Source organism: Clostridium sp. C1 (genome assembly GCF_018223625.1).
Classification (GTDB): Bacteria; Bacillota_I; Bacilli_A; order Erysipelotrichales; family Coprobacillaceae; genus Allocoprobacillus.
Map to the genome: position 1 here is coordinate 519044 of NZ_CP073631.1, position 115343 is coordinate 634386.

131 protein-coding genes, 3 pseudogenes and 1 other annotated feature (2 of these 135 running past the window's edge) are annotated in these 115343 nt (G+C 32.8%); of the genes and pseudogenes, 116 read left to right on the plus strand and 18 right to left on the minus strand.

Annotation, left to right across the window (positions count from 1 at the left end; translation table 11 throughout):
- From KEC48_RS02655 to KEC48_RS02740, 18 genes and pseudogenes are all read left to right on the plus strand, one after another.
- Positions 1–166 carry the final stretch of an antirestriction protein ArdA gene (locus KEC48_RS02655; RefSeq protein WP_211964211.1) on the plus strand. 332 nt of this gene lie to the left of the window's left edge, so 166 of the gene's 498 nt are visible here — the last part of the coding sequence; its start codon lies off the left edge, out of view; its stop codon occupies positions 164–166.
- A gap of 29 nt (positions 167–195) precedes the next feature.
- Positions 196–294, plus strand: a pseudogene (locus KEC48_RS02660) (antirestriction protein ArdA); the annotation flags it as partial.
- Between the two features lie 90 nt (positions 295–384).
- On the plus strand, positions 385–810 hold the full coding sequence (locus KEC48_RS02665) for a hypothetical protein (protein ID WP_211961932.1): 426 nt from the start codon (positions 385–387) through the stop codon (positions 808–810).
- Entirely contained in the window at positions 807–1361 is a 555-nt protein-coding gene (locus KEC48_RS02670; RefSeq protein ID WP_211964084.1) for a DDE-type integrase/transposase/recombinase, read from the plus strand. Before KEC48_RS02665 ends, KEC48_RS02670 begins: the two co-directional genes overlap by 4 nt.
- Before the next feature lie 92 nt (positions 1362–1453).
- Positions 1454–1645, plus strand: a complete 192-nt coding sequence (locus KEC48_RS02675) for a hypothetical protein (RefSeq protein WP_211962971.1) — start codon at positions 1454–1456, stop codon at positions 1643–1645.
- Entirely contained in the window at positions 1632–2390 is a 759-nt protein-coding gene (istB, locus tag KEC48_RS02680; protein WP_211961934.1) for an IS21-like element helper ATPase IstB, read from the plus strand. The genes KEC48_RS02675 and istB overlap by 14 nt, the downstream gene beginning before the upstream one ends.
- Complete coding sequence (locus KEC48_RS02685) at positions 2391–2846, plus strand: antirestriction protein ArdA (RefSeq protein ID WP_211964213.1); 456 nt, start codon at positions 2391–2393, stop codon at positions 2844–2846.
- Between the two features lie 107 nt (positions 2847–2953).
- Positions 2954–3343: a conjugal transfer protein gene (locus KEC48_RS02690; protein WP_211964215.1), complete on the plus strand. Its 390-nt coding sequence runs from the start codon at positions 2954–2956 to the stop codon at positions 3341–3343.
- Complete coding sequence (locus KEC48_RS02695) at positions 3330–5777, plus strand: ATP-binding protein (RefSeq protein ID WP_211964216.1); 2448 nt, start codon at positions 3330–3332, stop codon at positions 5775–5777. Before KEC48_RS02690 ends, KEC48_RS02695 begins: the two co-directional genes overlap by 14 nt.
- Positions 5777–7909, plus strand: a complete 2133-nt coding sequence (locus tag KEC48_RS02700; protein ID WP_211964217.1) for a CD3337/EF1877 family mobilome membrane protein — start codon at positions 5777–5779, stop codon at positions 7907–7909. The genes KEC48_RS02695 and KEC48_RS02700 overlap by 1 nt, the downstream gene beginning before the upstream one ends.
- Positions 7906–8913, plus strand: coding sequence for a bifunctional lysozyme/C40 family peptidase (locus KEC48_RS02705; RefSeq protein ID WP_211964218.1), 1008 nt, complete (start codon positions 7906–7908; stop codon positions 8911–8913). The genes KEC48_RS02700 and KEC48_RS02705 overlap by 4 nt, the downstream gene beginning before the upstream one ends.
- A 15-nt stretch (positions 8914–8928) precedes the next feature.
- Positions 8929–9822, plus strand: coding sequence for a conjugal transfer protein (locus KEC48_RS02710; RefSeq protein ID WP_211964219.1), 894 nt, complete (start codon positions 8929–8931; stop codon positions 9820–9822).
- Positions 9823–9971: 149 nt separating this feature from the next.
- Complete coding sequence (locus KEC48_RS02715) at positions 9972–10712, plus strand: MerR family transcriptional regulator (protein WP_211964220.1); 741 nt, start codon at positions 9972–9974, stop codon at positions 10710–10712.
- A gap of 74 nt (positions 10713–10786) precedes the next feature.
- The gene (locus tag KEC48_RS02720) at positions 10787–11518 is read left to right on the plus strand and encodes an ABC transporter ATP-binding protein (protein ID WP_076779912.1); all 732 of its coding nucleotides are present in this window, start codon (positions 10787–10789) and stop codon (positions 11516–11518) included.
- The gene (locus KEC48_RS02725) at positions 11505–12248 is read left to right on the plus strand and encodes an ABC transporter permease (RefSeq protein WP_211964221.1); all 744 of its coding nucleotides are present in this window, start codon (positions 11505–11507) and stop codon (positions 12246–12248) included. Before KEC48_RS02720 ends, KEC48_RS02725 begins: the two co-directional genes overlap by 14 nt.
- Before the next feature lie 2 nt (positions 12249–12250).
- A complete protein-coding gene (locus KEC48_RS02730) occupies positions 12251–12475 on the plus strand; it encodes a hypothetical protein (RefSeq protein WP_211964223.1) in 225 nt (74 codons plus the stop codon).
- A 156-nt stretch (positions 12476–12631) separates the two neighbouring features.
- The gene (locus KEC48_RS02735) at positions 12632–13069 is read left to right on the plus strand and encodes a GyrI-like domain-containing protein (protein ID WP_211964226.1); all 438 of its coding nucleotides are present in this window, start codon (positions 12632–12634) and stop codon (positions 13067–13069) included.
- 14 nt (positions 13070–13083) lie between these two features.
- On the plus strand, positions 13084–13272 hold the full coding sequence (locus KEC48_RS02740; protein WP_211964227.1) for a cysteine-rich KTR domain-containing protein: 189 nt from the start codon (positions 13084–13086) through the stop codon (positions 13270–13272).
- Positions 13273–13379: 107 nt separating this feature from the next.
- Here the strand turns inward: KEC48_RS02740 and KEC48_RS02745 are convergent, their stop codons facing one another.
- Positions 13380–13742: a helix-turn-helix transcriptional regulator gene (locus tag KEC48_RS02745; protein ID WP_076779900.1), complete on the minus strand. Its 363-nt coding sequence runs from the start codon at positions 13740–13742 to the stop codon at positions 13380–13382.
- 523 nt (positions 13743–14265) lie between these two features.
- On the opposite strand from KEC48_RS02745, the gene KEC48_RS02750 reads away from it, so the two are divergent.
- From KEC48_RS02750 to KEC48_RS02845, 20 genes are all read left to right on the plus strand, one after another.
- Positions 14266–14685: a sigma factor-like helix-turn-helix DNA-binding protein gene (locus tag KEC48_RS02750; RefSeq protein WP_118721987.1), complete on the plus strand. Its 420-nt coding sequence runs from the start codon at positions 14266–14268 to the stop codon at positions 14683–14685.
- Positions 14682–14915, plus strand: coding sequence for a helix-turn-helix domain-containing protein (locus KEC48_RS02755; protein ID WP_211964232.1), 234 nt, complete (start codon positions 14682–14684; stop codon positions 14913–14915). The genes KEC48_RS02750 and KEC48_RS02755 overlap by 4 nt, the downstream gene beginning before the upstream one ends.
- Positions 14916–15333: 418 nt before the next feature.
- Positions 15334–15528, plus strand: a complete 195-nt coding sequence (locus KEC48_RS02760; RefSeq protein WP_058692537.1) for a hypothetical protein — start codon at positions 15334–15336, stop codon at positions 15526–15528.
- Between the two features lie 104 nt (positions 15529–15632).
- Complete coding sequence (locus KEC48_RS02765) at positions 15633–16853, plus strand: tyrosine-type recombinase/integrase (protein ID WP_211964234.1); 1221 nt, start codon at positions 15633–15635, stop codon at positions 16851–16853.
- 208 nt (positions 16854–17061) lie between these two features.
- Positions 17062–19632, plus strand: a complete 2571-nt coding sequence (locus tag KEC48_RS02770) for an AAA family ATPase (RefSeq protein ID WP_211964236.1) — start codon at positions 17062–17064, stop codon at positions 19630–19632.
- An 86-nt stretch (positions 19633–19718) separates the two neighbouring features.
- Positions 19719–20465, plus strand: coding sequence for an RsmE family RNA methyltransferase (locus KEC48_RS02775; RefSeq protein ID WP_205088831.1), 747 nt, complete (start codon positions 19719–19721; stop codon positions 20463–20465).
- Positions 20453–21223, plus strand: a complete 771-nt coding sequence (locus KEC48_RS02780) for a hypothetical protein (protein ID WP_211964238.1) — start codon at positions 20453–20455, stop codon at positions 21221–21223. The genes KEC48_RS02775 and KEC48_RS02780 overlap by 13 nt, the downstream gene beginning before the upstream one ends.
- 11 nt (positions 21224–21234) lie before the next feature.
- Positions 21235–22542 (plus strand): tRNA (N(6)-L-threonylcarbamoyladenosine(37)-C(2))-methylthiotransferase MtaB, encoded by a 1308-nt coding sequence (gene mtaB / locus KEC48_RS02785; protein ID WP_205088829.1) that lies wholly within the window; start codon positions 21235–21237, stop codon positions 22540–22542.
- Positions 22529–24010, plus strand: a complete 1482-nt coding sequence (locus KEC48_RS02790) for a UDP-N-acetylmuramoyl-L-alanyl-D-glutamate--2,6-diaminopimelate ligase (protein ID WP_087357527.1) — start codon at positions 22529–22531, stop codon at positions 24008–24010. The genes mtaB and KEC48_RS02790 overlap by 14 nt, the downstream gene beginning before the upstream one ends.
- Positions 23982–24632: a deoxyribose-phosphate aldolase gene (gene deoC / locus KEC48_RS02795; protein WP_211964240.1), complete on the plus strand. Its 651-nt coding sequence runs from the start codon at positions 23982–23984 to the stop codon at positions 24630–24632. The genes KEC48_RS02790 and deoC overlap by 29 nt, the downstream gene beginning before the upstream one ends.
- A 113-nt stretch (positions 24633–24745) precedes the next feature.
- On the plus strand, positions 24746–24928 hold the full coding sequence (gene rpsU / locus KEC48_RS02800; protein WP_087245930.1) for a 30S ribosomal protein S21: 183 nt from the start codon (positions 24746–24748) through the stop codon (positions 24926–24928).
- A gap of 58 nt (positions 24929–24986) precedes the next feature.
- Positions 24987–25190: a YabP/YqfC family sporulation protein gene (locus tag KEC48_RS02805; RefSeq protein ID WP_087357520.1), complete on the plus strand. Its 204-nt coding sequence runs from the start codon at positions 24987–24989 to the stop codon at positions 25188–25190.
- On the plus strand, positions 25171–26136 hold the full coding sequence (locus KEC48_RS02810; protein WP_249191427.1) for a sporulation protein YqfD: 966 nt from the start codon (positions 25171–25173) through the stop codon (positions 26134–26136). Before KEC48_RS02805 ends, KEC48_RS02810 begins: the two co-directional genes overlap by 20 nt.
- Positions 26096–27070, plus strand: a complete 975-nt coding sequence (locus KEC48_RS02815) for a PhoH family protein (protein ID WP_211964245.1) — start codon at positions 26096–26098, stop codon at positions 27068–27070. Before KEC48_RS02810 ends, KEC48_RS02815 begins: the two co-directional genes overlap by 41 nt.
- Before the next feature lie 104 nt (positions 27071–27174).
- The gene (locus tag KEC48_RS02820; protein WP_087357517.1) at positions 27175–27507 is read left to right on the plus strand and encodes a DUF3784 domain-containing protein; all 333 of its coding nucleotides are present in this window, start codon (positions 27175–27177) and stop codon (positions 27505–27507) included.
- A 10-nt stretch (positions 27508–27517) separates the two neighbouring features.
- Positions 27518–28630 carry an ankyrin repeat domain-containing protein gene (locus KEC48_RS02825; protein WP_211964247.1) on the plus strand — a complete coding sequence of 371 codons (1113 nt, stop codon included), beginning with the start codon at positions 27518–27520 and terminating at the stop codon, positions 28628–28630.
- 66 nt (positions 28631–28696) lie between these two features.
- Positions 28697–29200 (plus strand): DUF4240 domain-containing protein, encoded by a 504-nt coding sequence (locus tag KEC48_RS02830; RefSeq protein WP_211964248.1) that lies wholly within the window; start codon positions 28697–28699, stop codon positions 29198–29200.
- 32 nt (positions 29201–29232) lie between these two features.
- The gene (locus KEC48_RS02835; protein WP_211964249.1) at positions 29233–29679 is read left to right on the plus strand and encodes a VOC family protein; all 447 of its coding nucleotides are present in this window, start codon (positions 29233–29235) and stop codon (positions 29677–29679) included.
- Positions 29670–30341: a suppressor of fused domain protein gene (locus KEC48_RS02840; RefSeq protein WP_211964250.1), complete on the plus strand. Its 672-nt coding sequence runs from the start codon at positions 29670–29672 to the stop codon at positions 30339–30341. The genes KEC48_RS02835 and KEC48_RS02840 overlap by 10 nt, the downstream gene beginning before the upstream one ends.
- 99 nt (positions 30342–30440) lie before the next feature.
- Complete coding sequence (locus tag KEC48_RS02845; protein WP_211964252.1) at positions 30441–30884, plus strand: GNAT family N-acetyltransferase; 444 nt, start codon at positions 30441–30443, stop codon at positions 30882–30884.
- A 283-nt stretch (positions 30885–31167) separates the two neighbouring features.
- On the opposite strand, the gene mutY is transcribed toward KEC48_RS02845, so the two are convergent.
- Entirely contained in the window at positions 31168–32196 is a 1029-nt protein-coding gene (gene mutY, locus KEC48_RS02850) for an A/G-specific adenine glycosylase (protein ID WP_211964255.1), read from the minus strand.
- 224 nt (positions 32197–32420) lie between these two features.
- Between mutY and KEC48_RS02855 the strand changes: the two genes are divergently transcribed.
- The 7 genes from KEC48_RS02855 to KEC48_RS02885 all read left to right on the plus strand — a co-directional run bounded on the left by KEC48_RS02855 (position 32421) and on the right by KEC48_RS02885 (position 41087).
- Positions 32421–32747 (plus strand): cyclic-di-AMP receptor, encoded by a 327-nt coding sequence (locus KEC48_RS02855; protein ID WP_087357510.1) that lies wholly within the window; start codon positions 32421–32423, stop codon positions 32745–32747.
- A 41-nt stretch (positions 32748–32788) separates the two neighbouring features.
- The gene (locus KEC48_RS02860; RefSeq protein WP_211964257.1) at positions 32789–34393 is read left to right on the plus strand and encodes a folylpolyglutamate synthase/dihydrofolate synthase family protein; all 1605 of its coding nucleotides are present in this window, start codon (positions 32789–32791) and stop codon (positions 34391–34393) included.
- A gap of 139 nt (positions 34394–34532) precedes the next feature.
- Positions 34533–36095 (plus strand): DEAD/DEAH box helicase, encoded by a 1563-nt coding sequence (locus KEC48_RS02865; protein ID WP_211964260.1) that lies wholly within the window; start codon positions 34533–34535, stop codon positions 36093–36095.
- A 151-nt stretch (positions 36096–36246) separates the two neighbouring features.
- Positions 36247–38883 (plus strand): pyruvate, phosphate dikinase, encoded by a 2637-nt coding sequence (ppdK, locus tag KEC48_RS02870; RefSeq protein WP_211964263.1) that lies wholly within the window; start codon positions 36247–36249, stop codon positions 38881–38883.
- Positions 38884–38977: 94 nt separating this feature from the next.
- Positions 38978–39973, plus strand: coding sequence for a DNA-processing protein DprA (locus tag KEC48_RS02875; protein WP_205088818.1), 996 nt, complete (start codon positions 38978–38980; stop codon positions 39971–39973).
- A complete protein-coding gene (locus KEC48_RS02880; RefSeq protein WP_211964264.1) occupies positions 39966–40598 on the plus strand; it encodes a rhomboid family intramembrane serine protease in 633 nt (210 codons plus the stop codon). Before KEC48_RS02875 ends, KEC48_RS02880 begins: the two co-directional genes overlap by 8 nt.
- A 12-nt stretch (positions 40599–40610) precedes the next feature.
- Positions 40611–41087, plus strand: coding sequence for a hypothetical protein (locus KEC48_RS02885; protein ID WP_087357505.1), 477 nt, complete (start codon positions 40611–40613; stop codon positions 41085–41087).
- A 21-nt stretch (positions 41088–41108) separates the two neighbouring features.
- Here KEC48_RS02885 and KEC48_RS02890 read toward each other — a convergent pair whose 3' ends face one another.
- The 3 genes from KEC48_RS02890 to KEC48_RS02900 form a co-directional block, all read right to left on the minus strand.
- The gene (locus KEC48_RS02890) at positions 41109–41612 is read right to left on the minus strand and encodes a manganese catalase family protein (protein ID WP_283092208.1); all 504 of its coding nucleotides are present in this window, start codon (positions 41610–41612) and stop codon (positions 41109–41111) included.
- A 45-nt stretch (positions 41613–41657) separates the two neighbouring features.
- Entirely contained in the window at positions 41658–41798 is a 141-nt protein-coding gene (locus tag KEC48_RS02895; protein ID WP_211964268.1) for a hypothetical protein, read from the minus strand.
- 184 nt (positions 41799–41982) lie between these two features.
- Positions 41983–42330 carry a hypothetical protein gene (locus KEC48_RS02900; protein WP_211964270.1) on the minus strand — a complete coding sequence of 116 codons (348 nt, stop codon included), beginning with the start codon at positions 42328–42330 and terminating at the stop codon, positions 41983–41985.
- A gap of 311 nt (positions 42331–42641) precedes the next feature.
- Between KEC48_RS02900 and KEC48_RS02905 the strand changes: the two genes are divergently transcribed.
- The 3 genes from KEC48_RS02905 (at position 42642) to KEC48_RS02915 (ending at position 47717) form a co-directional block, all read left to right on the plus strand.
- The gene (locus KEC48_RS02905; RefSeq protein WP_211964272.1) at positions 42642–43757 is read left to right on the plus strand and encodes a site-specific integrase; all 1116 of its coding nucleotides are present in this window, start codon (positions 42642–42644) and stop codon (positions 43755–43757) included.
- Positions 43758–43907: 150 nt separating this feature from the next.
- Entirely contained in the window at positions 43908–47105 is a 3198-nt protein-coding gene (locus tag KEC48_RS02910) for a carboxypeptidase-like regulatory domain-containing protein (protein ID WP_211964275.1), read from the plus strand.
- A 36-nt stretch (positions 47106–47141) separates the two neighbouring features.
- Entirely contained in the window at positions 47142–47717 is a 576-nt protein-coding gene (locus tag KEC48_RS02915; protein WP_211964276.1) for a hypothetical protein, read from the plus strand.
- Between the two features lie 43 nt (positions 47718–47760).
- On the opposite strand, the gene KEC48_RS02920 is transcribed toward KEC48_RS02915, so the two are convergent.
- From KEC48_RS02920 to KEC48_RS02930, 3 genes are read right to left on the minus strand one after another with little or no spacing between them, the layout of a single operon-like run.
- The gene (locus KEC48_RS02920; RefSeq protein WP_211964281.1) at positions 47761–48576 is read right to left on the minus strand and encodes a M48 family metalloprotease; all 816 of its coding nucleotides are present in this window, start codon (positions 48574–48576) and stop codon (positions 47761–47763) included.
- Positions 48577–48594: 18 nt separating this feature from the next.
- On the minus strand, positions 48595–49920 hold the full coding sequence (locus KEC48_RS02925; protein ID WP_283092209.1) for a type IV secretion system DNA-binding domain-containing protein: 1326 nt from the start codon (positions 49918–49920) through the stop codon (positions 48595–48597).
- Between the two features lie 32 nt (positions 49921–49952).
- Complete coding sequence (locus tag KEC48_RS02930) at positions 49953–50531, minus strand: replication-relaxation family protein (RefSeq protein ID WP_211964283.1); 579 nt, start codon at positions 50529–50531, stop codon at positions 49953–49955.
- 584 nt (positions 50532–51115) lie between these two features.
- Here KEC48_RS02930 and KEC48_RS02935 point away from each other — a divergent pair.
- A complete protein-coding gene (locus KEC48_RS02935) occupies positions 51116–52513 on the plus strand; it encodes an ISNCY family transposase (RefSeq protein WP_249191390.1) in 1398 nt (465 codons plus the stop codon).
- A gap of 182 nt (positions 52514–52695) precedes the next feature.
- On the opposite strand, the gene KEC48_RS02940 is transcribed toward KEC48_RS02935, so the two are convergent.
- On the minus strand, positions 52696–53652 hold the full coding sequence (locus KEC48_RS02940; RefSeq protein WP_211964284.1) for a hypothetical protein: 957 nt from the start codon (positions 53650–53652) through the stop codon (positions 52696–52698).
- Between the two features lie 339 nt (positions 53653–53991).
- Here KEC48_RS02940 and KEC48_RS02945 point away from each other — a divergent pair, with 339 nt between their 5' ends.
- Positions 53992–55428 (plus strand): recombinase family protein, encoded by a 1437-nt coding sequence (locus KEC48_RS02945; protein WP_211964285.1) that lies wholly within the window; start codon positions 53992–53994, stop codon positions 55426–55428.
- Between the two features lie 34 nt (positions 55429–55462).
- On the opposite strand, the pseudogene KEC48_RS02950 reads toward KEC48_RS02945, so the two are convergent.
- Positions 55463–55558: pseudogene (locus tag KEC48_RS02950) on the minus strand (manganese catalase family protein); the annotation flags it as partial.
- Between the two features lie 12 nt (positions 55559–55570).
- Positions 55571–55996: a spore coat protein CotJB gene (locus tag KEC48_RS02955; protein WP_211964286.1), complete on the minus strand. Its 426-nt coding sequence runs from the start codon at positions 55994–55996 to the stop codon at positions 55571–55573.
- 112 nt (positions 55997–56108) lie between these two features.
- Between KEC48_RS02955 and KEC48_RS02960 the strand changes: the two genes are divergently transcribed.
- The gene (locus tag KEC48_RS02960) at positions 56109–56534 is read left to right on the plus strand and encodes a hypothetical protein (protein ID WP_087296625.1); all 426 of its coding nucleotides are present in this window, start codon (positions 56109–56111) and stop codon (positions 56532–56534) included.
- A gap of 71 nt (positions 56535–56605) precedes the next feature.
- A complete protein-coding gene (locus tag KEC48_RS02965; protein ID WP_211964288.1) occupies positions 56606–57883 on the plus strand; it encodes an O-acetylhomoserine aminocarboxypropyltransferase/cysteine synthase family protein in 1278 nt (425 codons plus the stop codon).
- 115 nt (positions 57884–57998) lie between these two features.
- Here KEC48_RS02965 and def read toward each other — a convergent pair whose 3' ends face one another.
- A complete protein-coding gene (def, locus tag KEC48_RS02970; protein WP_205088815.1) occupies positions 57999–58568 on the minus strand; it encodes a peptide deformylase in 570 nt (189 codons plus the stop codon).
- 73 nt (positions 58569–58641) lie between these two features.
- The gene (locus tag KEC48_RS16145; RefSeq protein ID WP_087357502.1) at positions 58642–58857 is read right to left on the minus strand and encodes a hypothetical protein; all 216 of its coding nucleotides are present in this window, start codon (positions 58855–58857) and stop codon (positions 58642–58644) included.
- A gap of 124 nt (positions 58858–58981) precedes the next feature.
- Here KEC48_RS16145 and KEC48_RS02980 point away from each other — a divergent pair, with 124 nt between their 5' ends.
- From KEC48_RS02980 to KEC48_RS03240, 53 genes and pseudogenes are all read left to right on the plus strand, one after another.
- Positions 58982–59242 carry a UPF0223 family protein gene (locus KEC48_RS02980; protein ID WP_087357501.1) on the plus strand — a complete coding sequence of 87 codons (261 nt, stop codon included), beginning with the start codon at positions 58982–58984 and terminating at the stop codon, positions 59240–59242.
- Positions 59239–60453 (plus strand): FtsW/RodA/SpoVE family cell cycle protein, encoded by a 1215-nt coding sequence (locus KEC48_RS02985; RefSeq protein ID WP_087357500.1) that lies wholly within the window; start codon positions 59239–59241, stop codon positions 60451–60453. The genes KEC48_RS02980 and KEC48_RS02985 overlap by 4 nt, the downstream gene beginning before the upstream one ends.
- Positions 60454–60482: 29 nt before the next feature.
- A complete protein-coding gene (gene ylbD, locus KEC48_RS02990) occupies positions 60483–60791 on the plus strand; it encodes a spore coat protein YlbD (protein ID WP_205088814.1) in 309 nt (102 codons plus the stop codon).
- Positions 60781–60966: a YlbE-like family protein gene (locus KEC48_RS02995; protein WP_087357499.1), complete on the plus strand. Its 186-nt coding sequence runs from the start codon at positions 60781–60783 to the stop codon at positions 60964–60966. Before ylbD ends, KEC48_RS02995 begins: the two co-directional genes overlap by 11 nt.
- 9 nt (positions 60967–60975) lie before the next feature.
- Entirely contained in the window at positions 60976–61323 is a 348-nt protein-coding gene (locus KEC48_RS03000) for a YlbF family regulator (RefSeq protein WP_211964289.1), read from the plus strand.
- Between the two features lie 9 nt (positions 61324–61332).
- Complete coding sequence (rsmD, locus tag KEC48_RS03005) at positions 61333–61893, plus strand: 16S rRNA (guanine(966)-N(2))-methyltransferase RsmD (protein WP_087357497.1); 561 nt, start codon at positions 61333–61335, stop codon at positions 61891–61893.
- Positions 61890–62381 carry a pantetheine-phosphate adenylyltransferase gene (gene coaD, locus KEC48_RS03010; protein ID WP_205088813.1) on the plus strand — a complete coding sequence of 164 codons (492 nt, stop codon included), beginning with the start codon at positions 61890–61892 and terminating at the stop codon, positions 62379–62381. The genes rsmD and coaD overlap by 4 nt, the downstream gene beginning before the upstream one ends.
- The gene (locus KEC48_RS03015; RefSeq protein WP_087357495.1) at positions 62378–63250 is read left to right on the plus strand and encodes an aspartate carbamoyltransferase catalytic subunit; all 873 of its coding nucleotides are present in this window, start codon (positions 62378–62380) and stop codon (positions 63248–63250) included. The genes coaD and KEC48_RS03015 overlap by 4 nt, the downstream gene beginning before the upstream one ends.
- Positions 63243–64517, plus strand: coding sequence for a dihydroorotase (locus tag KEC48_RS03020; protein WP_211964290.1), 1275 nt, complete (start codon positions 63243–63245; stop codon positions 64515–64517). The genes KEC48_RS03015 and KEC48_RS03020 overlap by 8 nt, the downstream gene beginning before the upstream one ends.
- Positions 64518–65276 (plus strand): dihydroorotate dehydrogenase electron transfer subunit, encoded by a 759-nt coding sequence (locus KEC48_RS03025; protein ID WP_249191399.1) that lies wholly within the window; start codon positions 64518–64520, stop codon positions 65274–65276.
- Complete coding sequence (locus KEC48_RS03030) at positions 65269–66192, plus strand: dihydroorotate dehydrogenase (RefSeq protein ID WP_087357492.1); 924 nt, start codon at positions 65269–65271, stop codon at positions 66190–66192. The genes KEC48_RS03025 and KEC48_RS03030 overlap by 8 nt, the downstream gene beginning before the upstream one ends.
- Positions 66193–66234: 42 nt before the next feature.
- On the plus strand, positions 66235–67095 hold the full coding sequence (locus KEC48_RS03035; protein ID WP_211964291.1) for a DMT family transporter: 861 nt from the start codon (positions 66235–66237) through the stop codon (positions 67093–67095).
- 127 nt (positions 67096–67222) lie between these two features.
- Positions 67223–67489: a 30S ribosomal protein S15 gene (gene rpsO / locus KEC48_RS03040; protein WP_087245886.1), complete on the plus strand. Its 267-nt coding sequence runs from the start codon at positions 67223–67225 to the stop codon at positions 67487–67489.
- Positions 67490–67603: 114 nt separating this feature from the next.
- Entirely contained in the window at positions 67604–69742 is a 2139-nt protein-coding gene (gene pnp / locus KEC48_RS03045) for a polyribonucleotide nucleotidyltransferase (RefSeq protein ID WP_087357490.1), read from the plus strand.
- Positions 69735–70289 carry a Maf family protein gene (locus tag KEC48_RS03050; RefSeq protein ID WP_211964293.1) on the plus strand — a complete coding sequence of 185 codons (555 nt, stop codon included), beginning with the start codon at positions 69735–69737 and terminating at the stop codon, positions 70287–70289. Before pnp ends, KEC48_RS03050 begins: the two co-directional genes overlap by 8 nt.
- Before the next feature lie 114 nt (positions 70290–70403).
- Positions 70404–71522 (plus strand): ATP-dependent 6-phosphofructokinase, encoded by a 1119-nt coding sequence (locus KEC48_RS03055; protein WP_087357488.1) that lies wholly within the window; start codon positions 70404–70406, stop codon positions 71520–71522.
- Positions 71523–71652: 130 nt separating this feature from the next.
- The gene (locus KEC48_RS03060) at positions 71653–72576 is read left to right on the plus strand and encodes a hypothetical protein (protein ID WP_211964294.1); all 924 of its coding nucleotides are present in this window, start codon (positions 71653–71655) and stop codon (positions 72574–72576) included.
- Positions 72577–72641: 65 nt separating this feature from the next.
- Positions 72642–73922: a trigger factor gene (gene tig, locus KEC48_RS03065; RefSeq protein ID WP_087357486.1), complete on the plus strand. Its 1281-nt coding sequence runs from the start codon at positions 72642–72644 to the stop codon at positions 73920–73922.
- Between the two features lie 94 nt (positions 73923–74016).
- Positions 74017–76344, plus strand: a complete 2328-nt coding sequence (lon, locus tag KEC48_RS03070; RefSeq protein ID WP_211964296.1) for an endopeptidase La — start codon at positions 74017–74019, stop codon at positions 76342–76344.
- A gap of 42 nt (positions 76345–76386) precedes the next feature.
- Positions 76387–76992 (plus strand): ribosome biogenesis GTP-binding protein YihA/YsxC, encoded by a 606-nt coding sequence (gene yihA / locus KEC48_RS03075; RefSeq protein ID WP_211964298.1) that lies wholly within the window; start codon positions 76387–76389, stop codon positions 76990–76992.
- Positions 76993–77088: 96 nt separating this feature from the next.
- Positions 77089–77397, plus strand: a complete 309-nt coding sequence (locus KEC48_RS03080; RefSeq protein ID WP_087357483.1) for a PTS sugar transporter subunit IIB — start codon at positions 77089–77091, stop codon at positions 77395–77397.
- Positions 77398–77476: 79 nt separating this feature from the next.
- Positions 77477–78151 carry a LysM peptidoglycan-binding domain-containing protein gene (locus KEC48_RS03085; RefSeq protein ID WP_205088806.1) on the plus strand — a complete coding sequence of 225 codons (675 nt, stop codon included), beginning with the start codon at positions 77477–77479 and terminating at the stop codon, positions 78149–78151.
- Complete coding sequence (locus KEC48_RS03090) at positions 78148–79053, plus strand: hypothetical protein (protein WP_211964300.1); 906 nt, start codon at positions 78148–78150, stop codon at positions 79051–79053. Before KEC48_RS03085 ends, KEC48_RS03090 begins: the two co-directional genes overlap by 4 nt.
- Positions 79054–79083: 30 nt before the next feature.
- Positions 79084–79288 (plus strand) — a binding site (T-box leader).
- A gap of 32 nt (positions 79289–79320) precedes the next feature.
- Entirely contained in the window at positions 79321–80007 is a 687-nt protein-coding gene (locus KEC48_RS03095; protein WP_211964301.1) for a DUF4375 domain-containing protein, read from the plus strand.
- A complete protein-coding gene (locus KEC48_RS03100) occupies positions 79976–82600 on the plus strand; it encodes a valine--tRNA ligase (protein ID WP_349291054.1) in 2625 nt (874 codons plus the stop codon). Before KEC48_RS03095 ends, KEC48_RS03100 begins: the two co-directional genes overlap by 32 nt.
- A 105-nt stretch (positions 82601–82705) precedes the next feature.
- Positions 82706–82870, plus strand: a complete 165-nt coding sequence (locus KEC48_RS03105; RefSeq protein WP_164483534.1) for a hypothetical protein — start codon at positions 82706–82708, stop codon at positions 82868–82870.
- Positions 82871–82938: 68 nt separating this feature from the next.
- A complete protein-coding gene (locus tag KEC48_RS03110; protein ID WP_211964305.1) occupies positions 82939–83295 on the plus strand; it encodes a hypothetical protein in 357 nt (118 codons plus the stop codon).
- A complete protein-coding gene (gene radC, locus KEC48_RS03115; protein ID WP_087357477.1) occupies positions 83292–83972 on the plus strand; it encodes a DNA repair protein RadC in 681 nt (226 codons plus the stop codon). Before KEC48_RS03110 ends, radC begins: the two co-directional genes overlap by 4 nt.
- A 93-nt stretch (positions 83973–84065) precedes the next feature.
- Positions 84066–84923 carry a rod shape-determining protein MreC gene (gene mreC, locus KEC48_RS03120; protein ID WP_205088802.1) on the plus strand — a complete coding sequence of 286 codons (858 nt, stop codon included), beginning with the start codon at positions 84066–84068 and terminating at the stop codon, positions 84921–84923.
- Positions 84920–85444 carry a hypothetical protein gene (locus tag KEC48_RS03125; protein WP_087357475.1) on the plus strand — a complete coding sequence of 175 codons (525 nt, stop codon included), beginning with the start codon at positions 84920–84922 and terminating at the stop codon, positions 85442–85444. The genes mreC and KEC48_RS03125 overlap by 4 nt, the downstream gene beginning before the upstream one ends.
- Positions 85444–86034 carry a hypothetical protein gene (locus KEC48_RS03130; RefSeq protein ID WP_087357474.1) on the plus strand — a complete coding sequence of 197 codons (591 nt, stop codon included), beginning with the start codon at positions 85444–85446 and terminating at the stop codon, positions 86032–86034. The genes KEC48_RS03125 and KEC48_RS03130 overlap by 1 nt, the downstream gene beginning before the upstream one ends.
- Positions 86003–86779, plus strand: a complete 777-nt coding sequence (gene minD / locus KEC48_RS03135) for a septum site-determining protein MinD (protein WP_087357473.1) — start codon at positions 86003–86005, stop codon at positions 86777–86779. The genes KEC48_RS03130 and minD overlap by 32 nt, the downstream gene beginning before the upstream one ends.
- 44 nt (positions 86780–86823) lie before the next feature.
- Positions 86824–87411 carry a M23 family metallopeptidase gene (locus KEC48_RS03140; RefSeq protein ID WP_205088801.1) on the plus strand — a complete coding sequence of 196 codons (588 nt, stop codon included), beginning with the start codon at positions 86824–86826 and terminating at the stop codon, positions 87409–87411.
- Positions 87377–88135, plus strand: coding sequence for a site-2 protease family protein (locus KEC48_RS03145; protein WP_211964306.1), 759 nt, complete (start codon positions 87377–87379; stop codon positions 88133–88135). Before KEC48_RS03140 ends, KEC48_RS03145 begins: the two co-directional genes overlap by 35 nt.
- A gap of 143 nt (positions 88136–88278) precedes the next feature.
- Positions 88279–88971: pseudogene (gene rpsB, locus KEC48_RS03150) on the plus strand (30S ribosomal protein S2); the annotation flags it as partial.
- 234 nt (positions 88972–89205) lie between these two features.
- A complete protein-coding gene (gene tsf, locus KEC48_RS03155) occupies positions 89206–90093 on the plus strand; it encodes a translation elongation factor Ts (RefSeq protein WP_211964308.1) in 888 nt (295 codons plus the stop codon).
- 63 nt (positions 90094–90156) lie between these two features.
- Positions 90157–90885: a UMP kinase gene (gene pyrH / locus KEC48_RS03160; protein WP_205088798.1), complete on the plus strand. Its 729-nt coding sequence runs from the start codon at positions 90157–90159 to the stop codon at positions 90883–90885.
- Positions 90879–91424, plus strand: a complete 546-nt coding sequence (gene frr / locus KEC48_RS03165) for a ribosome recycling factor (RefSeq protein ID WP_087357467.1) — start codon at positions 90879–90881, stop codon at positions 91422–91424. Before pyrH ends, frr begins: the two co-directional genes overlap by 7 nt.
- 112 nt (positions 91425–91536) lie before the next feature.
- The gene (locus KEC48_RS03170) at positions 91537–92286 is read left to right on the plus strand and encodes an isoprenyl transferase (RefSeq protein ID WP_087357466.1); all 750 of its coding nucleotides are present in this window, start codon (positions 91537–91539) and stop codon (positions 92284–92286) included.
- Positions 92283–93071: a phosphatidate cytidylyltransferase gene (locus tag KEC48_RS03175; protein ID WP_087357465.1), complete on the plus strand. Its 789-nt coding sequence runs from the start codon at positions 92283–92285 to the stop codon at positions 93069–93071. The genes KEC48_RS03170 and KEC48_RS03175 overlap by 4 nt, the downstream gene beginning before the upstream one ends.
- A gap of 1 nt (position 93072) precedes the next feature.
- Positions 93073–94224 carry a 1-deoxy-D-xylulose-5-phosphate reductoisomerase gene (locus tag KEC48_RS03180; protein ID WP_211964309.1) on the plus strand — a complete coding sequence of 384 codons (1152 nt, stop codon included), beginning with the start codon at positions 93073–93075 and terminating at the stop codon, positions 94222–94224.
- Positions 94225–95307, plus strand: a complete 1083-nt coding sequence (gene rseP / locus KEC48_RS03185; protein ID WP_087357463.1) for an RIP metalloprotease RseP — start codon at positions 94225–94227, stop codon at positions 95305–95307.
- 40 nt (positions 95308–95347) lie between these two features.
- Positions 95348–99670: a PolC-type DNA polymerase III gene (locus KEC48_RS03190; RefSeq protein ID WP_211964311.1), complete on the plus strand. Its 4323-nt coding sequence runs from the start codon at positions 95348–95350 to the stop codon at positions 99668–99670.
- Between the two features lie 113 nt (positions 99671–99783).
- Positions 99784–100245: a ribosome maturation factor RimP gene (rimP, locus tag KEC48_RS03195; RefSeq protein WP_205088793.1), complete on the plus strand. Its 462-nt coding sequence runs from the start codon at positions 99784–99786 to the stop codon at positions 100243–100245.
- A 15-nt stretch (positions 100246–100260) separates the two neighbouring features.
- Positions 100261–101601 carry a transcription termination factor NusA gene (nusA, locus tag KEC48_RS03200; protein WP_211964312.1) on the plus strand — a complete coding sequence of 447 codons (1341 nt, stop codon included), beginning with the start codon at positions 100261–100263 and terminating at the stop codon, positions 101599–101601.
- 12 nt (positions 101602–101613) lie between these two features.
- Positions 101614–101868, plus strand: coding sequence for a YlxR family protein (locus KEC48_RS03205; protein ID WP_087357459.1), 255 nt, complete (start codon positions 101614–101616; stop codon positions 101866–101868).
- Positions 101858–102151, plus strand: a complete 294-nt coding sequence (locus KEC48_RS03210; RefSeq protein WP_087357458.1) for a ribosomal L7Ae/L30e/S12e/Gadd45 family protein — start codon at positions 101858–101860, stop codon at positions 102149–102151. Before KEC48_RS03205 ends, KEC48_RS03210 begins: the two co-directional genes overlap by 11 nt.
- Before the next feature lie 13 nt (positions 102152–102164).
- On the plus strand, positions 102165–104015 hold the full coding sequence (gene infB, locus KEC48_RS03215) for a translation initiation factor IF-2 (protein WP_211964313.1): 1851 nt from the start codon (positions 102165–102167) through the stop codon (positions 104013–104015).
- 13 nt (positions 104016–104028) lie between these two features.
- Positions 104029–104382, plus strand: a complete 354-nt coding sequence (gene rbfA, locus KEC48_RS03220; protein ID WP_087357456.1) for a 30S ribosome-binding factor RbfA — start codon at positions 104029–104031, stop codon at positions 104380–104382.
- A 63-nt stretch (positions 104383–104445) separates the two neighbouring features.
- Positions 104446–105576, plus strand: a complete 1131-nt coding sequence (gene nagA / locus KEC48_RS03225; RefSeq protein ID WP_087357455.1) for an N-acetylglucosamine-6-phosphate deacetylase — start codon at positions 104446–104448, stop codon at positions 105574–105576.
- 11 nt (positions 105577–105587) lie between these two features.
- On the plus strand, positions 105588–106466 hold the full coding sequence (locus tag KEC48_RS03230; protein ID WP_087357454.1) for an aldose 1-epimerase family protein: 879 nt from the start codon (positions 105588–105590) through the stop codon (positions 106464–106466).
- 39 nt (positions 106467–106505) lie between these two features.
- Positions 106506–106691, plus strand: a complete 186-nt coding sequence (locus KEC48_RS03235) for a sporulation protein Cse60 (protein ID WP_087357453.1) — start codon at positions 106506–106508, stop codon at positions 106689–106691.
- Between the two features lie 20 nt (positions 106692–106711).
- The gene (locus KEC48_RS03240; protein WP_087357452.1) at positions 106712–106864 is read left to right on the plus strand and encodes a DUF1540 domain-containing protein; all 153 of its coding nucleotides are present in this window, start codon (positions 106712–106714) and stop codon (positions 106862–106864) included.
- 239 nt (positions 106865–107103) lie between these two features.
- On the opposite strand, the gene KEC48_RS03245 is transcribed toward KEC48_RS03240, so the two are convergent.
- The 4 genes from KEC48_RS03245 to KEC48_RS03260 form a co-directional block, all read right to left on the minus strand.
- Complete coding sequence (locus KEC48_RS03245) at positions 107104–108345, minus strand: site-specific integrase (RefSeq protein WP_211964315.1); 1242 nt, start codon at positions 108343–108345, stop codon at positions 107104–107106.
- A gap of 121 nt (positions 108346–108466) precedes the next feature.
- Positions 108467–109018, minus strand: a complete 552-nt coding sequence (locus tag KEC48_RS03250) for a hypothetical protein (RefSeq protein WP_211964316.1) — start codon at positions 109016–109018, stop codon at positions 108467–108469.
- Positions 109015–109404, minus strand: coding sequence for an ImmA/IrrE family metallo-endopeptidase (locus tag KEC48_RS03255; protein WP_211964317.1), 390 nt, complete (start codon positions 109402–109404; stop codon positions 109015–109017). Before KEC48_RS03255 ends, KEC48_RS03250 begins: the two co-directional genes overlap by 4 nt.
- Positions 109405–109454: 50 nt before the next feature.
- Positions 109455–109859: a helix-turn-helix transcriptional regulator gene (locus tag KEC48_RS03260; protein WP_211964318.1), complete on the minus strand. Its 405-nt coding sequence runs from the start codon at positions 109857–109859 to the stop codon at positions 109455–109457.
- 135 nt (positions 109860–109994) lie between these two features.
- Between KEC48_RS03260 and KEC48_RS03265 the strand changes: the two genes are divergently transcribed.
- On the plus strand, positions 109995–110213 hold the full coding sequence (locus tag KEC48_RS03265) for a helix-turn-helix transcriptional regulator (RefSeq protein WP_211964319.1): 219 nt from the start codon (positions 109995–109997) through the stop codon (positions 110211–110213).
- 75 nt (positions 110214–110288) lie between these two features.
- Positions 110289–110492, plus strand: coding sequence for a hypothetical protein (locus KEC48_RS03270; protein ID WP_211964320.1), 204 nt, complete (start codon positions 110289–110291; stop codon positions 110490–110492).
- Here KEC48_RS03270 and KEC48_RS03275 read toward each other — a convergent pair.
- Positions 110487–110882 carry a DUF2513 domain-containing protein gene (locus tag KEC48_RS03275; RefSeq protein ID WP_211964321.1) on the minus strand — a complete coding sequence of 132 codons (396 nt, stop codon included), beginning with the start codon at positions 110880–110882 and terminating at the stop codon, positions 110487–110489. The genes KEC48_RS03270 and KEC48_RS03275 overlap by 6 nt on opposite strands.
- 205 nt (positions 110883–111087) lie before the next feature.
- Here KEC48_RS03275 and KEC48_RS03280 point away from each other — a divergent pair, with 205 nt between their 5' ends.
- The 9 genes from KEC48_RS03280 to KEC48_RS03320 form a co-directional block, all read left to right on the plus strand.
- Positions 111088–111375: a hypothetical protein gene (locus KEC48_RS03280; RefSeq protein WP_211964322.1), complete on the plus strand. Its 288-nt coding sequence runs from the start codon at positions 111088–111090 to the stop codon at positions 111373–111375.
- The gene (locus tag KEC48_RS03285; RefSeq protein ID WP_211964323.1) at positions 111376–111825 is read left to right on the plus strand and encodes an XRE family transcriptional regulator; all 450 of its coding nucleotides are present in this window, start codon (positions 111376–111378) and stop codon (positions 111823–111825) included. It abuts the gene before it with no gap.
- 42 nt (positions 111826–111867) lie between these two features.
- The gene (locus KEC48_RS03290) at positions 111868–112122 is read left to right on the plus strand and encodes a hypothetical protein (RefSeq protein ID WP_211964324.1); all 255 of its coding nucleotides are present in this window, start codon (positions 111868–111870) and stop codon (positions 112120–112122) included.
- A 79-nt stretch (positions 112123–112201) separates the two neighbouring features.
- Positions 112202–112471 (plus strand): hypothetical protein, encoded by a 270-nt coding sequence (locus KEC48_RS03295; protein ID WP_211964329.1) that lies wholly within the window; start codon positions 112202–112204, stop codon positions 112469–112471.
- Positions 112468–113136 carry a YqaJ viral recombinase family protein gene (locus KEC48_RS03300; protein WP_211964331.1) on the plus strand — a complete coding sequence of 223 codons (669 nt, stop codon included), beginning with the start codon at positions 112468–112470 and terminating at the stop codon, positions 113134–113136. The genes KEC48_RS03295 and KEC48_RS03300 overlap by 4 nt, the downstream gene beginning before the upstream one ends.
- A 10-nt stretch (positions 113137–113146) precedes the next feature.
- Entirely contained in the window at positions 113147–113305 is a 159-nt protein-coding gene (locus KEC48_RS03305) for a hypothetical protein (RefSeq protein ID WP_211964333.1), read from the plus strand.
- Entirely contained in the window at positions 113292–114158 is an 867-nt protein-coding gene (locus KEC48_RS03310) for a DUF1351 domain-containing protein (RefSeq protein WP_211964335.1), read from the plus strand. Before KEC48_RS03305 ends, KEC48_RS03310 begins: the two co-directional genes overlap by 14 nt.
- Positions 114143–114574 (plus strand): hypothetical protein, encoded by a 432-nt coding sequence (locus tag KEC48_RS03315; protein WP_211964337.1) that lies wholly within the window; start codon positions 114143–114145, stop codon positions 114572–114574. The genes KEC48_RS03310 and KEC48_RS03315 overlap by 16 nt, the downstream gene beginning before the upstream one ends.
- On the plus strand, positions 114574–115343 hold the 5' portion of the coding sequence (locus tag KEC48_RS03320; protein ID WP_211964339.1) for a hypothetical protein. It continues 133 nt past the right edge of the window; the window shows 770 of its 903 coding nt (coding positions 1–770); its start codon is at positions 114574–114576; its stop codon lies beyond the right edge, outside the window. The genes KEC48_RS03315 and KEC48_RS03320 overlap by 1 nt, the downstream gene beginning before the upstream one ends.

Below are 115343 nucleotides of genomic sequence, written 5' to 3' on the forward strand. Positions count from 1 at the left end.
TAAGAACATGACGGACGTTGCCCGCCACATACTGAATAATGACCCAGACTTTACTTCCCTAAGTGAGAGTGTCACCCGCTATTTCGATTATGAAGCCTACGGGCAGTATCTTGACGACAACGGACGCTTTGTGGAAACCGACCACGGTATCTATGAACTTCCGTAGAAAAGAGGTGTGTGCCTGTGGTTGACGACATGAGGGTGTATATCGCTAATCTTGGCAAGTACAACGAGGGCGAACTTGTCGGGGACTGGTTCTCTTTCCCTATCGATATAAAAGTTAAAATAAGATTACCCAAATTGTTGCAGATAAGTGGTTACACTTTGCATTAATCAGGGTAATCTTTTTTGATATAATTCTTTCCTGTAAAGGAGTGAATTATATTGAATACAGCAGTCATTAAAATAAATAATTTGGATCAGGCTTTAATGTTAAGCAGAGCCTATAAGGAAGGAGAAATTAAATTGAATGTTTCTAAACTTGCAAGAGAATTAAACTGTAGCCGAAAAACACTAAGCAGAAGGCTAAACGGTATCGCACCTAAAAAAACAAGAAACAGAAAAAGATATTTAGATGATTATAAAGATCTTATATACAAATATTTGTGTGATGAACAGAGAAATTTTGATTATATCGATCATATTTATTATTTTATGAAACGTGAACATGGTATCACCTGTACACGTTCGACATTTTCAGATACATTAAGGATAACGAAGAGCTCAATAGTAAATTTAAAAATAACAGAACCGATTCTTTTATCGAACGTTTTGAAACCAATCCTGGTCAACAGGCTCAGTTCGATATGAAAGAAAAAGTTAAACTTACAGATAAAAATGGCACGCAGACAGTAGTATATATTCCTACTCTGACTTTATCATGGTCAAGATATAATTACAGGCAGGTAATATTAAAACCTACAACTGATAACCTGTTAATATTTTTAGCCCAGGCATTTGAAGAAATCGGTGGTGTTCCTAAAGAACTGGTCATTGACAATCTTAAAGCATTTGTAGAAAAGCCTCGTAAATCAGCTGATGATAAAGCTTTATTAAACAGTAAATTTGAAGAATTCTGTAAAGATTATGGAATAACACCTATGCCATGTATGCCATATAGACCTCAAACCAAAGGAAAAACTGAGACACAAAATAAAATAGTGGATCAGCTTAAAAATTATAACGGTTATTATAGCGGATTATCTGATATACATGACAAACTGGAAATAATCAATAACGAGGATAATGAACGTTCCTCACAGGCAACAAGGCTTCCTAGAAATTTTCTTTTAGAAAAGAAAAAGGTGATCTGCTTCCGTTACCCAGCAAAGAAATCAGAAGCAGGTATCACCTTAAATTAAATGAAGTCTATGTTACAAATGAATCACTATTCCAGTATAAATACAATAAATATTCCCTACCACAAGAATATATTGGAAAACGTGTCGGACTAGTGGTCCAAAACAAAGAACTTCTTATATATTATAACGGAAAAATTATTGAAAAACATCCTATTACTAATAATAAATTTAATATAAAAGAAGAACATGAACTTTATTATAAGAAAACAGATAAGCAGGCAGTTAAAGAAAGCAATCAAATAATATTAAAAGAACTGGAGAATATAATTTATGACAATGACTAATGATGTACTGGAACAATTGAATTATTTAAAACTGAAATCAGCATATTCATATTTAAATTCATTAGTAATGAATAATGAAATAGCTGAAGAAGAACTGCATGTAATGCATAAGATACTGAATAAGGAAGTGATAGCTAAAGAGGAGAATAACAGACTTTATAATGTAAAAGTAGCAGCATTTCCTTTTCTAAGAAAAGTTGATGATTATGATTTTAATTTTCAGCCAGGTATAAAAGAAGAAAAAATAAGATCTATTATTGAATCGGATTTTTATGAAAATGCTACAAATATCGTATTTGTAGGTAACCCTGGTACTGGAAAAACACATTTGGCAATAGCAATTGCATATACAGTAGCTATAAGAAGAAATAGTGTATATTTTATTAAATTTAATAAATTAATCAATATACTAAGACAGGCATATAATGAGGGGACATTAGAAAGAAAACTAAGACTCTTTTATAAGTATAAGCTGCTAGTCATTGATGAAGTTGGATTTAATGAAATAACACCACTGGAAGCTAAATTATTTTTTCAATTGATTGATTTAAGATATACTAAACGATCTACTATTTTTACAAGCAATATTTCATTTGATAAATGGTCACAGATATTAGGAAATGATGAAATGATAACTAAAGCCATATTAGACAGGATTCTTCATTATTCATATTTATTTAATATCACAGGTCCATCTTATCGAATCAAAGATAAATTAAATCCTAAAAAAACTGAGAACACTTAATTGCAACAAATTGGTCAAATTATCTTGACTTTTATAATCGACGAGGAAGATGTTGCGGAGCGTATCGGGCTGAACAGCTATTATGAGGAATACGCTGTCCATGATACCGACAACTTCCCTATTGAAATCGGGGAGTATATCTCCATTGAAGAACTCAATGAAATGTACGACATGATTTGTGAGCTTCCCGACTATATCACGGACGCTCTGGACGAGTTTGTTTCCTACTATGGAAGTCTGGAAGAAGTCTACGAGCATAAGGACGAGATTTATTATTATCCTAATTGTGAGGATATGACCGACGTTGCCTATTACTTCATTGACGAGTTGCAGGTATTGGGACAGATACCGCTACCGTTGCAGAACTATATCGACTATGAAGCATACGGCAGGGACTTGTCCATAGAAGGGACGTTCATTGAAACAAGCCGTGGGATATGCGAGATACCATATTAGAGCTGGCAGATCAGCGACAGGCAAGGTCGCTACTGACAGCTTTTTCTATCAAGGACAGTCTGAAAATGGCTGTCCTTTTCCATTACAACGAAAGGAGCTGAAACGAATTGAAGAAGATTAAGAGCTACACGGGTATCTGGAACGTGGAGAAAGTCTTATACGCAATCAATGACTTTACTCTCCCGTTTCCCGTTACCTTTACCCAGATAACGTGGTTTGTCATTACGGAGTTTGCCGTCATTCTCTTAGGGGACTTACCGCCGTTATCGCTTATCGAGGGGGCATTTTTAAAATACTTCGGTATTCCCGTTGCCCTCACATGGTTCATGAGCCAAAAGACCTTTGACGGCAAGAAGCCTTACAGCTTTTTAAAGTCTATGCTGACCTATGCCGTCCGACCAAAAGTGACCTATGCAGGAAAAGCCGTGAAGCTGGAAAAGGGAGTGTTCAGCGAACCTGTCACGGCGGTTAGGAGTGTGATGTATGTTCCCGATTAAGTATATCGACAACAACCTTGTCTGGAACAAGGACAATGAGGTATTTGCCTATTATGAGCTGATACCGTACAATTACAGCTTTCTATCGGCTGAACAGAAATTTATCGTCCATGACAGCTTCCGTCAGCTTATCGCACAGTCCCGTGAGGGAAAGATACACGCCTTGCAGATAGCGACGGAAAGCTCCGTAAGAAGCATACAGGAGCAGTCAAAAAAGCTGGTAACAGGGCGACTTCGTGATGTGGCGATACAGAAGATTGACGAACAGACGGAAGCCCTTGTTTCCATGATTGGCGATAATCAAGTGGACTACCGCTTTTTTATCGGCTTCAAGCTCATTGTGACAGAGGAAAAGGTCAGTCTGGAGAGTATGAAGAAATCAGCGTTTATGACGTTCAAAGAGTTTTTGAACGAGGTCAACCATACGCTGATGAATGACTTTATCTCCATGCCAGATGATGAAATCAACCGCTACATGAAAATGGAAAAACTGCTGGAAAATAAAATCTCCCGCCGTTTCAAGTTTCGACGCTTGGACAAGAACGACTTCGGGTATCTTATCGAGCATATCTACGGCAGGGACGGCGTGGCGTATGAGGACTACGAGTATTCGCTTCCAAAGAAGAAGCTGAAAAAGGCAACGCTTATCAAGCAGTACGACCTTATCCGTCCGACCCGCTGTCTGATAGAGGAAAGCCAGCGATACTTGCGTCTGGAACATGAGGACAGCGAGAGCTTCGTGTCCTACTTTACCGTCAATGCGATTGTGGGCGAGCTGGATTTCCCGTCCAGTGAGATATTCTACTTCCAGCAACAGCAGTTCACGTTCCCTGTGGACACAAGTATGAATGTGGAAATCGTCGGCAACCGTAAGGCACTTTCCACGGTGAGAAATAAAAAGAAAGAACTGAAAGACTTGGACAATCACGCCTATCAGTCTGGAAGCGAAACAAGCTCAAATGTGGTGGACGCACTGGACAGCGTGGACGAGCTGGAAACCGACTTAGACCAGAGCAAGGAAAGTATGTATAAGCTCTCCTATGTGATAAGGGTATCGGCTCCCGACCTTGATGAGCTGAAACGACGCTGTGATGAGGTCAAGGATTTTTACGACGACCTCAATGTAAAATTAGTCCGACCCGCTGGGGATATGCTGGGACTTCACTCTGAATTTCTCCCCGCCAGCAAGCGTTATATCAATGACTATGTGCAGTATGTGAAATCGGACTTCTTAGCGGGGCTTGGCTTCGGGGCGACACAACAGCTTGGCGAGAATACAGGTATCTATATCGGCTATTCCGTAGATACAGGAAGAAATGTATATCTGCAACCCTCTCTTGCCAGTCAAGGCGTGAAAGGTACGGTCACAAACGCTCTGGCTTCTGCTTTTGTCGGTTCGCTAGGCGGTGGAAAATCATTCTGTAATAACCTTATCGTCTATTATTCCGTCCTCTTTGGCGGGCAGGCGGTCATACTTGACCCTAAGAGCGAGCGTGGCAACTGGAAAGAAACGCTCCCAGAGATAGCCCATGAAATCAATATCGTCAATCTTACCAGCGATAAAGAAAATGCTGGGCTTCTTGACCCGTTCGTGATTATGAAGAATGTAAAAGACGCTGAAAGTCTGGCGATAGACATTCTCACATTCCTTACGGGGATTTCCTCTAGGGACGGTGAGAAATTTCCTGTCCTTAGAAAAGCGGTGCGAGCCGTGACCCAGAGCGATCAGCGAGGACTGCTCCATGTGATAGACGAGCTACGCAGAGAGGACACGGCGATAGCCCGCAACATTGCCGACCATATCGACAGCTTTACGGACTATGACTTTGCACACTTGCTGTTCTCGGACGGTTCGGTGTCTAACGCTATCAGCTTGGACAACCAGCTCAATATCATACAGGTTGCCGACCTTGTTTTACCAGATAAGGACACGACCTTTGAGGAATACACAACCATAGAACTGCTGTCCGTGGCTATGCTGATTGTCATTAGTACCTTTGCCCTTGACTTTATCCACAGCGACAGAAGCATTTTTAAAATCGTTGACCTTGATGAAGCGTGGGCGTTCCTCAATGTGGCACAGGGAGAAACCCTCTCTAATAAGCTGGTGCGTGCAGGGCGAGCTATGCAGGCAGGCGTGTACTTCGTCACGCAAAGCTCTGGGGACGTGTCCAAAGAAAGCCTAAAGAACAATATCGGCTTGAAGTTTGCCTTTATAAGTACCGACATTAACGAGATAAAGCAGACCCTTGAATTTTTCGGTATCGACAAGGACGACGAGAACAACCAGAAAAGGCTTCGTGACTTGGAGAACGGACAATGCCTGCTTCAAGATTTGTACGGGCGTGTGGGCGTGGTGCAGATACACCCTGTCTTTGAAGAATTACTGCACGCCTTTGATACCAGACCGCCCGTGAAAAGCGAGGTGGAGTGATGAAAGATAAGATAAAGGGGCTTCTGACAAGAAAGAAGCTCTTTCGTTTTTTCAAGATTGCTCTGATAGTCATTTTTACCTCTATTGTGTTCCTCTCCCTGTTCGGGACGGTGGCTCACGCAACGGGGCTTGTTGATGATACGGTCAATGCGGACAACCTGTATTCACAGTACCCGCTGGAAAACTACCAGCTTGACTTCTATGTGGACAATAGCTGGGGCTGGCTTCCGTGGAACTGGCTGGACGGTATCGGTAAATCCGTACAATATGGGCTTTACTGTATCACCAACTTTATCTGGACTATCAGCCTGTATCTAAGCAACGCCACAGGGTACGTTGTCCAACAGGCGTATAAGCTGGACTTCATCAATGACATGGCAGACAGTATCGGCAAGAGCATACAGACCCTAGCGGGCGTGACGGAAAACGGCTTTGGAAGTACGGGCTTTTATGTAGGCTTCCTGCTCCTCATTATCCTTATCGTGGGTATGTATGTAGCCTACACAGGGCTTATCAAGCGAGAAACCAGCAAGGCATTACACGCCGTTATCAACTTCATAGTGGTGTTCGTGCTGTCCGCTTCCTTTATCGCCTACGCTCCCGACTATATCAAGAAAATCAATGACTTTTCTTCGGACATTTCCACGGCTTCGCTGGATTTGGGGACAAAGATAATGCTCCCCGACAGCGACAGTGCTGGAAAAGACAGCGTGGACTTGATAAGGGACAGCCTGTTTTCCATACAGGTACAACAGCCGTGGCTACTTTTGCAGTTTGGAAACAGCGATATAGAAGAAATCGGGGCTGACCGTGTGGAAGCTCTGGTATCGGCTAGTCCCTCTGCCGACGACGGGGCGACCCGTGAGGACGTGGTAAAAACAGAAATCGAGGATAACGATAACGACAATCTGACGATACCGCAGGTCATCAACCGTCTGGGAATGGTGTTCTTCCTGCTTATCTTCAATCTGGGGATAACGATATTTGTTTTCCTGCTTACAGGCATGATGATATTCTCCCAGATACTTTTTATCATCTTTGCCATGTTCCTGCCGATTAGCTTCCTGCTCTCCATGATACCGAGCTATGAGAACATGGCGAAACAGGCAATCGTGCGGGTGTTCAATACGATTATGACAAGGGCGGGAATAACGCTCATTGTCACGGTGGCTTTCAGTATTTCCAGTATGTTTTATAACATATCCACCGATTACCCGTTCTTTATGATAGCGTTCTTGCAGATAGTGTGCTTTGCGGGTATCTACATGAAGCTGGGCGACCTTATGAGTATGTTCTCTCTTAACGCTGGGGACAGCCAGAGCATGGGACGCAGGATATTCCGTCGCCCGTATCTGTTCATGCGTCACAGGGCTAGGCGTATGGAACACCGTATTGCAAGGGCTGTCGGTGCTGGAAGTGTCGCTGGTGCGATGGCTGGTACAGTAGCCGGAACAGCCATGAATGACGGTTCTGGAAAATCTGTCAGAGCTGGTATGGGCAGAAAAGAACGCCGAGAAAATGCTTCTTTTGGAAGCCGAGCTGGTTCTGCCGTGGGTGCGGTGCTTGATACAAAAAATAAGGTCAAGGACAAGGCAACGGCTGTCAAGGAGAATATCAAGGATATGCCGACCCAGACCGCCTATGCCGTACACTCCGCAAAGGAAAAGGCAAAAGCAAATGTGTCCGACTTCAAGCGTGGCATTGTGCAGGGGCAGGAAACCAGACAGAGCGAACGTGCCGACAAGCTTCAACAACATAGACAGAATATCGCTGACAAGCGTATGGAGCTTCAAAAGGCACAGGAAGAAAGGCAGGCTGGAAGAACGACGGACGGATCAGCGACAACAGGAGCTACCCGTCCCCATGAAAGACCTGTCACCGCTTCTAAGACAGACACAGGAAAAATGCAGGAAATCAAGCGTCCTGTCACTACCGACAAGGTACATATCGAGCCAACTACTCCACAATCTGTCAAGGAACGTCCGCTGGCTTCAAAATCTGATGAACCTGTACCACAGAAACACGGGACAAGGCTTAACGGTGTGGAGCTGAACCGACAGACCACCAGAAAAGAACGAAATATCAAGAAATCGACCATAAACACCACGGAAAAGAAAGGACGTAAGAAATGAAGCTGAGACATATCGCCATTATCGGCAGTCTGTTTCCATTTCTCATTGCAATAGTGCTTTTCTTTGGTGTCCTTATCAGTGCCGAGGACGACGACGGGGGCGGTGGCTCTTCCTCATGGGTAACGGGCATGAACCTGTCCGCAGAGGTCTTGAAACATCAGCCTATGGTGGAGAAATACGCTAAAGAGTACGGCATATCCGAGTACGTCCCCTATCTGCTGGCAATCATACAGGTGGAAAGTGGCGGGACAGCCGAGGACGTTATGCAGAGTTCCGAGAGCATGGGCTTACCGCCTAATTCCCTTGATACAGAAAGCTCAATCAAGCAGGGGTGCAAGTATTTTGCGTCCCTGCTTTCTTCAGCAGAAAATCAAGGCATAGAGGATATAAACGTCGTGGTGCAGTCCTATAACTATGGCGGTGGCTATATCGGCTATGTAGCTTCCAATGGAAAAAAGCACAGCTTCACGCTGGCAGAGAATTTCGCCCGTGACAAGTCGGGTGGAACAAAAGTCACCTACACGAACCCTATCGCTGTCGCACGCAACGGTGGCTGGCGTTACGGGTACGGGAATATGTTCTATGTGGAGCTTGTCAGCCAGTATCTCACGGTCAGTCAAGTATCGGGTGAGCTGGCACAAAAGATAATGAATGAAGCTCTGAAATATCAAGGCTGGGACTATGTGTACGGCGGGAGCAATCCTAACACTTCTTTTGATTGTTCGGGGCTGGTTCAATGGTGCTATGGCAAGGCTGGTATCAGTCTGCCGAGAACCGCACAGGCACAGTATGACGCTACCCAGCATATCCCGCTTTCGCAGGCACAGGCTGGTGATTTGGTGTTCTTCCACAGTACCTACAATGCGGGAACGTATGTAACTCACGTCGGTATCTATGTGGGAAATAACCAGATGTACCACGCTGGCGACCCGATAGGCTATGCCGACCTTACAAGCTCCTACTGGCAACAGCATTTGATAGGAGCTGGCAGAATTAAGCAATAGAAAGGAATGGAAATCATGTTCAAGAAGAAAGAAAAACCGATAAAGGAAAAGAAAGTCCGCACTATGAAAGTGGGGACGCATAAGAAGTCCGTCATTGCCCTCTGGGTGGTGCTTATCGCAAGCGTGAGCTTTGGTGTGTATAAGAATTTTACCGCTATCGACCAGCACACCACGCATGAGATAGAAACCATACAGCTCCGCTTGAATGACACCAACGGCATAGAAAATTTCGTGAAGAACTTTGCGAAGTCCTATTACACATGGAGCAACAACAAGGAAGCTATCGAAGCAAGGACACAGGCTATCAGTGCCTATCTGACACAGGAATTGCAGGATTTGAATGTTGATACCGTGAGAACGGATATACCGACTAGCTCCACGGTCACGGACGTACTTATCTGGGACGTGGAACAGTCTGGGGAGAACGCTTTTTCTGTTACCTACGAAGTAGATCAGCAGATAAAAGAGGGCGACCAGACAAGGAATGTATCAGAAACCTATACCGTGATTGTTCATGTGGACGCTGACGGTGATATGGTGATTATCCAGAACCCGACCCTTGCCCCTGCTATGGAAAAATCCGATTATGAGCCAAAGTCACAGGAAGCGGACAACAGCGTGGACGCTGATACCACAGCAGACGCTACGGCATTTCTGGAAACATTCTTCAAGCTGTACCCTACTGCAACGGATAAAGAGCTAGCCTACTATGTAGAGGGAAATGCCCTTGAACCGATAAACGGGGACTATCTCTTTTCAGAACTTGTCAATCCTGTATTCACGGCTGACGGCGAGAATGTGTCAGTGAGCGTTGCGGTGAAATTCATTGATAATCAGACAAAGGCGACACAGATTTCACAGTATGAGCTGACGCTTCATAAGGATAGTAACTGGAAAATCATAGGATAGTTAATAGGCTTGCGTCATACATTGTATGGTATGCTACGCAAGCCTTTAACTCTTGCATATATTTATGATTTTGTATATAATTAAACCCTCCATTAGTACACCAACCTTTGAAGTGCTGATATACTTTTAATAAGATAGGAGGTTTTTTGATGAATACATATCAAACAACAGAAGTTGCTCGAATAATTGGTGTACACCCAAATACAGTTAGGTTGTATGAACAGCTCCATTTAATACCACTAGCAAAACGTAAAAAAAATGGATATCGCATTTTTACGGATTTTCACATAGAGCAATTTCGTTTAGCCCGTACAGCTTTAAAAGTTGAAATTTTGCAAAATGGATTGAGAAAAAAAGCTATGAATATTATTAAAGTTTCTGCTACAGGAAATTTTGATATGGCTATTAAATTGACAGATGAATATTTATCACAGCTTGAGCGTGAAAAGCATAATGCGGAGCAGGCAATACAAATTGTAAATGAACTCTTAAATGGGGAAAGCAGTCCTAATCAGGTACTATTGAAACGTAAAGAAGTATCAGAGTTTTTAGGCATTACAATGGACACTTTGCGAAATTGGGAGTTGAACGGTTTACTGTGTGTTAAGCGTAAAGCAAATGGTTATCGAGTATATTCAAATGATGATATAAAACGATTACGCATTATTAAAGCATTAAGATGTGCGAACTATTCTTTATCTTCTATTCTTAGAATGTTAAATGCTTTATCGGTCAATCCAGATATAAATATAAAATCTGTGATTGGTATGCCGGAAGAAAACGAAGATATTATAACCGCCTGCGACAAGCTATTGCTGTCACTTAATGACGCTTCTGAAAATGCTCGATTTATGAAAGCAACCCTAATTAATATGAAAAAATCCTTTTAAATACACCCTACATTTTAACACCAGAGTTTTCTCTGGTGTTATTATTTGTCCGTAAAATAAAGGAGGGAATAAAATTGAATACAACAATTAAAGTTGAACATCTCAAAAAATCCTACGGAAATACTTGTGTTGTCAATGATATAAGTCTTTCTGTAAATGAAGGTGAAGTTTTTGGACTTTTGGGAGCGAATGGGGCAGGAAAAAGCACCACGATTGAATGTATTTTAGGAACGAGACAGGCGGACAGTGGGACAGTAGAAATACTTGGAATGTGTCCGACAAAAGAGCGAAAACGATTGTTTGAAAACGTAGGCGTACAGTTTCAAGAGTCAAACTATCAAGAAAAAATTTTGGTTTCAGAGTTATGCGAGGAAACACAATGCCTATATAAAGAAGTTACGGATTATAAAATTTTATTGAAGCAATTCGGACTGTCTGACAAATTAAAAAGTCCTGTATCGGAACTGTCTGGCGGACAGAAACAAAAACTATTTATTGTTTTAGCACTTATCCCTAACCCTAAAGTAGTCTTTTTAGATGAATTGACGACAGGATTGGACACCAAAGCCCGCCGTGATGTATGGAAATGTTTATCGGAGCTAAAGAAAAAAGGATTAACTATTTTCCTTACCTCTCATTTTATGGACGAGGTAGAAAATCTTTGCGATAGGATTATGATTTTGAAAAAGGGAAATACCGTTTTTTCTGGGACAATTGAAGAAGCGATTGCCAGCAGTCCATATAAAGAATTTGAGGAAGTTTATCTTTGGTATGCAGAGGAGGATATGACAAATGAAAACATTTAAGACTATGCTAAAAACAGAATTAAAACTTTCCCTTAGGGGTATGGATATGTTCATTTTTGCTATCTGTATGCCTGTGGTAGTAATAGTTCTATTGGGTATTATTTATGGCGATAAACCTGCTTTTGCTGATGCTGAATATACTTTTTTGCAACAATCATTCGGTGCAGTATCTACAATAGCTATTTGTGCTGGCGGACTAATGGGCTTGCCTTTAGTTGTATCTGATTATAGAAACAGAAAAATTTTAAAGAGACTTAAAGTGACGCCTGTTAAGCCGATTACAATTTTGCTGGTCGAAATAACTATTTACTGTATTTATTCATTGGTGTCATTGGCACTCATTTATTTAGTGGCGTTTTTATTTTTTGATTTTCAGATAATAGGAAGCTTTTGGCAGTTTTTCTTATCTTTCGTGTTGGTAATGTTGTCTATGTTTAGCATTGGTATGATGGTTGGTGGAATAGCACCAAATATGAAAATCGCAAGTACCGTTGCCAGTATTTTATACTTTCCAATGCTAATTTTTTCGGGTGCAACGCTTCCTTATGAGATTATGCCTAATGCGTTACAAAACTTTGCAAATATACTCCCATTAACACAGGGAATAAAATTATTAAAAGGCACAGCGTTAGGTTTGCCGATTGATAATATCCTTTTTCCTATCGGGTTAATGATTGTAATTATCGTGATTTGTACGACTGTTTCTTTGAAATTCTTTAAATGGGAATAACTATGATAGTTTTAAAAAAGAAAGATATGAAAAAAATTCTTCAAGCTGGAGCAAAGACCAGAGGTGTGTCGTTATCTGAGTTCAGAGCCGAGATACAGGAAAATATTGATAACACTATGAACAGTAAAGACCCAGAGATACAGAAACGCTTCAAGAAATACTTTGGAAACAGAACGCCTACACCAGAAGAATATATTTACACAATTACAAAAAAAGTGAAAATTTAGGTTTTCTTCCTGCTTCCTGCGGTGCAGATCAGCAGGAAGAACTTACCTTTTAAAAAAGTTGTGGTGCATTTTAAAAAATATCTTGAAAAACATTTTAATTGCCCTTACCATTGCTTTATCAAGCTTGATACCGATTGAAATGTAGGAGGTCATAACTTGGTTATTGAGGAATTTAAAGATATTAAAATTGCATATATGCGCAGAACCGGTAAGTATGGTGCAGAAAACAAGCAACTAATGGAAAAGTTAAAAGAATATTTAAAAAGTAATGATTTATTCAAAGATAATACAACGATACTAGGTATAGCTTTGGACAATCCTTTATCAACGCCAGAAAATGAACAGCGATATGACGTGGGAATGATTATCACTGGCAAGGATATTCATTGTGATTTACCTATTCGTAATATTGATAGTGGGCATTACGCTATATTTGAGGTTCCACACGCAGAAAATGATGTGGCAAATTTTTGGAAGAATATTGACATATTAACTTCCGATTTGCCAGTTGACTATACGAAACCGATAATTGAGCGATATGCTTTCTCGAAAATCTCATTACATTTGTGTGAATTTTGTATTCCGTTAAAATAAAAGGTGGTGTTGCCGTGGAAAAGCAATCATGGATATTATGTCCTATTTGCAATAGTAAGACACGAGTTAAAGTGCGAAAAGATACAGAATTGATAAATTTCCCTTTATTCTGTCCAAAATGCAAGCATGAAACTTTAATCAATACAAATCGTGGAATAGTAAAAATTATTAAAGAGCCAGACGCTAAGACGCAGAGCCGATAGTTTGTAAGAATTATTCTTACAGATTATTGGCTTTTTTTCATTAAATCCTGCTTCCTGCAAAGCAGATCGGCAGGATAATTTGTAAGAGGAAAAAGAAAACGAGAAGCCTATTTGCTTCCCGTCCCCTTATATTTCATGATACCGTCGATTGTTCCTTGAATGATTTTGAGTTCTTCATCTGTCAGCTCATCGAGCGATACGTCTATCTGCCTGCGGATTGTAGATTTTTTTGCTTTCTCCTGCGGATAGAAATATTCGTCAACAGAGATATGGAACATGGTCACTAAATCATGAAATAGCTGAAAGCTGGGGTGTTTCCCTATATTCTCAATGTCTGCGATATGACGTTCTCCGTAAAAGACCTTATCGCCTAAATCATTACGGGAAAGCCCAGCTTTCTCTCTCGCTTTTCTGATTGCCAGTCCCAGCGGACGGAAATCAAAGCTGTGCGTATCTTTCTTTTTCCTCATTTTCAATCACCTGTCATGAGTTTATACTTCATGACACATGATTAGAATGTGTTAAAAACGCATATATTATGCGTTAATAATTCATATCAATATTACCTTGACGGTAAATAAAAAAAACCGTTCTAAGGTAATATCTTTTTCCATGTCTTTCAATCTGATTAGGACGGTTTTGGATATCCAGAGCTGTCTTTTTCTTTTGCACTCACGGGACAACTTTGGGTAAGGGGGTTGTGCCATGATTGCGTATCAGCAAATACGCCAGTATTCACAACTGAATAACCGCCTTACAATGGTTATCCAGTCAACACGCCCTGAACATGAGTTAAAAATTCATATCACTTACATTAAAAAAACAGTCTATTGGTACATTCGTATTCTAATAGACTGTTTTTATTATATCCGAGATTTGCAAATTCTTTTTTGTAAATCTTGGTAGCTGGACACCTCCTTGGGTAGTTGGGGTGCGGAAAGGGGGAAATGGACTTCCGTTCATTTCTACTTCGCACAGAAAGGAGGTGAAACAGTGGAAACATCTTCTTTCAGACAAGCCGTTGAAGCACAGTTCGATTGCCTTTCAAAGAAAGTCATCAAGCGAGCTGTGATGAAAGGCTACCGTGATATGAAGCGACGTGAAAAGCGTGAGTGTTCATTTTCTGATTTGCCAGATTATCAGCAGGAACGCTTTGGCGAGTGTGATAAGTACGAAAGCGACTACACCGTGTTTAACGTGCTGGGAATTGAAGTATGGATTGAAAATGACAAGTTGAGTGAAGCTCTTAAAGCTCTGACCGAGAAGAAGCGAAATATTATTCTGTTGTCCTACTTCATGGATATGGCAGACGGAGAAATCAGCCGTTTTATCAATATCCCTCGTTCAAACGTCCAGTATCACAGAACAAAGACGCTTGAAACATTGAGGAAATACATGGAGGAACACGAATGAAGAAACATGAACGCTTACCTTTTGAGGTTATCATATCAGCGACAGAGGGCGACCCAGAAGCCATTGCCACAGTGATGAACTTCTACGACGGGTATATCTCAAAGCTCTGTTTGCGAAAGCTCTATGATGAACACGGAAATGTGTGTATGGTAGTGGACGCAGATTTGAAAAACAGAGTACAGACAGCTTTTCTGGACATGATACTCAATTTTGAAATCGCAGTAATCTAATACATACAGGCGGGCGTGGTTTTCTCCCCTTTCCAGCCACACCGCTTGTCATTCTATAAAAGTCAATAGTCCTGCTGTTGGCTTTTACAGGCTGACAAGCCGTTGCCGTTCTTTGACAACTGAATAAAGCAGACAGATACGTTTGTGATACAGCGAGCCACGGGGACTGTACGCCATGACCTTTCCTAAAGAGAGCGAGCGACCCACGCAGTGATCCGAGAGCGACCGTTGGAAAAGTCGCCCCGCCATGACCTGTATTCACAGGATAATGATACGTCCCAGAGGTGGTTTTGCTCATAGGAATGAGATTGGTTGAGATACCAGCGGAGCTTTTCCAGAGCCGTCTGTCTGCTTCCCAAAATACAGGAAAGGGGGTGTTGCAAAATAAGTGATACTGATATGCTTATTTTGCTGATATATGAACAAGACAAAAGAGCGAAAAACCAGCCAGCCGATTACTGTTGATATAGAGGGGCTTTCTGCTATGCTCTCATGCGGTCATGCTACGGCAAGGAAAATCGGTGAGCAGGCAGAAGCAAAAATTGTCATAGGTCGCAGGGTTCTTTACTCCGTGGAAAGGGTTAAAAAATATCTGCTTTACCTTGCAGAATAGTACAGTCTTCTATTTATGTTCTTGCGGAAATATGGTATAATTATTTATAGGCAAACCACGCTGTGAGAACATGAAAAGAGGGCTACAAGAAAGGAATGGTTCTCATGGCAGTTAGCAGAAAAGACCCGAAAGGGAGAAAATTAAGAGAGGGCGAAAGCTGGCGTAATGACGGCAGATACAGTTATCGTTTTACAGATATAAGGACAGGAAAACGTCGTACAATCTACGCACAGGATTTACCAGAGCTTAGAGAGAAAGAAAAAAAGGTTGCAAAGGATATGGACGATAACATTCTGACAGACAGTGCAATCAAGAAAATGACGTTAAACACCTTGTTCGAGCGATACATGGCGACCCGTGAACTGAAAGAGCCTACACGAGTGAATTACATTCGTGTATGGAATAATCGGGTGAAAGATGAAATCGGCAACATTAAAGTTGTCCAGATGTTACCCTCTCACATTAAAGCCTACTATTCAAAATTGTCCAAAGCTGGATATGCTCATTCTACTATCAAGTATATTAACAACATGATTTTTCCTGCGTTGGAAATGGCGGTTGATGATGATATTATCCGTAAAAATCCAGCAAAAGGTTCTATCAGTGATTATGGCAGACCAGCAGAGGAACGTGTGGCGTTGACAATCTCACAACAGGAAAAGCTCATTGATTTTGTGAAGCAGAGCAATGTCTACAATACCTATTATCCTATGCTTACGATTATGATAGGTACAGGGTTAAGGTGTGGAGAGCTGATCGGTCTTACATGGAAAGACGTGGACACGAGAGCAAGACGCTTGAATGTAGACCACCAGCTTATTTACAAGAATTATGGAGACGGATGTCGCTTCCATATTTCTACTCCAAAGACGGACTCTGGTCTTCGTGTGATACCTATGACGCAGGAAGTACAGAAAGCATTTGAAGAACAGAGGAAAATCAACTTCATGCTGGCGAAAGATAAGTCTTTTGAGGTGGACGGATATTCTGGATTTGTTTTCACTGCTAAATCCGGCAGACCGCTTATGCCTTATGGTGTAAACAGTGTATTGTATAACATTGTAGACGCTTATAACAAAGCGGAAGTCCAAAAAGCAAAGAAAGAACACAGGAAAGCAGAACTGCTTCCAAAGGTTTCCGCTCATGTTATGCGACACACAGCCTGCACAAGAATGGCAGAGTGCCGTATGGACATTAAGGTATTACAGTACATCATGGGACACGCTCATTTTGATGTGACTATGGAAGTGTATAACCACTTGGGCGACAAGGCAAGGATTGAAAACGAGATAGCAAAGCTGGATAGTATGGCAGTGAACTTCTGACACCAGAAAAGAAAAAATTGGTGTCAAATTGGTGTCAAACCTAAGAAAAATGACAATTTCAAGAGTGGAAAATGCTTGCAAACCATTGATTTTACAGGGTTTGCAAAAAAATATTAAAAAAATTAGCACTCAGGTGTTGACAGTGCTAAAAAACGTGATATACTATAGTTAGCACTTGGGATATATGAGTGCTAAAGGAGTGATAGATATGAATATTGAAAAATGGACGACAGCCATGCAGGAAGCGATGCAAAAAGCCATGCAACAAGCTTTAGATATGTCTTGTCAAGTTGTAGATGTAGAAGATTTCCTATTGGCTTTATTAGAGGATACAAGTGGTATTTTATATCGTGTTCTTTCTAAAGCTCATGTGGATATTCAACAATTGACAACATTTTTAAGAAATAAACAACAACAAAAACCAAGAGTTGGTGGTATTGATGAAAGTCAAATGAGAATTTCTTATGATTTAAATCAATTACTGATAAAAGCTCAAAAAGTGATGAATGATTATAAAGATGAATATACCAGCGTTGAACATTTGATTATGGCTATGTTTGAAGTGCAATCTACTTTTATTCAAGAAATCATTAGACAGTATCATTTAAATAAAAAAGAATTAGAAAAAATTATTAAAGAAATGCGAGGTGGAAATATGGTTAATAATCCTCAACCAGAAAATCAATATGAAGTTTTAACAAAATATGGTAGAGATCTTATTCAAGATGTTAAGGATGGAAAATTAGATCCTGTTATTGGTCGTGATGAAGAAATTAGACGTGTGATTCAAATCTTATCACGTAAAACAAAAAATAATCCTATTTTGATAGGTGAACCTGGTGTTGGGAAAACGGCTATTGTGGAAGGATTGGCATGGCGTATTTTTAAAAATGACGTGCCTGTCAGCTTACAAAATAAGACGCTTTATGAACTTGATTTAGGAGCTTTGGTAGCAGGTGCTAAATATCGTGGTGAATTTGAAGAAAGATTGAAAGCTGTTTTAAATGAAATTAAAAAATCTGAAGGAAATATCATTTTATTCATTGATGAGATTCATCAGCTTGTAGGTGCTGGAAAAACAGATGGAGCTATGGATGCAGCTAACTTATTGAAACCAATGTTAGCACGTGGGGAACTTCATTGTATTGGAGCAACAACGCTAGATGAGTATCGTATGTACATTGAAAAAGATGCTGCCTTAGAAAGACGTTTCCAAAAAGTTCAGGTTGATGAACCAGATAGTGACGATACAATTGCGATTTTACGTGGTTTAAAAGATAGCTTCGAATCTCATCATGGTGTACAAATTACTGATAGTGCTATTGTGGCAGCTGTGAATATGAGTGAACGTTATATTACCGATCGTTTCTTGCCAGATAAGGCTATTGATTTAATTGATGAGGCCTGTGCTTCAGTTCGTATGGAAATTGATTCTTTACCAGAAGAACTTGATGTGATTACAAGAGAGAAAAATCGTCTGGAAATGGAACGTATTTCAATTGAAAAAGAAGATAAGAATGCAGATAATGAAAAACGTTTAAATGAAATCAAAAGTCGTATCGCTTCTTTAGATGAACAAGTCACAGGTTTAACAGACAAATGGAAAGAAGAAAAGAAAGCTTTAGATCATATTAAAGAATTAAAAGATCAAAAAGTGAGATATGAAGCCCTTAAAGATAAATATGAAACTGAAGGTAATTTAGAAGAAGCTTCAAAAATCAAGTATGAAACATTACCTCGTATTAATAAAGAAATTGCTGATTATCAATCACAAGAGTCTGATGATGCTTTATTACAGGAAAAAGTAACAGTTGATACAGTCAGTGAAGTTATTGCTAGATGGACAGGTATTCCTATTCATAAATTGATGGAATCTGAAAGAGAAAAATTATTACATCTTGATGATACTTTAAGAAAAAGAGTTATTGGACAGGATGAAGCGATTGAAAAAATCTGTGATGCTATTTTAAGATCACGTGCTGGAATCAATGATGAAAACCGTCCAATTGGTTCATTTATGTTCCTTGGGCCAACTGGAGTAGGAAAAACAGAAGTTGCCAAAAGTTTAGCAGAACAATTATTCGATAGTGAAAAGAATATTGTCCGTATTGATATGAGTGAATATATGGAGAAATTTAGTGTTTCTCGTTTATTAGGAGCTCCTCCAGGTTATGTTGGATATGAAGAAGGTGGACAATTAACAGAGGCTGTTAGACGTGCGCCTTATAGCATTGTTTTATTGGATGAAATTGAAAAAGCCCATCCTGAAGTCTTTAATGTTTTGCTTCAAGTCTTAGATGATGGTCGTATTACTGATTCTAAAGGCAATGTTGTTAGCTTCAAAAATACAATCATTATTATGACATCTAATATTGGTTCACAATATTTATTACAAGGTAATAATGAAGAAACAAGACATGAAGTTGAAATGGAGTTAAAAGCTCATTTTAAACCAGAATTCTTGAATCGTATTGATGAAATTGTCATGTTTAATTCATTAGATAATCAAGTTGTTTATAAGATTATTGATAAATTTATTGCTCAGCTTTCTAAACGTCTAGAACAACAAAATATATCAGTTCAAGTGAGTGACGGGGCTAAAGAAGAAATTGCAAGAGAAGGTTTTGATCCTACTTTTGGAGCCAGACCACTTAAACGTTTCATTCAGGGGCATATTGAAACATTAGTGGCTAAAGAGATGATTAAAGGAACAATCCAAAAAGATGATCATATTCTCATTGATTATCAAAATCAACAATTTGTTATTCAAAAGATTTAATAAAGCAGGTTAGAAGATCAAAATCTCCTAACCTTTTTTCTTTTTATATCCAAGAAAATGTGTTAGAATAGCGAAAGGAGGAAGTTATGCAAAGATATTTTATAGATGCCAAAAATATAGAGGGGTCATATATACATATTGATTCTTATAATCATAAACATATGCAACGTGTGATGCGTTATCGTTCAGGTGATCAGGTAATTTGTATTTTACCAGATCAACATGTTTACATATATGAAATCGTAAATATAGATAAAGGAATTCTTAGACAAAAAGAAGAATTGTTGGAAAATAATGAACTGGATGTTCAAGTGACTTTAATTTATGGATTACCAAAAAATGATAAATTTGAATGGGTACTACAAAAAGCAACTGAATTAGGAGTCACAAGAATTGTTCCTTTTTTATCCAAGCGTAGTATTATTAAAACAGATCCGAAAACTTTTGATAAAAAAAGAGAACGTTATTTACGTATCTTAAAAGAAGCCAGCGAGCAGTCCTGTCGTCAAAAAATACCAGAATTGACTTCATTAATAACATTATCTCATTTACAAGATTATGTTAGTGACATCAATCTGGTGGCTTATGAAGAAGAAAGTCGTCAAGGAGAACATCAAACATTTAAAAAAGCACTACAAAAAGATTATCAGACATTGACGATTGTTGTTGGACCGGAGGGTGGTTTTGATGAAAGTGAGATTGCTGTGATGAAAGCGGCTGGATTTGAAACATGTGCCTTAGGAAAAAGAATTTTACGTAGTGAAACAGCACCACTGTATATGTTAAGTGTGATTGGTTTTAGTAGGGAGTTGATGTCGTCATGGGATTTATAGAAAGTGTAAATAAGATTGGAGTTCATATTCCTCTTTCACAGACTCAATTATATCAAGATATTGAAAATCATCGTTCGTTTTTAGAAAAGATGGGATTATCATCGAAGATCAAAACAGATTTTGATTTGTTTTCATATGAGATTATTTATCGTGGTTTACTCACAAAAAATAAAATTGAAAATATTTATGAAGCTTTTTTAAATCAGCATTATGATTTGTTGGATTATTTAAACTATGATGAAAAACAGAAGATGTTTAATAATGATATTGCTGATGTTTTAAAAGAAGCACCACATTTTGTTGACTCACAAAGTCAGGTGACGATTTATATTCCTTATCTGGAACCATTTGTGAATCAACGCTATACGCATGATTATCAGATGTTGCTTTTAAAACAGCATCGCGAATATATTCAAAATTTTCAAGTTAATCTACAAACACCGATAGATATGTATGGTTATCATATTTTTCGTACAGCATTTACATCTTTACAAAATGTCTATGAAGATCAACGTCACATTTGTTTATATTTTGATCCATTGAAAACCATTTATATCTTTAAAAAAGATAATCATGAATTGATGAATAAAGTCATTATTCAAGATGAACATGCTCATAAAGATGCTCATTTAGAAGATGTTAAAAAGATTGTAGATGCTATTGAAAATTATCAATATCGTGACTGTCTGGAAATACTCAAAGATTTAGAATATATTTCTTTAAAGAATTATAAGAAAATTATAAAAAAATATAAATAGAAAGGATATTTATGAAAAAAGTTGCTTTTTTAACACTTGGATGTAAAGTCAATACTTATGAATCAGAAGCGATGTTAAAGCTGTTTCATGAAGCTGGATATGAAAATGTTGATTTTAAAGACAAGGCAGATGTTTATGTGATTAATACCTGCACTGTAACGAATACTGGTGATTCGAAATCACGCCAGATGATTCGTAAAGCCATCCGTCAAAATCCTCAGGCAATAGTTTGTGTTGTTGGCTGCTATAGTCAAGTAGCCAGTGAGGAAGTGGCTCAAATTGAAGGTGTAGGAGTCATTTTAGGAACACAGTTTAGAAATCGTATTGTTGAGTTTGTAGAAGAATATCAACGCTCTCATCAAACAGTCATCCATGTTGAAGATGTCATGACATTATCTCGTTTTGAAGATTTGGATATTGATGAATTCACAAGAAATACACGTGCTTTTTTAAAGATTCAAGATGGCTGCAATAATTTTTGTACTTATTGTATTATTCCTTATGCCAGAGGAAGGATTCGTTCAAGAGACAAGGATAGTGTTTTACAACAGGCTCAAAAATTAGTTGATCATGGTTTTGTTGAAATTGTCTTAACAGGTATTCATACAGCTGGGTATGGTCAAGATTTTGAAGATTATAGCTTTTATGATTTATTAGTTGATTTAACAACCCAAGTTAAAGGATTAAAAAGATTACGTATTTCATCTATTGAAATGAGTCAGATTACACATGAAATCATTGATTTAATAGCAACTTCACCTGTTATTGTTGATCATTTACATATTCCTATTCAATCTGGATGTGATAAAATCCTTAAGAAAATGAATCGTCATTATACAACTGATGAATTTGCTCAAAAACTTCAAGAACTGAAAGAAAAATTACCAACACTTTCGATTACTACAGATGTGATTGTTGGTTTTCCGGGTGAAACAGAAGAAGATTTTCAAACGACATATCAATGGATTCAAAAGATGCATTTTAATCAATTGCATGTCTTTCCTTATTCTCCTCGTCGAGGGACTCCAGCTGCTAAAATGAAAGATCAGATTGATGGTCCAACAAAACATCAAAGAGTTAAGGCATTGATGGATTTATCCCATCAATTACAACATGAATTTGCCTTGAGTCAAATTGGAAAAACTTTAGAGGTTTTAATTGAAGAACCAGATGGTGAAAGTATGATTGGACATGCTTCTAATTATTTAAAGGTTAAAACAAACTTGCCTTTAAATTCTGTAGGGCATATATATCATGTATTGATTGAAGAATGTCAAGATACGATATTGATAGGAAGTGTTGTAAGTGAAAAAAATTAATGAATTATTTCCTGTTGATGAGGATTTTAAAGTTCAATCTATTCATAGTGATTCACGATATGTTGGAAAAGACTCTATTTTCTTTTGCATTGATGGATTAAGTGTTGATGGACATAAATATATTGAAGATGCTATTTTTCAGGGAGCAAAATGTATTGTTTATTCTAAACCTTTGACTTTTAAGCATAAAGATGTTTTATATATTAAGGTTGATAATGTCTTGGATGAATTGAATCGAGTGGCAGATTTATTTTATGATCATCCTAGCTATAAGATGACTGTGATTGGTGTCACGGGTTCAAGTGGTAAAACCATTGTAGCTTTAATGATTAAAAATGCTTTGTCACAGTTTTTAAAAATGGGTTATATTGGAACGAATAATATTGAATATGCCGGGATTATTGAACAATGTCCTTATACAACACCGGAAACAATTTTTTTACAAAGACATTTAAGTGATATGGTTAAAAAAGATGTCAAAGGTGTCACATTGGAAGTATCCAGTCATGGATTGGCTTTAAAAAGAGTGGATAGTGTTCATTTTGATATTGGTATTTTTACCAATGTTTATGAAGAACATCTTGATTTTCATGGAACAATGGAAAATTTAATGGCATCTAAAGCAAAACTGTTTTCATTGATTGATGAAAAAGGTTATGCCATATTAAATACTGATGAAGTCCGTTTTTATAATCTGGTTAAAGACCAGATTAAATGCCATATTTTGACTTATGGTATTGAACATAAAGCGGATATCATGGCGAGAAACATTGAAGTTTTTATTGATCATAGTGAGTTTGATGTACAGGTGCATGATGAATTAAAACATGTATCAGTAGGTGTTTTGGGGCGTTTTAATATTTCTAATGTTTTAGCTGTCATGACGGCTTTATTGGCTTTAGAAATGCCTCTTTCCCAAGTGATTGATAGGGTTGAACATATTTCCGGTGTAGATGGACGTATGGAGCTTTTACAACATCCTTATCCATTTCATGTTATTGTGGATTACTGTCAACATGTCAAGAGTTATGAAAAAGTGTTTCAGTTTGCTCAGCAAGTTAAAAAAGACGGACGTATCATTGCAGTCTTTGGAGCACCGGGAAAGAAGAATTATAATAAGCGTCAAAAGATTGGAAAACTTGCAAATCAATACTGCGATCAAGTGATTTTGACAGCTGAGGATAATCGTGACGAAGATATTCAAGATATTTGTCTGGATATACAAAAATATATCGAAAAACCTGTCAGTGTGATTATTGAAGATCGTCGCATCGCTATTGAACAGGCTATTGAAATTGCCAATCGACATGATATTATTTTGATTCTTGGGAAAGGACATGAACAGTTTATGGCTTCGGCTATTGGTAATGATCCTTATCCTGGAGATAAATATGTTGCTTTAGAAGCAATCAATAAAATTTTTAAAGGAGAAGAAGACAATGGAAAAGAAATGGAACAAATTGATTGATCACACATTATTAAAAGCAAATGCTTCAAAAAATGATATTACAAAGTTATGTGATGAGGCAATGCAATATGACTTTGCATCTGTTTGTGTGAATCCAGTATGGGTATCATACTGTGCTGAATATCTTAAAGAAAGTGATGTTCGTGTTTGTACAGTGATTGGATTTCCACTAGGAGCGAATACTTCCAAGGTGAAAGCTTATGAAGCCAAAATGGCAATTGAAGAAGGAGCTGATGAAGTGGATATGGTCATCAATATCGGTGCTTTAAAAGCTGGAGATATGGATACAGTTTATCAAGATATTCAAGCAGTTGTGGATGCCAGTCAAGGACATTGTGTAAAAGTGATTATTGAAACATGTTTATTAACGGATGAAGAAAAAGTTTTAGCATGTCAACAGGCTATGAAAGCCAAAGCAACGTTTGTAAAAACGTCAACAGGTTTTTCAACAGGAGGAGCAACAGTTCATGATGTAGCTTTAATGAAACAAACTGTTGGTGATCACTGTGAAGTTAAAGCCAGTGGTGGTGTCAAAACATTTGAAGATATGGAAGCAATGGTTAATGCTGGAGCATCACGTATAGGGACTTCATCAGGAATTTCTTTGATGAATTACGAATAAAGTACAAAAACGAAAAGAAACAGGTGTGAATTATATAAAAAAACTTGATTTTCTGTTATTATCAATGTATAATAACGCATGTATTTGGTATTAGTAAAGGGGGGAAGTTCAATATGGCAAAAACTGTAGTAAGAGAAAATGAATCATTAGATGATGCATTACGTCGTTTTAAAAGACAAGTTTCTAGAACAGGTACCCTTGCAGAAGCTCGTAAAAGAGAATTTTATGTTAAGCCTGGTTTAAAACGTAAAATGAAATCAGAAGCTGCTAGAAAAAATAAAGGTAAACAAAGATAAGAAGAACTTTTGGTTCTTCTTTTTTGTTTGATATCATATATTCCACTGAGGTGGTATTGTGCTGGTTATTGATAAAGATAAAATTTGTATCTATGATTATCATGAGGTTTTAATGATGGACTGTCATCTGTTTAAAATTCAAATGCAGGGCTATGATTTGATTGTGAGAGGAAAGGATTTACAGATGTCCTATTATGATGAAAAAGAGATACGTTTATGTGGATATGTGAAAGTGATTGAATATGCTGAAAATGGGGTATGATTATTATTGTATTGATGAATCGTTAATTTATCATTTATTAATATTTGCAAGAGATCATAAACTTCAATTATCTCATTTTCAAAAACATGATCATCAATTTTATTTTTATTTACCAGTATATCAAAGATATTATTTCAAAAAATGGACATATCCCTATCATTATATAAAAACAGAAGGATTATTAAAATATATCTTTTTGTTATCAAGACAACACTTAAATTTTATAGGTGTGCTTTTTTTCTTCATAAGTTTATTTATGAGTTCTTATCTTATTTTTGATATTCAAATTGATGGAACATTACCTCAAGTGAATCAAAGTATCAAAGAAACTTTAGAAAAAGAAAATATTACTTTTTTAAAACCGCTTCAAAGCTATGAACATTTAAATGACTTATTATTACAATTGAAAGATTTATATAAAAATCAAATAGAATATATGAATATTTATCAGACAGGAAGTGTCTTTCATGTCGAATATACAAAACGTAAACAAGATCATATAAAAAAAGAAGATTATCGTAATCTATATGCCAGTCAAGATGGAATGATTCAATCATTGGATGTGAAAAGTGGAAATATTATGGTCAAGAAAAATGATTATGTCAAAAAAGGAGATTTATTAGTTGAAAATACAATTATTTCTACTCAAAATAAAACGAAGATTATTCCTGTTGAAGGACATGTTTATGCCTATACTTTTCATCAATATGAAGCCAGTGTCAAAGATTTGAAACAAGATCAAGGAGATGTCTTTTATCAATTGTTGTTAAAGATTCGTAGTCAAATCCCTGCAGGAGCTCATATTGATAAAGAAAATGTTTTACAAATGACAAGAAATCGTAGTAAAATAACGTTAAAGATGCATTATACACTGATTGAAGATATTGCAGTTAAAGGAGAAAAGAATGAAGAAAATCTTAAAACTAGAAACATGCACGATGGATGAGATATCAAGACTTTTTGGTCGCCAAGAAGAAAACATACGTTTATTAGAAGAAGCAATGCAATGTGATCTTATTGTTCGTGGTGATGAAATCGTTATGGATAATACAGAAGAAAAGAATCAGCAGGTTGAAGATATGATTCGTACTTTACTGGCACTTGTCAAGCAGGGAAAGACAATTAGTCAAAGAGATATTATGTATTCTTTGAATCTGGCTAAAAATCATCAATTAAATATGATTGATGAACTTTACCAAATCAAAATTGCACGCACAACAAATGGAAAATTGATTTATCCTAAAACTCTAGGTCAAAAAGAATATTATCAGGCATTAAAACATAATGATGTTGTTTTTGGAATAGGACCGGCAGGAACTGGAAAAACATATTTAGCTGTTGTTTTTGCTGTACAGGCCTTAAAAAATAATGAAGTTCAAAAAATTATTTTAACAAGACCAGCTGTTGAAGCAGGTGAAAGCTTAGGATTTTTGCCTGGAGATTTAAAAGAGAAAGTAGACCCATATTTAAGACCGCTTTATGATGCATTATATGATATGCTTGGGCAAGAAAAAACAGAGCGTTATATTGAAAAAGGGATTATTGAAATTGCTCCATTAGCTTATATGCGTGGACGTACATTAGAGGATGCTTATGTGATTTTAGACGAAGCTCAAAATACGACTGATGCACAAATGAAAATGTTTTTAACAAGACTTGGTTTTCATTCTAAAATGATTATTACTGGTGATATTACACAAATCGATTTACCTAAAGGTGTTGTCAGTGGTTTAAAGAAAGCTTTGCATATATTAAAGGATGTTAAGGGTATTCGTTTTGTATATTTAACAGCCTTAGATGTTGTCAGACATCCTGTTGTTCAAAGAATTATTGAACGCTATGAAAATGATGAAAAGAATCATGATGATATAAACTGTTGATGATGTTCAACAGTTTTTTATTTAGAAAGAAAATGATAGGTAAATGCAATGAATATGTTATAATGAGTATAAGTTAAAGATATATTTAGGAAAGAAGGAAAGATATGGCAAAATCTATAGTATTTATTGTTGTTTTAATGCTTGCTGTTATTTGCTTTTTTATTTCTTTTTTACATTGGAGAGAAAAAGGCTTTTTATTGAACAATACATATATTTTTGCGTCAAAACAAGAAAAAGAGAAAATGAATAAAACTCCACATTATAGACAATCTGCAATTGTTTTTAGTGGTTTATCGTTAGTGTTATTATTGATTGCTATTGATATAATACTAGAAACAGAATGGTTAATATGGATAATACGACTACTTGAGATGAGTTTTATTGTTTGGGCTATTGGCTCTTTTATAAAAAAGTTTTTTATAGATAATGATAAATAGGATGGTTTATATGAAATTATTAAATAAAATAAAAAAGAAGATTGATAAGAAAGAAAATATATCAAAAGCAAAGAAATCTTCTAAAAGAAAAACATTGATTAAAGATTTTGATGAGATTGTAAAAAGAGGTCATGAAGAAGAAATTAAAAATGTTTTTAAAAAATGTGATATTAATGCTTATGGAGGTTATGACAAAACAAATGCATTGTCTTTTGAATTATCTGAAAATTTAATGAGATGGTTAGTTGAAAATGGAGCAAATATTGAATATGAAGATAGATTTGGAAAACATCCACTTCATCATCAAGTCATTAACCCTCATGGACATCCTGAATATTTAATTCAACTAGGAGCAAATATAGAAGCTACTGATTCATGGGGAAATACCCCGTTATTTTATGCAACTTGTTTTTTTCGAATTGATCATATGAAGATACTGGTTGAATCAGGAGCAAGGGTTAATGCTTTAAATAGTAATGGAGAAACACCTTTATTAAAAGCAATGAAATATACGAAAAATGGAAATATTCCCGATTTGGTAAAAATCGTTCATTATTTATTAGAACATGGAGCTAGATTAACACGTAAAGAAAAAGAAGAAGTAAAAAGGATAGGAGAAGACTTTGAATGGTTTAGAGATTGTATTTCTAAGGATAGTATAGGTGAGATTGAAGAAAATTTGATGGAATTATATCGATTGTTTAAAGTTGAACCAGTTCCTAAAAGGATTATCTATGATGGGAAATCTAAAATCAGAGTTAAAGCCAAACAATGGCAAGATCAGCATGAAGAATTATGGAAATTGCTTGTTCCAACTTTAGGTCACGCATCTACTATTCAAGGAGAGGTTATTAGAATTTCAGGGAAACTCTCATATGAAATTAATCATAATGGCCGAATAAATTGGAATAAAGAATTTAAGAAAATGGCGGATTCATTACTAACATACTGTCGTTGTGGACATCAACTCTCACAAATAGAAATAGGAGAATTGAAAAAAATAGTTCACAATATCAATCATATTCAGGAAGATGATTTGGATAAGTTGACGCAATTATGTGTCAAATGGGTTCTTTTGAATCCATATCCTTTATCATTAGATCATGTCGATTATAATCGATAAAAATACTTTATAAACATAAAAAGAATATGTTAGTAGGTTAGTAAGAAAAGAAAGGAAGTGGGTATAGTGAATAAACATGATTTTTTTGATATCATTATGACAAAATGTGCTTGGTCTAAACAAGGGAATGATGAAAAAGTTTTAGCACCTTTAATAAAATTTTTATCTCAACAAGAAGACGATGAAATTTTTATGTTTGAGGATATAATGACAGATTTGTTGTATCAATTAGATACCCTTCAAAATTTCAAGATAGGTAAGAAATATTATCATCATAATGCTGATACTTTCCTATATTCTCGTTGTGTTGCTCTAATAAATGGTGAAAAATACTATATAAATGTAAAACAAGGAAAAAATAAAGATTTATGGACAAAGGAATTTGAATCCCTTCTGTATGTTCCTAAAAGAGCATGGAAAATGAAACATCATAAATCTTTAGAATATTATCCTCATCTTCCAGCAATATCATATGAAACTGGAAGTAATAAGGATGGATGGGAAAAAAGGATTTCTCTAACGAGATTGAAAAGAATTATACAAAATAAATCTATCAAAAATTTTATGTAAAAAAAGAATAATAGTGAATAGAAGGGATGTTTATGAGATTATCAACAACTTATATCTGTGTGAAAGATGTTAAAAAATCGTTACAATTTTATAAGTTCTTTTTACAAAAAGAACCTTTATATCAAAATGATAACAGATGGATTGTTTTTGACTGTGGCAATTTATTGGCACTTTATAATAGGAAATATGATGAGGAACTTATCAAAGAATCTCATGATATTCATTTTAATCAAGCTTATATTGATAATTTTTTTAATGAAGATAAGTATAAAAAGAATAATATTGTCGTTTTTAATTTTGAAGTTAATGATTTAAAAAGTGAATATCAAAGAATAAAGTCATTAGGAATTGGAGAAGTTTCTCAAATAATGTATGTGAATGTACATATGCCTTATTATTATTTTGATGTGATTGATCCAGATGGTAACATTTTAGAAGTGACAGGTCACTATGAAGGAGATGACACAATATGGGATTAATAGATAAGTTAAAAAAGAAAAAAACAGATCATATGTATTTGTATACGGATAAAGAACTGGATGAATATGAAAAATATATTGAAGAAACATTTGGTAACTACCAAGAAGTGTTTCATGAGATTGTATCTACTGATATTCATTTAGATATAATTATTGTCCCTCCCACAAATGAACAACCTTATTATAAATTAATTACAATGGGTATGGGAGCTTATCGAATGAATGTACCTGATAAGTGGAGAGAATATGAGTTAGAAAGAGCAGAACTGGTACTATATCTCCCATCAACATGGAATATTAATTCCAGCCAAGAAGAAGATTATTGGCCTATAAGACAATTAAAAATTTTAGCACGTTTACCTATAGAATGTCATACATGGTTAGGTTATGGACATACTATTTCTTCAGATGAAGAAAATACGCCTTATGCAAATAACACACAATTTTGCTGCATGATGTTAGTTGATGCATTAGATAATCAAGGTGAAAACTTGGATTTAAGAATGAAATCAAAGGGCAAAATTAATTTTTATCAGTTGTTTCCTCTTTATCAAGAAGAATTAGAATTTAAACAAAAACATAATGCTGAAACTTTGTTGAATTTGTTTGATGATGAAGATTTGATTCCGATCGTTAATATTCATAGAAGAAATTATGGTTGAGATTGTAAGTCACTATAAAAATATATATGCATTTATGATGAAGTATAAGCATTTTTAAAGTTATTCATCTTTATAAGTTTCATAGAGGAGAAGAATATAATGATAATAAGAGAAGTCCATGATCATAAAAAACAGTATTTATCTTTATTGTTGTTGGCAGATGAACAAGAAGATATGATTGATCGTTATATTGATCAAGGAATAATGTATGTGTTAGAGGACCATTGTGTCAAAGGAGAATGTGTTGTTGTTGATGTTGGTCATGGAATACTTGAAATAAAAAATCTTGCTATATTGCCAAAATATCAAGGATTAGGGTATGGTAAATTTTTGATTGATTATATCGCTGAAAAAAATAAAGAAAAGTATTCTTTATTACAGGTGGGAACTGGCGATAGTCCTTTGACAATTCCGTTTTATAAAAAATGTGGTTTTATGTATTCACATAAGATTGAAAATTTTTTTATTGATTATTATGATCATCCAATATTCGAAATGGGAGTACAGTTGAAAGATATGATTTATTTACAAAGAAAACTATAAAAATAATATTTTGATGTAATGATAAGATATAAAATCTAAAAATAGTGATGCTGATTGTCGGTGTTTTAACAGTTATAAAAAAGGAGAAAATGACTGATGAGAAATTAATCAAGACAAATCCATTATAAAGCACTTCTTGTTGGAGCGTTAATTGGGTCTTTGATTGGCTTATATCTTTATAATATTGATATTTTATAAAAACAGATATATTTTTAATATGAAGATATAGTCCTTTTCAATAGTATAAACACATATAATAAAAAGTGATCAAAAGAGACCACTTTTATTTTTGTTTAAGATAATGTTTTAAAACTTTCAAATGGGCAGTAGAAACAGGAAGTAAAGAAATGTCCTCTAAATGATATAATTTCATATTGCACAGATGAGAAATACTAAAATGATAAATATGCATATGCCAAGTACGATGGGTAAAAACATGCTTCACTTGTCCATGATAGGAAACCAGTGATAAAGGAAGATGATATTGTTTTTCAAATTCTTCCATGAAGCGATAAGGGCTTTCTAATTCATATTGAATAAAGCCATATAAATTTTCCAATAATCCAGCTGGATTTTGAATCATAAGATATTGATCTTGATAAGTGATAATTCCTGTTATGTAATTCAGTTCTTTATGTTTTATATTTTTGATAGAGATGGGTAATACTTTTTGTTGTCCTATTTCCTTTGCTTTACAAAAAGAAACAATGGGACAATTTTGGCATTGAGGATTAAGAGGACGACAAATTGTTGCCCCTAAATCCATTAATCCCTGATTAAAAGCTGAAGCATCATATCCTATTAGTAATTCACTAACAATCTGTGCAATCTTTTTTTGTGTTTTTGCTAAAGCTATGTTGTCTTTTAAGGCATATAATCGTGAGATGATTCTTAAAACGTTGCCATCAATGGCTGGTGTAGACATGCCATAAGCAATAGAACAGATCGCACCAGCAGTATAAGGCCCAATTCCTTTTAAATTTAAAATATCTTTATAGGTTGTAGGAAATTGTCCATGAAAGTTTTCGCAAATGAATTGTGCTGTTTCATGAATATGCTTAGCACGACGATAATAACCAAGTCCTTCCCATAATTTATAGACATCTTCCAGTGATGCCTTCGCAAGTTTATCTATTGTATCAAATGTTTCAATAAAGCGTGTATAATATGGAATCACAGCTTCGGTTGTTGTTTGCTGTAACATAATCTCACTAATCCAGATATAATAAGGATTCTTTGTTTCACGCCAAGGGAAATGCCGATGGTTTTTGTTGTACCATGTTATTAAATTGTTTTGTATATTCTTTTGCATCAAATCACCATGCGTATTATACTATAAAATATCTAAAAAAGAAAAGCATGTGATAAGTAGAATGTGAAAGTTTAAAAAGAAATAAACTTTTTTAACTGATATTTGATTATTAATGACTTTTGTTTATATATTTTGAAAAAATATGAGAAATGCGAGAAGACAATTAAAAAAATTGTACTTATCTCAAAAAAGTGATAAGATAGAAGAAAGAAAGGAGCAAGACTATGAAACTCATAATTGCAATTGTAAATAATGATGATAGTAATTCAGTTCAAACAGCATTAACTGAAGGTGGTTTCTTTGTAACAAAGTTAGCGACATCTGGTGGTTTTTTAAAGAAAGGGAATACAACTTTCTTTATTGGAACAAATGATGATAAGGTAGATCCAGCACTTGAGATTATTAAAGCTCATGCAAGAAAACGTGTGGAAAAAGAACCAACAGTTCCACCTACTGAAATGGGAGAATTCTTTACACCAATCATGGTAGATGTACTTGTTGGTGGAGCAACTGTTTTTGTTGTAGACGTTGATCGTTTTGAAAAAATTTAAAAAACAGCTTTGGCTGTTTTTTATTTGTAAAGGAGTATAAAGTGGAATTAAGGATATTAAGAGGACATGAAATTAAAGAAGCTATAAAAGGAATAGATGATCAAATTGCATTAGATTTGTTATTGGATTCTTATCAGAAAAATCTATTTTTTATTGGGGCATTTGAAAATGATTTGATTGGGGCTATTGGGATCTCACATTTTCAAGAGATTGCTTATCTTTGGGTTGAAAAAAATGATCATCAAAAAGAGATTGCTTCAAAGTTAATTCGTATGAGTCTGACATTAACGCAGGATGATTTATACGTATCATTTTCAACACAATGGGATGATGTCTATGAAGATTTGGGATTTCAAAAACAAATAGATTTAAAGCGATGGATTTATCATCACTTTGTTCATAAGCGTTTTACTTCTTATGGGCAGGTTCATGATTTTATTGCCAGCCAAAAACAACGTGTTTACGCTTTAGATAATTTTAAACGCTTTATGAAAGATATAGGTAATCCTCAAACATTATTAAAATTTATTCATATAGGTGGAACAAATGGGAAGGGGTCCACAACAAATTATATTCGTTCAGTATTACAAAAGGCAGGATATAAGGTTGCAACTTTTACATCTCCGGTACTTGTGACAAGATTGGAAATTATGCGTATTAATAATCAGCATATTCAAGAAGATGAAATGATGATTTATGCGAATAGATATATGGATTTATGGTTGCAGTATGAATTGTCCATGTTTGAAATAGAAGTTTTTATTGCGATTATGTTTTTTATAAGACATCGTGTAGATTTTGCGATTTTTGAAGTTGGGCTTGGTGGCGAATTGGATGCAACAAACATCATCTATCCTATGATTTGTGCCAATACAAATATTGGTTTGGATCATATTGAATATCTTGGTGATACTTATGAAAAAATTGCTCGTACAAAAGCAGGGATTGTTAAAGAGGGGATTCCTTATATTACAGGTGAAAAAAAACAAGACTGTTTGGATGTTTTTAAAGAAATCTGCCAGTTGCATCATAGTCCATTGATTCAAGTACAGGATATTCAAAATATTCAAGATAATGGAGAATATCTGACATATGATTATCGTCAATATCATATCACTTTACAGACAAGTGCCATTTATCAATGTCAAAATAGTGCTTTAGCAATTGAAATCTTATTATATTTAAAAGAATATGGTTATTTGGCTTTTGATGATAAACAGTTGTTAGATGGTTTAAAAGAAGCTGCCTGGGCAGGACGCTTTGAAATTGTGAGTCATCATCCGTTGATGATTATTGATGGTGCTCATAATCTAGAAGGAATGGAAGCTTTTTATCAATCAGCCTGTAAGTACAAAAATATTAAAATTATTTTTAGTGCTTTAAAAGATAAAGATACTCATGCTATGATGGAATGTTTGCTTAAGTTGACCAATGATATTACTGTTTGTGAATTTGACTTTTATCGTGCGCAGACGGTTGAAAAACTAGCTGAGGATTTTCCGGTTAAAATTCAAAAAGATTGGCATCAAGCGATTGATGAAGCTTTTTTGCATCAAGGTGTTGTCTTTATTACAGGTTCTCTTTATTTTCTGGCACAAGTTAGACCATATATTTTACAACATCAAAAAAATACAAGAAAGAGTTGAGTTTTCGTAAAGAGTATGATATTATCCATTAGGAAAGTCGGTCGGGAAAATCTTTTCCTGACTTTTCTTTTGAATGACATTGACCTTGATTTTGTCGGATGAAGGTGAATGTGTAAGAGTAGATGAAAGAGAGGTTTATATGCAACAAAAAACTTTTTATGATTTAGGATTATCAAAACTGGTTTTACAGGGAATTGAAATGATGGGATATGTGATGCCTTCACCGATTCAAGAAAAAGCCATACCTGTTTTATTAGAAGGAAAAGATATCATTGGACAGGCACAAACAGGAACAGGAAAAACATTGGCTTTTGGTAGTGTTTTGCTTTCATGTATTGAAAAAAGTCAACAAGGTGTTCAGGCGTTAATTTTATCGCCAACACGTGAATTGGCCTTACAGATTGACGAAGAATTAAGACGTATTGGTAAATATACACGTTTATCAATTGTGAGTGTTTATGGTGGAAGTGAAATTGAAAAACAGATTCGTGCTTTAAAAAAAGGAGCGGACATCGTTGTGGGAACACCGGGTCGTGTGCTGGATTTGATGCGTCGTAAAGCGTTACGTTTAGATCATGTCAACTGGCTTGTTTTGGATGAAGCAGATGAAATGTTAAATATGGGATTCATTGATGATATTGAAACAATCTTGCAGACTGTTCCAGAACAAAGACATACCGTATTGTTTTCAGCAACGATGCCAAGTGATATTAAAAAAATCGCAAGTTTCTACATGAAAGAAGACTATCAGCATATTCAGATAAAAGCCAAGACAATGACAGCCTCAACTGTTTCACAATATTATTTTGAAACAAAATTAAATCGTCGTTTTGAAGTGTTATGCCGTATTTTAGATTCTCGTGAAATGGATAATGCCATTATCTTTTGTAAAACAAAACGTTCAGTTGATGAAGTTGTTGCTGCTATGCAACAAAAACATTATAATGTAGAAGCGATGCATGGTGATTTATCACAGAATCAAAGAATGAATACATTAAGAAGATTTAAAAATGGGCAGATTCAATATCTGGTTGCGACAGATGTAGCTGCAAGAGGAATTGATGTGGATAATATATCACATGTGATTAATTATGAATTGCCTCAAGAGGAAGAACTTTATATTCATCGTATTGGAAGAACTGGACGTGCAAACAAAAAGGGTGAAGCTTATTCTATTGTGACAGCTCGTGAAAAGAATTTCTTAAAAGCCATTGAAAAACATACAAACAGTCATATTGAAAAATTAGAGATACCGGCGATTGAAGATATTTTTGATCAGAAAATCAAAGAACTTTTGTTTGATGTTCAGGATACTGTTCTCAAAGGAAATTTGGAACCGTTCAAGAAAATTGTGAAAGATATTCCTGCACATATGAGAAATGATGTAATGGCTGCATTGCTGGCAATGTGTTATTCAAAACGTGTGGGTTATAATTATCAGGATATTAAGGATATACATAAAAATGAGCAACGTCTTTTTATGAGTGTAGGTTCAATGGATAAGGTTAATGTTAAGGATATTATTGATTTCTTTTTGCGTTATGCCCAAATCTCTAAAAAAGATATAGGTGAGATTACAATTAAAAGGAAATTCAGTTTTGTCAATTTAACGCCTGAAGCTTCTCAAAAGGTATTAGATTATTGTTATAATCAAAAAATAAAAGGAAGACGTGTACGTCTGGAATTGGCACAGGAAGAATAAAAAAGAATGATGAGTTCAAATGAATTTATGATAGAGTGGAGAAACCTAAAAATTGGATTCTCCACTTTTTTAAAATTCGCTCATTTTTTTGTTGAATGTAAGCACTCACATAGTGTATAATATGAAAAGTAGTAACAAAGGAGGAAGTTATATGAAAAAATATGTCTACTTATTTAGTGAAGGAAATAAAGACATGCGTAACTTACTTGGTGGTAAAGGTGCTAACTTAGCAGAAATGACAAATATTGGTTTGCCTGTACCTCAAGGATTTACTGTGACAACAGAAGCCTGCACTAAATATTATGAAGACGGGAAAGTGATTACTAAAGAAATCGAAGACCAAGTTTATGAAAAACTTGCTGAACTAGAAAAAATTACAGGAAAAACAATGGGAGATGCACATAATCCATTACTTGTTTCTGTACGTTCTGGAGCAAGAGCTTCTATGCCTGGTATGATGGATACAGTTTTAAATTTAGGAATGAACGATGAAGTGGCTAAAGGATTTACTGAAGCGACTCAAAATCCTCGTTTTGTTTATGATAGCTATCGTCGTTTTATTCAAATGTTTGCTGATGTTGTTATGGGATTCCCAAAAAGCTCATTTGAACATATGTTTGATAAAGTCAAAGAAGAAAAAGGTGTTGAATTTGATACAGATTTAACAGCGGATGATTTAAAAGAAGTTGTTGAAATCTATAAAAATGAATACAAAAAACATGCTGGGGTAGATTTCCCTCAAGACCCAAAAGTACAAATGATGGAAGCTATCAAAGCTGTATTTAGATCATGGAATAATGATCGTGCAATTACTTATAGACGTTTAAATGATATCCCAGGAAGCTGGGGAACAGCTGTAAACGTTCAAGAAATGGTTTATGGTAACCGTGGTGAAACTTCTGGTACAGGTGTTGCCTTTACAAGAAACCCTGCTACAGGAGAAAAGAAATTATATGGTGAATACTTGATGAACGCTCAAGGTGAAGACGTTGTTGCTGGTATTCGTACACCTCAAACAATTGATACTTTAAAAGAAGTTATGCCAGAATGTTATGATCAATTCGTAAAAATCAATAAAATTCTTGAAGATCATTACAAAGATATGCAAGATATGGAATTTACAATTGAAGATGGTAAATTATTCATGCTTCAAACACGTAATGGAAAAAGAACAGCAGCTGCTGCATTAAAGATTGCGGTTGATCTTGTCAATGAAGGTATGATTACTAAAGAAGAAGCTTTATTAAAAGTTGAACCAAAACAATTAGATCAATTATTACATCCAAACTTTGATGATGTATCATTACGTTGTGCACATGTTGTAGCTACTGGTTTAGCTGCTTCTCCAGGTGCAGCAACAGGACGTATTTACTTTACTGCTGAAGATGTTATTGAAGCATCAAAAAATGGTGTTCAAGATATCTTATTAGTTCGTCTTGAAACATCACCTGAAGATATTGAAGGTATGAATATTGCTCATGGTATTTTAACAATTCGTGGTGGTATGACATCACATGCTGCTGTTGTTGCCAGAGGTATGGGAACTTGCTGTGTATGTGGATGCGGTTCATTAAAGATTGATGAAGAAAACAAAATCTTAACGACACCAGATGGAAAACAATATCATGAAGGTGACTATATGTCATTAGATGGAAGCACTGGTAATGTTTATGGTGAACAAATTAAAACTGTTGAACCAGAAATTAGTGGTGATTTCGAAACATTCATGGAATGGGCTGACGAAGTACGTAAATTACAAGTTCGTACAAATGCTGATACACCTAGAGATGCTTTACAAGCTCGTAAATTTGGTGCAGAAGGTATTGGTCTTTGTAGAACAGAACATATGTTCTTTGAAGAAGAAAGAATTTTCAATTTTAGACGTATGATTACTGCTGAAACTGAAGAAGCAAGACGAGAAGCACTTGAAAAGATTTTACCTTATCAAAGAAGTGACTTTAAAGAATTATTTAAAGCTATGGAAATTTATCCAGTAACTATTCGTTTCTTGGATCCACCTTTACATGAATTCTTACCTCATACTGATGAAGAAATCAGACCACTTGCTGAAAGCTTAGGAATGACTTTTGAAGCTTTAAAAGCACGTGTTGAATCATTAAAAGAATTCAACCCAATGATGGGACACAGAGGTTGTCGTTTGGCTGTGACTTATCCAGAAATTGCTGAAATGCAAACAAGAGCTGTTATTGAAGCTGCTATTGCAGTCAATAGAGAAGGGCAAAATGTTGTTCCTGAAATCATGATTCCTCTTGTTGGAGATGTTCATGAATTAAAATATGTTAAGAAAGTTGTTTGTGATACGGCAGATAAGATTATCGCTGAAGCAGGTGTAGAATTACCATATAAAGTTGGTACTATGATTGAAATTCCAAGAGCTGCTTTAACTGCTGATAAGATTGCTGAAGAAGCTGAATTCTTTAGCTTTGGTACAAATGACTTAACTCAGATGACTTATGGATTCAGCCGTGATGATGCTGCTAAATTCTTAGGTGATTACTATAGTAAACAAATCTTTGAATCTGATCCATTCGCTAAAGTTGACCAAGAAGGTGTTGGTGAATTGATGAGAATTGCTATTGAAAAAGGTAAGAAAACACGCCCAGATATCAAACTTGGAATCTGTGGTGAACATGGTGGAGAAGCAAGTACAGTTGAATTCTGTCATAAATTAGGATTAACTTATGTTTCATGTTCTCCATTCCGTGTACCATTAGCACGTTTAGCTGCTGCACAAGCTGCTGTTAAAGAAAAAATGGGAATTGAATAATTTTCTTATAAAAGGTATGATTGATTATCATACCTTTTTTTATCGACGGATGTGTTTAACTATGGTATAATATTTTCAAAGTGCAGGTGGTTTTATGAAAATACAGTTGAATTTAGATAGCTTAGCTGTTCTTTTATTTTGTGGAGATTTAGTTGTAGATAATACTGCTGCTTTAACACAGGATGAATGGCTGACTGTTGAACGAAAATTAAAAAGTTCATCAAGAAAAACGCCATCTAAATTATTTGGTATGAATAAAGATACATTGATTGATATATTGGGAATAGAAGAATACATTGCCTATAAAATGATAGCACGTTTAACGACAATTAATGATCTTCTTTTTGCTTTAGCGAATTTAGAAAATGAAGGTATATCTCTCACAACGAAATATGAAGATAATTATCCTAAAATATTAACATCTAAACTCAAAAAAAGAGCACCTTTATATCTTTATTATGTTGGTGATTTATCCATTACAGAAAATCATATGGTATCTGTTGTAGGACCACAGGAACTTGAAAAAAGATTAAATACTTATACAAAGAATATTGTGACAAAGATTTATGATGAAGAAAAAGTTCTGGTTGCTAATGGGACAAAGGGGACAGATGCCTATGCTTTAAAAACATTTTTAAATTTAGGTGGTCAAGCTATATGTTTTGTAAGTGATCATATGTTTGATAAGAAAAAGTCTTATTCAAAACATATTAAAGAAGGACGTTTATTGTTGTTGAGTGCTGTTGATCCATTTGCATATTTTAATGTAACGAATGCTTTGGATCGTAATATTTATGTGTGTGGTTTGAGTGATGTTCAAATTATTACAGCGACACATATTAATAGTGGGGCTGTCTGGTTTACAACGATTCAAAATTTCCATTATCATTGGACAAAACAAATGGTTTTAGATGATAGTCGTTATGGTGGAAATATTCGTTTATTGGAAATGGGAGCTATTAAAATAAGTTATGATGATATTTTATCATTATTAACACTTGATCAGATTATTGAAAAGAATGAAGTTGTAAAGGAGGCAGAAGAAATTCTGATAGATCAGATGTCTATCTATGAGTTTTTAGATGAATAGTATGTTAAATCGTTTTCTATGGAAATATAAAAGTTTTCCTATTACCATTTCGTTAATATGTTTATGTATATTGGTTTATGCAATGAGTTTTGTTTGGTTTGGTGAAGAAATGAATGCATTAGAAGGATTGTATTTTGGTGGATTTAATCCAGTTTATATACAGCTATCGCATGAATATTATCGCTTGTTGTCCGCAAACTTTATTCATTTTGGCATTCTTCATTTAGCAGTGAACTGTTATTCATTATATGGACTGGGATTGTTTATTGAAAAATCATTGGGTTTAAAAAAATATTTGATTTTGATTTTAGTTAGTGCTTTGACAACAACAGGTTTACCTTATTTATTTTATCTCATCACTGGTTATGGCGCAAATGTTGTAAGTGGAGGTATCAGTGGTGTGATTTTTGGATTAATTGGTGCTTTAGGAGCATTGGCACTGCGCTATAAATATATTTATATGGATATTTTTAAGCAGTTGGCACCTAATATTATTTTAATGCTTATAATTTCTTTTATTATACCATCTATTTCACTTTCTGGGCATTTAGCTGGACTTATTGGTGGTTTTGTTTGTACATATATTTTATTGATGATCAAACATCAAAAACATCTTATACATTAACAGGAGGGTTTTATGTCATTTCAAGATAAATATAAAGAATATAAAGAAAGACAGGAAGCAAAAAAGTATTTTCGTTCTAATAATGATCAATTTCTTGACAGTACACAGTGGAGTAAAGTTATTGGGATTGGACTATTGACAGCAATTGCGGCTGGGGTTGTTTTAGGAATTGTTATTCACTCTTTGCATATCACTTCATCGCTCTTTTATGTGGTATGTGCTATTGTTGTTTCAAGTGCAGTGACAAAAATTTCTCAAATTCATTCATCACAAATGGCTATATTAAGTGTCATTTTAACTGTATTTTGTTATGTTATAGGTGAAATGACTATGATTTATCTTCCATTGCATGAATTAGGTGTGAGTCTACCGTTGACTTCTTTTTTAGATATTTTTGTCATGAGTGTGCGTAGTTTGATTGTCGGTGATTTGTTTACAACAATTGTTGCACTTATTGGATTATTTATTGCTTATGCTTCAGCAAAGTAAAAACCCGAATTTTTCGGGTTTTTAACATTTTGAAGGAAAATCAGGTTGATAATATTTTTGAACATATTCTTCATAAAGTTCTCTAAATCTTTCATAATGAACAATTTCACGTTGTCGTAAGAAAGATAATGGAGCAAGTAAATCAGGATCACGTGTTTGGTTCATCAAGTTTTCATAAACGGCTCTGGCTTTTTGTTCAGCGGCACAATCTTCCGCTAAATCAGCAACAGGATCACCAGTTGATGCAAAGACCATAGCATTAAATGGAACACCATTGGCATCATTAGGGAATAAAGCACAGCCATGTTCAGTATAATAACTTTGTAAACCAGCAGCTTTAATTTCTTCCATTGTTGCTCCCTGTGTTAATTGATAAACCATTGTTGATACCATTTCCATATGCCCAAGTTCTTCAGTACCAATATCGGTTAATAATGCTTTTCCTTTTTCATCAGGCATTGTATAACGTTGTGTAATGTAACGTGTTGAAGCAGCAAGTTCACCATTAGGACCACCAAATGGCAAAAGGTATAATGTTTTGTAATCACTTGATTTTAAAGGGAAAAACAATCATTTGCGTGATTGTTTTTCAATAGGAGTATACCATTGTTTAGATAAATACTCACTGAGTTCTTGAATCCTCTTTTTTGCGTCTTTCTTACTTGGTTTATTAATACTAATAGCTTTTAAAGGGGTACTTCTTCTACTCATGGAATCACCTCTACTATATATGTATGATATGTAAATCAATAAAGACTACAAGTAGGGTTAGTAACAACAAAAGGACTTTCTTAAAAGTTCCTTTTGTTGGATAGCTAGTATATTTTAAATAAAAAAAGTTCAAGTATTTCTCGGCATAAACGCTTACGCATTTATTCCAATTTCCTTGAACTTTTTATTTTGTTAATATCTTTGATTTTAATAAGTCTTTGTATTGATTAATAAAAGAAATTGTACATACAATACTTGCAGAATCAACGGGGTTAATCAAATTACTCAATCGTTCTTCATTCCAAAAAAGATCGTCAAAACTTGCAAGTGTAGTGGCTACATCTAAACATGGAATGGCAATCCAATTATAATGTTCTGTTCTTCCAACAAGAATTGTGAGAGAACTTCCTCTTGCTTCAATGATTGCCTCATAATAAGAACCGTAATCAATAAAAGTTTTTAAGTGTGCTTCCCATGTTTTTTCTTGATCCAGAATAATACTCTTACATTCAATCTCACATATATATTTCATATTCTTTCCTCCAATCATTGGTTGGTAAAGAATATGATTTTATTTTGAAAATATGACAATAAATCATTTAATCATAAATATCTCATATATTATATTAGAATAATAAGTACTTATTTCGCAGAATATTTAATTCTATGAAATACTTTTTATTGTAGTAACCTAATATATTATCTCATTTTTTTAGCTATTTTTCAATTTTATGTCGAATTTTATGTCGAATAGTTTACACCTAGTTTACACTTTTAGCTAATTTTTTGTAATTTTTAGCTATTATAAAATCTAATTATGGTCAAGAAAGGGGTCAAAATTTTATGAGTAGACGTGGAGAAAATATTCATAAAAGAAAGGATGGGCGTTGGGAAGCTAGAGTTATTAGAGAAAATGTTAATGGAAAAAATATATATAGATCGTTTTATGGAAAAACTTATAGAGAAGCTAAAATGAAAAAAAACAATTATATATTAACTAGAAAAGAAAAAAGTTTTGTCACAAAGAGTTTCAATGATGTTTTTGATAAATGGATTGAATATAAAAAAACGTTTGTAAAGATTTCAACATATAATAAATATATGAATTTATATAAAAGTTATATTTGTAATTATTTTTATAAGATTAATTTAGATGAAATCACAAATCAATATATACAAAATTATATCAGTTATCTTATGAAAAGAGAAAGTACCAAAACAAGTCAAACTTTATCGTCTAACACAATCAGAGAAATAGTATACATTATTAAATCTGTACTTTCTTATGCACAAAAGAATGATTATGTTGTCTACACTCCTTTAAAAGTAGAATTACCAAAAAATGAAGTAAAAAAAATTCATATTCTAACAAGAGAAGAGCAAAAAATATTAGAATCATATATAAAAAATAGAAACGATATGATATCTATCGCAATCATATTATGTTTATATACGGGTTTAAGATTAGGAGAATTATGCGCTCTTACTAAAAATGATATTGATCTTGAAAATCATTATATTTCTGTTAATAAAACAGTACAGAGGATTCAAAACCATGATACAAATAATAATGAAAAAACATCCTTAGTTATTACAAAACCAAAAACAAAAAATTCAATCAGGCAAATTCCGATTTCTTCTGTTATACGTTCAATTTTAGAACGATATTTATTATCATTAACAAATAAAAAATATATTTTTAGTGTAAACAATAGTCTTGCAGAACCACGAACCATTCAATATCAATTTAACAAAATTATAAAAAGATTAAATATTACACAAATTTCATTTCATGGATTAAGACACACTTTTGCAACTCGATGTATAGAATTAGGAATGGATATGAAAACCTTAAGTGAAATATTAGGACATTCAAACATAGCAACTACAATGGGAATATATGTTCATTCTACCGATCTTCATAAAAAGGAACAAATGGAATTACTATCAAATTTATAAAGGGTCACAAAAATGGTCAAAATTCATTTTATATTGAAAAACATGCTTATTTCATAGAATTAAATATTCTACGAAATAAGTTCCCATACTTTTTATTAGTATACCAATCTATTTTGTTTTTATTCTATATTCGACAGGGAGGATATCATCATGAAAAGAATTATAACAAAATTATTTTTTGTTTTTGCCTTGATTTCATTGATTGTACCAATGAATATGGCAAATGTGTTTGCCACTGATTCTTCGCAAGACGGATTGGTTGTAAAAACAAAGACGGATCAAGACAATTATAAGGAGGGAGAAAAAGCAACTGTTTTTATCGCAGTACACAACACAAATGGTTATGATATGGAAAATATTAATATAGAAGTATCATTACCAAAAGAAATTTCCCTAGTTGAACAACAAAACATAAGTATTCCAACATTAAAAGCAGATGAAATAAAAGAATACAAAATTGTTGTTGAGAAAGAGGGAAAACAAACAACTGTATTACCTGATAATACTGACGACACTAATAATCACAGTAATATAACAGTATCAAGCAATTCAGATAAACAGACTACATCAACGAATCATGATACAAGTTCAAAAGTTGAAACATCAGATCAAAGTATAATTGGTTTGTTTGTCGTCTTATTAGGAGTTAGTTTAACTATTATTTTTGTTATCAAAAAAGATAAAAGATGTAAAAAAATGTTAATTATTGCTTTAGTCTCAAGCATAACTTTTAGTGCATTTAGTATAGGAGTGGTAAAAGCTGAAAGTACCTATAAAGAATTAAAAACTTTTGAATCCAAGCAAAGTATTCAATTTAATGATACTACATATTCTTTAAACTTAAAAATCACATACACAATTGAAAATGGACAAATTGTTGATCGTGGAGAAATTACAAGAGAAGAATGGATTGTAAAACTGATTGATCTTATGGGATATGAAGCAAAATTTGATTCCTATAGTTTTGATGATTTTGAAAAGTCAAAAAATCCTGATAAGATTGAAACTGCTATTCAATATGGATTAGTAGATCTAAAAGCTGATAAAAATAACAAGATATTATTCGAACCAAATAAATACGCTACTAGGGAATTTGTAGCTTATTCAACCATAAAAGCATTAGGTTTCTATACGTACAATACATCTGTTGAATGTAATGATTATGATAATTTAGTATATCCTGATATTGATAAATTAATGGTTCATTATGGAATGTTCAAACTAGTAAATAATGATTTCAAACCAAATCAGTATGTATCTAATAATGAGATAGATATTATTATTGCTAAAATTAAAGAGTTTAATAATTCACTTGAAATTAATTCTTCTGCCAAAAATGAAATTGAGTATAACGAAAGTGTAAAACAATATACTTTAGATTTTAATTTAAACGAAAATCAAAAGATTATTACTTCAAATGATAATCAATTATCTAATATAAAAACTGGTGAAGTTGTTATATTAAATAATCCAAATAACATTGCAGAAAATATTGCTATTCAAGTTGATAAAATAGAAAATACAAATAATGAATATACAATTCATTATACTGAGCCACCTATTGAGCAAGTTGTTAATGATATACAAGTAGAGGGTGTAGTTGGTAATCAAAATGCCACATTTATTCCTGAAGATGATGTAACAATAGAAAGTCTTTCTAGAACAAAATCAAGATCAAAAGCAAAATTGAATAAGATTCCTCTTGATGATTCTATAACAGCACAATTTCAAATAAAGGGGAAAAATAAAACAAGTTCTTTATCAGGAAAAGTATCTTTGAATTTTAAAGAAATGAAATACAAGTTTGATTTACAAAAATTATGGGGAATACCTATTGGTGTTAAAGAAGCACAATTTGAATTTTTGCTAGATTCTAAAGCCTCTATAGAAATAGAAAGTACAAATGCTGATGATAAAACATCTATTTGGAAAGATAAAGAAGATATTAACAAAAAACTAGGACAAGTAATTGTTCCTACACCATATGGGGTTTATGGTTCAATTGATGTGTACCTAGTTACTTCTATTAGTGGAACTGTTAAATTAAGTGTACAAGCTGACGCAAATTTAGCTTTCCAATATAAATCAGGAAATATAAGAAATATTGGATACCTTAATACTACAACAAATGATCTTAACATTAATGCTGAAACAAAATTAGGAATCAAACCAAGTGCTTCTTTAAAACTTATGGGATTTGATTTAACAAAAACTAATACAGAAGTAGGAATGGCTGCTAATGCAGGTATATCAAATATAAAAGCTGATCCTTTAGAATATTGTGTAAATGCAAATTTATATGTATATTGGACAATGGGAGTACAAATCGGTCCTGATATGATTAATATAAAATTTAATACAGCTATATTTGATGAGAACAAATCACCATTTAAAAGAAACATGCACTTTGAAGAAAATGGTTATGTACCCGAATGTACTAGAAATCGCAACAACATCAAAGGTTTAGTTAAAAATGCTAAATCACCACACAGTCCTATCGCAAATGCTAGTGTTCAAATATATAACGAAGCAAATAATATTATGAGCGAACTAAATACGAGTGAGGCGGGTGCTTTTACTAGTCAAAAATTAAAAAGTGGTACATACACTGTGATTGTTTCAGCTACTGGATATGAAACATATAAAGAAACGGTAGAAGTATCAAGTGGAAAAGAAATATTTTTAGATATATTCCTAACTGAAATTGATGAAGACCCAGGTGATACAGGTGATGAAGATGTAAGTATGGAAAAAGTTGAATTACAATTAGGAAAATCTTATCGAGTCGAATGTATTAATGACGCTATGTTAAACATAGAATATTTAACTGATTGTAGTACGGAATATTACTATTCAAATAGTGGAATGAGTGGTTCAGTTTTAAATGATAAAAGTTTTGCAAATACCATGTCAATGCGAATAATGGAATCAGGAGATTTTATAGATATTAAACTTATTTCAGGACAATCAGAAATGTATGCGTTTGAAGAAGATGATTTTTATAAATTCTTTAAGGTGACTGAATTAAATCATGATCCACTTAAAAAAATCGAATTATCTGCAGGTAGCATTGTATCTCTAGATAATCAATATTTTGGAAATAGAACAACAAATATAACATACGGATTTGTCGGAAATAATTTATCAGGAACAAGAAAAAAAGTGGATTATTATTGGAATAAGCACAATGGATCAGAGGTTATAACAAAAATAGAAGATATAACTAATAATCAAAATTATTGGACTACGTTAAATGAATGTTGTACTGATGAATACACAATTAATTCAGGTAATGCAACGATATATCTTTGGTATGAAGACGCTCAAAAATTAGTTATTAGTGAATAGTTATTAAATATTAAAATTAGAATAAGGATGTGAGAAATGTTAACTGAAGAACAAAGAGAAATATTTGAAATAGAAAAACCAAGTGATAATGAAATAGTATGGTATAGAAAGCCAAATAAACTTTGTTATGTTATACAAAGTTCTAAGATATGGATTATATTTAGTATTATATTTTTCATTTTTATAATTTCAACAGGACGTGAAGCTTTTTGGTTTATCGCACCATTATTAATATTAGCTAGTTGTCTTGATTCGTATAAATCTGTTAGAAGGTTAAAATATTATATAACAAAAGATTATATTGTTGTTCAAATTAAAAATAGATTTTGGGCTAGTTCAATAGAAGTGATTAGAGAAGAAGCTCGTGAGGGTGAAAAAGTATATAACCAAATTGGAAAAATTGAAAGATATTTTTATACGAAGAGAGTACTTATAAAACCAACGTTTACTCAGAGTTTTACTGAGAAATTATTTAATGTTAAATCATTTAAATTTAAACAAAAGTTAAAAGAACATGGTGATGATGGTGGGAAAATAGATTTATACTATTTAAAAGGTGAGTTTTTCTGTATAAAGGATTATCAAAAAGTGCAAGATATAATACAAATTTAAAAGAAAAACAAGTAGTCATTGATTGATTACTTGTTTTTTCAATTTATTCCATTTGTTCTAAACGTGCAATTCTAGTATCAAGATCAGGGTGTGTCGCATAAATACGCTCCATAATCGTTAAATCACCACTTGTATCAATTTGTTTTAAAAGAAATAAAGATTCCTTTAGTTCTGAACCAAAACCAATGGTATGAGCAAAATAATCAGCTTGTTTCTCACAGTTTCTACTGTTTAATGAGAAAATCGCACTCACAATAAAGTTGCCTAATCGTTTGAATAAATTCTTGATTCCATTCATGATTTTTAATAAGAAAGAATCTCCCATGCGACTTCTTAATATCGCATACAGAAAAATATAAATCAAATGAAGAATAAAGGCAAAGACCATAAATAAAACATTTCCAATGCAGAATATCATGGTAATCTTCGTGTCACCATTTGAAATATGACCAAACTCATGAGCTAAGATTCCTTGTAATTCTTCTCTTGAAAATGTTTGAATAGCTCCTTTTGTCACACAAATGGTATTACTTGCACAAGCAAATGCATTTGGCATAGGGTCTTCATTCATAAACAATTTAATGTTTGAACTTAAACGAGGATTTTCTTCTTTTGCCTGTTCATAAACTTCTTCAAATAATGGAAAAAGATATTCTTGATCTTCTTTTAAAACAATCTTTTTAGTATGATTTAACATACGCATAATACCCTCACCAATCGGTGTTAAAGCGATAAAAATAAAAATCAAGTGAATTATTAAAATCGTCGTAAAATAATCCATAAAAAGTAAATAAACAAGAAATAGATAAACAATATAAAATAAGATTAAAACAAGATTGGATTGAATGACTTTTTTCATAATGAGTCCTCCATGATGTTAAATAGTAGGTTTGTTGATTTTTAGTTTGTAATGAACATTTTTATCTTTACTGACATAAATTGCCTCACCGGTCTTTAATGATTTGATAATATCCGGGTGATAAAGATATTCACGTGTGATTTTAAAACTTCCTAATCCGGTTGTATCTGTTTGTTGTTGATTATTTTTTATTTGATAGGTTACTTCTGCTTTCTTTCTTGTACCAATGGTATTTGCCCATATCTCAGCATTTTCCGGTTCATTCTGTCGCATGATGATATAGTTGTTACAACTTTCAATTACTTGCTTACGAAAAGATTCACTGACATTTTCTAAGTCTGACAAAGATTGAGTGGCTAGAATACTTGTAATATTCGCACTTCTTGAAAGATTGACAAGTAATAAAAGCTCCTGACTTGCATAAATACTGACTTCATCAAAGATATAAAACGTTCTTGAAAAACGTTTATGAAATAAACTACTTACCCCTTGTTTTGCGTCAATCGTGATTAAACGTCCAAATAAGGGTGATAGTTCCGGATAAGTTAATGGATTTAAGATAAATAAAACAATCGCATTTTCATTCAATGCGGTTGGAATATCAATACTATCCTTTGAAGAAGTAAAAATATCGCCAAGATCACTTTCTACTAATAAAGAGAAACGAGCAATTGTTCCCTCAACGATTTTAGCCACGCTCTCGGCTTGTTTTACATTCTCTAAATGTTTTTCTTTGGTGATAATCTTTTGTTTCTGTAAAGCTAAACTAAGACTTGTAAAAGAAGACAAAGATAAGTGATTAATCACATTTTCTAAATTCAATTCTATTCCATTTTCTTGCATAAGATAGATAACCTTTTGAAGATAACGACTAGCATTCACTTTATAATGTTCTTCGCTCCAATCGGTCATACTCATTAACATGTCTTTAATAACTGTTGGTGTCTTATGATAAAATGGATTATATTTATCACAAGTAGTAGGGTTGTTTAAATCAATCACATAGACTATTTTATCAGGATATTTCACTTTATACTTCATAATATAGTCATAAAGACTACCTTCGTTAATATCACCCTTTCCGTCCACAATTAAAGAAGGATAATCATTTGTAAAAACACTTTCTATAAAATGGCTTAACGTTACTGTTTTCCCACTTCCGGTTGTTCCACAAACAAAAATGTGTTTTACATCATGATCCACATAGATTTTCTTCTTTCCATACATTCCAAGAAAAGTCGCATTATCTTTTACTTCTTCTTTTTGTTTTGGTACTTTAATATGATTCACTTCCTCTTGATACTTCCAAATATCATCTTTAGAACTTCTTGACCAATGAATCAAATGAAATAAAAATAAGAATAAACTTCCAATAATTAAGACATAAAAGACTCCAATAGAACCACCTCGATATTGTCATATTTTTCTAGTGACTCTTTTAGTATATTTTGAATCTTTATTTGTGCGAGGGGAACTACCCATATTTGATGATCATAATGTAAATAATTATCTTCAATGTTTTTAAATAAGCGACTTTTGGTTTTAAGATTCAATTCTATTTCAATCGCATAACTTTCATTATCGTTTTGAAATACAAGATCAGGGTGATGTTTACGAACTCCAAATCCGTCTTCTATGTGAAGCTCTCGTTCCGTTGTCATAGAAGAAAGAGAGAAGTGATACTTTTCTATTAACAAAGGTAAAGAATCCAACAAAGCAATATCATGATGAATCTGATCAATGCGAATATTTTCTTCCTTAGCCTTAACATGAATGAAACGCATACCACTCGTTGATAAATAATAGAGATAAGGAATCCCATATAAAATCTTCTTTCGTTTTAAGTAACCATGATCAACCAAAATCTTAAGTCTACGATCACAAGCACGATTACCACTGAATGAAGCAAGAAACAAAATATGACGACTTAAACAAAAACGAAACCGATACACCATTCTCAAAATCTCATAATCTCTCTTAACTAACTTTATAACACCACCTCCACCTATTAGGACACACCGAACTTATTTTATGAGGTTAGCTCTTAACCAAGATGTTAAAGAGGGGTCTCGGATTACCAAAGCCGAGACCCCTCTTTAAAACATCACATAAAATAAAGTTGTTCGGTGTGGCACTAATATATATGCCTATTCCACCTTAGTTAGAACAATCTAATGATATATTAAAAAAGCCAAAAAACTGATAAATTAAAAGCTTTAATTTACCAGTTTTTAGCTTTTTATAGCATACCTAATTTTCTGCGTTAACTGCACTATTCAATATTCATATATAATCCCTCCTGAATAATATATGTTTATATATTTTCTTTATGTAAATATATTATCCTTTTTGTTAAATCTAACTAATAGATTCAACTATATTATATGCAAATATATATCTAAAGTCAAGTTATTCACAAATTGTTATGATTCAAATATGATAATGTCTTAATATATCCAAGTTGAATATGTCCTGTATACAGGACATATTCAAAAATCTATGTTATGATATAGCCTCACTTTTATTGGGAGGTTGTTGTATGAGAAAGGTTGAATTAAGAATGAATGAAGAAAATAAATATTTGATTATTAAAAAACTGGTTGAAACTAACGGCAATAAAAATAGAGCTGCCATCAAGTTGGGATGTACTGTCAGAACTGTCAATAGACTCATCCTTAAATATAAAAAATATGGTAAAGCTGCTTTTATTCATGGCAACAGAGGCAGAGCTCCTGCTACCACTATACCTCTCGATATCAAAAACAGGATTATCAAACTTTATATCGATCATTATTGTGACACTAATTTTACTCATTTCTGTGAAATCATTTATGATGATTTCAATGTTAAAATTAGTGATACGACTCTTAACAAGTGGCTTAGAGATGAAAATATCATTTCCCCTAAAGCCAGAAAGAAAACGAGAAAGATATTAAAAGATTCTTTGAAGGCTCAATTGAAAATGACTCGTTCCAAAAAATCTCAAAATGACATCAAAGAAGCTATTTCCATCATAGACAGTAAAAATGCTCATCCTAGAAGACCCAGATGCAAGTATATGGGTGAAATGATCCAGATGGATGCTTCCAGCTTTGAATGGATTGATGGTCATATCTGGCATCTTCATTTGGCTGTCGATGATGCTACTGGTGAAGTTGTTGGCGCTTATTTTGATACTCAGGAAACGCTAAATGGCTATTATAATGTCTTCTATCAGATTTTGACCAACTATGGTATTCCTGCCATGTTTTATACCGATAGACGTACTGTCTTTGAATACAAAAAGAAAAACAACGCTTTTGATGATGACGACACTTTTACCCAGTTTTCCTATGCGTGTCATAATCTTGGCGTTGATATTAGGACAACGAGCATCGCCCAAGCCAAAGGCAGAATCGAAAGAATGAACCAGACATTCCAATCCCGTTTACCTGTTGAACTCAGGCGTGCTCATATAACCGATATAGAGTCAGCCAATAAATTTTTAAAATCCTACCTAAAAAAATTCAATGACATGTTTGCTCTACACCTCAATACTACCAAATCGGTATTTGAAACGCAACCATCAATTGAAAAAATCAATCGTACCTTAGCTGTTCTTTCTCCTAGAAAAATTGATTCAGGTCATAGTATCAGATTTCAAAACAGGCTGTATTTGCCCGTAACAGAAAATGGAACATCTGTTTATTTAAAGAACAGAACAGATTGTATGGTTATCGAGGCATTTGATGGGAATCTGTATGTCAATGTACTTGATCACATATATATCATGCAGGAAATACCAAAACATGAATTGTATTCAAAAGAATTTGATGAAGTAAAAAAAGAAGCCAGACCAAAGAAAAAATATATTCCACCTATAGATCATCCTTGGAAACAGGCTTCCTACTTAAATTTTCTTGCAAAACAAAAGCACCGTTCTGGTGCTAATGTTTAAAATTTTTTAGGACATTTTCAAATTTGCTTGACAGTTATTCACAAATTGTTATTCACAAATTCACAACCACTTATGCACAATTTATATAAATATTATGTATTTTTTCAAAAAATGTGAATAACTTGTACACTATTTACAATAATTATTTATAATTTGAAATAGTTGTGCATACATTTCAATTATTAAATTTTACTGTTTTCATGAATCAGTTGATCTTCAAATGTATTACTATCATTAGTTATTTTCTCGTTATCTAAATAATCAAAATACCATTCTAAAATATAGTTGTAAAAAATTTCAGGATTAGAAATTTTTAACGTATATACAATTTTTAAATTTCTACCATATCCTTTCAATGATTTACTAATCATTTTAGGGTTTATTGTTTCACATGTTCTATCTCCAACGATAAGCCTCCTTTTTGCTCGAATTTTTATCGGTTTTACATCTTGACTAAATTCCACAGATAATTCTAATTTTTTTGTTGGTCTTTGTACAATGATACCGATAAATTGTTTTTTCTGATTTTTGTTATCAATCATAGAAAAAGCAAAATCTAAAGTAACTATCTGATTAATTTTGATAGGATCTTTTATTATGATTTCGTAATTTCCTTCTATTGGGAAATCATTATCTGAATCAGTCTTATATAATAAATTTGTTTGATTATTTTTTCTTAAAAGATGAAAATGGAAATATTTATCGGAATCTCTATCCAAATATATTTTGTTTACTTTTTTACCACTCCAAGAATATTTACCCATTATTTTATCAAAATCAGGACTTAATACTTTAATGACAGATCTTCTACAAAAGTCAAGATTTTCACTTGAATTATACACTAAACGAATTCTATAAAATTCGTATATATATTTGTATTTTACTTTTTTTGGAAAAAATTTGTATTTTTTTCTTGTATTTATTTCAATAATCCATACAATAATTGTAATTGTAGTTAATATTACTACAATAGCATTACCTGTGATTCGAAATGTAAATTCTATGTTCAAAAGGTTAGAAATATTATTTTTATAAGCATTGGTTAATATTGTTATAAGAGTTAAAATAATTGCATAGAGATGATTGGCGATTAGTTTTATAAGATCTTTATGTATTTTTTCTAATATTTCTCGAAACATAGATTACCCACCTTTCAGTTAAGATAAAAAAATCATATAATAATGAGTATAAAAAGACAAGAAAAAAACCATAATTAACTAAAAAACAGACAATATTAGACTGAAATTTCCAGTAAGGCTATTTGATGTTTCTAAAACACAAAACATAAAATTATAAATTTTATTACTTGGTTACTCTTATGTTTGAAGACTTTTAATAAGTGTAACTATAAATGAATTCTATACAATCATATATACACATATAATCATAATGATGTTTTGTATACTAGAAATCTGTGATATAATGGATTCGTGATTACAAAACATTTCTTTTCTGTTTGGAAGAAAGGAAGTGTATGTATGACAAAGTTTGCAGCCGCATACATTCGAGTTTCTACAGATGATCAGTTAGAGTTCTCTCTTGACGCACAAATCAAAGCATTAAAAGACTATGCTAAAAGAAATGATATGATCATTTTAAATGAACATATTTATGCGGATGAGGGAATTTCCGGTAAACGTGCAGATAAAAGACCGGCTTTTATGAAAATGATTGCAACATCAAAAAAGAAACCACGTCCATTTGATGTGATTCTTGTTCATAAATTTGATCGTTTTGCACGTTCTCGTGAAGATAGCGTTGTTTATAAATCAATGCTTAAAAGGGAATCCGGTATTCGAGTCATCTCTATTACTGAACAAATAGAAGATGATAAATTTTCTGTGATTTTAGAAGCCATGCTTGAAGCAATGGCAGAATATTATTCTTTGAATCTCTCTGATGAAGTAAAAAAGGGAATGACTGAAAAGGCAACAAGAGGAGAGTTACAAGCAAATCCTAGTTTTGGTTATCGTGCTGAAAATAATCAATTAGTAATCGTGGAAGAAGAAGCTAAGTATGTTCGTTTTATCTTTGAAAAGTTTGCTAATCAAGAAATGAATATGCGACAACTTGCTAGATATTTGAATGATTTAGGAGTAAGAACACATAGAGGGTGTAAATTTGAAAATAGAACGATTGAATATATTCTCAATAATCCAACCTATATTTCTGTGTTACGTTGGAATCCGTCTGGCAAATTTACTCGTAAATACAATCACAAAGATATTATTTTTGCAAAATCTACGCATGAACCAATTATAAGTCAAGAACTATGGGATAAAACGCAAGAACTATTAAAAATGCGTAAAGAATTATATAGTGCTAGACAACATGAATCTGTGAAAATTCGTTATTGGTCACAAGGTTTAGTGAAATGTGGTGATTGTGGTAAAGCTCTTTGTATTTCTACTGTTCAATATTACCAATGTAATGGATATGCTAAAGGAACATGTAAGAGAAGTCATTGTATTAAAATTGAAACACTTGAAAGAATCGTATGCGAAGAATTAAAAAACGTTTTTGAAAATGAAATTGAGATCAACGTTGTGCCTAAAAAAACAAGTTCTTTATCCAATGAATATGAAATGTTAAAAAAAGACTTATCTCGTATTGATGATAAATTAAAACGTATTAAAGAAGCATATAAAAATGGGATTGATAGTCTTAAAGAATATAAAGAGGGAAAAGAGTCATTAGATGAAGAACGTAAAATATTGAATGATAAAATGAATCATTTAAAAACAAAAGTTAATGAAGAAGATGAACAGGGAATTTATAAACGTATTAAAAATGTTTATGAGCTATTAACTGATGATGAAATACCCTTAGATGTTAAATATAAAACTGCTCATTTCTTGATTAATAAAATTGTCTTTTATAAAGATACAAAAACCGTTGAAATTGAATATAAATAAAGGACTATTATTTTTAAACTTACCAATAGAACAATGGTCCACCAAATTGTGTAATGATGAATTTGGCCATAGATAAGTCTTTATTTTTAATAGAAATAGGATATTGTAATTTCTTACTATAAATCCACATTTTTAAACCTCCTTAATCTTTTTGATATTCCCAAGGCCAAGGACCTTGTATCCATTCAAATGGGATTTTGTTTTGAGTATTTTGTACTTCTAAAGGACCATATTTCTTTTCAAATGCATTTTGACTTTGTTTTGCCTTTTGAATGTATTGTTCATATAGTTGAATCATTTTTTCATCATGAGGATGTGTATCTAAAAAGAGATTGATTTCATGTGCTACAAAATAATACATCTGAACTTCTAATAATGCTTGTTGACGTGCATTTTCAGGTTGTAGACAATAATTAGAAAATCCCTGATAAGACATATAGAGATCTTTAAATAAATTACCTAATGAAATAGCTTCCTGTGGATCAAAAAGAACAGGTTGACATTGTCTTGTTTGATTTGACATATAAAATGGTGAAAAACAGTTTTTATCTTCTTGAAAAAAATTCATATAAACCTCCTTCCATCATAACATATGATTTGATTTATGAAATGATAAGGACACATGTTTATTTTCAGTTCATATTTTGTTTTTATAATAAAATAGAAAGGTGGCTGGTTTTATGAAAGTTCAAGTTGTTTATACAACGCATTGTAAAGATGCAAAACTTTTAGCAGAAGACATGGCAAGATATGCACGAACTTATGCCAAACCAATAACGGATTTTTCTTTTCAGGAAGACATTGATCTTTTGGTTATTGGATTTGAAGAATATCCATGTTTAAAAGATAAAGAATTGGAAAATTTTATATGTCAGCTATCTCGTCAGCATATTCGTAATTTGGCATTATTTAACTTATTTTGTTTTAAAAGCAAAGAAATGGAAAAAATCATTCAATTATGTTTAAAACAAGACTTGCCATTAATGAGAGAAACATATTCTTGTAAGAAATCATTTAAAACAAAACATCATCTAGATGATGATATCATCTCTGGTGGTCGTGTCTATATTGAAGATATGGTAAACATCTGTAATCATTATTATTGAGCTATCTATGGAATAGCTTTTTTTTGTATTTTATTTATGATACAATATCTTTCATAAAAGGGGGAATATAAATGTCAAAGAAATATCAATTTGAAACATTGCAGATACATGCAGGACAAAAACCTGATCCTGTAACAAAAGCAACAGGTGTACCACTTTATTTATCTAATGCTTTTACATTTGATAGTGCTGATCAGGCAAAAAATATTTTTGCATTAGAAGAAGGTGGATATTTCTATTCACGTCTATCTAATCCAACTGTTGATGTTCTACAACAAAGAATGGCTGCTTTAGATGGAGGTGTAGGAGCGATTGCTTTTGCTTCTGGAACAGCAGCTATAATGGGGCTGATCATGACTGTCTGTCAAAGTGGTGATGAAATTATTGCAGCCAACAATTTATATGGGGGAACGATTGGTTCATTATCTGGAACAATGCAAGGAATGGGATTTACTTCTCACTTTGTTAATCCTCGTGATTTAAAGACAATGGAATCATTGATTAATGAGAAAACAAAAATGATTTTTGTTGAATCTGTAGGTAATCCTAATGGAGATATGTTAGATTTTGATGCTATTAGTGAGATATGTCATCGTCATCATATATTGTTTGTTGTAGATAATACGACACCAACACCTTATTTATTTAGACCTATTGAACATGGAGCGGATTTGGTTGTTTATTCCACAACAAAATATATTGCTGGACATGGTAATGTCATGGGTGGAATCATTGTAGACAGTGGAAATTTTGACTGGCATAATGAAAGATATCCATTAATGACAACACCGGATAAAGCATATCATGATATTGTTTATGCTGATTTAGGGAAAAGTGCTTTTTGTACGAAAGCTGTCGCAAAAACATTGCGTGATTTAGGTGGGTGTATGTCACCATTTAATGCTTATATGACTTTGCTTGGATTAGAAACATTATCATTACGTATGGATAGACATGTTGGAAACTCAAGAAAAATTGCTGAATTTTTACAGAATCATGAAAAAGTAGAATGGGTGAGTTACGCTGAATTAGAAGGTCATAGTTCATATGAATTGTGTCAAAAATATTTTCCAAAAGGATTTGGAGGTTTGTTTACTTTTGGTGTGAAAGGTGGACTAGAGGCTGGTAAGTCTGTTATTAATCATATCCAGTTATTTACCCATGTCACAAATTTTGCTGATTCAAGAAGTTTATTAACACATCCTGCTTCAACAACACATGCACAAATGAGTGAGGAAGAAAGACTGGCTGGTGGTGTTCAACAAGGAACAATTCGTATTTCTGTAGGGTTAGAAAATGTTGAAGATTTGATTGATGATTTAAATCAGGCGTTTGAACAAATTGATTAATAAAAAAGAATTATGATTTATAGTGAATCATAGTTCTTTTTTGATATTTAAGATATGTTTATACAAAAAAGATTTCCATAATTTTGGAAATCATTTGAAAAGATAATATATCATTTTATTCTACAATCATCGCATTAGCAATCGGTGCTTTAGGATTGTTTTTATTAATGTGATCATAGAATAGAACACCATCAAAGTGATCAAGTTCGTGCTGTAGACAGATTGATAAGAAACCTCTTGCAACAATTGTCACATCTTGATGAGTTAAAACATCATAACCTTTGACAGTAACTTTAGCATGTCTTGGAACATAACCTTCTCTTTCTTCGTTGACACTTAAGCATCCTTCACCATCTTTTAAATAGGACTGTTTTTCTGTATATGATACAATTCTAGGGTTAACAAGAGCATAGTCGTCTGCTTTTTTTATATTTCCATCGTGATCATATGTCAAAACATGAATAGCACACATTCTTTTTAAAACACCTAATTGTACAGCTGCAATACCGACTGCTGGACGTAACTGATATTTTTCAGAAATGTCTTCATCCTGTGAATTGACAAGAAACTCGTGCATATCCAGCAATAATTGTTCATCTTCCTGACTTAATGGCATCGCCACAGGTTGAGAAATTTCACGGATTAAAGGATGATGATCATCAATAATATCTTTCATTAAAATCATGTTGTTAATCACCTCGCCAAGTATTGTATCATAAACAATAAAAATATGCTAGAAATCTAGCATATTTTTTAGATTAACAGATTTTTGTGCAACCACAGATAATAAGCAATAAGAAGACAACTAATACAATTGCAAACCAAGTACATCCATTACCATAACCAAAACCACCACAACCAGTTGTCATGACAGGATAGCTATTACAGCATCCACTGCAACCAAATGGATTACATCCAAATGTTGGCATAAAACTATTGCAGCCACATCCTCCATAATTATAACAAGAGTTCATTCAAATCCCTCCTTTCACTTTAAACTATTCTTTATTTACAAATTTGCTAGTGTTTCTACCCAATTCTTATTTTATTTTTAATTCATATCATGTATAATATGAAAAAAGATAGGAAGTGAAGAAGATGTACGATTATCCATTAAGTCCATTTTGGGATACACAGGATATTATTGATGTTATGGCATTGTATAACGCTGTAGAAAAAGCGTATGAAGAAGGTATCTCTAAAGATGATTTTATGAAGTGTTATCGTCAATATATAAAAGTTGTTGATTCTAAGAGTGAACAAAAACAAATTGATGCTGCTTTTGAAAAAGTTTCTCATTATTCTATATATCAAGTTTTTCAAAAAGCAAAAGATCATGATTGGATTGACATGCGATGATAAATTTATTAAAAAGAATTTTTAAAAGACGTGGTGTTGATAAGACTGTTTATTTTTGTGTGGTTATTTTAACGATATATGGGATTGTGATGATTGGAAGTGCATCAGTTGGACAATCTGCAAAAATGGGAGCCATGTATGCTTCTATGAATATGATTAAACAGACCATCTTTGTACTGGTAGGCTTTGGCATCATGATTTTTTTAACACGCTGTTTTAAAAAAAGCTGGGTTGAAGCCAATTCAACGTGGGTATATTATGGTATTGGATTAGTGTTAATGCTGGTTTGTTTATTTTTTGAAGATGGAAAAGGTTCTCATGCATGGATTCGCTTAGGTCCTTTTTCCTTGCAACCAGCAGAGTTTATGAAGATTATTATGATTCTTTTCCTTTCTTTCCATTTTGGAGAAATAGAAGAATATTGTCAGATTCCTCGAAATATTACTCGTCATAAAAGAGAGGAACTTCAAAAGCGTAAAGCATGGTATTGTGTGTTTAGACCCATCATTGCGATTTTTGTTGTCTTTTTCGTAGGTGTTTTTTTACAAAAGGATATGGGGAGTTCTTTGATTTTAGCTTTTATTTGTATGATGTTGTTTTTTATTACCCCTCGACCTTATTACTCTAAGTATAAGAAAGCTTCGCTTGTTTTATTAGCTGTTGGAATCATTTTTGTTTGTTTAACAGCAACCTTTATTTTAAAACCTTATCAGTTAGGGCGTATTTATACATGGTTGAATCCTTTAGGAGATATTGAGGGAGATGGCTGGCAGTTAACTAACGCATTGATTGCCTTTGCTTCTGGAGGTTTGTTTGGTAAAGGTTTTGGAGCATCAACCCAAAAATATGGATATATTCCAGAATCACATAATGATTTTATTGTAGCTATTATATATGAGGAATTAGGTTTGGCCGGTTTTCTGTTGTTTTTAATTCCTTATATCATTATTATATATAAGATGTTTCATTATGGTTTAAGAATTAAAGATACCAAAAGTAAATTAATTCTTTATGGTGTAGGGCTGTACTTTTTTACCCATCTATTAGTCAATGTAGGTGGAGTTTCGGGATTTATTCCTATGACTGGTGTTCCGTTGCTGTTGATTTCTTCAGGGGGTTCATCAACTTTAGCAGCTATGATGGGGTTAGGTATTGCACAATCTCTCATTGCAAGATATAATCGAGATCTTTTAAAAGAACAGATGGAGTAGTTTTGCATATCTTATTATGGGTGAGATATATGCAAATAGATGATTTTAAGGCTTTTGTGAAAACAATTCCAGCTATCAGAGAAGAAGTTGTCAATGGACATTATACATGGCAGCAGCTTTATGAATTTTATGTTTTATATGGTGAAGATGATCCAATGTGGGATACTTATAAGAAAAGTCATATGGATTTAACTGGAATGCTTGATATTTTAAAGAATATTGATTTGGATGCATTGTCTAAAAGTTTTGAAGGATTACAGAAAATTTTGGATTTAGTCAGTACCTTTGTTGTAAAGGAACAACCAAAGACACAAAATAGACAGTGGTATGATGATTGATGAGTCATTACGTCAATACTTAAGAATGCATCCCAAATGGTATTTGATTTTATCACGATATCCTCAAGAGTTTCCTGCTCTTATTCAGCAATATAAGATTGAAAATAAAATGACTTTCGCTGATCGTATTGAAAGAGTGGGAACATTATTACAGATGTTAGATATGTTATTATAGGTGAAAGTTATGTATGAAAAGATTGATGCATTAATTGAAGCAATTATGAAAACAGATGAGTTTATTCGCTATCAAGAGGCTGTAAGTCAGCTCTATCAAAGTCAGACGATGGCCTTGTTATCAAGATATCAGACGTTAATGGAAGATTATTTAAAAATGAGAGATTATTCTGTTGATGTTGGACAAGCTGAAGTAAAAAAACAGTTACAGGAAGTTTATCAGGAAATGAATCAGCATTCTGATATACAAAATTATTATCACTCTTATCATCAATTGAATGATTTATTAGAAGAAGTGACACGGGTAGTTTTTCAAGATATTAGTTGTGATTTAAAAATGGAACGTTATCAGTTATGAGGTAGAAAAATGAGAGTCATTGCAGGAAAATTGAAAAGTCGACAGTTGAAAAGTGTTGATTCTAAATTGACAAGACCAACAACGGATAAAAATAAAGAAAATTTATTTAATATGATAGGTCCTTATTTTGAAGGAGGACGATGTCTGGATTTATTTGCTGGTAGTGGTGGTTTAGGAATCGAAGCTATCAGTCGAGGAATGGATGAATTATATAGTGTTGATAAACAATATCGTGCTTTTGCGACTATTCAACATAATATAAAGACATTAGGTATTGAAAACCAGGTTCATGTTTATAAGCTGGATTATAGTAAAGCTTTGTTAAAATTGGCACAGGAACAAGTCAGTTTTCATCTGGTTTTATTAGATCCCCCTTATCAGATGAAAATTCATCAAAAAATCTTAGATTTTTTGGTTGAACATCATATGCTTTGTGATCAATGTATCATTGTCATTGAAGATTTAAAAGAAGAAGCCATTGATGTCAAAGAACCTTTTGTTTTAAAGAAACAACAAAATTATGGAATTACATCTTTACAGATATTAGTTTATAAGGAGAAAAAATCATGAATGCAGTTTATGCGGGAACATTTGATCCAGTCACAAGTGGACATTTAGATATTATTGAACGTGCGAGTAAAATGTACGATATTTTGTATGTGACTATTTTTGTCAATCCTCAAAAAACAACGTTATTTTCTTTGGAAGAACGTATAGAATTATTAAAAGAAGTGACAAGTTGCTTTGATAATGTACGTGTTGATTTTAGTCAGGATCTGGCAGTGTCCTATGCTAAAAAAATGAATGCGCCAATATTGGTTAGAGGATTAAGAGCCACAATGGATTTTGAATATGAATTACAGATGGCTTTTTCTAATCAATATCTGGATGATAGTGTAGATATGGTTTTCTTTATGACAAGACCTAATCATTCCTTTATTTCATCTTCATCGGTCAAAGAAATGGCTTCTCATCAGCATCATGTCACAGGGCTTGTTCCACCTGTTGTTGAAGAAGCTTTAGAAAAGAAATTTAAGAAAAACAAGGAGGCTTTATGAAAAAAATAGTTGATTTAAATGATTTATCATTAGCACAGATTCAAGATATTCTTGATGAAGCGATTGCTTTTAAAAATGGCAAAGTGGTTGATTATCATCAAAAAAAGGTTGTAGCAAATCTTTTCTTTGAACCTTCTACAAGAACGCATTATAGTTTTGATATGGCAGCTGGTAATTTAGGGTGTCGAACACAAAACTTTGAAGCCAGTAACTCTAGTTTAAAAAAAGGTGAAACTTTATATGATACTTGTAAATTATTTGAAAGTATTGGTTGTGATGCTTTGGTAATTCGTCATCCTGAAGAAGATTATTTTAAACAATTAGAGAAATTAAAAGTGCCTATTTTAAATGCTGGAGATGGTAAAGGAAATCATCCTTCACAATCATTACTGGATTTAATGACAATTAAAGAGGAATTTGGACATTTTGAAGGTTTGAATGTGGTGATTGTTGGTGATATTTTACATTCTCGTGTTGCACATTCTAATTATCATGTTATGCAAAGGCTGGGTATGAATGTTTATACATCAGGACCTTTAGAGTATAAGCAGGAAGGTTATCATTATGTTGATTTTGATGATGTCATTGAAGATATGGATGTTGTGATGTTGTTAAGAGTACAACATGAACGTCATGTGGGAGATGAAAATTTTTCTAAAGAGAAATATCACCAGATTTATGGACTATCTTTAGAAAGATATCAACGTTTAAAAGATAATGCGATTATTATGCATCCAGCACCTATTAATCGTGATGTAGAGATTAAAGATGAATTGGTAGAAAGTGAGAAGAGTCGTATTTTTACACAAATGCGAAATGGTGTTTATGTAAGAATGGCAATGCTTCATAAGGTATTAGAAGATGAATAGTTATTTATTAAAAAATGTTCATTTATATCATCAAGGTGTTTTTAAGAAAACAGATATTCTTGTGAAAAATGGATATATTGAAAAGATAGATGAAAATATAACAGGTTTTGAACCGGTTATTGATTTACAGGGAAAATATGCTTCACATAACTTCATAGATATACATACACATTTAAGAGAACCGGGTTTTGAACACAAAGAAACTATTCATACAGGGAGCTTAAGTGCTTTATATGGAGGATATGGAACGATTGTAGCTATGGCAAATACATTACCATGTATGGATGATCTAGAAGATGTTGAAGATTTTAAACAGAGAGTGGTCCATGATGCCTGTGTCAATGTTTATACATATAGTGCGATTACTGAAAATTTAAAAGGTCAAAAACTTGTGGATATGGCACAACTCGTTCAAGAGGATATTGTTTTAGGGTTCTCGGATGATGGCAAGGGTGTTCAAAATGATGATATGATGGATTTAGCTATGCAACTGGCTGGGAATCTGGATTCCATCATTGTCGCTCATTGTGAAGATGAAAGTGAATTGCATGGCGGATGTATTCACGAAGGACATTATGCCAAAGAACATCATCTTATAGGTATTAATAGTGCTTCTGAATATAAACAAGTAGCTAGAGATTTAGATATTGTCAGACAATATCATAATCGTTATCATATTTGCCATATTTCTACAAAAGAAACGGTTGATTTGTTACATCAGGCAAGACAGGAAGGATTGTGCGTTTCAGGTGAAGCTTCACCACATCATTTGATTTTGACAGAAGATAATATTCAAGATTGTTCACCACAATATAAAATGAATCCTCCATTAAGAAGTAAGGAAGATCATCAGGCATTAATCAAAGGTTTGAATGAAAAAACAATTACGGTTATTGCGACAGACCATGCGCCACATGCCAGAGAGGAAAAAGCCACAAGTATTGAAAAAGCACCATTTGGTATTATTGGTTTACAACATGCTTTTTCATTGCTGTATACTTATCTTGTCAAGAAAAATCTTGTGTCTTTAGAAACAATCTTGGATGCTTTGACAGTAGGACCAGCTCAAGTTTTACGTCTGGATTGTCAAATTCAGGAAGGTTCATTAGCTAATTTATGTATCTTTGATTTGAATGAACATTTTATTATTGAACAAAAAGATTTAAAATCAAAATCAGCAAATACACCTTTTTTAGGGGCAGAATGTTATGGTCGTATTGTTGCGAATATTGTTAATGGTGAATATAATGATTTGGAGGAAAAATAGATGAAAAACTTTCAAGGAATGATGACAATTGTTTCTAAAAGAGAGCTTGTTAAAGATGTTTTTGAGATGGTTTTAGAAGGTGAAGCCGCACGTTTTATTCAAGCTCCGGGACAGTTTATTAATATCAAAATTAATGATTCTTTACAGCCTTATTTAAGAAGACCAATGAGTATTTGTGATTATGATGACAATCATATCACTATGATTTTTAAAGTTGTAGGTGAAGGAACAAAGATTTTATCACAGAAAGAAATAGGTCATCAGTTAGATTGTTTAACAGGTTTAGGAAATGGTTTTCTAGATTATCAGGCGAAAAAAGCTATTGTTATTGGAGGGGGACTAGGGGTGCCTCCAATGTATAAATTAGCGAAGACTTTAAAAGAGCAAGGTGTTGAAGTTCAAGCTGTTTTAGGTTTTAACAGTAAAAATGATGTGTTCTATCAACAAGAATTTATGGATATTTGTCCTACCTTTTTAGCAACAATGGATGGAAGTGCTGGTGTTCAAGGGACAGTTCTTGATGCTATTGAAGCTCATCAGCTGGTATTTGATAAATATTATGCCTGTGGTCCAGAAAAAATGTTAGATGCCTGTGTGATGGCTTATCCAGAAAATGGTTATTTATCTTTTGAAGCACGTATGGGCTGTGGTTTTGGTGCCTGTATGGGATGTTCATGTAAAGTGAAAACAAAACCTTATAAACGTATATGTGTTGAAGGTCCAGTCTTAATGTCAAGTGAGGTGATTATTGGTGGTTAATTTAAGAGTTCAGTTGCCCGGTTTAGATATGAAAAATCCAGTGATTCCAGCCAGTGGAACTTTTGGTTTTGGTTATGAATTTGCAAAGTTTTATGATATCAACTGTTTAGGATCTATGATGTTAAAAGGGACAACACTGGAACCACGTTATGGCAATCCTTTGCCAAGAATAGCCGAAGGACCAAGTGGTATGTTAAATGCGATTGGTTTACAAAATCCTGGTGTTGATGCTGTTATGAATGAAGAATTAGAAAAATTAAGACCACTATATACTGATAAAGTGATTGCGAATATCGGTGGAAGTGCGATTGATGATTATGTTGAAACAGCACGACGTATATCTACTCATGATATGGTTGGGGCTTTAGAATTGAATATTTCCTGTCCGAATGTTCATGCTGGAGGTATTCAGTTTGGAACAAATCCAGAAATGGCTGGAGAAGTGACTCGAGCTGTGAAAGCTGTAAGTCAAAAGCCTGTTTATGTCAAATTATCTCCTAATGTGACTGATATTGTTGCTATGGCAAAAGCTGTAGAAGAAGCTGGAGCTGATGGGATTACGATGATCAATACATTGATTGGAATGCGTTTTGATATCAAAACGGGGAAACCTATTATTGCTAATAAGACAGGAGGATATAGTGGACCAGCTATTTTCCCAGTTGCTTTAAGAATGGTTTATCAAGTGAGTCAGGCAGTATCTATTCCTGTCATTGGAATGGGTGGTATTGCCAGTGGTAAGGATGCGATCGAAATGATGATTGCTGGAGCCAGTGCTGTCGCTGTTGGTTGTCAAAATCTCATTGATCCATATGCCTGTCCAAAAATTATTGAAGAAATGAATGAGATTCTGGATAATATGGGAATAGAAGACATTCATGAAATCATTGGTCGCTCACATCAATATGAAAAGTGAATAAATGCGTAAAGAATGGACATACTATATGGGGTGAATTGTATGTCCATTTATTTTCAGTTGTTTCTTGCCAGTTTCTTTTGGGGTAGTAATATCATTGTTATGAAATTATTACTTCATCATCTTCCCTTTCTTTTTTTAGCCTTTCTCCGTGTTCTTTTTTCTTTTGTTTTTTTAGGTATCTATCTTTATTTTCATCACATTTCTTTAAATAATTTTGATAAAAAGAAAATGTTAATCATTTCACTTTTATCCATATATCTCAATTTCTTTTTAACATTTATAGGAATGAATCAAGTGAAAGGTATTGATAATGCATTAATGAATGCTTTGTCACCAACGATTACTTTTCTTCTCTCTTTGCTTTTTTTGAAATACCATCTTTCATTAAAAGAGTGGATGGGTATGTTTTTATCACTCTTTGCTTTTCTCTTGTCTATTCGTTTTCAAATTTTTTCAATACAAAGTGGTTTTTATTATTTACTGGCAGGAATGACATTGTATATTTTAGGAAATATTTTAATCCAGAAGTGGCATATTGAACCTAGTATAAGTTTTACTTTTTATGAATTGTTATATGGTTCACTTTTTTTATGGATACATAGCTGGGTGGATGGACAATTGGCATTTGATCGTTTGTTGACATTGCCATTATGGCAATGGGGATTATTTTTAATGATATCAGGTGTAGGTTTTGCTTATATACAAGTGACATATATGAAAGCAATAGCTCAAATTGGGGCAGTACAGACGAGTTTCTTTCTCAGTTTGAATCCTATTTTTACGTATTTGGAATCACTTGTTTTTTTACAGGAGCCTTTTGATTTTATTCATTTTGTAAGTTTTTTGTTGTTGATTTTGGCTTTGATCATAACAAAACAGCAAAATAAGGATAAAGAATGATTTTTATGAAAATATCTTGACTTTTTCTAAGCTTTCTTTATAATTACAAATGCGGCTATATCTAGGATGTAAGAGTCCTCGACCTATTTCTTGGACATGGCTAAGTACAAAATAAGGAGGAAAACAAATGTTAACTAAAGAAGAAAAAACTGCTATTATGAAAGAATATGCAACAAAAGAAGGAGATACAGGTTCTCCAGAAGTACAAATTGCTGTATTAACTGCTGATATTAACAAATTAAATGAACATTTTAAAGTTCATAAAAAAGACTATCATTCAAATAGAGGTCTTTTAAAGAAAATCGGTAGAAGAAGGGATTTATTAAAATATTTAAAAAATAAAGATCTTGACAGATATACTGCATTAGTTGACAAATTAGGTTTAAGAAGATAAGGATATTCATAGTGAATATCTTTTCTTTTTGAATAAATATCATGAAGAAATGTTTTGTTATTAAATAAAAATATGCTATAATGACAAAGATAATGAATGAGGTGAAATGATAATATGTCGAAACATGTAATGAGTTTAGATTTTTATGGAAAAAAAATCACTGTTGAAACAGGGGAACTGGCTAAACAGGCTAATGGTTCGGTTTTAGTGAGATACGATGATACAGTGATTTTATCTACTGCTGTTGCGGGAAAAGAACCTAAAGATGTTGACTTTTTTCCTTTGACAGTTACATATGAAGAAAAATTATATTCTGTTGGTAAGATTCCGGGAGGTTTCTTAAAAAGAGAGGGTCGTCCTAGTGAACATGGAACTTTAACAGCACGTATGATTGATAGACCTATCAGACCTTTATTTGCTGATGGTTTTAGAAATGAAGTTCAAGTTGTGAATACAGTGTTGTCTGTTGATCAGAATGCATCACCAGAAATGGCAGCAATGTTAGGAGCGTCACTGGCATTATGTTTATCAGATATTCCATTTAATGGACCAATTGCAGGAGTTAATGTGGGATTGATTGATGGTGAATTTACAATTAATGCAGGTCCTGAAGAAATGGAAAGAAGTTTAATCAATCTTGAAGTTGCTGGAACAAAAGAAGCCATTAACATGGTTGAAGCAGATGCTAAAGAAGTGGATGAAGAAACGATGTTAAATGCTTTGATGTTTGGACATGAAGCTATTAAACAATTGATTGCTTTTGAAGAAGAAATTGTAACTTTATATGGAAAAGAAAAAATAGAAATTCCATTATTTGAGTTAGATCAAAATATTGTTGATGAAGTGACAGCTCTTGCTAAAGAAAGAATGATTTCTGCTGTGTCTATTCCCGGTAAACTGGAAAGATATGCAGCGATTGATACGATTAATGAAGAAGTTGTTGCTTTATTTGAGGCTAGAGAATATGCTGATTTAAAAGAACAGGAATCTGTTTTAAAACAAGTCAAAATTGTTTTACATGATTTAGAAAAAGATGAAGTCAGAAGATTGATTACAGAAGATAAAGTACGTCCAGATGGTAGACGTATTGATGAAGTGCGTCCTTTAGATGCTCAAGTAGATTTGTTGCCTAGAGTACATGGTTCAGCTTTATTTACTCGTGGAGAAACACAGGTATTATCTGTTTGTACATTAGGGGCTTTAGGAGAACATCAAAAAATTGATGGATTAGGACTAGAAGATCAAAAACGTTTCATGCACCACTATAATTTCCCACCATATTCGGTTGGAGAAACAGGAAGAATGGGAGCGCCGGGTCGTCGTGAAATTGGTCATGGAGCTTTAGGTGAAAGAGCTTTAGCTCAAGTCATTCCTAATGAAGAAGAATTCCCATATACTATCCGTGTTGTTTCAGAAGTACTGGAATCTAATGGTTCATCATCACAGGCTTCTATTTGTGCATCTTCGATGGCATTGATGGCAGCTGGGGTACCTATCAGCAATCCTGTCAGCGGTGTCGCTATGGGACTTGTAAAAAAAGGTGATGATTATACAATTTTAACTGATATTCAAGGTATGGAAGATCATCTGGGAGATATGGATTTTAAAGTTGCTGGAACAAAAAATGGAATCTGTGCTTTGCAGATGGATATCAAAATTGATGGAATTACTAAAGAAATTTTACAGGAAGCTTTAGCACAAGCAAAAGCAGGACGTCAACAAATTATGGATTGTATGATGTCAGCTATCAATGAACCAAGAGATCATTTGAGTCCTTATGCTCCAAAAGTTTATATGATGAAGATTGAACCAGATCAAATTAAAGATGTTATTGGAACTGGTGGAAAAACAATTAATGAAATTATTGAAAAATCAAATGATGTCAAAATTGATATTGAACAAGATGGTCGTGTTACTATTTACCATTATGACCAAGAAGCTATTGAAACTGCTGCAAAACTGATTGAAAACATTGTGAGAAAAGCTCAAGTGGGTGAAATTTATGATGGAAAAGTTGTACGTGTAGAAGATAAGTATGCATTTGTAGAATTATTTGAAGGAACAAATGGATTCTTACATGTGGGTGATATTGCTCATGAACGTATTCATAAGGCTTCAGATGTTTTAAAATTAGGGGATATCATTAAGGTAAAAGTCACAAAGATTACAGATAAGGGTGTTAATGTTTCAAGAAAAGCATTATTGCCTAAACCAATTCATAAAGAAGAAAAGAAAGATAAAGAACATGACTAAAAAAATTATTTTAGCAAGTACTTCTCCCCGTAGAAAGGAATTGCTAGAAAGAGAAGGCATTGACTTTTTAGTCGATGCTTCTTTTGTTGATGAAACACTTAATGAATCATTACCTATTGAAAAAAGACTTTGTGATTTAGCACAAAGAAAAGCATTTCCTATTCATCAAAAATATCCCGATGATATTGTCATTGGGGCAGATACTATTGTTTATTTTGAAGATGAAGTTATTGGAAAAGCTCAAGATGAAAGGATGGCTAGACATATTTTAGAACGTCTTTCTCATCAAAAACATCTTGTTTATACAGCTGTCGCCATTTACATTGGACATGATATAAAAACATTTTGTGAAAAAACAGAAGTTTATTTTCGTGATATCAGCTCATTGATTCCCGATTATCTTGCTTCAAAGGAGTGGGTTGGCAAAGCTGGTGCCTATGGGATTCAAGGTAAGGCAGATTGTTTTGTTGATCATATTGTTGGTGATTTAAATAATGTGATTGGCCTGCCTGTAACAAAAGTTATGGAATGTTTACATCAAAAATAGCATTTCTATCTTTTGTTTTTATGAAAAAAATTGTAAACGTATTCATTTTTTGTTGTTTTCTGTGTTGATTTTTATTATAATGGAGAATGGAAAATAAATGTGGAGGATATTGATATGGAAAAGAAAGTAAAAAGAATTGCATTGCTTTCTGGTGGTGGTGACTGTCCAGGATTAAATGCTGTGATTAGAACAATTACAAAGACAGCTATTCGTAAATATGGTTGGGAAGTTATTGGTTATGTTTATGGATATCGTGGTTTATATAACAATAATTATATTGAATTAACAGAAGAAAAAGTAGAAAGCATTTATAAAGAAGGGGGAACAATTCTTTATAGTTCTAACAAAGACAACCTTTTTGATTATTTAGTTGATGATGGAAAAGGTGGAAAAGTAAAAAAAGATGTGAGTGATGTCGGTGTTGAGAACTTGAAAAAAGCCGGTGTTGATGTGCTTGTTGTTTTAGGAGGAGATGGAACTTTAACGAGTGCCAGAGATTTTTCAAGAAAAGGTGTTCAAGTGATTGGAGTTCCTAAAACAATGGATAATGATTTATCAAGTACAGATTTAACTTATGGTTTCATTAGTGCTATGAGTGTTGGAACAGAATTCATTGATCGTTTACAGACAACAGCGAAATCACATCATCGTGTGATTTGTTGTGAATTAATGGGTAGAGATGCTGGATGGATTGCCTTATATTCTGGATTGGCTGGAAATGCTGGAGTATGTTTGATTCCTGAAATTCCTTTTACAATTGAAAACATTGCAAAACATATCGCAAAACGTGATGAACAAGGGTTACCATATACAGTTATTGCTGTAGCTGAAGGTGCTAAATATGCAGATGGTACAAAAGTCATTGGTAAAATTGTAGAAGATTCACCTGATCCAGTTCGTTATAGTGGTTTAGCAGCAAAAGTTGCTGATGATTTGGAAAAAGTGATTCCTAATCATGAAGTTCGTTCTGTAAATCCAGGACATATTATTCGTGGTGGAGATATTAGTCCATATGATAGAATTCTGTCTATTCGCTTTGGTGTAAAAGCCTGTGAATTGATTGATGAGGGATTATTTGGCAATGTCGTCACACTTCATGGGGAACAAATGGATTATACGTCTTTAGAGGAAGTTATTGGTGATGCTAAATTTGGTAAACAAAAACGTGTTGATCCAAATGGTGAATTGGTTCGTGCTGCTAAAGCAATTGGTGTTTGCTTTGGAGATGAATAAAAGAAAACTGTTATGCATGTTGATGTATAACAGTTTTTTAAAGAAAATAAAGCAAAACATATAAAAATGATTTGCTTAAATACAAGAACTTTGATAGAATATCACGTACAAGTCAAAAGGGGTGAACAAAATGATTGAAGAATTAATTGAAAACGGTGAATATCTTCAAGCCTTAAAACATCTTCATGATATGAATGATGAAACAACAAGATATTTAAGACTTGTATGCCTTATTGGACTTGGTGAATATGAGAAAGCCAGAGTGGAAGGTATCCATGCAAAATCCTTAGCAAAAGAAACTTATTATGATGTGGTATCAATGTATATCATGGCATTAAAGGAATTAGGATGTTATGAAGAAGCAATTGATCTTTTAATTGAAGAATTATCTATGCCTTATATTCCTTATCAGTATGAAAATTTATTTAATACGGCTTATGATGAAATTCTATTAGAAAAGAAAGAAGCAAGATATGAAGTAGAAAGTCAAAATCAAATCTTTTCGGTGGAAGAAATTGAACAGTTATTAAATAAAAAAGATTGCAATGAAGATTTGTTATATATGGCGATTGATCAGTTACAGCAATTAAATGTACGTATGCTGATTCCAACGATAAGAGAATATCTTATTGACCCTCATAAACATTTCTTTGCAAAAACATTGTTGATTGAAATCATGATTGATCAACAGGTTGATGAAGAAATGGAAGTAGAGAAGTTTGGGCAATACTATTCTTTCAATCCTAGTTATATGCCACTGGTTTTAGAACAACTTGCCTATCAAGGCATTTTGAAATATTTAGAAAATGCTTTGGAAAGTGAAAACCCATCACTTTTTGAACAATGTCAAGAATATCTGGAATATCTATTGTATTCATTTTATCCACAGGAAATCTATGAGATGGATTTCAATGTCTGGGCAGCTGCTATACATTATTATGTTGCGACATTGCTTTCAATAGATGTTGACTTGTCAGAATTAGAAATTTTATATTATTGTGATTTAGAAGCAATCGAAGAACAAATTTTAGCACTCAAGCAAGTTGAGTGTTAAAAAGAGTTGCATTATAAGATTGTTTCATGTATAATAAGCGTGTTGAAATAATGGAGGAAGTATAAATGGAAACAGTTTGTAATAAACTTGAAAAATCAATGATGGAAGTCAAAGTGACTTTCACAACTGAAGAATGGAAAAAAGCACAAGAGAAAGCTTTAGACAAATTAGCTAAAAATGTCAAAATGGATGGTTTTAGAAAAGGGCATGTACCTAAACAAATGATTAAAGCCAGACTTGGTAAAGGAGCTATTTTAGAAGAAGCAACTGATATGATTTTACAACAAAATTATTCAGGTATTTTATTGGATAATGATATTCATCCAGTAGGGCAACCTGAAGTTAAAATTGATGAAATCTCAGAAGAAGTACTTAAATTAACAGTTACTGCACCAGTTGCACCAGAAGTGAAATTAGGTCAGTATAAAGGGTTAGAAGTGAAAAAGACTCAAGTGAAAGTCACAAAGAAAGAAATTGAAGCTGAATTAAAAAATTATCAAAATCAATTTGCTGAATTAGTGATTAAAGAAGAAGGTCAAGTAGAAAACGGTGATACTGCTGTAATCGATTTTGAAGGATTTAAAGATGGTGTGGCTTTTGAAGGTGGAAAAGGTGAAAATCATCCACTGGAAATTGGTTCAGGGTCTTTCATTCCAGGGTTTGAAGAACAATTAATTGGAATGGGAATTGGTGAAGAAAAAGAAATCGAAGTGACTTTCCCAGAAAATTACCAAATGGCTGATTTAGCAGGACAAAAAGCAACTTTTAAAGTGAAAGTTCATGAAATTAAATCTAAAGTTTTACCAGAAATTGATGATGAATTAGCAAAAGATGTTAATGTTGATGGTGTTGAAACATTGGCTGATCTTGAAACTTATACAAAAGAACAAATCAAAAATAGAAAACAAAATGAAGCTGAAGCTAAATTCAGTGATGATATTTTCAATGCTGTGATTGAAAATACACCACTTGAAGTTCCTGATGCAATGATTGAATCTGAAATTGATTTGATGTTAAGAGAAGTTGAACAAAATTTATCTCAACAAGGTTTAACAATGGATTTATTCCAACAGTTAACTGGAAAAACACTTGATGATATGAAAGCTGAAATGAGAGAACAAGCTGAAAAGCGTGTAAAATTTAATTTAATTTTATCTGAAATCGTTAAAGCAGAAAATATCGAAGTCAGTGATGATGAAGTTGATGAAGAAGTAAAAGAAATTGCTACTTATTATGGTAGAGAATTCGATGAAGTGAAAAAACTTTTTGAAGGACAGTTGGGACAAATTAAAAATGATTTAGCAACTCGTAAAGCTGTTCAATTGATTAAAGATAATGTAAAATAAGACGCTTCAAGCGTCTTGTTTTATTAAGACATATGAATAGACAAGTGACTCATTATTCTATATAATAATGAAGATACAAAGGAGGTCATGAATTATGGATGAATTAGATATTGTTGTTGATTTACCCGTCATTTGTACCAGGGGGATGGTTGTTTTTCCATCTCATGAAATTTCTTTAGATGTAGGAAGAAGTTTTAGTCTGAAAGCAATTGAATTAAGTGTGAATGAATTTGATGAAAATGTTGTATTTATTTCTCAAAAAAATCCACTTGATGAAAATACAGATTTTGATCATGTTTATCATTATGGAACATTATGTAAGATTAAAAGAAGAATTAAAAGAGATAATCATGGAACAATTAAATTGACTGTTGAAGGTCAAAAAAGAGTCGAAATCTTAAATCTTGAAGAAAGAGATGGTTGTCTTTTTGCGAAAACAAAATATCTTGAAGATATTCATGGAGATCGTGCTGAAGAAATTGCTTTGGTTAGAAAAATTACAGATCAAATGCAGACAATGCATAAAAATCTTCAAGTTTTTCCACGTGAAGTCTTTGCCAGCTTATCTCAAGGAATGAGTGCCAGTGCATTGGCTGATACGATTGGACAATATATTAATGTTGAATTAAAGACAAAACAACAAATTTTATCTGAATGTGATATTAATAAACGTTTATTGTTGGTTCTTGCTAGTATGGAAGAAGAAAAAACAATTAACGAAATCGAAGAAAAAATTAATATCAAGGTCAAAGAAAGTATTGATGAAAATCAAAGAGAATATTATTTAAGAGAAAAACTTCGTGCGATTAAAGAAGAACTTGGGGATACGCCAAGTAAAGAAGATGATACGGATTATATTCGTGAAGAAATTCAAAATCAACCTTATCCTCAACATATTAAAGATAAGATTGAAGAAGAATTAAAACGTTATGATATGATGCCACCTGCTTCTTCAGAAGCAAATGTTGTTAGAACTTATATTGATTGGGTGATGAAAACACCTTGGTATCAGGAAACTGAAGATACACAGGATATCAATGAAGTTGAAAGAATTCTTAATGAAGATCATTTTGGATTAGAAAAACCAAAAGAAAGAATTGTTGAACATTTAGCTGTTAAACAAATGACACAGTCTTTAAATGCCCCAATTATTTGTTTAGTTGGTCCACCAGGTGTTGGTAAAACTTCTATTTCTAAATCTATTGCCAGAGCTTTAGGAAGAAAATTTGTAAAGGCTTCTTTAGGTGGTGTAAGAGATGAAGCTGAAATTAGAGGACATCGTAGAACTTATTTAGGCTCTATGCCAGGAAGAATTATTCAAGGTATGAAGAAAGCGGGTGTTATTAATCCTGTCTTCTTGTTAGATGAAATAGATAAGATGTCTAGTGATTATAAGGGTGATCCGACAAGTGCAATGCTGGAAGTTCTTGATCCAGAACAAAATCAGTTTTTCTCTGATAACTATTTAGAAGAACCTTATGATTTATCAAAAGTATTATTTATTGCGACAGCAAACGATTTGGGAAGCATTCCAGATCCATTAAGAGATAGATTAGAAATTATTGAAATTTCTTCTTATACAGAACAGGAAAAATTAGAAATTGCGAAAAGACATTTATTGAAAAAAGAACTCGCTGTTCATGGTTTAAAACCAGAACAATTACAACTGAGTGATGAAGCAACGATGCATGTGATTCGTCATTATACACGTGAAGCGGGAGTAAGACAGTTAGAAAGACTGATTGCGAAAATCTGTCGTAAAGCTGTTTTGAAAATACTTAAAGATCAGTCTTTAGTATTGTCTTTAAATGTTGATGATTTAGAAGAATATCTTGGTAAAGCACCATTTGAACATACAAAAAAATTAGATAAACCGCAAGTTGGTGTGGTGACTGGAATGGCATATACACAATATGGTGGAGATATTTTACCGATTGAAGTTAATCACTTTGCAGGTAGTGGGAAATTTATTATTACCGGTCAATTAGGTGATGTGATGAAAGAATCAGCATCTATTGCCTTAGATTATATGAAAGCTAATTCACAAAAATATGGATTAGAAAATATTGAATTTGATAAACAGGATATTCATATTCATGTTCCAGAAGGAGCCGTGAAAAAAGATGGGCCAAGTGCTGGTGTCACATTAACAACTGCAATTTTATCAGCTTTCAGTAATCGTCCAGTTCGAGATGATGTTGCTATGACGGGCGAAATTACATTGAGAGGGCAAGTCCTTCCTATAGGCGGTTTGAAGGAAAAATCTATTTCTGCACATCGCAGTGGTATTCGTACAATTATCATTCCTAAAGATAATGAAAAAGATATTGATGATATTCCTCAATCTGTTCAAAATGATTTAAATATTATATTAGCAGATAATATTGATACTGTTTTGGAAAATGCTTTAGTGAAACAATAAAGCTGCTGATTTATCAGTGGCTTTTTTTGAAAGGAGAAAACTATGTATAAAGTGAATAAAGCACAGTTTTTGCTTTGTGCCGCATGGAAATCACAGTGGCCTGATCATGATTTACCTGAAATATGTCTGGCTGGGCGTAGTAATGTAGGAAAATCAAGTTTGATTAATACACTCACAAATCATCAAAAACTGGCCAAAGTATCGGGAACACCCGGAAAAACACGAACATTAAACTTTTTTAACATTAATGATGAAGTTTGTCTTGTAGATGTACCTGGTTATGGTTATGCAAAGGTAAGTGATTCTATTAAAGAAAGCTTTGCTGATATGATTGATACGTATTTGAGAGATCGAGAATTATTAAGAGGTTTGATTTTAATTGTTGACTATCGTCATAAACCAACACGTGATGATATTCAAATGTATCAATATGCTAAATATTATCAAATACCAGTCATCGTTGTAGCTACAAAAGAAGATAAGTTAAAACGCAATGATTTAAAGAAAAATGAAAAACGTATCAAAGAAACTTTAGATTTTCAAAAAGGAGATATGTTTGTTCGTTTCTCTAGTTTGAATAAAGTGGGTATTGATGAATTATGGCAGGATATTTTTAAGCTTTGTGATAATCATGATGAAATAAAATAAATATGATAAATGAAGAAAGCTCTGACGACTTAAGTCAAACCAACTCTTAACAAATGAAAATAATTTATGTATAATAATTACGAGGAGGGGAAGAAAATGATACATATTATGTTATGCTGTGCTTCTGGTATGTCAACAAGTTTGCTTGTAGAGAAAATGATTAAAGCGGCATCAGAACAAGGTATTGAAGCTGATATATGGGCTGTTGGAGCAAATGAAGTGAAAGCCAATGCTGCAAAAGCAGATATTATTTTATTAGGGCCACAAGTTCGTTATGCTCAACGTAAGATTGAAGCTGAAGCACCGGGTGTACCTGTTGCTCATATAGATATGAAAGATTATGGAATGATGAATGGAAAATCTGTTTTAAAACAGGCATTAGAACTTATTCAAACGAAGAAGTAGATGTTAAAGTCTACTTTTTTTATTGAAAGAATGTTCATATTCTTTCAATAAAAGCATACAGTTTGTTAGGAGGGATTGTATGCAGAAAATTTATTTTAAGAAAAAGGTTGATTTAAATCATCAATTAAATGAGTTGATTTCTATATCTGTTGATGAATCTATACGTTATAAAATGGAAACAGATGGGATGCGTGCGATTGGCAGTATCATGATTAATGGTGAATATAAAGATAGACAGGAAAAACATCAGTTTCATGAAACGATAGATTTAGATATTTTTGCTTTATTTGAGAAAATTACAGATAAGAGAGATTTTCATGTGAAAGTTGAGGATTTTGATTATCACTTGGTTGATGGAAATTTATCTCTCGTGATTCAAGCTTGTGTCTATGGAGTTCTTGATGATGAAGATCGTGTTGTTGATACCGTTGAACAAGATCATGATATGGATTCAGCAGAAGAAATTGAAAAGTTATTGAGAGAAGAAGAAAAAATTGTAGATGTTATAGATAAACAGGAATCAGCTGTCAATGACTCAGTCATTTCAGAAAAACCAAAAGAAGTACCTGTTTTAGAAGAAAACGATGATCTGGAGGAAGATCTGGGAACATATTATTTTTATGTTGTTCAAGATGGTGATAGTTATGAAACAATCGCCAGACATTATCAAATAGATGAATATGCTTTAAAATCTTATAATCATGAACGTTCTTTGACGTCAGGAACGATTGTGATTATACCTTATGTGATATGAAAGATGTTATTTTAAAAAATTATGATTTTCATGTGATTGGTGAAATTAAGTTAAGCAGCCATGTTTTTAAACTGAAGTGTCATGAAGGTTATTTCGTAGTGAAAATCACATCTCAAAAATCTTTACAAAACATGTATGATTTAGTGGAAACATTAAATTTATCATGTTTTGTTCATATTATACCTAATCTTCATCATGAATATTTAACTATTTATCAGCATCAATATCTTTATTTAATGCCTTTTATTGAAAGCGGATCACAACATCTTAAGGAAATGAAGATTCAATTTTATTTTGAAACATTAGCTTATTTACATGAACATAGTTTTTATGATATGAAAGTGAATCAGCAATATTTTCACACTCTTGAAAAGGATGTCTTAAAGGTCATCAATGAACGTTTTCAATATTATGAAAAAATGATAGAAAGCTATGAAAATGAAGTCTACCGTTCACCAAGTCAATGGATGCTGGTTATGAATTATTATCGTATATATGATGCTTTAGCTTTGGCAAAGCAATATCTATCGCAGTATATGAATTGTATTCAAGAATGTCATTCTATTCGTATATGTCTGACTTATAAAAATTTTGATTATCAGCATATTTCACTAAAACATAAATGTTTGATTTCATTGGATTATATGGAAATGGATTTACCTATTTACGATATATTTGATATGTATCAAAAAATACCAGATATTCTTTTTGATTTAGATTGTTTAAGTCAATCTTATTTAAAAAAATTTGAACTAAGAAAAGAAGAAAAACTTTTGCTTTGTTGTTTAATGAATATTGTACCTATTATTCAATTTGAACATGATGAGATTGATAATATCATTAAATTGTCACGTTTATTATATTATTTAGATTCTGTTCATCATTTTATTACACAGTTATAATTGACTTTCATAATGAGGTTTGTTAGAATATAGTAGACGTTGATGAGGAGGAGTACATTTTGTATTCTGATAGAGAATCTCTGGGTGGTGGAAAGAGATAGAAGAAGAAATGGAAGGTAGCCTTTGAGTCTGTTTTCTGAAAGAGGAGTAGGTAAACACGTAGAACTGCGTTAAAGTTTTGAGGTATACGATCAGTATATAAATTAAGGTGGTACCACGAACATTCGTCCTTATACGAATGTTCTTTTTTATTGAAGGAGGAGAAAAATGGCAAATTATATTATATGGGGATTATTTATTGCAGCTTTGATTTTTTTAGGTTATTTCTTTATGAAAAGAATTAATGAAGGAAAGGCACAACGTCAAAAAGCATTACTGGAATATGAGGAAAAGAAAGAAAAATATTCATATTTAAGACCGGGTGTCTTAGATGTATGTCCTAGAGAAGATGTGACAGCAGCTGCTTTGTTTCATTGTATGAGAAAAGAAAATGATGATTTTGAACATTATTTTGAACAAATGAACGAAAGTGAAAAAACAGTTTATGGCATTTATATGATTACAACATCTTTAGAAGGTCGTAATGCATCATTACATAGTTTCTTTTTAAGTCCTGCCAGTCAACCATTTGTGCCAATGATTGTAGATATATTTGAAAGAATTGGAGCACATGAATTGGCTGATTTAATGAAGGCAGCAAGACGTTTTGCTGAAATTATTGAAAATGACGAAGATGATGATGAAGATGATCCAGAAATGGGAGATTATTCACGCTATAATTTTACTGACTTTACCAATGAGTTTATTACTCTTGTCAGCACAACAAATGTCAATGAAAAATTAACGCAATATGTTTTAGATCATAAGGAAGATTTCTATGATTATGAAATACCAGAAGAAGATTTGAAAGAGGGAGTTGAAAATAATGAAGAAAGAATTAGCGACGAAATATGATCATAAAGCTGTTGAAGAAGGGAAATATCGCACATGGTTAGATCATCACTATTTTGAAGCTGGAGACACTTCTAAAAAACCATATAGTATTGTTATTCCACCACCAAATGTAACAGGAAAACTTCACTTGGGACATGCTTGGGATACAACTTTACAAGACATGATTATTCGTTATAAAAGAATGCAAGGCTATGATGCTTTGTGGTTACCGGGAATGGATCATGCGGGGATTGCAACACAGGCTAAAGTGGAAGCACGTCTAAGAGAAGACGGAATTTCTCGTTATGATTTAGGACGTGAAAAATTTCTAGAAAAAGCATGGTCTTGGAAAGAAGAATATGCTTCTATTATTCGTAGTCAATGGGAAAAATTAGGTCTTTCTCTTGATTACACAAAAGAACGTTTCACATTAGATGAAGGATTAAGTGAAGCAGTCAAAACTGTTTTTGTAACACTTTATAAAAAAGGTTATATTTATCAAGGAGAACGTATTATTAACTGGGATCCAGTACAACGCACGGCTTTATCTAATATTGAAGTTATTCATAAAGAAATTGAAGGACATATGTATTATTTCAATTACGAAGTTGTGGAAACAGGTGAAAATCTAGTTATCGCAACAACACGTCCAGAAACAATGTTTGCCGATCAGGCTATCTTTGTTCATCCTGATGATACAAGATATCAGCATCTGGTTGGAAAACATGCTATTAACCCGGCTAATGGTGAAGCCTTACCAATTATGGCAGATAGTTATATTGATATGAGCTTTGGAACAGCTGTTATGAAATGTACACCTGCGCATGATCCTAATGACTTTGCTCTTGCTAAAAAATATCAATTAGCAATGCCTAAATGTATGAATGATGATGGCACAATGAATGAATTATGTGGACCTTATCAGGGAATGGATCGTTTTGAATGTCGTGAAGCTCTAGTTCACGATTTTGAATCAAGAGGTGTCGTTGATCATATTGAAAAACATATGCATCAAGTAGGGCATTCTGAAAGAAGTCATGCTATTGTAGAACCTTATTTATCTAAGCAATGGTTTGTAAAAATGAAACCATTAGCGAATGCAGCCTTAGAAAATCAGATGAAAGATTCTAAAGTTTCATTCGTGCCACCACGTTTTGAAAAGACTTTTAAACAATGGATGGAAAATATTGAAGACTGGTGTATTTCACGTCAATTATGGTGGGGACATCAAATTCCTGCATGGTATCATAAAGAAACAGGAGAAATTTATGTAGGAAAAGAGCCACCACAAGACATTGAAAACTGGAAACAGGATGAAGATGTGCTTGATACATGGTTTTCAAGTGCATTATGGCCTTTTTCAACAATGGGATGGCCAAATACAGAAAGTGAACTTTATCAACGTTATTTTCCAACAGATACATTGGTAACAGGTTATGATATCATCTTTTTCTGGGTTTCTCGAATGATTTTCCAGTCATTAGAATTTACAGGACAAAGACCATTTCAAAATGTTTTGATTCATGGTTTGATTCGTGATGAACAGGGTAGAAAGATGTCTAAATCTTTAGGTAATGGTGTTGACCCAATGGATGTTATTGATCAATATGGAGCGGATACTTTACGTTTCTTTTTAACAACTAATTCTGCACCGGGTATGGATTTAAGATATATTCCAGAAAAACTAGATGCGGCATGGAATTTCATCAATAAAATATGGAATAGTGCTCGATTTGTTTTAATGAATATTGATGATGATATGTCTTATCAGAATTTATCTTTTGACCATTTGAATTTGGCTGATCAATGGATTTTAAATCGTTTAAACGAAGTTATTACTTCAGTTGATGAGAATATGGATAAGTTTGAATTTGTTAATGTTGGTAGTGAATTGTATAACTTTATCTGGGATGATTTTTGTTCATGGTATATTGAATTATCAAAAGTTCATTTAAACAGTGATGATGAAATAGAAAAGAAAGCAACCCAAAATACACTGGTTTATGTATTAAACGCAATAGTTAGATTATTACATCCATTCATGCCTTTTGTAACAGAAGAAATTTATTTATCAATTCCTCATTTACAGCCATCTATCTGTATTGCAAACTGGCCAACAGTTAATCCGGATTTCAATAATGAAATAATTCAAGATCAGTTTGTTTATTTGATTGATATTATTAAAGGGATTAGAAATTTAAGAGCCCAATATGTTATAAAAAATGCTATTGAAATTGCTTATTCAATTCAAACACAGGATAACCAGCTTGAAAATTTATTGGAAAATCTTTCTCCATATATTTATAAGTTATGTCATGCACGTTGTTTTGGATATAATGTTGAAACATCTTCAAATGTAGCAACAGAAATGATTAAAGGTGGAAATGCATTGATTATTGAACTAGGTGATTATATTGATTTAGAAGCTGAAAAGAAAAAAATGGAAGATGAAATTAAAAAGCTTGAAAATGAAATCAAGCGTTGTGAATCCATGCTTTCTAATCCAAACTTTGTTTCTAAGGCACCTGCTCAAAAAGTTGAACAGGAAAAACAGAAACTGGCTGATTATCAATCAAAATTTAATACAATGAAAGATAAATTAAATCAAATGTAAAGTGAAATTGAAAAAAATTTCACTTTTTTTCATTTTTAAGAAGAAAAATGCGAAAAAAATGTATATATAAATAATAGGGAGCTACTGATGAAAGGAAGGGTCAACATGAAAGAGTTAACATTACAGCAACAATGTGAAATTCAAGGAGGAAGTCTTATTGCGACAGCTTTACTTTATTTAATTTTAGGAGCTGCAGCCTATAAGATTATTAAATCTAAAAAGGGAAGAATTTCAATACCAAGACTCATCAGTATTGAATGGCGTGATTGATGATATGAAAGGCTTTAAGCCTTTCATATTTTTATGCATGAAAGCATATAATAGAAGGGGTGATGAAAATGAAGTTTGAATGGAAAGTTGTTATCATGGCTTTGATTTGCTCATTGGCTTTTATGCTGGTCTTTACATATGGATGTTCTTTAGGACAAAAAACATTATATGCCTATCAAGTAGGGATTTATAAAGAAGCAGACAATAAAGATCAAAAATTAAAAGAACTCAAAGACATGGGTATTAAAGGCTATACTTATATGAAAAATGATCAATATTATGTTTTATCTATGATTAGTGAACAAAAAGAAGACATTGAAAAACATGCCACACAAGTAAAAGGAATTATGAAAACTTATACAGTTCCTTCATCTACGACAACTCAAATGCTTTTAGATAATTTATCTCAAGGTGATGTGTCATGATCAAAACTTTACCATTAGAAGAAAATCCGAGAGAAAAAGCGTTAACTTATGGTATAGAAAATTTGAGTAATGTAGAATTATTGGCTTTGATTTTAAGGACCGGACATAAAAGTGAATCAGTTATTCAGCTTTCACAACGTCTTTTAAAACAAATTGGTGGCTTTGCTCAATTGAGTAATGTGACCTATGCCGATTTAACAGCTTTAAAGGGAATTAAACAGGCAAAAGCGATTGAAATATTAAGTATTATAGAAATTGCTAAGAGATTAAAAGATGTTTCTACAATGGAAAAATCTCTTTTGAATCCTTTGGATATTTTTGAAAGAGTGCATAATCAGCTAATGTTTTTAAAACAGGAACATTTTTTGTTGTTATGCTTAGATAATAAAAATAAAGTGATTAAAGAAAAAACTATTTTTATTGGTTCATTAAATATGAGTGTTGTCACACCTAGAGAAGTTTTTAAAGAAGCAATAGCTGTCAATAGTGCCAAAATTGTCTTGATTCATAATCATCCTAGTGGGGATGCATTGCCTAGTGAAGAAGATGTTTTATTAACCAGTCAGTTTCAAAAACTTGGAGAAATGATGGCAATTGAAGTGATGGATCATATTATTGTTGGCTGGAATCAGTTTTATAGTATACAAGCTAAACAGTTGTTTTTTTATCATGAATGATGTGAAAATATAGGAATTTGATAAAAGATTTTTTATGAATTGCTTTTTTTATATGGAGATATTATAATGTATGAATGACAAGAGGTGATATTTTTGTATAGAAAAGGCAATAAATGGACGAAACAGAAAAAAAGAATTGTTATTGCCACTGTTATCCTTGTTTTATTTTCTGTGGTAACATTGGTGACAAGTCGTTCGGCTTCAGGAATAGAAATTATATTTAAAGATACTATAGCTAATCTGGAGTATTATATCATTAAAGCTCCTATTCAATATGTAACTGGTCTGTTTGAAGAATATAATGATTTAAAAGATGTTTATGAAGAAAATGCGAAATTAAAGGAACAGTTAGATAATCTAGCTCGAGAAAGTGCTATGAATGAGGTTCTTACTAATGAATTAAATGATTTAAAAGAAATCATGGATATTGAATATTTACCAACTGAATATCAAGTGAAATATACGAATGTTATTGCTAGGGATGCACAAAACTGGAATAATCAGGTAACCATTAATCTTGGTAAGATTTCTGGGGTACAGGAAGGAATGGCCGTTATAAATGCCCAGGGAATGATTGGAACGATTACTAATGTGAGTGAAATTTCTGCGACAGTTTCATTATTATCAAGTGAAACTGCCAAATCTCAATTGCCAGTCATGATTATAAGTGGCGAAGATGAATACTATGGATTATTGAATCGTTATGATATTAATACACATAAATATTCTATTACTTTATTAAGTGATGTTGAAAAAATTGAAAAAAATGCGAAAGTTGTAACGAGTGGCTTAGGTGGCGTTGGAAAAAGTCCAAAGGGCATTTTAGTGGGTACTGTTGAAAATTATACAAGTGGTGATGATGCCACAGAATCAGTTTGTGATGTAACGCCAAGTGTTGATTTTAATGAATTAAATGATGTAGCTGTAGTACAAAGGGTGAATACGCAATGAGAAAACGTGTTCAGGATAGTTATCTGGTCAAATGCTTTTTAGTGGTGTTCCTTTGTTTTGTTGTCGATAGTACAATTCATTATTTTTTGCCCTATAATTTTACGAAAACAAGTATAACAATTACACCATGTCTTGGTTTAATGATGTTTGCTTTGCTTGTTAGAACCATTGAAGCAGGAGCAGAACGTTACTTTTTTGCAACTCTATGCAGTGTTTATTATTCTATTGTTTATGCTAACTCTTTAGCCATATATATCCTTATTTATTGTTTAATCGCCTTTGTTCGTTCTTATCTTTTTAAATTAGACACTTTAAATATCATTGAATCAATCATATTTTGTATTTTGACAATATTCGCTCAAGAATGTATTGTATATTGGTTGATGTGGATTACCAACATGACAAGATATCCAATGGTTTCATTTGTTGTGATGCAATTGTTACCAACGTTATTGTTTAATGGAATCTTGTCTATTGGGGTTTACTGGATTTACAATAAAGTGAAAATTGAGGTGGAATAATGAATATTGAAGTCAAAGGAATTAATGGCAGACTTATTATGAAAGTACAGGAAAACTGTTCTTTTGATCAGTTTTTAGAAGATTTAGATCAGCTTTTGGATCAACCTCTATTTATACAGGAGGGTTATTATCCAAGAGCTTTTTTTGATTTTGGTTGTCGAGAAGTGTCTAATGATGAGTTAGGACAATTATTGATGTTGTTAAATCAAAAAGAGCGAATCTTATTTGATGGAATGACACTTTTACAACAACCTCATCGTGTTCAAATCAGAAAAGAACAGTTGCATAATGGTGAAGAAATGGTAATTGATTATGAAACATTATTTTTAGGTATCGTGAATACAGGGAGCTATGTTTATTGTTATCAGGATGTTTATTTTTTAAATACAGTCAAAGGAACAATTGTCGCAATGAATGAAGATGTCAAAATATATGGTCATGATTTCCAAAAAGCACAAATTATAATAAATCAACAGTGCTTACATGATTTGACAACTTCTGCACTCACAAGCATCTATTATAAAGATAATCAGATTATTTTGGCTAAGGAGGAAAAATATGTGTCGAACAATTGTGATTACGTCGGGTAAAGGTGGCGTTGGGAAAAGCAGCGTGACTATTAATTTGGGTTATGCTTTGGCTCATACAAATAAAAAAGTCTGTTTAATAGATGCTGATTTTGGATTAAAAAACTTAGATGTTATGCTGGGATTAGAAAATCGTGTCATTTATGATCTTAAAGATGTGATTTCTAATAAATGTTCTCTCCAGCAAATTCTTGTCAAAGATAAACGTATGCCTTCGTTGTATCTCTTACCAGCATGTAAAGCACTATCTTTTGAAAACTTGAATCTTGACTATATGATTAAAGTCGTTGAACAGTTGAAAAAGGATTTTGATTATATTTTGATTGATAGTCCTGCAGGGATTGAAAAAGGATTTCAATATGCCAGTGGTTTATCAAAGGAAGCCATTGTTGTAGTGAATCTAGATATAGTTTCTCTAAGAGATGCTGATCGTGTTGTTGGTTTACTTTTAAAGCAGGGTGTGGATCAGTTACATATGCTTGTCAATAAATATAATGAAACAGATGTTTTCAAAGGACGTTGCCCTTCATTAAAAGAAGCTTATGATATTTTGTCTATTCCTTTAATTGGTATCGTTTTTGATGAACATGATATGATTGAAGCGAATAATAAGGGAATACCAATTTATATGAATAAAAAAGAAAATCTTTATCGTTGTTTTGATCGTATTGTCAAACGTCTGGAAGGACAGGAAGTTCCATTTCAAAAAAATAAACGAAAAGCTTTATTAGAACGTCTTTTTGGATAATATTTTTATAATCTTTTTCATAAGTTAAAATGAGGTGAAAACTTGTGAATGATATTGATGACATCAAAAGACGAATAGAAAAAAGAAAGGCTCGTCGTCACCCTGTATTGACTGACCATCATTTTACCAAAATATATAATGGAATGATTAAGGCAATGGTTGCTTTACTTGTAGGTATTGCGATTTGTGCCTATGTTAAGGTGAGTCCTCATGGTGACTATATAAGAGATTACGTTTTAAATGATTTGCAGTTTTCTCAAGTGACCAAATGGTTTAATCAACACTTCCTATCTTTTCAAAATCAGGATTCATCAATGACTGTTTCTTCAACTGTGAGTTACACGCATGTTAAAGATAATTATTATAAAAGTCAAACAAATGAAGTGTTGAATTTTGCAACAGGGCGTGTGATTTATGTTGGGAAACAAAATCTACTTGGAAACTATGTGACGGTTCTTTTGGAAAATAATGTCGAAGTGACTTTTGGAAATATGCAGGATGTTTTTGTAGGCTTATATGATCAAGTTGAAGAAGCTACAATTTTAGGAACATATGACAATCAGGTTATGATTATTTTTACACAAGGTGAACAGGAAATTGATTATTCAACATTTGAAGAACTTATATCTTAAAGTTTCTATTCATCCTCTAACACTCCTTTATTTTGTCTTTGCATGGCTGGGAGGCTATTTGAAATGGTATCTTTCTACACTGGGAATTGTCTGTTTGCATGAAATATGTCATCTTTTGATGGCATATTATTTTCGTTTTCAAATTCAAAAAATTGAAATTTTACCTTTTGGTGCTTATTTGTATTTAGAAGATTTTTATTTTCAGCCCATTTGGAAAGAAATGTGTGTTGTTCTTGCTGGACCATGTAGTCATTTGTTTATTTATGCAGGAATTCAAATGTTAAGTCATGGTGTTTATCAGGACTTTTTATTAACAATGAATATGTTTGTTTTGTGTTTTAATCTTTTACCTATCTATCCTTTGGACGGTGGTAGATTTCTAAGCTTGCTTTTACAAAGTATTATAGATTTAAAGAAAGCATTATTAACAACATTAAAAATATCTATCTTTGTTTATTGTTTACTCTTTCTTTTTTATTTACAGACAAATACACTGATTATTATAGGATATCTGTTTTATCAGCTGGTTTGTTATTATCGGTTTATTTATGTGTATTTAAGAACATATTATGGGATGATTCCTTCTTTTTTAAATAAGTGTCCACCCATTGTTCATCAGCGTTTGATTTATCGTAGAGGGTTTCATAATTATTATCTGATGGAAGGAAAAATAAAAGATGAAAAAGAAATGGTTGAGATTCTTTTAAAAAATATAAAAAAATAGGAAAGTATCTTGTTTTTTTTGATGTGTTATGGTATTATACTACGGGTATTAGAAATACACACATTGTGAATTCATGAACCGAGTGCCGATTGGTGGTTTGTGTTAGAAACAATGGAGGAAAAAACGAAAAGGAGGAAGTTACAATGGCAGTAATTTCAATGAAAAAATTATTAGAAGTTGGTGTTCATTTTGGACATCAGACAAAAAGATGGAATCCAAAAATGGCTCCATACATTTTCACAGCAAGAAATGGTATCTATATCATTGATTTAAAGAAATCATCTGATAAAATTGATGAAGCTTATGCAGCTTTAATGGATATCGTTGCGAAAGGTGGAAAAGTTTTATTTGTAGGAACAAAAAAACAGGCTCAAGAAGCTGTTCAAACTGAAGCTGAAAGATCTGGAAGTTTCTATGTGAATTCTCGTTGGTTAGGTGGAACATTAACTAACTTTAAAACAATTCAAAAGAGAATTAGAAGATTAAAAGAATTAGAAAAAATGGAAGAAGATGGAACTTTAGAATTATTTACAAAGAAAGAAGCAGTTCTTCTTATGAAAGAAAAAGCTAAGTTAGAAAAGAACTTAGGTGGTATCAAAGAAATGAGAAGATTACCAAATGCTTTATTTGTTGTTGATCCTAAAGTTGAACACAATGCAGTTGCAGAAGCAAGAATCTTAGGTATTCCTGTGTTTGGTATTGTTGATACAAACTGTGATCCTGATGAAGTGGATTATGTGATCCCAGCTAATGATGATGCTATTAGAGCTGTTAAATTAATTGTTGCAGCTATGGCTGATGCTGTATGTGAAGCAAAAGGTGAACCAGTCACAGTTGCTTATGTGAAAGATGAAGATGATAAAGAAGTATCTATGAATGATGCTGTCGCTTCTGTAGAAGAAAATAAACAAAAAGGACCTAGATATAAAAATGCTGGACGTCCTAGAAATAACAAAAATGCTGAAGTAAGCAAACCAGCTGAAGTTAAAGAAGAAAAAACTGAAGCATAATGAATAAGAGGGGAAGCTTATGCTTTCCTTTTTTTATAAAAAATGATGGAGGAGAAAAAAATGGCTATTAGTGCAAAATTAGTAAAAGAATTACGTGAAAAAACTGGTGCTGGAATGATGGATTGTAAAAAGGCACTTGAAGCTTGTGATGGTGATTTAGAGGCTTCTTTTGACTGGTTAAGAGAAAAAGGAATTGCAAAAGCTGCAAAAAAAGCAGATCGTATTGCTGCTGAAGGTTTAACAGCATTTGTCGTAGATGGAGATGCTGCAGCAATTGTTGAAGTGAACTCTGAAACAGATTTCGTTGCTAAAAATGCTGAGTTCCAGGAATTAGTTGCTTTAACAGCAAAAGCAATTGTTAATGCAAAACCTCAAGATGTTGAAGCTGCTTTACAGTTAGATGTTGATGGTAAAGATTTAGGAACTGTTATTGCTGAAAAGAGTGGTAAAATTGGTGAAAAATTAAGCTTAAGAAGATTTGCAGTGATGAAAAAAAATGATGATGAAATCTTTGGTGCTTATTCACATATGGGTGGAAAAATGTGTGCTTTAGTAAAAGCTGCTGGTATTGATGAAGTGAAAGCAAAAGACATTGCTATGCAAGTTGCTGCAATTGCTCCTCAATATATTGATAGAACAGCTATTCCTGCTGAAATTTTAGAACACGAAAGAACTGTTTTAAAAGCTCAAGCTATGGAAGAAAATGCTAAGAGTGCAAAACCAAAACCAGAAAATATCATTGAAAAAATGATTGAAGGTCGTTTAAATAAAAACTTAAAAGAAATGTGCTTAGTAGATCAAGCGTTCATTAAAGATTCTGATCAAACAGTAGCTCAATATTTAGGAAACGGAAAAGTTTTAGAAATGGTACGTTTTGAAGTTGGTGAAGGAATGGAAAAACGTGAAGAAAACTTTGCTGAAGAAGTTGCTGCTCAAATGAGAGGATAATTGAAATTTATAGAGAGGACACACTTATTGTGCCCTTTTCTTGTAAAATGGAGGAGAGATCATATGAAGTACAAAAGAGTTTTACTAAAATTAAGTGGTGAAGCATTAGCTGGTGAACAGGGGTTTGGCATTAATCCTGTAGTCGTGGCTGATGTTGCCAGACAAATTAAAGATGCAAAAGATTTAGGTGTTGAAATTGCTATTGTTTGTGGTGGTGGAAACATCTGGCGTGGAAAAACAGGCAGTGACATGGGTATGGAAAGAGCAGCAGCTGACTATATGGGTATGTTAGCGACTGTCATGAATGGTATGGCTTTACAAAATGCGTTAGAGGCCATTGGTTTAGATACACGTTTATTATCAGCTATTGATATGAAAGAAGTGGCAGAACCTTATATTAGAAGAAGGGCTGTTCGTCATTTGGAAAAAAATCGTATTGTCATTTTTGGAGCAGGAACAGGAAGTCCATTCTTTACTACTGATACAACAGCGGCTTTACGTGCTGCAGAAATGAATGCAGATGTTATTTTAATGGCTAAAAATGGTGTTGATGGTGTTTATTCTGCTGATCCAAAAGTTGATCCTAATGCTAAAAAATATGATCATATCACTTATTTAGATGTTTTAAATGAAGATTTACATATTATGGACCAGACAGCTATTACATTATGTAAGGATAATGGTATTGATCTTTGTGTATTTAATATGCAGGAAGATGGTAATATTGCTCGTGCATGTAATGGCGAATCTATAGGTACAATTATTTCGAAAGGAGGGAATGAAACATGTTAGATCTTATTTTAGAAGAAACAAAAGAAAAAATGGAAAAATCAATTGAAGCTTTTAAACATGAACTTTCTTCTGTAAGAACAGGTCGTGCAAATCCAACGATGCTTGATAGAGTGAAAGTGAATTATTGGGGTGAAATGACACCTTTAAATCAAACAGCTGGTATTTCTGTTGTTGAAGGACGTCAATTGGTTATTAAGCCTTATGATCGCAACAGTTTAAAAGATATTGAACATGCCATCTATGAAGCTAATCTTGGTTTAACACCTCAAAATGATGGAGAAATCATACGTATCAATGTTCCAGCATTAACAGAGGAAACAAGAAAAGAGTATGTCAAACAAGCAAAAAAATATGCTGAAGAAGCAAAAGTTGCTTTACGTAATATTCGTAGAAGTGCTAATGATGATGTTGAAAAGGCTGAATTAACTGAAGATGAAGTAAAACTTGGTAAAGAAAAAGTTCAAAAATTAACTGATCAATATGTCAAAATCATTGATCAATTAACAAAAGAAAAAGAAAATGATTTAATGACTGTCTAGTTTCTTTTGACTCTTGCATAAAGCAGGAGTTTTTTTGTTGAATATTTTTTGATAAGAGTTCGCATGTTGCTTTCTTTTATGTTATAATACAAAAAGGTTATGAGGTGACAGTATGTTTTTTAAGAAAAAAAGAGAAATAGAATATGATTTAGATATGAACAATATTCCTCAACACATTGCTTTTATAATGGATGGCAATGGTCGCTGGGCTAAAAAAAGAAAGATGCCACGTACGTATGGTCATCATGAAGGAACAAAAACAATACGTACTTTGGCTTTAGAAGCCAATCGTTTAGGTGTAAAAGCAATGACAGTTTATGCTTTTTCTACAGAAAATTTTAAACGAGAAGCAAGTGAAGTGGATTATATTTTTAAATTGCCTAAAGAATTTTTTCAATTATATTTAAAAGAATTGATGGATAATGATGTTTCGATTCGTTATATTGGACATTTGGAAATGGCACCTTTAGAAACAAGACGTATTATTGAAGAAGCTGTATCACAGACATCACGTAATCATGGTTTGATTTTAACTTTTGCTTTTATTTATGGTGGGCGTGATGAGATTGTTGAAGCAACGAAAATCATTTGTGAAGAATATAAACATGGTCAGATTTCATTAGATGATATTAATGAAGATTATTTTGAAAAGCATTTAATGACAAAAGATTTACCACCAGTTGATTTGATGGTAAGAAGCAGTGGAGAAAAACGTCTTTCTAATTTTCTGCTTTGGCAATTGGCTTATGCTGAATTTGTTTTTGATGATACATTATGGCCTGATTTTGATGAAGAAAGGCTACATTATGCAATTGCTGTATATCAAGGTAGAGAAAGAAGATTTGGAGGTGTCGTCAAATGAAAACACGCATTATCACAGGATTGATCCTTTTAGCAGTCATTCTGCCATGTGTTATTCTAGGTGGAATAGCTTTTAAAATTTTACTGGGTATTGTTGCAGGGGTTGCTGTTTTTGAAATGCTTTCTATCTGTAATCGTCCTCGTGCTCATTTTTATCTTTATCCTATTGTTGGATTGTTTGTGTTTTATTCATTATTTTTTGATCAGTCATTGTTGATTTCAAGTGAAATCATGATTTTATACATGATTGTATTGATGGCCTGTAGTATGTTTGATGATGGTATCAATTTTTTGAGATTAAGTTATTATTTTACAGCAGGTGTTTTAATTGGTATGGGATTACATATGCTTTATCAATTGCGTTTAACATATGGCTTTGATTATATTTTAATTCTGGCTTTGGCTACTTTTGGAACGGATACAGGGGCATATTTTACGGGGATGTGTTTAGGAAGACATAAGTTGAATCCTCGTCTTTCTCCTAAAAAAACCATTGAAGGTTCAATTGGTGGAATCATTTTAGGAACGGTTCTTTCTGGAGCTTATGGCGCATATATTCAAATAGATATGCCGTTAGTATGGTTTATTGTCATGTGTTTCATTTTAACAATAACAAGTCAGATAGGAGATTTAACATTTAGTAGTATGAAACGAATATTTGAAGTGAAAGATTTTTCTCAATTGTTACCAGGACATGGTGGAATCTTGGATCGCTTTGATTCGATTTTATTTAATGCAATGGTTTTTGGTATTTTACTTCATTTTATAACAATGGTGGTGGCTTAGTATGAAAAAAATATGTGTTTTAGGAGTAACTGGTTCGATAGGTCAACAGACGGTTGATGTTGTTAGACATCATCGTGATGAATTTGAAATTGTTGCCATGAGTGCTGGGAAAAATATTGATTTGTTAGAAAAAATCATGACTGTTATTCACGCAAAACATATTTGTGTACAAAAACAAGAAGATATGGAATATCTTCAAAGAAAATATAAAGATGTTTATTTCTATTGTGGGCAGGATGGTTTAATTCAAATTGCAACTTTACCACAAATTGATATTGTTTTAAATGCGATTGTAGGGTTTGCTGGATTAGTTCCTACAATGAAAGCTATTCAGGCTCATAAAGATATTGCTTTAGCCAATAAGGAAACATTGGTTGTTGCGGGTCATTTAATCATTCCATTGGTCAAAGAAAACAATGTACAATTATTGCCAGTGGATAGTGAACATTCTGCTATTTTTCAATCTCTTAATGGTGAATATCATGGAGAGATTCGTAAGATTATTTTGACAGCCAGTGGTGGGAGTTTCCGTGATAAATCAAGAAGTGAACTAGAACATGTGAGCGTTGAAGATGCTTTAAAACATCCTAATTGGTCAATGGGAGCAAAAATTACAATTGATAGTGCAACGCTTTTTAATAAAGGGTTAGAAGTGATGGAAGCCAAATGGCTTTTTGATGTTGATTATGATGATATTGAAGTGCTGATTCATCCAGAAAGTATTATTCACTCTATGGTTGAATATCAAGATACTGCCATTATTGCTCAACTGGGGACACCAGATATGCGTTTACCTATTCAATATGCTTTAACGTATCCTCATCGTTTGCCTTTACTTGGTGGTAAACATTTATCTTTAAGTGATATGGGAACACTTCATTTTGAAAAACCAGATTTTCATCGCTTCCATGCTTTAGCTTTAGCCTATGAAGCTGGACGTAAAGGTGGTTCCATGCCATGTGTTTTAAATGGTGCAAATGAACAGGCTAATGCACTGTTTTTATCTAAAAAAATTGCTTTTTTAGATATTGAAAAATATGTTGAGGAAACGATGCGAGCACATCATTGGGTTGATCATCCCACTTTAGAACAGCTTATTGAAATTGATCAATGGGCAAGAAATTTTGTACGAGAAAGAGTAGGAGAAATATAGATGCAGACAATTATTACTTTAATAGTATTTTTATTAATATTAGGAACGATTATTATCATTCATGAATTTGGACATTTTATTGCTGCAAAAATATTTGGTGTTTATTGTTCTCATTTTTCCATTGGTTTTGGACCAAAGATATGGTCTAAAAAAGGAAAAGAAACAGAATACGAAATTCGAGCATTACCATTTGGTGGTTTTGTTTCAATGGCAGGTGAAGAACAAAGTGATGATGAAGAATTAAAAGATATTCCTATTGAACGCACTTTAAAAGGAATTAAAACATACCAAAAAGTCATTATCTTTTTAGCTGGTGTTTTCATGAACTTTGTATTGGCTATTGTCGTGACTTTTGGAGTGAATGTAATCAGTGGTCAATTACCTGTTCAAAATGCTCAAATAGGGCAGGTCATAGAGAATTCTCCTGCTCAACAGGCTGGTTTAAAAGCTGGAGATGTGCTTCAAGAATTGACTGTGAATGAAACTGGAGAAGTGATTCTGGTATCCAATTTTGAAGATATTCAATTAACACAAAAAGGATTGAATACAACAGCTGATACCATTCATGTGAAATTGAAGGTTGATCGTCAAGGAAAAACAGAAACTTTACAGGCAACATTAAAGTATGACCAGTCTTCACAAGCTTATAAACTAGGCATTTATCAGGCAACACGTTCTATGAATGTGGCTGAAGCTATTCAGTATACATTTATTTCTATTGGTGAAATGAGTATGGCTATTTTTGCGGCTTTGAGTCAACTGATTACACGTTTTAGCGAAACTGTGACACAATTATCTGGACCGGTTGGTATCTATCAGGTGACATCACAAGTGACTGAAACAGGGCAGATCACTTACATTTTAAATTTATTATCTTTGCTTTCTGTCAATGTTGGTATCTTTAATTTATTGCCTATTCCTGCATTGGACGGATGCCAAGTCATTTTTGCGATTGTTGAAAAGATTATTGGACGTGAATTACCAGAAAAAGTAAAGGTTGCTTTGCAGTTATGTGGTTTAGGACTTGTCATGTTGTTAATGATTTTTGTCACGTATCAAGATATTTTAAGAATATTTCAATAAAAGGGATTTCAATCCCTTTTTGATATAGGAGGTTATTTTGATGGATAAAATGCTTATTTTATTGAAGCAACTGCATCTTCAAGATGAAGTGAATGCTTTAAAACATGCGTATATTGAACGTGTAGTTGTACATAAAGATAATTCTTATACATTTTATATTGGTTCTGCGCATATTGTGCCATTAAATGAAATTCGTTTATTATTTTCAGCAAAAAATGAATTTCCTTATCCATGTGAATTTCTTTTTGATTGGGCATCTTCCTATACCCAAAAAGATGTCATCGAATATGCACTTTTTATTTTTGATGGTTTAAAACAACGTTTTCCGCAAATTGACTTTATTAAAGAAGAATTACTTTCTTTTGAAGATAATACCCTTCGTATTGAAGTCGTTAATGAGATACAATTACAACAATTAGAAAAATTATATAAGATTTTTGACAAATATTTTAATAAATTTGGAATGCAGATTGGTTTTCATGCATATATTGATCAAAATAATCAGACATATCAATCTATTCAAGAAGAAATGGATGCTTTAAACGAAGTACAAGTTGATATGAAAACTTTTGAACAGAAAGAAGTGACTGTAAAAAAGGAACATAAACCTAAATATCAGGGTTATAAAAAAGATTATTTTGCGATATCTATTGATGAAATTGATGATACTGTTAAAGAAGTCATGATTCAAGGATATATTTTTAAAGAAGATTCTAAGAAGGTTAAATCAGGGAAGACAATTCAATCTTTGTATGTGACGGATTATACCAATAGTATTGTAGTCAAACGTTTTGAAAACAAGGGTGGAAATAGTATTGAAGAAATGAATAAGGTTAAAAAAGGGGATAAATGGGTTCGTGTCAAAGGAAATGTTGAATACGATGCCTATATGAAAGATACTGTGATTATCGCTCGAGAAGTAGAAGTGATACCTTCGCCTAAAGTTCGTCAAGATCAGGCAGAGAAAAAACGTGTTGAGTTACATGTCCATTCTAAAATGTCAGCGATGGATGGAATTGGCAGTATTTCTGAATATATTGAAAGAGCTGCTTATTGGGGACATCAGGCTATTGCAGTTACAGATCATGGTAATGTTCAGTCTTTCCCTGAAGCGCAAAGTGCCAGTCTTAAACATAAAATCAAAATGATTTATGGTGTAGAAATGTATATGATTGATCCAGCTTTTACTGTTGTTTATAATGAAAGAAAAGCTTCTCTTAAGGATTTGACATTTGTTTCTTTTGACTTGGAAACAACTGGTTTATCTGTTATGGATGATGATATTACCGAGTTTGGTGCTGTCAAGATAAAAAATGGACAGGAAATTGGTCGTATTCAAAGCTTAATTAAACCAAAAAAGCATATTTCACAAAAGATTACACAGTTAACTCATATTACGAATGATGATGTCAAAGATGCCCCAACCATTGAAGAATTCATTCCACAAATTCTTGATTTCTTTCAAGATGATGTCATTGTAGCTCATAATGCGACATTCGATGTAGGTTTTTTAAATGAAATTCTTGTACGTTATGGTTATCCAAAATTAAAAAATCCAGCCATTGATTCATTAACTCTGGCTTGGAAGTTACTTCCTGATTTAAAAGGGTATCGTTTAGGAAATGTTGCAAGGCATTATCGTATTCCATATGATGGTGATGATGCTCACCGTGCTGATTATGATGCTGAAGTTCTGGCAGGTGTTTTCAATATGATGCTACATGATTTAATGCAACAGGGATATTATGATGTGCTGGACATGAATGCAATGGAATGTCCTAATGCCTATAAGATTGTCCGTCCTAAACATATGTGTGTCCTTGCGAAAAATAAAACAGGATTAAAGAATATGTTTAAACTTGTTTCAGAAGCCAACACAACTTATTTTGAAAAAACATCCCGTATTCCTCGTGAACGACTTGAATTTTATCGTGAAGGATTGCTGTTTGGAAGTGGCTGCTATAACTCAGAAATCTTTGATCTGGCTATGACAAGAAGTCTTGATGAATTAAAACAGGCAATGGCATTTTATGATTATATTGAAATTATGCCATTAGATATTTGTCAATATTTTGTGGAACGTGGTCGTATTGATACAAAGGAAGATTTAATTCGTATTTTACGTCGTATTGTAGATACAGCTAAAGACATGGGAAAAATGATTGTAGCGACTGGTGATGTTCATTACCTTGATCAAAAAGATAAAATTTTTAGAGATGTCTTTACTTGTAACCCTAAAATTGGACTGGGAGGAGCTTTGCATCCTTTGACAGATCGTTCTAATCCCACTGCCTGGACACCGGATGAATATTTACGAACAACTGAAGAAATGATGGATAGTCTGTCTTATTTAAGTGAAGATGAAAAATATGAATATGTTGTTGAAAATACAAATAAGATTGCGGATATGATTGATGGAACGTTCCATGTTGTTCATGATAAATTGTTTACACCTCATATTGATAATGCAGATGAAAATTTACGTCAACTCTGTTTTGATAATGCTCATAAACAATATGGGGAAGTTTTACCAGATATAGTTGAAAAACGTTTAACAAAAGAATTGGATAATATTATTAAACATGGTTTTGGTGTGATTTATTATATTGCTCATAAACTGGTTAAAAAATCAAATGAAGCAGGATATCTGGTAGGAAGTCGAGGATCAGTAGGATCATCCTTTGTTGCGACAATGGCTAATATATCTGAAGTGAATCCTTTACCTCCACACTATTATTGTCCACATTGTCAATATAGTGAATTTTTACCAGAAGGCTATATTGCTAATGGATATGATTTACCAAATAAAACATGTCCAAAATGCGGACATCCTTTAAAAGGGGATGGACATAATATTCCATTTGAAACATTCTTAGGTTTTAATGCTGATAAAGTCCCAGATATTGATTTAAACTTCTCTGGAGATTATCAACCAACCGCTCATGCTTATACAAAAGAAATTTTTGGAGAAAGTCATGTTTATCGTGCTGGAACGATTTCAACAGTAGCTGAAAAAACGGCATATGGTTATGCTAAAGGATATGCTGAATTAATGGGAAAAGAAAATACGATGCGTCAAGCAGAGTTAGAAAGAATAGCCAAAGGATGTACGGGGGTGAAACGTACAACTGGTCAGCATCCCGGAGGGATTATTGTTATTCCAGAAAATATGGATGTCTTTGATTTTACACCTTATCAATATCCCGCTGATGATTTGAGTGCTGAGTGGAAAACGACACATTTTGACTTCCATGCCATTCATGATAATGTTTTGAAATTTGATATTTTAGGTCATGTTGATCCAACAGTTATAAGAATGTTGCAGGATTTAACGGGTGTTAATCCTAAGGATATTCCAACCAATGATCCTAAGGTTATGAGTTTATTTAATTCTACGGATGCTTTGGGAATTGATTTGAATTTTTTGAATTGTAAGACAGGTGCTTTAGGATTACCAGAATTCGGAACGAAGTTTGTACGTGGAATGCTTGAACAGACACATCCAACGTCTTTTAGCGATCTTGTCATTTTGTCAGGTCTTTCACATGGAACGGATGTTTATTTGGGAAATGCAGAAACTTTAATTAGTTCTGGAACATGTACTTTAAAAGAAGTTATTGGATGTCGTGATGATATCATGGTCTATTTAATTGAAAAAGGATTACCAAATAAAGATGCCTTTGATATTATGGAATGTGTTCGTAAAGGAAAATCACCAGTTGTCTTTCCAGAAAAGAAATATGAAGAATTAATGCGACAACATGATGTCCCAACGTGGTATATTGAATCATGTAAGAAAATCAAATACATGTTCCCTAAAGCTCATGCTGCAGCTTATGTTTTAAGTGCTGTTCGTGTAGCTTGGTGGAAGCTGTATTATCCTCGAGAATATTATGCGGTTTATTTTACAACGCGTTGTGATGCTTATGATATTGAAACCATGATTCAAGGTCGTGATGCTGTGTATCATAAATATCAAAGTATTTTGAATGACAAGCAAAATGGTGTCAAGATTTCTAATAAAGAAGAAGCTTTGATTTCTGTTTTTGAAATTGCTTTAGAGATGTTTGAACGTGGTTATCATTTTAGTAATATTTCTTTAGAAAAATCAGATTCACAAAATTTTATTATGGATCCAGATGATGATACTGCTTTGTTACCGCCATTTGTTTCTATTGATGGACTAGGAACATCGGTCGGTGATAGTGTCGTTGAAGCACGTCAACACAATAAGTTTTTATCAAAAGAAGATGTGATGAAACGTACAAAATTAACAAATAATCAAATTGACTTTTTAACAAAGCTGGGAGCTTTTGAAAATATGTCAGAAGAAAATCAGTTATCATTATTTGATTTATGGTAAAAAATAATGATGAAAGCATTGTTTTTTGTGATTGATTATGTTATATTATAAAAGTAATCAGTGATTTACGAGAGGGGGAACCCTCTCGTTTATATTTGTAGACGGAGGATTATATGTTAGAAAAAATAAAACAACTTATTCAACCCATACTTGATGAACATGATGTTTATCTTGATGACATTGAATATGTCAAAGAGAAAAATGAATGGTACTTACGCATTTTTATTGAAAAGAATAATGGGCATCTAGATATGGATACATGTGTGGCTGTCAGTGAAGCCATTAGTGAGATGTTAGATCAAGAAGATTTGATTGCTGATGAATATTATTTGGAAGTATCTTCTCCCGGTGCTGAAAAACCTTTAAAAACATTACAAAAGGTGCAAGATTCTGTCGGTGAATATGTGTATATTCAATTTAAGAATCCAACATTAGGAATGAATGATGTTTATGGAACAATTCTAAGTGTGGAAGATACACGTATTGAATTGCAGTATATGGTAAAAAATATAAAGAAAAAATGTATCATTGATTACAATGATATTGCATTTATAAGGTTAGCTGTTCAATTTTAAGGAGGATCATAAAAAATGGCTAGTAAAAAATTTATTCAGGCACTTGATTTATTAGAAAGTGAAAAAGGAATCAAGAAAGAAATTGTTCTTGATGCTTTAAAAGAAGCACTAGAAAAATCATATAAAAAGAATTATGGGGGTCCTGAATCTATTATTCGTGTGGAAATTAATGAAATCACTGGAAAAATTCGTTTATATGAAATTAAACATGTTGTTGATGATGTGAATGATGAAGATTATGAATTGTCTTTAGAAGAAGCACAAATGATTAATCCAAAATATCAAGTAGGTGATGATGTTGTCACTGAAGTTGATCCTGAAGTCTTTGGGCGTTTAGCAGCCATTCAGACAAAACAGCTTTTAAAACAAAAAATTAGAGAAGCTGAAAAAGAAACATTATATAATGAATATATTGATAAAAAAGATGATATTATTAATGGAACTGTTGATCGTGTGGAAGAACGTTTTGCGATTATCAATATTGGTAGAACAGGTGCTCTGTTGCCTTTAAAACAACAAATTCCAGGTGAAAAGATTTATGAAGGACAACGTATTAAAGTTTATGTCAGTGATGTTGAACGTAATACCAAAGGGACACATATTGGTGTTTCAAGAACGGAACCAGGATTAGTGAAAAGATTGTTCGAAATGGAAGTTCCTGAAATCTATGATGGCACTGTAGAAATTAAATCTGTATCTCGTGAAGCTGGAGATCGTAGTAAAATCGCTGTTTATACAAGTCATGAAAATATTGATCCAATTGGTGCCTGTGTTGGACCGAAGGGATCACGTGTTCGTAATGTTGTAAATGAATTAAATGGTGAAATGGTGGATATCATTGAGTGGAGTGAAGATCCTGTTGTGTATATTTCTCATGCTCTTTCACCATCTGATGTCGTTCATGTTGATATTCATGAAGATGATCATAGTGCATTGGTTATTGTTCCAGATAATCAATTATCATTAGCGATTGGAAAAAGAGGTCAAAATGCCCGTTTGGCTGTCCGTTTAACAGGATGGAAGATTGATATTAAATCAGTCAGTGAAGCTGCACGTGAAGGTATTGTTTATGGAGCTGATGCTGAATTTAAAAAATCATTTGAAGCAGAAATGATAAAACAGGATGAAGTTATTGAACCGGATCATGATGAAGAAGAAACTTTTGAAAGTGAAGAACATCAAATGGTTGCTGATCTTCAAGAAGATGATATGGTAGAAGATGATAACCATGATGAAGAAACATTTGATGATTATGATGAGGATTATGATGATGAGTATGAAGACTATGATTATGATCCAAAATATGATGAAGATATCGATTATGATGAATTTGATAAATATTATGATGAAAAATAGGGGTGATTTTGAATGCGAAAAATACCTTTAAGAAAATGTGTCGCAACGCAGGAACAACTCCCTAAAAAAGAGTTGATTCGTGTCGTTAGAAATAAAGAGGGAGAAGTTTTTGTTGATCCTACTGGTAAGATGAATGGACGAGGTGCTTATTTAAAAAGAAGTCTGGAAGCTATTGAACTTGCTCAAAAGAAAGGTGTTTTAAGGAAATCTCTGGAAGTTGATATTCCAGATACGATTTATGAGGAATTAAAAAAATATGTTGGATAAAAATAAGGTATCTTTATTAGGACTGGCCATGCGTGCCAGAAAAATAGCGACGGGAGATATTTTATTGAAGTCTATTCGCAGTCAAAAAGCATACTTTGTTTTGATTGCACAGGATGCCAGTGAAAATACAAAAAAAAGATACATGGATAAATGTACTTATTATCATGTCGATTACCAAATTGATGGAACGATTGAAGAAATTTCAAGAGCTATTGGTAAAGATAATCGTGTGGCTATAGGTATATTGGATAAAGGTTTTGCAAATAAAATCAAATCAAAATGAGGAGGTTGATATTATGGCAAAAAAGAATACATCTGCAAAAAAGAAAGGAAATCATCAGAAAAAGAAATTAATTTCTAATATTCCTCAAAAAAAGGAAGAAAAGAAATTAGGTGATGGAATTGTTGAGTATGAAGATGGAATTACTGTTGGTGAATTAGCCGAAATGATTGGGCAAACACCAGCCAATGTCATTAAAGTTTTATTTATGCTTGGAACTATGGTGACAATCAATTCATCATTAACTGATGAACAGGTTGAACTCATTTGTCTGGAATATGGATATGAGGCTAAAAAGAAAGTCGTTGTCAGTGAGATTAATTTTGAAGATATTGAAATTGTTGATGATGAAGCTGATTTAGTTGGTAGACCACCTGTTGTCACAATTATGGGACATGTTGATCATGGAAAAACAACATTGCTTGATTATATTCGAAAATCAAGAGTTGCTGAAGGGGAGTTTGGCGGTATTACTCAACATATCGGTGCTTATCAAGTTGAAGTGGGTGGTAAGAAGATTACTTTCTTAGACACACCTGGACATGAAGCTTTTACAGCTATGCGTGCTCGAGGAGCTCAATTAACAGATATCGTTATCATTGTTGTCGCTGCTGATGATGGTGTGATGCCACAGACAAAAGAAGCTGTAGACCATGCTTTAGCTGCGGGTGTTCCAATTGTTGTTGCAATTAACAAAATTGATAAAGAGGGTGCTGATCCAGAACGTATTAAAGGTGAAATGAGTGAATTGGGACTTATGCCTGAAGAATGGGGTGGAGATACTGTTTACTGTAAGATTTCAGCTAAAAAGGGAATTGGTATCGAAGAATTATTGGAAACACTAACTGTTGTTGCTGAACTTGCAGATTTAAAAGCTAATCCAAAACGTTATGCTTATGGTAGTGTTGTAGAAGGACGTTTGGATAAAGGACGTGGTCCTGTTGCTACATTACTTGTTCAAAATGGAACTTTAAGAGCTGGGGATCCTATTGTTGTAGGAACAGCTTTTGGACGTGTGCGTCAAATGTTAGGTGATCATGGAAAAGAATTGAAAGAAGCCGGACCATCTACACCTGTTGAAATTACAGGTTTAAATGATGTCCCTGTTGCTGGTGATAAATTCATGGCATTTGAAACAGAAAAAATGGCTCGTCATGTTGGAGAAGAAAGACAAAAGGCAAAACAGGAACAAGATCGTGGCGTCAGCTCAGCTATGAGCTTAGATGACTTATTTAATCAAATTAAAGAAGGCCAAGTGGCTCATTTGAATATTATTGTTAAAGCTGATGTGAATGGAACTGCTGAGGCTGTTAAGGGATCATTAGAAAAAATTGATATTGATGGTGTTCGTGTCAATGTTATTCGTTCAACAGTGGGAGCAATCAGTGAATCAGATGTCTTATTAGCAAGTGCTTCAAAGGCTATTATTTATGGATTTAATGTACGTCCGGATGCTAATGTCAGACGTAAAGCAGAAGAAGAAGGAGTAGAAATCAGACTGCATAATATTATCTACAAGATGGTTGAAGAAATTGAAGCTGCTATGCGAGGTATGTTGGCTCCAGAATTGGAAGAAGTTGTTACAGGTCAGGCAGAAATCAGACAAGTTATTAAAGTATCTAAAGTAGGAAATATTGCTGGTTCTTATGTAACAGATGGTTATATTCGTCGTGATTGTGGAATTCGTTTGATTCGTCAAGGGGTTGTCATTTATGAAGGAAAACTGGCTTCTTTAAAACGATTTAAAGATGATGCAAAGGAAGTATCAGCTGGTTATGAATGTGGTATGACAATTGAAAACTACAATGATATTAAAGAAGGAGATATTATTGAAGGATTCATTATGGAAGAAGTTGAAAGAAAGTAGGCGTTAATCTTTTATGGTGTTAAAGAAAGAAAAACTTAATAATATTATTCAAAGAGAACTATCTGATATTATTCAAATGGAAGTTAAGGATCCATCTATTGGTTTTTGTACAATTACCGGTGTGGAAGTCACAAATGATTTATCTATTGCGAAAGTTTATGTATCTTTTTTGAATAAAAATCCTCAAAAAAGAATGGAAGCTCTACAGCATTCTAAAGGATTTATCCGTAGTTTACTTGCTAAACGTTTAACAATTCGTAAATGTCCTGAACTTCAGTTTATTATGGATACATCTTTAGAATATGGAAATAAAATTGAAAGTATTATTGAAGAATTACATGATCAAAAAAAGATTTCTAACAATTAGAAATCTTTTTTATTTGAAGAATATTCATAATAAGCATATAATAAAGAAAGGAGGACGTATAAAATGAAAAAATGTATTGTAAACGGGAAAGTGATTCTACATGATGAGATTGTAGAAAAAAATGTATTTATTGATGGTGATAAAATTATGGAAATAAGTGACCGTCAACCAACAGAAGAAGAAATTATTGATGCTAAAGGAGCTTATGTCAGCCCTGGTTTTATTGATGTACATACACATGGGCGTGGTGGTAGTGATACAATGTATGCAACTTTTGAAGATTTAAATACGATTTCAAAAGCAACTTTAAAAACAGGAGTGACATCTTTTTTACCAACAACAATGACAATGCCAGTTGATGATATTACAAAGGCTATTGACAATATCGCAACATATAAAGATCAAGTAGAAGGAGCACAGATTTTAGGTACACATCTGGAAGGACCTTTCTTTAATAAAAAATACAAAGGTGCGCAACCAGAAGAATGTATGATTTTACCAACTGTTGAAAACTATCAGTCTTTTGTGAAGGATCATCAAGACGTAGTTAGAAAAATTTCTATTGCTCCAGAATTAGAACATTCTTTAGAATTGATTGACTATCTCAAAGATAAAAATACAGTTGTTTCTTTAGGGCATACAAATGCAACATATGAACAGGCACAGGCAGCCATTGATGCAGGAGCCACTTCTGGAACACATACTTATAATGCTATGACACCTTTAACGCATCGTGCTCCTGGTGTTGTTGGAGCTGTGATGATTAATGATAGTGTTTATGCTGAATTGATTTTAGATGGTGTCCATGTTAATTATGCTGCAGCAAAAGCATTATTACGCACAAAAGGAAAAGATAAACTTATTTTAATTACTGATTCATTAGAAGCTGCTGGACTGGAAAATGGAAAATATCTTTTAGGAAATCAAGATGTCTATGTTAAAGATGGAGAAGCAAGATTGATTGATGGAACTTTAGCTGGAAGTATTGTTTCTATGAATACAGCTGTTAAAAATGCTTATGAACATCTAGGATTGACTTTAAATGAAGCTGTTAATCTTGCAAGTTATAATCCAGCTCAAAGCTTAAATGAACCATTACTTGGAGAAATCAAAGCAGGAAATTATGCAGATATTATCTTCTTTGATGATGATATTCAAATTTTACAGACAATGATAAAAGGACAAATGAAATAGAGGAGAAAGATATGGTAACTTTAAAAAACAGTGAATTAGAAGTTGAATTAAATGCTAAAGGAGCAGAAATTATTAAAATTATAGGTCAACATGATCATATTAATTATATGTGGCGTAGAGATCCTGCTTTATGGGCAAGTAGTGCCCCTATTCTTTTTCCAATCATTGGAGCATTGCATAATGATGAATGTCTGATTGATGGAAAAACATATCATATGACACAACATGGTTTTTCTAGACATAATGAGTATATGACCCATCAGCTTTCAGATACATGTGTGGAATTTGAACTCACACCTAATGAAGATATTTTAAAACAATATCCTTATTTGTTTGATTTAAAAGTGATTTATACTTTAAAAGAGAACACATTGGAATGTCGCTGTATTGTCAAAAATACTGATGATAAAACAATTTATTTCCAGATTGGAGGACATCCTGCTTTTGCTTGTCCATTCATGGAACATGAATCCAGCAATGATTATTATGTTGAATTTGAAAAAGAAGAAACTCTTGATCAAAAAGTTATAGATGTGGCGCATCGTGCCATGTCACGTATCACAAAACCATTTTTTGATCATGAAAGACGTTTCTTTGTAAGACAAGCTTTATTAGATAATGATGCGATTGTATTGAAAGATTTTCAATCAAGTTATGTTGCGTTAAAATCAATTCATCATCAAAAAGCCATTTATTTCCATATGGAAAATTATCCTCATTTAGGAATCTGGGCAAGTAAACATGTCGGTGGTTTATTAGCTTTAGAACCTTGGAATGGACATGGAGATTATATTGATTTTCATGGTGAATTTAAAGACAAAGAAGGTATGATTGCTTTAGAACCACAACAAGAATTTACTTGTATGTTTGCTATTGAGATTCGTCAATAAATGACATATTTTTGATAGACATGGTGTTATGATAAATATATGAAAATAAAAATTATTGAAAAAGGACACGAATTAGATTTAGAAGATGCCTTAAATGAATTTATTCAAAAAGAAAATCCTGATATTCAAGATATGCAATATCAAGTAGCTTTGACATCATGTCATGGTCAACTTGAATATAGTTTTAGCTGTTTGATTGTATATTCATCTCAAAGACAGGCATAATAATATATGGAGGTGAAACTATGGCTAAAGATGTAAAATGTAGCGTAGATAACTGTAAATATTATTGTGACGGATGTTGTGAAGCGAATTGTATTCATGTTGGAAATTGTCACTGTGTAGAAGCCAAGAAAACTTCTCAAACTGCTTGTGATACATTTGAATGTCGTCAGTAAAAGAGATGAGAAAAGGTATGATTATGGAAACGTAATAATACCTTTTTTTATGACAAGTTCTAGATGAGTCAAGATTTATTATAGCTATCTTTATACAAATTTGTTATAATAGAGGCGGATAAAATCTAAATTTAAGAAGAACGAAAATCCTTATAAAATAAGGGTTTAAGCCACTTTTATATACATCAAAAAATGATATTTTTTGTTTATAAACTAACAATAAACTAACAAATCCCCATTCATTTAAGAGTGGGGATTTTATTTGTTTCATCTATCAATCTTTGGTTACTTACATGCGTATATACATCTTTTGTTAAATCTTTTGCACTATGTCCTAAAATCTTTTTTACCAGATATTCATTCAATTCAAATTCATTTGCTAATGTTGCAAATGTATGTCTGCCAGAATGTGGGGTACATTTAAAATTCATTTTTTTCTTTATAGTATTGAAATTGTTTAAATAAGTAAAATATTCCATGCCAAGAATTTTAGTATTCATAATATTTTTTATATATTCAACTATGCATTCATGTATTGGTATGATTCTATCAATTCCATTTTTTGTCTTGATTCCACCAATCATATATCTTTCATCAATATGAATATTTTCTTTTTTGAGTTTAAGAAGTTCACTCGGTCTCATGCCAGTATAGATCATAATCAATATTGTTTGAACGATGATGTCATCATCATGTCTAAAGAGTTCTTTGATTTGTTCTTTAGTAAAAGGAACTTTTGTATGCTTATCTTCTTTTTCCAATGTTTCTTTGAATTTAATGTATTGGACATAGTTCTTTTCAATATAATCATATTTGATTGCATATCTAAAGATATAATTAAGAACAATTTTCATATTATTCATTTTACTTTGACCAGTTCCTTTTTTCATTAGGTCATCAAAGTAAGGCTGCAGATCAACAAGAGTAATATCATCAATTCTTCTATTGTGTAATTTTTTGAAGTGATTGAATGAAACTGTATAGTTAGCTATTGCACGATAGGAAAGATGGTCTAAATCACTTTTTAAGAGTTTATCCCATATCTGGGCAAAAGTAGGGCAGTCTTTCAATTTCTCTGTATTTCCATCATATATCTTGCTATGCTCTGTCTTTTTAATCAAAGTAGTGTTCTTTGATATTTTACCCTCGACATTATAAACAAATTCAGCAACAGTACCAGAAGCACATCTTCCATCTTTTTCTAAAGCATATAAGTCTAATGCCTTAACAGCATGTTCATATTCTTTGAAATAGGCAAGAGGTTGTTGCATCTGTTGACCTTCGTCATTATCATTATATCCTGTTGTAATTGTCGCCATATAAGGGCGCATACGCTTGCCTGAGAGCTTTGTTATGCTTCCACTACCTTTTTCTCGTCTTGTTCTTTTTTGCTTTGTAGAAGCACGTATGCTCGTTTCTTGAGTGCTTAAAAACTGTTTAAACTGTAGAAACAGTTCAAAATCTTCTTTACTAATTTCCATATTGTTATACCTCCATTAATTTGTTATAATAGAGGTGCAAAATTAAAATTTATCGTGGTTGGTATATTTTTAATTTTTGCACCTGGAGAGATATTGCGAGTATCTCTCTTTTATTTATTTTTTATTCAAATTGATCTTTAATATAATTTCCCGCATATACTACATCCATATTATACTTTTCTACAAATTCATTATAATATTCTTTCACCTCTAATAAAGAAATTTTATCTTCTTCTGATAAATCACCTATAGTATCGCTTCTTTCATATTTTTCATTAGTTTCTAAATCTAATTCAAGACCATTTCTGCCAGCTACAAAATATTTTCCACTGTATTCAAATTCATTTAAATCAATAACGAGTACTCTTTTTAAATATGTAGCAGTATCATTGTCTTCATTTCCATATTTATCAAAGTTGATTTGATATTCAATTATTCTTTCGTCGTTTTCATCATTTTCAGAATAGTAAATACGTATTTGTTCTTCATTATTAGAAGCTGAAATTAAACTACCTGTCAATTGTTCAATTTCACACTTATCAAAGAATGAAGTATCAGCACTTGAAAAGTTATCCATTTCTTTTAATTTTATTTCTTTATAAGATTGTAAATCCTTTTTTGAACATCCTACAATCATACCCAAACACAATAAACACATTAATATCTTTTTCATTGTTTTCCCTCCAATTTCATAATATCTGCATAGGTGTACCAAATTTTATCCGGTATGCCTTTTTCTTTGTTAATAAAATCAAGACATTCATTCATTGAGTCAACATCACTCAATAATAACTCGCATGCAAAATCATTTGCTTCTTTTTCTGTCTTGGTTTTATAAATGCGACAGTAATAATTAAAACTTATATCTGTGTCGTAATGAAGAACATAATGTCCTAATTCATGAGCTAAAAGAAACTGTATGTATAAATAATCTAAGTCTGGGCGAATGAATATTGTTGCATTTCCACTATGATCAATTACAATTTGTGATTCAAGTGTTTTCTGCTTAAAATCCTTTTCAATCACATCAATTCCCAAACTGTCTAATACAACATTCATATCTCCATATTTTTTGTATAAATCAAAGCAGTGTTCTTTGGTAACCACAATCAATCCCTTTTATGTTTCTTTGCCATGATTTTTAACATGTCTGCTAAATCTTCAGCCATATCCATAATTTCTTCATCACTCATCAAATCTAAGTCATAACCACCAAAGTTAGCTACCATTGGTTGTCTTATAATGAATTCCATTGCTTCTTGTGCATTTTCAAAATGAGCTGGAATATAGTTTGTATCATTTAATTCATCTGTTAATTCCTTCATGCTGACTTCTAACACATCAGCTAGTTTCTGCATCTTATCAACACGAGGGTAACTTTGACCATTATACCAACTAGAAATTGTAGATAAAGGATAGCCGGTTTTATTTGCTATATCAGTCTGAGAAATATTTTTTCTTGACATTATTCTTTTTAAGTTATCATTAAATATTTTTCTAGCATCATTAGGCATAATAAATCTCCTCCTTTCATGTAAAATTATACATTTAAACTGTAAAAATAGCAAGTAAATGTGAAAATAATTACAATTTAATCGTTGACACTACGATAAAAATGTAGTAAAGTGTAATTGGGAGGTGAAAATATATTGGGAGTTGACTTAAGAATTTCATATGCAAGTGCTAGACATAACTGTGGATTATCCCAAAAAGAAGCTTGTAAAATTCTTGGAATTAGCGAAAAAACATTAATTGCATATGAAAATGGCAAAACGATACCGAGATGGGATAATCATTGTAAAATGGCAAAATTGTATGGTATTCCAAAAGAATGTCTATGTCCTCCAAATAAGGACAAAAATTTTTAATTATGAACTACGATTAAATCGTACTTACTCAAGAAACATAACTGTATTTAGAAATGTTAAGGATGGAGGGAAGCTTTGTTATTTATGATTGAAGCAGAGATGTATTTTGATAAAGAAATTAGAAAAGATATTAATGAATTAATTAATTTACTGTATTTAGAATGCAAGAATGAAGCTGGAGGTTTAGAAAAGGATACATTCTTATTTTTAGCTAATCTTTTTAAAGAAAAAGCATCAGAACACTTTCAACAAGTAACTGACGCTTATAACAAATTATAGACCTAATTTTTCTTTAAGTATTTTGTTTGCTAATGCTTTTATTATATCAATAGTTACTCCAGAACCTATTTCGTCAATTTTGGTCATTACAATTTCAAATACTTTTGAATTTGAAATTGAAGATAAAAATTGATGTCCTTGAAATGTAAGTTCAGTGACCCAACAATCATATAACATATTGCTTGCATATTTAAATTCAGCTTTTACTAAATATGCTTCGTTAAGTTTTTTCAGAGTATAGATAATCTCTTTCTTAGAATAATCTTTTAATCTGTCACTGTCCATTAGATTATAAATCGAAATTCGTTTTGACACATAGTTATCATCTAAAGTGGACTTTTCTTCAATTGTGATAAGTAAATCTCTGATGCATCGAGGATCAAGCTTCATTATTTCACCTCACTTTCTATTGGATTTGAACATTGGGGGATGCTCATAAATCCATTATATAGAAAAATACGGGGAATGTAAAAAGGAGTAGATATTATGCAAACAATTGTAATTTTATTTTTAACAGCATGTAATGTCATTCAATTTTGCTGTATTTGTTATTGGAAAAGTAAAGCTGATAAATAAGAGAAGGGAGGTACATATAATGGCACAGAAGTTAAAGTTCATGGATAGTGGTATTTCTTATATTGAAAATGTAGATTATTGGAAATTTGTAGCAGCGACAATCAATCCTGATCCAATCTGTGGAGAATGCTTAAAACCAATTGCAAATGAAAAGTTTGTTCTAATTCCAATATTGAATGAGGTCTATTGTAAAAAATGTGCTAATGAAGTACTAGAACAAATGCAATGGTATGAAGAAGATAGAAATGTTCATGATGCAAGAACTCAATACTGGTGTAGGGCTTTAGGTGTGAAAGGAGGTGTTTAGATGCTATTCAGTGAAATCATGAAGCAAGAAATGAAGAAGTATCATTTATCAATTGATGATGTTTCGGAGATATGCAATCTGTCTGTCAATAAGATTAGAGCATATACACTAGGAACTATTCCAAAAGGCAAGGATTTAGAAAAGGTGTGTAAAGGTCTTGATTTAAATTTGGATGATCTAGTGTTTGATGAATTAAATATCTCTATATCAGAGGCTTCAAAACTTATGCAAAAGAGTCCAAATTTTGTAAAGATGATGGTTCGTAAAGGAGTATTTGGATTCTATGATGGAAGTACATATCACATTCCAAGATTGAAGTTTGAGCAGTATATGGGAATGCGTGACAATTATCAGATTGATAACGTTGTAGAAGCAATGTTCCAGCTTTTAAAGGAAAAAGTAAAAAAAGAAAAAGCTGACTTCTCGCAAAAGTCAGCAAACATAAATTAAACCAACTAAATTATAAACCATTTTGAAAGGAAGTGCAAACATATGAATAACCAACCACGTTTCAATAATATAAGCACCAGAGGAATAATGACACTCACAATTATTTTGAGTTTAGTGTCTTTGCCTTTGGTTCAGTATATACATCACTTAGAAAAGGCAAGAAGATTAGCTATTAATTGCAATTATCAAAATACATATGGCGGTGAAATGATTATACCAATATTAATTCTTTTTGTTGGTATAGCAACTGCATTAGAGGTTGATAGAAAGAGATATTTGAAATATGAAAAGCGTTAATGGGTGGAAATATAATCTTCTTGCTTTTCTAATGACTTTTCATTGTGTTATCAGAATTGTGATTGTAGAGGTGATATAAATGGCATTAAAGAAAATTATCGCATCTTTGACTCAGCCTGGATTGAATATTATCGAAGATAACGAAGATGAAATGAAAATTATAGTTGAATGTCCATATTGTCATGAACATGTTCAATATGGAGAAACTATCATGATAAGTGGATTTGTAGGGTGTTCACATTGCTATTGGGGTGAGAATGGATTAATGGAAACAGTCATGAAGATGAAAGAAGAAAATTATGATGAGTATGTAAAAGGAGATTTTTATAAGAGAGGGTATCGAGGATGAATCTATATCAAGATACTGAAAATTATATATGTCACCATTTTAATTCTAGAGATGAATGGCTTAGCAAACGTATTAAGGGAATTGGCGGCAGTGACGCAAGTATTCTTGTGGGGCTCAATCCATATAAGACAAATAATGAACTTTGGAAAGAGAAAAAGGGAATTGTACATTCAAAAGAAATGTCAAATGCAGCTATTAATCATGGGAATGCATTGGAACCAGTATTAAGAAAATGGTTTGAAGTATCTTTTAATGACTTTCAGGTTCAGTATCAAGAAAATGTTATTCTACAGTCAAAAAATACTGAATGGCGTTTATATAGTCCAGATGGTTTATTGTTTCATAATGAATATGGTCCTGGAATATTTGAAGCAAAAACAACACTTATACAAAACTCAAACATGCTAGAGCAATGGAACAATCAGATACCACAACATTATTATATTCAAGTCTTGCATGGATTTTTAACTACAAATTTCAATTATGTCTATCTCATTGCTGAGCTTAGATTTGCTTGGGATGAAGATAAGGTGGAAATACGAAAATATTTCATCAGAAGAAATGAAGTGTTAGATGATTTGAAATGGTTAGATCAGCAGGAGAAATATAATTGGAATGAATTTTATGTTAAAGATGTAGAACCAAGTTTAGTTCTATTTTTATAGGAGTGTTTTTATGGAAGAAAACGAAAAGAAGGAGAAATTAGATGATTGTAAATATCTGTTATTAAACGCTAAAGAAATTATCCTAGATATTTTTGAATATAAGGATTTAGTCAGTTATATAGATATTACAATGGATGAAGTAAGGAGATTAGAAAATGGCACAGTTTAATATTACAACAACAAGCAAAGCAGGAGAGATTTCTCTTAACTATGACGAATTAAGAACTCTTTTGATTAAAGAAATGGAAAAGTATGATTATGAAGTTACTGAAGATTTAATCAAGGAGGCAAAGGAAGATAAGGCTAAGATTAATAAATTTGCTGCTGCTTTGGATAATCGTAGAAAAGAGATCAAGAAAGAATATTGTATTCCTCTTGTGCAATTTGAAGAACAAATGAAAGATTTATATGCAATTGCAAAAGATGGATATACAAAAATAAATAACCAATTGAACGCTTTTGAAGAAGCAAGAAAAGAAGAAAAGGCAATGGAAATTGCTCAATACTGGCAATCTAAGAATTTTACATTAGTTCCTTTAGAAGCAATATATGATGCTAAATGGCTCAATAAAACTTGCAATGACTGGAAAGAGCAAATTGATATGAAGATTGATCAAATCAATCAGGATTTAAATATTATCAATAGCTTTGGAGTAAACGATGAGGAAAAGGAAGAAATCAAAGGATATTATCTTGATTGCTTAAATATTGCTCAGGCAAGAAGTCAATTTGATGCTCAAAAGGAACGTAGAGAACAGCTAAAAAAATTACAGGAACAAAGAACAATTCAAAACGATACTCAACAAGCTTCTTATGCTCCTGAACATGCTCATAGCGAAGTCTATGAAAAAGAAGATGCAAAAGAGGTACAAAGTATCAAGAAAACACGTTGGGTTGTTGAATTCATCGGTACTAACGTTTTCAAAGAAAAAATGAATGCAATTATCAAAGAATGTTATCCAGATGATGTCAAAGTGAAAATTTTAGAAAAGGAGGAAATTTGGTTATGCCATCTACAATAGAATTAGTAACACATATTTTAGAAATGGATAAAGAATTAGAAAATCTAAGAATTAAAAACATGATGCTTTCAAAAGATGAACATAACGTTAATCACTGCTCTTGTGATGAAGTAGAGCAACCATCTAAAATTGATGAAATAATTTATCAAGCCGGAATAGAAAGCATGTATAAAAAGTTATTTTATGACTGGACAACAGTCAAAGCCTTTAGAAAAGAGAATGGAAAAGTTGAGTATACATCTTTTCAAAATTATGTAAAAAACGAATTAAGAAATGAATGCATACCACTAGAGCTTTCAAAAAAGGAAGTGCTTATGAAGTTTGATCATATATTAAAAACAAAATATGAGGATAAATGCAAAGAAGCATATGAAAAATTATTAAAAGAAGAACAAGAAAGAGAGGAAGATGAATAATGACTTTACAAAATAATTTAACACAATCAATGGGTGGAGAAGTTGCCATGCCACAATCTGCAAATGAAGTATCACAGGTTATGGCTAGTAAGGAATTAGCAAGAGTACAGGGTCAAGTTTTCATGGCAAAGCAATTTCCTAGAGATTTCTATACAGTCAATAACAGAATCAGTGCTTCTTGTGAGCGTGTTTCATTAGCAGAAATCAGTGAGTACGAATATTCACGAGGAGGGCAAAAGATTGTTGGAGCAAGTATCCGCTTATTAGAAGTCATAGCTCAATGCTATGGTAACATTTCTTACTCTTGGAAAGAAATCAGCAGAGATATGACAAATCATAAATCTACAGTTCTAGCTTATGCGTGGGATTTAGAAACAAACTTATATTCAGAAATGGAGTTTGATGTTTACCATTACAGAAGTTCAAAAGCAAAAGGAAGAATCTTGTTGACAGATGATAGAGATATTTATGAATTGATTGCTAATCAGGCAGCAAGACGTGTTCGTAGATGTCTAGAAAATGTCATTCCAAGAGATATTGTTGATGATGCAAGAGAAAAATGTCATAAAACTCTTGAAACAAAGATTGATGTTCAAAAAGAGCTTGATAAAGCTATTGACATTATGAATGAAAGATATGGTGTTACATTGCAGCAAATTGAAAAACGTTTTGGTATGAATAGAAGAGGATTTACTGCAAATACATATCGTGAATTAAAAAGAATTAATGTTTCTATTCGTGAAGGAATGGCATCTGTAGAAGATTATTT

Bases quoted from the DNA above. Each gene is read 5' to 3' on its own strand.
- KEC48_RS02670 (WP_211964084.1), top strand. From the start codon at position 807: ATGAAAGAAAAAGTTAAACTTACAGATAAAAATGGCACGCAGACAGTA.
- istB (WP_211961934.1), top strand. From the start codon at position 1,632: ATGACAATGACTAATGATGTACTGGAACAATTGAATTATTTAAAACTG.
- KEC48_RS02695 (WP_211964216.1), top strand. From the start codon at position 3,330: ATGTTCCCGATTAAGTATATCGACAACAACCTTGTCTGGAACAAGGAC.
- KEC48_RS02700 (WP_211964217.1), top strand. From the start codon at position 5,777: ATGAAAGATAAGATAAAGGGGCTTCTGACAAGAAAGAAGCTCTTTCGT.
- KEC48_RS02705 (WP_211964218.1), top strand. From the start codon at position 7,906: ATGAAGCTGAGACATATCGCCATTATCGGCAGTCTGTTTCCATTTCTC.
- KEC48_RS02710 (WP_211964219.1), top strand. From the start codon at position 8,929: ATGTTCAAGAAGAAAGAAAAACCGATAAAGGAAAAGAAAGTCCGCACT.
- KEC48_RS02715 (WP_211964220.1), top strand. From the start codon at position 9,972: ATGAATACATATCAAACAACAGAAGTTGCTCGAATAATTGGTGTACAC.
- KEC48_RS02725 (WP_211964221.1), top strand. From the start codon at position 11,505: ATGAAAACATTTAAGACTATGCTAAAAACAGAATTAAAACTTTCCCTT.
- KEC48_RS02730 (WP_211964223.1), top strand. From the start codon at position 12,251: ATGATAGTTTTAAAAAAGAAAGATATGAAAAAAATTCTTCAAGCTGGA.
- KEC48_RS02745 (WP_076779900.1), bottom strand. From the start codon at position 13,742: ATGAGGAAAAAGAAAGATACGCACAGCTTTGATTTCCGTCCGCTGGGA.
- KEC48_RS02755 (WP_211964232.1), top strand. From the start codon at position 14,682: ATGAAGAAACATGAACGCTTACCTTTTGAGGTTATCATATCAGCGACA.
- KEC48_RS02760 (WP_058692537.1), top strand. From the start codon at position 15,334: ATGAACAAGACAAAAGAGCGAAAAACCAGCCAGCCGATTACTGTTGAT.
- KEC48_RS02765 (WP_211964234.1), top strand. From the start codon at position 15,633: ATGGCAGTTAGCAGAAAAGACCCGAAAGGGAGAAAATTAAGAGAGGGC.
- KEC48_RS02770 (WP_211964236.1), top strand. From the start codon at position 17,062: ATGAATATTGAAAAATGGACGACAGCCATGCAGGAAGCGATGCAAAAA.
- KEC48_RS02775 (WP_205088831.1), top strand. From the start codon at position 19,719: ATGCAAAGATATTTTATAGATGCCAAAAATATAGAGGGGTCATATATA.
- KEC48_RS02780 (WP_211964238.1), top strand. From the start codon at position 20,453: ATGGGATTTATAGAAAGTGTAAATAAGATTGGAGTTCATATTCCTCTT.
- mtaB (WP_205088829.1), top strand. From the start codon at position 21,235: ATGAAAAAAGTTGCTTTTTTAACACTTGGATGTAAAGTCAATACTTAT.
- deoC (WP_211964240.1), top strand. From the start codon at position 23,982: ATGGAAAAGAAATGGAACAAATTGATTGATCACACATTATTAAAAGCA.
- rpsU (WP_087245930.1), top strand. From the start codon at position 24,746: ATGGCAAAAACTGTAGTAAGAGAAAATGAATCATTAGATGATGCATTA.
- KEC48_RS02810 (WP_249191427.1), top strand. From the start codon at position 25,171: ATGCTGAAAATGGGGTATGATTATTATTGTATTGATGAATCGTTAATT.
- KEC48_RS02815 (WP_211964245.1), top strand. From the start codon at position 26,096: ATGAAGAAAATCTTAAAACTAGAAACATGCACGATGGATGAGATATCA.
- KEC48_RS02820 (WP_087357517.1), top strand. From the start codon at position 27,175: ATGGCAAAATCTATAGTATTTATTGTTGTTTTAATGCTTGCTGTTATT.
- KEC48_RS02825 (WP_211964247.1), top strand. From the start codon at position 27,518: ATGAAATTATTAAATAAAATAAAAAAGAAGATTGATAAGAAAGAAAAT.
- KEC48_RS02835 (WP_211964249.1), top strand. From the start codon at position 29,233: ATGAGATTATCAACAACTTATATCTGTGTGAAAGATGTTAAAAAATCG.
- KEC48_RS02840 (WP_211964250.1), top strand. From the start codon at position 29,670: ATGGGATTAATAGATAAGTTAAAAAAGAAAAAAACAGATCATATGTAT.
- KEC48_RS02845 (WP_211964252.1), top strand. From the start codon at position 30,441: ATGATAATAAGAGAAGTCCATGATCATAAAAAACAGTATTTATCTTTA.
- mutY (WP_211964255.1), bottom strand. From the start codon at position 32,196: ATGCAAAAGAATATACAAAACAATTTAATAACATGGTACAACAAAAAC.
- KEC48_RS02855 (WP_087357510.1), top strand. From the start codon at position 32,421: ATGAAACTCATAATTGCAATTGTAAATAATGATGATAGTAATTCAGTT.
- KEC48_RS02865 (WP_211964260.1), top strand. From the start codon at position 34,533: ATGCAACAAAAAACTTTTTATGATTTAGGATTATCAAAACTGGTTTTA.
- ppdK (WP_211964263.1), top strand. From the start codon at position 36,247: ATGAAAAAATATGTCTACTTATTTAGTGAAGGAAATAAAGACATGCGT.
- KEC48_RS02875 (WP_205088818.1), top strand. From the start codon at position 38,978: ATGAAAATACAGTTGAATTTAGATAGCTTAGCTGTTCTTTTATTTTGT.
- KEC48_RS02880 (WP_211964264.1), top strand. From the start codon at position 39,966: ATGAATAGTATGTTAAATCGTTTTCTATGGAAATATAAAAGTTTTCCT.
- KEC48_RS02885 (WP_087357505.1), top strand. From the start codon at position 40,611: ATGTCATTTCAAGATAAATATAAAGAATATAAAGAAAGACAGGAAGCA.
- KEC48_RS02895 (WP_211964268.1), bottom strand. From the start codon at position 41,798: ATGAGTAGAAGAAGTACCCCTTTAAAAGCTATTAGTATTAATAAACCA.
- KEC48_RS02900 (WP_211964270.1), bottom strand. From the start codon at position 42,330: ATGAAATATATATGTGAGATTGAATGTAAGAGTATTATTCTGGATCAA.
- KEC48_RS02905 (WP_211964272.1), top strand. From the start codon at position 42,642: ATGAGTAGACGTGGAGAAAATATTCATAAAAGAAAGGATGGGCGTTGG.
- KEC48_RS02910 (WP_211964275.1), top strand. From the start codon at position 43,908: ATGAAAAGAATTATAACAAAATTATTTTTTGTTTTTGCCTTGATTTCA.
- KEC48_RS02915 (WP_211964276.1), top strand. From the start codon at position 47,142: ATGTTAACTGAAGAACAAAGAGAAATATTTGAAATAGAAAAACCAAGT.
- KEC48_RS02920 (WP_211964281.1), bottom strand. From the start codon at position 48,576: ATGAAAAAAGTCATTCAATCCAATCTTGTTTTAATCTTATTTTATATT.
- KEC48_RS02930 (WP_211964283.1), bottom strand. From the start codon at position 50,531: ATGGTGTATCGGTTTCGTTTTTGTTTAAGTCGTCATATTTTGTTTCTT.
- KEC48_RS02935 (WP_249191390.1), top strand. From the start codon at position 51,116: ATGAGAAAGGTTGAATTAAGAATGAATGAAGAAAATAAATATTTGATT.
- KEC48_RS02940 (WP_211964284.1), bottom strand. From the start codon at position 53,652: ATGTTTCGAGAAATATTAGAAAAAATACATAAAGATCTTATAAAACTA.
- KEC48_RS02945 (WP_211964285.1), top strand. From the start codon at position 53,992: ATGACAAAGTTTGCAGCCGCATACATTCGAGTTTCTACAGATGATCAG.
- KEC48_RS02955 (WP_211964286.1), bottom strand. From the start codon at position 55,996: ATGAATTTTTTTCAAGAAGATAAAAACTGTTTTTCACCATTTTATATG.
- KEC48_RS02960 (WP_087296625.1), top strand. From the start codon at position 56,109: ATGAAAGTTCAAGTTGTTTATACAACGCATTGTAAAGATGCAAAACTT.
- KEC48_RS02965 (WP_211964288.1), top strand. From the start codon at position 56,606: ATGTCAAAGAAATATCAATTTGAAACATTGCAGATACATGCAGGACAA.
- def (WP_205088815.1), bottom strand. From the start codon at position 58,568: ATGATTTTAATGAAAGATATTATTGATGATCATCATCCTTTAATCCGT.
- KEC48_RS16145 (WP_087357502.1), bottom strand. From the start codon at position 58,857: ATGAACTCTTGTTATAATTATGGAGGATGTGGCTGCAATAGTTTTATG.
- KEC48_RS02980 (WP_087357501.1), top strand. From the start codon at position 58,982: ATGTACGATTATCCATTAAGTCCATTTTGGGATACACAGGATATTATT.
- KEC48_RS02985 (WP_087357500.1), top strand. From the start codon at position 59,239: ATGATAAATTTATTAAAAAGAATTTTTAAAAGACGTGGTGTTGATAAG.
- ylbD (WP_205088814.1), top strand. From the start codon at position 60,483: ATGCAAATAGATGATTTTAAGGCTTTTGTGAAAACAATTCCAGCTATC.
- KEC48_RS02995 (WP_087357499.1), top strand. From the start codon at position 60,781: ATGATGATTGATGAGTCATTACGTCAATACTTAAGAATGCATCCCAAA.
- KEC48_RS03000 (WP_211964289.1), top strand. From the start codon at position 60,976: ATGTATGAAAAGATTGATGCATTAATTGAAGCAATTATGAAAACAGAT.
- rsmD (WP_087357497.1), top strand. From the start codon at position 61,333: ATGAGAGTCATTGCAGGAAAATTGAAAAGTCGACAGTTGAAAAGTGTT.
- coaD (WP_205088813.1), top strand. From the start codon at position 61,890: ATGAATGCAGTTTATGCGGGAACATTTGATCCAGTCACAAGTGGACAT.
- KEC48_RS03015 (WP_087357495.1), top strand. From the start codon at position 62,378: ATGAAAAAAATAGTTGATTTAAATGATTTATCATTAGCACAGATTCAA.
- KEC48_RS03020 (WP_211964290.1), top strand. From the start codon at position 63,243: ATGAATAGTTATTTATTAAAAAATGTTCATTTATATCATCAAGGTGTT.
- KEC48_RS03025 (WP_249191399.1), top strand. From the start codon at position 64,518: ATGAAAAACTTTCAAGGAATGATGACAATTGTTTCTAAAAGAGAGCTT.
- KEC48_RS03035 (WP_211964291.1), top strand. From the start codon at position 66,235: ATGTCCATTTATTTTCAGTTGTTTCTTGCCAGTTTCTTTTGGGGTAGT.
- rpsO (WP_087245886.1), top strand. From the start codon at position 67,223: ATGTTAACTAAAGAAGAAAAAACTGCTATTATGAAAGAATATGCAACA.
- pnp (WP_087357490.1), top strand. From the start codon at position 67,604: ATGTCGAAACATGTAATGAGTTTAGATTTTTATGGAAAAAAAATCACT.
- KEC48_RS03050 (WP_211964293.1), top strand. From the start codon at position 69,735: ATGACTAAAAAAATTATTTTAGCAAGTACTTCTCCCCGTAGAAAGGAA.
- KEC48_RS03055 (WP_087357488.1), top strand. From the start codon at position 70,404: ATGGAAAAGAAAGTAAAAAGAATTGCATTGCTTTCTGGTGGTGGTGAC.
- KEC48_RS03060 (WP_211964294.1), top strand. From the start codon at position 71,653: ATGATTGAAGAATTAATTGAAAACGGTGAATATCTTCAAGCCTTAAAA.
- tig (WP_087357486.1), top strand. From the start codon at position 72,642: ATGGAAACAGTTTGTAATAAACTTGAAAAATCAATGATGGAAGTCAAA.
- lon (WP_211964296.1), top strand. From the start codon at position 74,017: ATGGATGAATTAGATATTGTTGTTGATTTACCCGTCATTTGTACCAGG.
- yihA (WP_211964298.1), top strand. From the start codon at position 76,387: ATGTATAAAGTGAATAAAGCACAGTTTTTGCTTTGTGCCGCATGGAAA.
- KEC48_RS03080 (WP_087357483.1), top strand. From the start codon at position 77,089: ATGATACATATTATGTTATGCTGTGCTTCTGGTATGTCAACAAGTTTG.
- KEC48_RS03085 (WP_205088806.1), top strand. From the start codon at position 77,477: ATGCAGAAAATTTATTTTAAGAAAAAGGTTGATTTAAATCATCAATTA.
- KEC48_RS03090 (WP_211964300.1), top strand. From the start codon at position 78,148: ATGAAAGATGTTATTTTAAAAAATTATGATTTTCATGTGATTGGTGAA.
- KEC48_RS03095 (WP_211964301.1), top strand. From the start codon at position 79,321: ATGGCAAATTATATTATATGGGGATTATTTATTGCAGCTTTGATTTTT.
- KEC48_RS03105 (WP_164483534.1), top strand. From the start codon at position 82,706: ATGAAAGAGTTAACATTACAGCAACAATGTGAAATTCAAGGAGGAAGT.
- KEC48_RS03110 (WP_211964305.1), top strand. From the start codon at position 82,939: ATGAAGTTTGAATGGAAAGTTGTTATCATGGCTTTGATTTGCTCATTG.
- radC (WP_087357477.1), top strand. From the start codon at position 83,292: ATGATCAAAACTTTACCATTAGAAGAAAATCCGAGAGAAAAAGCGTTA.
- KEC48_RS03125 (WP_087357475.1), top strand. From the start codon at position 84,920: ATGAGAAAACGTGTTCAGGATAGTTATCTGGTCAAATGCTTTTTAGTG.
- KEC48_RS03130 (WP_087357474.1), top strand. From the start codon at position 85,444: ATGAATATTGAAGTCAAAGGAATTAATGGCAGACTTATTATGAAAGTA.
- minD (WP_087357473.1), top strand. From the start codon at position 86,003: ATGTGTCGAACAATTGTGATTACGTCGGGTAAAGGTGGCGTTGGGAAA.
- tsf (WP_211964308.1), top strand. From the start codon at position 89,206: ATGGCTATTAGTGCAAAATTAGTAAAAGAATTACGTGAAAAAACTGGT.
- pyrH (WP_205088798.1), top strand. From the start codon at position 90,157: ATGAAGTACAAAAGAGTTTTACTAAAATTAAGTGGTGAAGCATTAGCT.
- frr (WP_087357467.1), top strand. From the start codon at position 90,879: ATGTTAGATCTTATTTTAGAAGAAACAAAAGAAAAAATGGAAAAATCA.
- KEC48_RS03170 (WP_087357466.1), top strand. From the start codon at position 91,537: ATGTTTTTTAAGAAAAAAAGAGAAATAGAATATGATTTAGATATGAAC.
- KEC48_RS03175 (WP_087357465.1), top strand. From the start codon at position 92,283: ATGAAAACACGCATTATCACAGGATTGATCCTTTTAGCAGTCATTCTG.
- KEC48_RS03180 (WP_211964309.1), top strand. From the start codon at position 93,073: ATGAAAAAAATATGTGTTTTAGGAGTAACTGGTTCGATAGGTCAACAG.
- rseP (WP_087357463.1), top strand. From the start codon at position 94,225: ATGCAGACAATTATTACTTTAATAGTATTTTTATTAATATTAGGAACG.
- KEC48_RS03190 (WP_211964311.1), top strand. From the start codon at position 95,348: ATGGATAAAATGCTTATTTTATTGAAGCAACTGCATCTTCAAGATGAA.
- rimP (WP_205088793.1), top strand. From the start codon at position 99,784: ATGTTAGAAAAAATAAAACAACTTATTCAACCCATACTTGATGAACAT.
- nusA (WP_211964312.1), top strand. From the start codon at position 100,261: ATGGCTAGTAAAAAATTTATTCAGGCACTTGATTTATTAGAAAGTGAA.
- KEC48_RS03205 (WP_087357459.1), top strand. From the start codon at position 101,614: ATGCGAAAAATACCTTTAAGAAAATGTGTCGCAACGCAGGAACAACTC.
- KEC48_RS03210 (WP_087357458.1), top strand. From the start codon at position 101,858: ATGTTGGATAAAAATAAGGTATCTTTATTAGGACTGGCCATGCGTGCC.
- infB (WP_211964313.1), top strand. From the start codon at position 102,165: ATGGCAAAAAAGAATACATCTGCAAAAAAGAAAGGAAATCATCAGAAA.
- rbfA (WP_087357456.1), top strand. From the start codon at position 104,029: ATGGTGTTAAAGAAAGAAAAACTTAATAATATTATTCAAAGAGAACTA.
- nagA (WP_087357455.1), top strand. From the start codon at position 104,446: ATGAAAAAATGTATTGTAAACGGGAAAGTGATTCTACATGATGAGATT.
- KEC48_RS03230 (WP_087357454.1), top strand. From the start codon at position 105,588: ATGGTAACTTTAAAAAACAGTGAATTAGAAGTTGAATTAAATGCTAAA.
- KEC48_RS03235 (WP_087357453.1), top strand. From the start codon at position 106,506: ATGAAAATAAAAATTATTGAAAAAGGACACGAATTAGATTTAGAAGAT.
- KEC48_RS03240 (WP_087357452.1), top strand. From the start codon at position 106,712: ATGGCTAAAGATGTAAAATGTAGCGTAGATAACTGTAAATATTATTGT.
- KEC48_RS03245 (WP_211964315.1), bottom strand. From the start codon at position 108,345: ATGGAAATTAGTAAAGAAGATTTTGAACTGTTTCTACAGTTTAAACAG.
- KEC48_RS03250 (WP_211964316.1), bottom strand. From the start codon at position 109,018: ATGAAAAAGATATTAATGTGTTTATTGTGTTTGGGTATGATTGTAGGA.
- KEC48_RS03255 (WP_211964317.1), bottom strand. From the start codon at position 109,404: ATGAATGTTGTATTAGACAGTTTGGGAATTGATGTGATTGAAAAGGAT.
- KEC48_RS03260 (WP_211964318.1), bottom strand. From the start codon at position 109,859: ATGCCTAATGATGCTAGAAAAATATTTAATGATAACTTAAAAAGAATA.
- KEC48_RS03275 (WP_211964321.1), bottom strand. From the start codon at position 110,882: ATGAAGCTTGATCCTCGATGCATCAGAGATTTACTTATCACAATTGAA.
- KEC48_RS03280 (WP_211964322.1), top strand. From the start codon at position 111,088: ATGGCACAGAAGTTAAAGTTCATGGATAGTGGTATTTCTTATATTGAA.
- KEC48_RS03285 (WP_211964323.1), top strand. From the start codon at position 111,376: ATGCTATTCAGTGAAATCATGAAGCAAGAAATGAAGAAGTATCATTTA.
- KEC48_RS03290 (WP_211964324.1), top strand. From the start codon at position 111,868: ATGAATAACCAACCACGTTTCAATAATATAAGCACCAGAGGAATAATG.
- KEC48_RS03295 (WP_211964329.1), top strand. From the start codon at position 112,202: ATGGCATTAAAGAAAATTATCGCATCTTTGACTCAGCCTGGATTGAAT.
- KEC48_RS03300 (WP_211964331.1), top strand. From the start codon at position 112,468: ATGAATCTATATCAAGATACTGAAAATTATATATGTCACCATTTTAAT.
- KEC48_RS03305 (WP_211964333.1), top strand. From the start codon at position 113,147: ATGGAAGAAAACGAAAAGAAGGAGAAATTAGATGATTGTAAATATCTG.
- KEC48_RS03310 (WP_211964335.1), top strand. From the start codon at position 113,292: ATGGCACAGTTTAATATTACAACAACAAGCAAAGCAGGAGAGATTTCT.
- KEC48_RS03315 (WP_211964337.1), top strand. From the start codon at position 114,143: ATGCCATCTACAATAGAATTAGTAACACATATTTTAGAAATGGATAAA.